The organism is Hwanghaeella sp. LZ110, from assembly GCF_048892525.1.
GTDB lineage: Bacteria > Pseudomonadota > Alphaproteobacteria > UBA8366 > Aestuariispiraceae > Pacificispira.
The window spans coordinates 89,059-195,407 of sequence record NZ_JBLZHT010000007.1 but is presented as its reverse complement, the minus strand read 5'-3'; the positions used below and the strand labels follow the sequence as shown (position 1 = coordinate 195,407).

Sequence of the window (106,349 nt, the reverse complement as noted above, 5' to 3'; positions counted from 1 at the left end):
TCCCACCGCCGGCGCCGGTCGGCCAGGTCCTGGGCGCGTTCCGGCTGATAGCCACCGGGCCAGGCTTTTGTGCGCCGCCCGTTGCGCCGGATCTCGCGCGAAACCGTCGATGCGGAGCGCCCCAGCGCCGCCGCAATCGCTCGAAGAGATCTACCGCCTTCATGAAGGCGGCAGATCTCTATACGCTCCGAAAGACAGAGCTGATCATATGAATTTCCCATCGCAACACCGTTCTAGCAGTGTTGCACTTCTTTCGTGAGTCCTTGGTATCTAGGGCCAAACGTCCGACTGTCTGCTTGCGGCTCTGGACCCCGGATCAAGTCCGGGGTGACGGTGCATTAGGCAAGTGTCTCCTCACCCTGAGGAGCGGAGCGTCTCGAAGGGGGAGCCCTCTGTAAGCACCGCGTTTACAGCGCATCCTTCGAGACGGCGCTATCGCGCCTCCTCAGGATGAGAATTCAAATGAGTCTTACCCACGCAGGCGGGTATCCAGGGCCAAATGCAGTTAAATTCCGCTGATCCCTTTGACTTGCTGTAGCGGATGCCTTGATCGTCGGGGCGACGCGCCGCACGATGCGGGGACGGAGGATGGTTATGACACAAATTGATGTTGATGGATTACGGGCAGACACGCCGGGCTGTGGCGGGGGAATGGCGCATTTGAACAATGCTGGGGCTGGCCTGATGCCGCGCCCGGTGCTGGAAGAATTGACCGGGCATCTGGTGCGGGAAGCAACCGTTGGCGGCTATGAGGCAGCCGCCCTGGTCGCACCCAAGATGGAGGCCATGTATCACAGCGCCGCGCGGCTGATTGGCGGCAAGGCCAGCGAAATCGCCTATCTGGAGAATGCGACGCGGGCCTGGGACGCAGTGTTCTATGCTTTTGACTGGCAGCCTGGCGACCGTGTTGTGACGGGATCCAGCGAGTATAATTCCAACATGATTGCCTTTCGCCATGCACAGGACCGCTATGGTATTGAACTGGTACTGGCCCCGGATGCGGAGGATGGCACGGTTGATCCAGACGGGCTGGAAGCAGTGTTGGATGACCGGGTGCGGCTGATCTGTATCTCCCACATGCCGACCAATGACGGGCTGATCAATCCGGTTGCAGAGATTGGCGCGATTGCTAAGCGCCATGGTATTCCCTTTCTGCTGGATGCCTGTCAGTCGGTCGGGCATATGCCGGTCGATGTCAGCCAGATCCACTGCACCATGTTGTCTGCGACTGGGCGGAAATACTTGCGCGGGCCGCGTGGGACGGGGTTCTTATGGGTCCGGGAAGACTGGATTCCGCGCCTGAACCCACCCTTTCTGGACAATCGCGCCGCCAAATGGACGGGGGTTGATCACTATGAAGTCGCCCAGACTGCACGGCGGTTTGAGAACTGGGAAAGTTACATCGCGGGGCGTCTGGGCCTTGGGGTGGCCCTTGATTATGCACACAGCATCGGGATGGCGGCGATCTGGGACCGCCTTCAGTCCCTTTCCACCCGATTGCGCGATGGGCTGTCGGATTGCCCCGGTGTCACCCTGCATGATCGCGGCACGGCCAAAAGCGGGATTGTGACCTTCACCAAGGCGGGGCTGACCTCGGCAGAGGTTTCAACCCATCTGAGGCTGCAGCATCGGATCAACACCTCGGTCTCAGATGTGCAATTGACCCGGGAAGCTTTGATCGCCAGCGGGGTCCCCAATATGGTTCGGGCATCGCCCCATGCGTATAATACAGAGGCAGAGGTCGACGCCCTGATCGCGGCGGTTAATGCTTTGAAATAATGTTGTGTTCGGGACCAAACGGGAAGCCGGTGATATCTTCGGCCCCGGTTTCGGTCACGATCAGAATGTCATGTTCGCGATATCCCCCGGCGCCGGGCAGATGGTCTGGCAGCATGATCATTGGTTCCATGGAAACCACCATGCCGGGCTGTAGGGTGGTATCAATATCCTCGCGCAGTTCCACACCCGCTTCGCGCCCGTAATAGTGGCTCAAGACGCCAAAGCTGTGGCCATAGCCAAAAGACCGGTATTGCAGCAGGTCCCAGCCGCGATACATATCGTTCAATTCGGCGGCGATATCGCAACAGCGCGCGCCGGGCTTGATCAATTCAATGCCCCGGCGGTGAACGGCACAATTCTTTTCCCACAGGTCCAGTTCCACATCGGTCGCTTGCTCACAGAACAGGGTGCGTTCCAGGGCTGTGTAATAGCCAAAGATCATGGGGAAGCAGTTCAGGGACAGGATATCCCCGGACTCCACAATGCGATTTGTGACGGGGTTGTGGGCACCATCGGTGTTGATGCCCGACTGAAACCAGGTCCAGGTATCCATCAATTCCACATAGGGATAGGATGCGGCTATTTCCCGGATCATTGCATTGGTTGAAGCGATGGCAATCTCATGCTCTGGCACACCGGCCTGCACGGCCTCGACCAGGGCGGCCCCGCCCAGATCAGCAACCTGCGCGCCTTTTCGGATCAGCACATGTTCTTCGGCGGATTTGATGGAGCGCATCCACATCGAAGGTTGGCCCACATCGACGAATTCCACGCCGGGAAGGGCATCTTCCAACTGCTTGCGGGTATCCAAGGTGACGTGATCGAATTCAATGCCCAGGCGCTTGATACCCTTGGTCAGGGATTGGATCGCGTAATAGTAATTGTCCCGCCGCCAGTCGGTATAGGTGATGTTGTCGCCTGCCGTGCGGCGATAGGGTTGCCCGCCATCGATCCCGGCGGAAATGGACGTGGCCTTTTGGTGGTCAATGACAAAGCCGAACTTGCGCCCGAAATAGCAATACAGGAACCCCGCGTAATAATTTATGCAGTGATAGGATGTGAACAGACAGGCATCCACATCTTCCTTTGCCATCCAGTCCCGCACAGCATCCTGGCGTCGTCGCATCTCTTTCTCAGAAAAGGGGGAGTAGGTCTTGTCCCCATTATGCCAGGTTACCAAACGCGCCAAGTCATCGGACATAGAAACCCCTGTCGTGGTTATCGAAATATTCTAGCTTTGTTTCATGGGAAGGGAGGCTCGCCAAGTGGTTTGTGATCGTGCCATGAGCGGATTCGAAAACCTGTCTTTGATTTAACAGGTTAGTCATGGGTTTCTGCTTGAGTTAAATCAGCAATTCGCTCCGCCATCATGATGACGGGAATGTTGGTATTGGCACAGGGAATCGATGGCATCAGGGAGGCATCGCAGACCCGCAACCCAGTAACCCCATGCACACGGCCTGACGCCGATGTGACCGCCATTGGATCCTCAGACGATCCCATACGACATGTGCCTGACGCGTGCCAAGTGCCACCGACATGCCGGCGGACAAAGTCGGTCATCGCATCGTCGTCTTGCAAGAGGGCATGAAGGGTGGTGCCCAATGTGATGGTGCTGTGAACCAGGGGCGCGCGCAAAGGCCCAGCGATATCCAACAATGCAGACAGGGCACCCCGCTGCAAGGCGTTCCAAAGACCGGGACTGGCGATCTTGGCAACACGCGGGGAATAACTGGACGGGAAAACAGTATCGCGGAATCCGGTCATATGGGGGTCCAGCAGTGCTTGTGCGCCCAGGCGCAGGGAGAGCTTTAAACGATCAAGGTCTCGATCATCCGATAACATCTGGAAATCAACCACGGGTTCGATTGCGGGATCTTGCGAGGTTATTTTCATATGACCGCGCGAATAGGATTTATTGACCCAGAAGAACAGCCCCCCCATCCGATGTCCCACGGAATGCCAGCCGGACCGGGATAGGATGGCCCCATGCATATCGCCTTGCGGTGTTCCGGGCAGACCTGAGGAAAATCGCCAAACGGATTGTTCGTGATGTTCTCCAGGATTGGTTTCGCGCATCTTGCGGGGCAAATAGGCGGCAAGGGCGATGGACGGATGTTCCATAAGATTGCGTCCAACACCGTTGAGGGGCGCAACGACAGGGATGTTCAGGGCGCTCAGGTCGTCTGTGGGACCAATACCGGATCGCATCAGCAAGGCCGGGGAATGTATCGCACCGGATGCGACGATCACCTCCTTTGCGTAGATTGACTCCGACACGTGCCCGACAATCTGTGCCCCAACCGCTTGCTTGCCTTCAAACAAAACACGCGCGGCGATGCTGTCGGTGATTATGTGCAGGTTTGGGCGCCGGCGGACCTCCGCTGTCAGGTAAGCCAGGGATGTCGGCTGTCGATCTCCGGCATCGCTGATGGCGACGGCCCCGCGAAAAGTTCCATCCTGCCAGGGTCCGTTCTGATCGGGTCGTATCGGGTATCCTTGTTGATCCAGGGTTTGCATAACACGATCGACAAAGGGTGATATCTGCGCATCTGTAATCCGCCGGATTGCCAATGGCCCCTCTTTTCCATGCAGCGGGCCATCAAAATCGCGGTCGCTCTCGATCTTACGGAAATAGGGTAGGCAATTCTCCCAGGTCCAGCCGGTCGCCCCTAATGCATCCCATTCATCATAGTCCGATGGCGCGCCGCGATTAGCCATCAATGCGTTAATGGCAGAGCCACCGCCGAGTATCTTCCCCTGCTCATAACGTCGGGGTCTGCGTGGTGGGCGGTTTGTGCCCATCAATGCGGTCAGGCTGTTCCAGATGTTGCGGGTGTCCAGATAGGCCCGTCCGGGATAGCGACTGCGAATATCGTGTGGGACGTCATCCTGGTTGATACTGCGACCGGCCTCAACCAGGACGACGGTGCGTTTCGGGTCTTCGGACAGTCTGGCAGCCAAAACGCAGCCTGCAGAACCACCACCCAGGATCAAATAATCGACTGTCATGCGAAACATCCCCCATGGATTGGATTCTGCGTTGCTGCCAGAACATGCCTAACAGTGACAATTCAGGCCTTTGCCGCGAATTCCGCATCCACTGCGTCGGCAAGCTGTTTCAGTGAGGTGAAATGTAAGTCTGGCTTGGTGAACGTTTCGGGGGTGGGGGTGCCGCCATAGCCTTCCTGGTCGTGGCGACGCTCAATCCAGCATGTTGTGTAGCCAAGCTGCATGGATACCCCGATGTCATGATACTGGCTTTGTGCCACATGCAGAATTTCTGATTGTTTGTAGCCAAACGCGGATTGGCGACCCTTGTTAAAGGCAAAGAACTCCGGGTTGGGCTTGGTACAGCCGGTGTCGTCACAGGTAACGCTGTCGTGGAATGGATTGCCCAGCGTATGGGAATGACCCGAAAATACGGTCCGATCCCCATTGGTCATCGCGACAAGGCGAAAGTTCTTACGAAGACGGGCCAAAGCCTCAACGGAGTCTGAAAAAGCGGGCCAATGGAAAATTCCTGCCTGAAAGGCATGCGCCGTCGTTTCGTCATTCTTAAAGCCAAGCTCATTAGCTACAGCCAGATAGACATCCTTCATGGCGGCGGAGGAGCGCCCATAGAATTGATTGCGCGCTCGAATATAGGGTTCGAAAATCTCGTCATCCGTCGCGGCGGCTGCTTTTTCTCCCCCAAGCGCGCGGAAGCCATTCAAGACGCCAGCCTCGAAGTCAATTAAGGTTCCGATAACATCAAATGTCATCACTTTAAAATCGGTGATTTTCATCGCTTCATTTCCTTGTAAGTAAAATGTCTTATTCAAAGCTGCCTTATTTGAAACTGACTGCGGAACGGCTTTCTTCGCAATTGAAAAAAAGTTCTGATCGGTATTACATCATGTAATGACAAAGCTGCGACGATCAGTGCCTTCAATGAACGGGCTCTTCACTTTTGAGGCTGCGGGTCGCTGTGGCAATTTCTCAAAAGCGGCAGAGGAGTTGAATGTAACACCGGCCGCAGTCAGTCGGATGATCTCCCGGTTGGAGGATCATCTGGACAGCCCCCTTTTCTTGCGCCGCCCCGGGGGTGTGGATTTGACGCCGGCGGGTCAGATCCTGTTCGATGCCATCGCACGGGGCTTTTCCGGCATCGAAAATGCGCTTCGGGAAATCGAAGACCGGCGGGGTGGGGTGGAAACCGTCACCCTGTCTGTATCTACAGCCTTTACCACGCATTGGGTGATGCCGCGGATGACCCGGTTCAAGGAGGCTTTTCCAGGGGTTGAACTGCGCTTCCATCTGATGATGGGTCCCATTGCCGGGACAGTGAATGATGTCGACCTTGGAATGCGCTATGCAGACGGTGCGGATTCCCGGCATGAAGCCGCCTATATCATGCCGGAAATTCTAATCCCGATTTGTACGCCATCTTATTTGGAAAGTCATAGGACCAGCGGGCAGGGCCCCAAGCGGGCTCCAATCTCAACCATCAATCTCAGCGATGCGCAACCGGACTGGTCCAGTTTCTTTACCTCGGGCAAGCAGGGGGAAGTTGATCATTCAATGGTCTTTTCAGACTATGCCATCGTTGTCCAGGCAGCCCTGCTGGGCCAAGGGGTTGCCTTGGGCTGGTTGAATGTTGTTGCCCATTGGCTGCGCACACAGGCATTGGTGCCTGAACGCAATCAAGTGCGGATTACGGATCGGAAATGCCAGATGCTGCGCCTGCGCGACAAACCCACACGGTCAATCGTGATGAAGGTGCAGGATTGGATTATCACTGAGTTGCATAAGGATATGCGGGCGGTGGACACCCTGTATCCCGAACTGGATATCGCTAACCTGCTTTAAATGTAACCGTCGGTCTTCAGACTGCGGAACTCTGATTTGGCAACGATGATATGGTCGTGCAGTCGAATATCCACTTTGGACAGGGCGTCGCGCACATCGCGTGTCATGTCGATATCGGCTTTGGAGGGGGTCGGGTCGCCGGACGGGTGATTATGCACCATGATCAGGGCGCTGGCCCCCAATTCCAGGGCACGTTTCACAACTTCGCGGGGGTATAGCGGCGTATGGTTCACGGTGCCGCGCTGTTGCACCTCGTCTGCCATCAGGCGGTTTCGATTGTCCAGGAACAACAGCCGGAACTGTTCGACCTTCTCTCGACCCATCGCAGCGCGGCAATAGTCCACCACCGCCTGCCAGGAAGACAGCACATGCGCGCCTTCAATTTCCTGGCGCAACAATCGAATGACGGACTGTTGTACAATCTTTAATCCGACGACAGAGGTCTCTCCCAGGCCGGGCTCGGCGGCCAATCGTGCCGTATCCGCCGACAAGACACCGCCAAAGCTGCCAAACTTCGTGATCAGGGATTTTGCCAGGGGTTTAACATCGCGGCGCGGAATGGTCTGACACAGCAGCAGTTCAAGCAGTTCATAATCTTCCATATGCGCCCCCATGTCCTTCAGAAAGCGAGTTCTGAGGCGCTTTCTATGCTCCAGGTGGTGGGGCTTTTCAGGTTTATCCACCCGGGGAGCATCATCGGTCATAGAAGGGGCATCCCGCGTTGTGCGTTGGTCCGGTCAGAAGGTCTGACTTACAGGTAGGGGGGCTTGTCCCAGCCTTTCGGGGATTTCGTGAAAATCTCCACGCCCGTGCCGGTCACGCCGATGGAATGTTCAAACTGGGCCGACAGAGAGCGGTCCTTGGTAACAGCCGTCCAACCATCATCCAGGGTTTTTACGGGGTACTTCCCGGCATTGATCATCGGCTCGATGGTGAAAAACATACCCTGTCGCAGTTCGATTCCGGTATCGGGCTCGCCATAATGCAGCACGCTGGGGGCATCATGGAAAACGCGGCCCAATCCATGACCACAGAAATCCCGCACGACAGAGAAGCGCTGAGCCTCTGCATAGCGTTGAATGATATGACCGATATCGCCCAGGCGCATACCGGGCTTTACCGCTTCGATCGCCATCATCATGGATGTATAGGTGACATCGATCAGCTTCGTGGCCTTGACCGGCACCTTGTCGCCCACTGGGAACATGCGGCTGGTATCGCCATGCCAGCCGTCCAGAATGACAGTGATATCAATATTGATGATATCACCATTCATCAGCTTCTTATTGTCATCTGGTATGCCATGGCACACGACGTGATTGACACTGGTGCAGATCGATTTTGGAAAACCGCGATAGTTCAGCGGGGCCGGAATGGCGCCATTATCTGTAATGAATTCATGGCACAGACGGTCCAGTTCGCCAGTCGACACGCCGGGCACCACATAGGGCGTGATAAAGTCCAGCGTTTCCGCGGCCAGACGTCCGGCTTGGCGCATCGATTCAAAATCTGCCGCGTCGTGCAGTTTAATGCGGCCTGCTTCGGTATTGTACAGCATGTCAGTCATGATCCGTTGCTTGATTGCGCGCGGGGTCAAATGGAAGCAATCCAGATCCCGGCAGCGCAAATTGTTAAAACGCGCGGGGCTAGACCCGCAGCGGTACAGGAGAGTTAAGTTTTATGCCCTCTGGCGTCACGATGCAATCATAGCATAATGCTTCAACCCCTGCAGCCTTTGCTTGCGCAAAGGCCACGGCATAAGCGGGATCAATATCCTGTGCCAGGCTGAAATGGGTGCAATCGCTGCGTTGTACAAGATACAGCATCACGGCGCGTGCGCCTTCTGAAACAATATCAGACAGTTCCGCCAGGTGCTTGGCGCCTCGTTCGGTCTTTGCATCCGGGAATTGCGCCGCTGCCGGGTCCGGGCCGTCGGGGCGGCGCAATGTCACACTTTTAATTTCAACATAACAGGGGGACCGTTCCTGGTCTTCCAGCAACAGATCAATGCGACTGTTACGGCTGCCATAGCGGACCTCGCGGCGCATATCGCTGTAGCCCGATAAGGGTTTGATCTGGCCGGTACGGATTGCCGATTCAACGATACGATTGGCCAGATTGGTGTTGATGCCTACAGCTGCGGGACCGTCTGGACAGACTTGTGTCGCAATTTCCCAGCGCCAGGCCAGTTTCGCCGTCGGGTTTCGATTGGGCGATAACCACACCCGGCTGCCGGGATCGGCCAATCCCATCATGGAGCCCGGATTGCCACAATGGGCGATCCCTTCGCTGCCATCGGGAAAGGCGATATCGGCCAGAAATCGTTTGTAGCGCTTGATCAGGCGGGCTTCGATCAAGGGTTCCGGATAGCGCAGCGTCATCCTTCGGCGCGAACCTGTTCGACAATTTCCTGAAGTTTTTCATAGGGGACATACCCCCCAACGAAGTTCTTGCCGATCACCATTGCCGGTGTTCCGCGAATATCCAGGCTTTCCGAAATACTGCGGATCATGGCCAGATATTGCATCACTTTCGGGGCATTCATGTCGTCTTTCAGTTGTGCAACATCCAAGCCCACTTCATCGGCGATATCAAAGATGACCTCGTCGCTTAGCTGACCCTGATGACCCATCATGGCATCATGAAATTCCAGGTATTTCCCCTGCTCCTGTGAGGCAAGCGCCGCGCGGGACGCAACCAAAGAGGCCGGGCCCAGAATGGGCAATTCCGCGAAAATGACCTTCAGCTTTTGGTCTTCTTTCATCAACTTTTGCACACCGGGATGGAGGCGTTTGCAATAGCCGCATTGATAGTCGAAAAATTCCACCATCACGACATCGCTATCATCCGCGCCGAAAGTGGGCGTTAAGGGACTGGCGGTCAGTGTCGGGACCACTTGATCAATTATGCTATCGCGTTGTTGCTCCTTGGCGGCCTGTTGCCGTTCTTCCAAGGACCGGATTGCCTCCAGGATTACTTCTGGATTGGCCATCAGGTAATCATGAACAATGCCTTCGATACGCTGACGTTCTGCCGGGTCAACCGCATCCTGCGCGCGCGCTGAGGGGACGGATATGGCGACCATTGTCACAAGCGCCAGCATCGCAAGACACAGCGCGCGATAGGGGTTTCCGATTGCCGCATGAAGGGGTTGTCGTATCATTGACTAAAGATTCCTGTCTGTAGACTTCACGTTTATAAGGTTTAATTTATCATGGGTTTAGTTGGAAATGCAGGCTGGGCCAAGTCTTTCAGTCACCCACCTGTGCATTGTCACGAAGCTTTGATCATTCGCTATTTATCATCCGCGCGATAGATGATGTCTTGCGCCTGAATCCAGGAAGCTGATTCCTTTGGCAAGGCTTCCATCGCCCGTGTCGCCAGCGCCTTGGCCTGTTCTTTCTCGCCTTTTCGATGGGCAACCTCCGCCTGGGTCAGCAGGACCATTCCGGTTTCTCCGCGATTTTGATGGGCCTGCCCTTTGACGTTCCACGCACGGATCATGTCGGGTTCATACGACAGTGCGATATTGGCGTTATCCAGGGCTTCCTGAACATTCGCCTCACCGCCAAGCTGCAACAGGGTCTCGCCCAAGGTCGTTCGAACCAATGCCGCCCAGGGAAGGATCTCTATGGCGGCGCGATAGCTTTCTGTCGCCTCCGCCAGTTTTCCCGACCGTCTGAGGATATCGCCTTTGGTCTCCAGGAAGAAAGGATCCTTGGGACTGTCCGCCAACAGCGTATCAATCTCCTTCAAGGATTCGTCCAGCTTGAACAATTCCATATAGGCGATGGATCGGGCGTAATGAGCGGGAACAGAGGTATCGCTGACGGGATAATCTCTCAGCGCGTCTTTTGGCGTCAGATAAGCCTCCAGTTTTGCGCGCATACGCAGATGCACAGCTAAATATTCCGGGGGCAGCTTTGCGGCACTGACGGGGGAGGTGTCGACATGGTTCTGAACAAAAAGGATGCGGTCTTCGGTCAGCGGGTGTGTGCGGGTATAGGGATTGGCCCCTGCACTGTATAGGCGGTCTTGGGATTGCAGGATATGCATGAAATCCAACATGCCTTTCGCAGAAATTCCCGCTTCGTCCAGAAAGGTCATGGCGGCCTGATCTGCCGCCTGCTCGTTGGCGCGGGAATAGGACAGAAAGCTGCGTTCCCCGATTTGTTGGCCCAAGGTGGCCCCTGCCGCAGCGGCCTGCCCATCGCCGGTTGCCAGCGCTGCGCCCAGTCCCAACAGCATGCCGGCAATGGCAGCAGCCTGCGCATTCTCGATAGTGCCCTTGAATTTTGATAAATGTCCGCCAGTAATATGGCCCAATTCGTGCGCCAGAACGCCGATTACCTCGCCGGGCTCATCGGCTGTGATTAAAAGACCCGTATTGATAAAAATGCGCTGTCCACCTGCCACAAAAGCATTCAGACGGCTGTCATTAATCAGATGAATCTGGATCGAACTGGCATCTACCCCTGCAGCCTCAAAAATGCGTTGCAGATAAAACCGAATGGTGTTTTCAACTTCGGTGTCGCGGATAAAACTGATATCTCGGCCTTGCGCATGCGCCGGGGAAAAAGGCACACTCCCAGCGACGCTTGAAAACAGAATTGCCAAGCACAGGAAAACGCGCGTTGCGACGTTTGATACCCGACGCCGCCCCAGCGGCATTTTAAGGAGGAATTGCATCCTTGTTTGATGCTCCAGCCAAAAGGTCCATGGCCGCACCCGCGACCCCGTTCGCTTCTAACGTAGTGTGTTCCCGCAGCAGGTTCAAATGGCGATTGCCAAAAACCGTGGCGGCGATGCTTGCCAGCGCTTTGGTTTTGCAAGGATGCACGGGGACCACGGATGTCGAATATGGCGTTGCGGGCTATGTTCGCGGTTTCTTTGGTGGTGTTGTTGCGGAAGAACCAAATGCGGCCCTGATCGGGCGGGATGTTCTGACTGCTGGTGGAAATGCGGCAGATGCGGCCGTGGCGATCAGCTTTGCCCTGTCGGTCAGTTATCCTTCTGCGATCAGCCTGGGCGGCGGTGGCGTTTGTATTGTGCATGATGGGGCGATTGGCGTTACCGAAGTCATTGATTTCATTCCGCCCGCTGGAACCGGTGCCGGGGGTGATCGACCGTCTGCCATTCCAACACTGGTGCGGGGAATGGCTGCCCTGCATGCGCGCTATGGTCAGTTTCCCTGGTCTGGGGTCGTTTCCCCCGCAGAACGCATGGCGCGGTTGGGGCATCGTGTTTCCCGGGCGCTTGCGGTTGAAATGTCGCGGGCTGCTGAGCCGTTATATGGTGAACCTGCTGCACGTGCCATTTTCGCCCCGTCTGGTCGGCTGGTCGGGGAAGGTGATATACTCAGCCAACCCGAATTGGGTGCTGTGTTGGGACAGATACGGGCCGGAGGAGCAGGTACCTTTTATAATGGGGCCATGGCCCGTCGGATTGTGGATGGCGTCCAACAGGCTGGGGGAAGTTTAACATATGAAGAATTGCGCAATTACACTCCGACATGGCGTTTGCCGCTGATCGTTCCCTTTGGGGATGATGAGTTAAATCTGGCCCCACCACCGGCTGCTGCTGGTCCTATGCTGGGCGTGATGTGGCGTATGTTGATTGACGATGACCGCTATGCCGATGCGGCGCCGGAAGAACGCGCGCATCTGCTGGCAGAGGTGATGAAGCGGGCCGCCGCAGATCGCAAAACCTGGCTGGGAGAGGGATATTCATCGACCCTGCCGTTGGAAGATGTGCTGGATCCGGATCGCGTTGCTGGATTGATGGCGAATTATTCACCAACCCGTGCAACACCCGGTGCAGAGCTGGATCCAAAGGGCCGGCAATTGGCGGAGGTGATTTCTGGCACCGGTTTTGTTGCGGTGGATCGCAACGGGATGGCGGTTGTCTGTGACCTGACGCTGTATAACCCGTTTGGCACCGGACGGGTGGCACCGGGGACGGGTATTCTGCTGGCCGCAGCGCCGGGTTTGCGGGGGCGCAATCCTCTTAGCCTGAGTCCTGCTATGGTCATCAATACCGGGACGTTAACCTTTCGGTTTGGGCTGGCCACGGGCGGCGGGCCATTAGCCCCGGCATCCAAGATACAGATCATGGCTGATACCCTTTTGGCCGGAAAACCTTTGGATACGGCCATATCGGAGCCACGTTTCCTGGCGGTTGATGTTCCAGATGCCGTGTTGGTGGAAAAGGAAGGGGGCGATGATTTAGCCGCATCCCTGACGGCACGAGGCCATCCTGTTTCGCGGCTGACCTGGCCTGGTCAGGCCTCTGCAATTCATTGTCCAAATGGGGTGACCGGGTCCAGCAGTCGATCCGCCCTGTGCCGTGTGGTGCATGACAACCGGGGCTACGGGCTTTCATCCTTCTCGGATGAGAGTGGAGGCTAAGGGTCGCGATGGTGTTAAAAGTTGGCAGTCGCGGGCATATTCCCGCCTTCATGGTGATGGAAGTCATGCGCGCCGCAGCGGAGCGGGAACAGCAGGGGGACGCGGTCTTTCATCTGGAGGTCGGCCAACCCGGAACGCCTGCCCCAAAAGGCGTTATCGCAGCCGCCCATAAGGCGCTGGATACGGATCGAATTGGCTATACGACAGCTTTGGGCATTCCAGACTTGCGCGCCGCGATTGCCGGGCACTATCAGGATTTTTATGGTGTTTCCGTTCCCGCCTCTCAGGTTGTGGTGACGACGGGTTCATCCTGCGGCTTTATCCTAAGCTTTCTGTCGGCCTTTGATCCCGGTGATCGGGTGGCCCTGGCGCAGCCTGGATATCCCTGTTACCGACACATTCTAAATGCCCTGGGCATTGATCCAGTGATGCTGCCAGCAGGACCCAAGGAACGGTTTCAGCCAACCCCGGCCCTGATTGAAAAGGCCCTGGAAGAGGGTCCGCTGGACGGCTTGATCGTTGCATCTCCATCAAATCCAACAGGGACGATGTTGGACAGACAGGCAATGCAGGATTTGCTGACTTGCTGTCGTGACAATGGTATTCGCGTCGTGTCTGACGAAATTTATCACGGGATCTCCTATGGCATGGAGCCCGTCACAGCGGCAAAATTGGACCCTTCGGCAATTGTAGTGAACAGTTTTTCAAAATACTTCTGTATGACAGGCTGGCGGCTTGGATGGTTGATTGTGCCGCCGGATCTGCTGCGGGCGGTGGAAAGCCTGGCGCAGAACCTGTTTATTTCCCCCCCGACCCTTAGTCAGCTTGCCGCCGTTGCGGCCTTTGACTGCCAGGAGGAATTACAGGCCAATATTGAACGCTATGCGGAAAATCGGCGCTTGCTGTTGCAGGAATTGCCGAAAGCCGGGTTTACAGATCTGGCCCCATCTGATGGGGCATTCTACATCTATGCGGATGTCAGCGACCGGACCGATGACAGTGTGGAATTCTGTGCCCGTATCCTGAAAGAAACCGGTGTCGCGATCACGCCTGGATTGGATTTTGATGCCGTGCGGGGCAATCGTACGGTGCGGTTTTCCTTTGCAGGCACTACGCAGGAAGTGAGCGCCGCTGCAGAGGCGCTTATAGCCTGGTCAAAGGGCTGACACGACGGTCGCATGAATACATAACATGACCTGTGAATAACCACGCACCACCCTAACTGGCGCGGAACGGATTGCCGATCACGATGCGATAGAAGCCGTGGCTGTCGTCCAGACCAGTCAGTTTCAGGTGCACGAAGACGGGGCGACGACGATCCTGATCCGGCCAATAGCTGAAAAAGCGTCCTTGATTGACTTCTGGTCGCAAGGACTGAAACAGGCTCATTTTGCTGCTGACTTCCGTTGTCAGGAAGCCTGCATGGCTGGCTGGAATACGTTCCTGAATGGCGCGGCGGGCAAATTCGAACCGGTCCATCGCATTTTCGGGCGTGGAAAAGGGGCGGCTGTCGATCTGTAATGCGACCAGACGATTGGATGTCTTGCGGTCGAACTGGGCAACGATGACCTTGGCGTCGCTCAACCAGCTTGTGATGTTCAGCTTGCAGGCGGTGAAATCATCGCCAATATCCTTACAAACCTCAATTTTGTCGCGCAGGGAAGACAGGGTGTCTGACCAGCTGAGCCCCATCATCAACTTGCGATATTGCGGCTCTGCAGCGGCCAGAACCAGTCGTTCTTCCAGATCGGCCCGTCCGGATTCCTTGGCAAAATCAGACGCCAGACGCCCATCCGTAGAAACCATGGCAGGGTCCGCGCCAAAGGCCATCAGGACATAGGCGGTTTGCGGATCCCCGCGCAACGAGGCGCGCATCAGCGGTGTCAGGCCATCAGACATGCCATTCGGGTCCGCGCCTTCTTCCAGCAGGGTGCTTAACATGCCTGCCAGTTCCGGGCGGTCTGAATGTTGAACAATTCGATGGATCAGACGCGGCGGGATGGACGCGCCATCGTCAGCCAGCAGTTTTACGATATCTGTTTGGCCGTGCAATGCAGCTTGTTCCAAGGCGGTGCGCACGCCAGAACCAAAACCGTCTTCAACCGCAAATTTTGCTTCATCCAGGGTGAAGCCGGGCGGCGGTGATCCCAGTAAGGCGACAACAGCCCCCTTATCAGCGGAATCAATCGCCGTCTTAAGTTTGCTTTTAAAGACGCGGGGGCTCAGCGCCGATGCACTGGCGGTTTGCTCTGGTTCTGCCGGTTTTTCCACATTTGAATCGGGCTTGCTGGGGGGCAGGAAGACCGAATTTTCACCCGGTTGCGCCTTAGTGGAAGGCGGGGCGGTAAAGTTATCTTGTGGGGCCTCCAGTTCAGGGGGCGCTTCCAAGGATGCAAGCGTTTGTCTGTCCAGGGCTTCTGGAATGGATTTTTCCGCAGGCTCCGTCTGGGGCGTATTTGGTTTCGCGTCAGCCTGCTGTGGCACGTTCGACGCCGTGACCAGCGCCGTTCCGGACCGGGTCGGGGTATCCGATTTTGCATTGGCCCCCGCCATTTGCAGCAGCGCATCCCGCTCTGCACGCATCTGTTCCAGACGCGCTAAGACATGCGGATGGGCGGCGGCAATCTCCATCGGTCCGACGGAACATCCCCGCTGTTCCTCAAAGCTGGCCCCCCGCTCTGCAAGAAGGGTTGCCGCCCGCACGCGGCCATTGGCGGCGGCGACGGATAGGGGCGTCAGACATCCATAAACGCCACCGGCCAGATCGACCGGGGCACCGGCATCAATCATTCTCTGCAGGGCCTGACCTCGTCCTTCGGCGGCAATACGATGCAGCACGGATCGTCCATCCTGAGTTGGCAGGGTGGGATCAGCCCCGGCCTGCAATAGCAGGCTGACCGCTGCCAGATTGCCCGACCGCGCCGCGCGCAACAGGGCTGGATTGCCTTCTGAATCCAAGCTATTGGGATCAACGCCTTCGGCCAGACGCGCGCGCACCGTGGGCAGGTCGCCATTGGCGATGGCATCAATCAAGTTGGTCCGTGGCAGAATTTCGCCAACCTGGCCTGAAATACTGGCAAAGACGCGTCCTGCGAAATCAGGATTAATCGCTGACAGGGCCAGTCCCGTGGCCAGGGCCCCCGCAAAGACACCACTCATCAAGGCAACGCGTCCGGTAGGATTGTCTGAGTGTCGACGCCCGGCGTCACTGGGCGACGGGTTTGCTCGGCTGGCCGCGCGTCTGGCGCTTTTTTCGCGACCAAACAGACGAAAGCGATCCGGTCGGGGCGCTGTATCCTTGGCTCTGCGATCCGGATCAGCCGCCAGATGCGTCGGTTTTTCTTTTTGCGCCGTCGGGGTTGGTTTCTCAGCGCGCCCCTTTGCGGCGGTCCTTTGCGTGGACTTAGTTAGCGGAGGTGGGATGTCCTGCATCGACGCGACACGGGGATCGTAATCGCCTACGATTGCGGCCTCATCCTCACTTAATTCCGCAGGGAAGGTCCATTCGCGAATGGTTTCCAATTCGTCCCTGAGGTCCTCATTCAAATCATGGTCAAAGGGGGGCTGAGACGCAGCGGTGGCGCTGTGCACCGTCGTGTGCGGTACAAATTTCGCCGTGCGCCGTTTGGGGCGCTGCGGTTCGGCCTGATCAGGATTTTCGTCAGGCCCTTTGGACTTCGTTTCGGGGCGCGGTTGTGCCTGATGGTCCTGCGGAAAATAGTCTTCCGCGTGATCTGTATCACCTACCCAGCGGTTTTCACCCCCCAGCCCCAGGCGGCCTTGCATGTTTTCCGGTTTCGGTGTGGGCCAGAAGCGCAGTTGCGGGTGTTGCGCCGGGTCCAAGGTATCTTCCTCGCTGGAGAATTGTTGGGCTGCAATTTCAGATCCATAATCGCGGTTGGCGTTCTCCTGATCGTCCTCTGACAGACCGGGATCGCCTCCGGATGCCTGCGCGCGCAGCATGGGAGAATCAACAACCTGTCCGTCGCGCACTGTCACAATGTTTGTATAGGTTGTGTCGCCGGTTATTGTGGAAACCTGCGCCTGCACCAGGCGCAATTCGTCATAACGATCCTGACTGATCAGCGCGCCCAATCGAATGATAGCGGTCTGGTCACTCTCAAGGCTTTCCAGGTTCTGCCAATAGCGCCCTGTTCGCCCCTGTATCCAGAAAGTCCGCTCCACTGTTTCGCCCCACATGCCTCGAATAAATAGGTCCGGCAGCGTCAAAACAGACTCCTGCCAAATTCAGGGATACCCTACATGTTGTGGCGGAAACGGTGCAAGTATTAGCATCTAGGGGGTATTCCCCCAAACGTCAGGCGCGGAATTCCGCCTGTTTGAGACTTGTTTGCAGTGCAAACCTATGCGGCGCTATTGTGTGCTGTCCGCCAGTAATAGCGAATCGGGGGCCAGGCTATCTAGATCAGGCGATGCGTGTGCGGGTGATTTCAACGCCCACAGAGCCCGCATTTTTCAAAGCCTCCGGTTTCTCAACGCGGATTTTCGCGGATAGGATTCGATCATCCTCAAGACACATTTCGGCGATGCGATTGGCCAGTGTTTCGACCAGTTTCACATGGCCCTCAGCCGCCATTTGCCCAATGCGTTCAACGATCCGGGCATAGCAGGGAACGGCCTGATAATCGTCAGCGTCCCAATCGTCCAGGGCGCGCGCTTCCAGATCCAGGTTGATCAGGATAGGCTGGCGTTTCTGATGTTCATAGTCATAGACGCCGATGCTCCAGGTGACTTCCAGGTCACGAACGGCAATGCGATACACAACATCGGTCTGATCTGGCACCTTGTTTATGTCGTGCAGGGATGACGGTTCAGACTCATTGGTCAGCGGATAGGCGTCCTGTGCTAGCTCGGACATCACGCGCATCTCTGCTCACCCTTTCGCTTGGGGCGGAGCCTGTCCTATGGTCACAGGATATCCGCACCGTTAATCACCGGCCACTGGGGCGTCTGAAGACTTGGCAAAGCCATTCTGACGGTCTACTTCCCCGACATCAAGCGGCACACACTACCCAAACAGGCCGGGAACGCAAGAAAAGTCAGATCAGATAGGAGGCTTTCCATATGCCCCGTTCCATCCTTCTTTCGCCACCGTCTCGATGCCTTGTTATGGGTATCGTGAATATCACACCGGACTCCTTCTCAGGCGACGGACTAGGCCGCGAACGCGACATCATCGCCGCCGCAGTGGCGCAATCGGTGAAATTTTTCCAGGCTGGCGTCGATATTCTGGATATTGGGGGGGAAAGCACACGACCGGGGGCGGCCTATATCCCGGCCCAGGAAGAGGCCCAGCGTGTCGCACCGGTTATTGCCGCCCTGCGTGCGGAATTGCCCGATGTCGCGATATCCATCGATACCTATAAGGCATCCGTCGCACAGGCAGCACTGTCGGCGGGGGCTGACATTATCAATGACGTCTGGGCCTTTCAGGCGGACCCGGATATAGCCGCCGTGGCACAGGCTGCGAATTGTCCGGTAATCCTGATGCATAACCGCAGCAAACCTGGCCATGCAGAAATCGACCGCGTTTTGGGTGGCAGTTACACCGCACCGGATTATGGCGCTGGATTTTTGCGCGTCGTCTGTCAGGAAATGGCGGATCTGGCGCAGAATGCTATCAAAGCCGGTGTCAGTGGTGATCGGATTATACTGGATCCCGGTGTCGGGTTCGGTAAAACGCCCGCCCAGAATATGGCCCTGATTGAAGGGATCGATGTTATTCGGGCAATTGGCTATCCGGTTTTACTGGGGGCCAGTCGCAAAAGCTTTATGGGGCGTGTGCTTAATCTGCCAGCAGATGATCGACGCGATCCAACATTGGCGACCACCGCATTAGCGGTACAGCGCGGGGCTGCCATTGTGCGCGTCCATGATGTTGAAGAGAATGTGAAAGTGGTTCGAATGACCGAAGCAATGCTGCAAGCCGGGAAGGCAGCACGCGCGGAAAGGGGCTGATCATGGTTCGGGTCTATCTGGCATTGGGTGGCAATTTGGGGGACCGGCATCTGTCGTTTAGAACAGCCATTGAACGCCTGCAGGAACATGTGGTGATTGATCAGCAATCTGGCATTTACGAAACGGCCCCGATGTATGTGGCCGACCAGCCCGCGTTTCTGAATATGGTCGTGTCCGGGGTGACGGATTTGACGCCGCTGGCCCTGCTGGATTTTCTCAAACGCCTGGAATCGGAGATCGGTCGGGTACCCTCTGTTGTGAATGGCCCCCGCCAAATCGACCTGGATATCCTGTTTTTTGGCGATACCGTGCTGAATTCGGAACGTCTGACACTGCCGCATCCGCGAATTGCAGAGCGTGCCTTTGTCCTGGTTCCGCTGTGTGATATTGCGCCGGACCTGATAGGACCCACAGAAACCCTCAGCATTTCTCAGCTTTTGGCGCAGGTTCCGGGACGCGATACTGTCCAGCCATGCGTTTGACGCATCCCTGCGTCTCGATCTTTGCGGTTAAGTTATTTGTGCATTGCAATAATGTGACGTCCAACGCCGAGGGACGATGACATCGGCGCTGTGATCCACCCGGTTTATCAGGCCGCCGCGCTCATGACATCATGAACGCACAGCATCTGTTAACCATTTATTGGCATAGCGCATGCATAAATTCCCGTATGGCAAATGGAAAAACCAGCGCGCTTTCTTTTCTGAGAGGTGCGCCCGACAGAAATGAAGGACAAGAGTATGACAACGACGACAGACATTCGCGGCCCCTGGGCTGAAGGCGGTCACCAGATTGCACAATTGCGCCTGGCCCGTGAAATCACCCAGGCTGAATTGGCCGAACAGGCTGGCCTGCCCAATGCTGGTTGGCTTTCTGATATTGAAGTAGGCCGCCGTCCGGTGCCGTCTGCATTCTATCAGTCAATGGCCCTGCAACTGGGTATGACGGCCTCTGATTTTGCCGCCCTGTGCCTGCGCCATTACGATCCGAAAGCGTATGAAGCATTGTTCGGTGTCGAAGTGCCTGCGCTGAAGCTGGCCGCTTAAGTTCCATTCCTGATACAATCCCGCCCCTGTTCTGGCAGTTTGTTAGGACAGGGCGCGCGAGCCGCATCGGTTGATGATATCGGCAATGGCTTCTGCTGCGCCCAGACCTGACGTCTGGGTGATGGCAAATACGCCGCCGGTCAGTTGCGCATAGGCGCGCATGATCTGCTCCACGCGCGGGTCTGGCGACATTTCAAATCCGGATGTCGGGATGTAAACCGACGAAATGCGGATATCCTTATCCAGCGCCAGCGTTGTGACATCGCGGGCATTCAGGTCATCCACGCCCTCATCAAACTGATCATCAAAACCGCCTGGCAGATTGTCTGTGACCAGCACCAGGATGCGGCTGCGTGCCTCCCAAACGCCCGTGAAATCCCCGTCTTGCGGGCGGTTTTCTGCGGTCAGATTGGCGACGGCCGTATGCAGGGCTTCGTCACTGGCTTCCGGTCCGCCATTGCCGCCTTCTGCAGTCAGCCGGCGGATGCTCCAACTGATCGCCTCTGCTGTGTCGGGATTATCGGGGGTACCTCCCAGGTCGACCTCGACCGTGATGCGATCCTTGAAACTGATCAGTCCTAGCCGGTAATCCCCACCTGAGACGAATTTCGTCAAATCCAGCAAATGGACCATTTCGCGTTTCACATCGCGAATAGCGGTCGCCATGGAATGGGTCGTGTCCATCGCGATCACCAGATCAACCGCGCCGCATTTTCCTTCTCGCCCGGTCGGCGTGGTTTCCAGCGCGGCGAAACTGCGTATGGGAGGGGGCCCCGCCATGCCGGACAAAAGGGCCAGGCCGAAACAGACGGCAATGCAGACTCTAATAACAGGCTTCATGTCTGTGGCCCTCTTGGTCACCCCTTGCGACGGCATAATGCCTTAAAATGTTTTGGGATAGACATAAACTTTACACTCTGATGTCTCATCCCGGTCAAAAAGATAGATGACATCTGTACCGCGTAAACCGTTTGGGTCTAACAAGTTCAATCCATCCCCCTGGGCATAGCCGAACCGCAAGGGGTCCTGGTTCGGACGGGGCACCATAATGAAATAGCGGCCATGGCGCGCCTGATTGAATTCCAGCCGGGCACAGGCCTCTGACAGGTTCTTCGACAGGGCCTGGTTAAGGGATTGCGGGTCCACAGGATAAATTATCCGGGTGCCGCCAACTTTTGTTCGGGTGGGCTTGTAGGGTTTTGGCTGAACTACTTCTGGAATACGGCGCATGAATTCCTGGCTTTGCGCCAGCGCGACTGGCGATGATTGCAACAGGGCCAGGCTGCCAAGTCCAATACATAACAGGATTATCAGAATTTTGGCGCGCAGGATCATGGCTTTTTCTGAACGGTCTCAAATTCATCGGGGTTAGCAAATTTATGTTCCAGGATATCATAGGATTCAGCCTGCAGCAGGTCGGCGATACACGCCGCATCTGCGGCCTGGGCCCCCTGTAGAAACGGGCCAGATGGCAGCAGTTTCAGGGTCGGGCCAATATGACATTTTCCCAGGCAATGCACTGTCTCCAGACTGATAAAGTCGCCACGCTTGGCAATTTCTTCCTTTAACGATTGGGCCAGTTCCCTAGACCCCTTAGCGCCACAGGAAGGCAGCACGTCGCCTGCGCGAAAATTCACACAAACCTTTAAACGGGGATAGCGTCGTTCCGGGGTGTTTTTCCTGGTTTCTGACATTCGTTCCTCATGCCGGGCGAACCGGCTCTTGTCCTCTTCGCTGTTCTACCCCATGTTTCCGCTAGATGAGGATTTATCTTTAGTACCATATAGGAGCGCGTTTCGCGATGAGCCACTATGACTATGATTTGTTTGTAATTGGTGCCGGTTCCGGCGGGGTCCGGGCAGGACGTATGTCTGCGTCTTTGGGCGCGAAAGTGGCTGTCGCGGAAGATCGATATCTGGGCGGAACCTGCGTCAATGTTGGCTGTGTTCCCAAGAAATTGATGGTCTACGCCTCCCACTATCGGGAAGATTTCGAAGAAGCTGCCGGTTTTGGCTGGACGGTCGGGCCACGCAGTTTCGATTGGGCCACTCTGGTGGAACGGAAGAATACTGAAATCAATCGGTTGAATGGCATTTATGATGGCTTGCTGAAAAATGCAGGCGTCACCCTGTATAATGCCCGCGCAACGGTAAAGGGTCCCCATGAGGTTGAGGTGAATGGGGAAACCATCACGGCGGAACGTATTCTGGTCGCAGTCGGGGGCTGGCCGTCGGTTCCAGAGATTCCGGGGCGCGAGCATGTCATCACATCGAATGAATTCTTCTTTATGGATGCCCTGCCCAAGCGTGTGATTGTCGTGGGCGGCGGTTATATTGCGGTTGAATTGGCCGGCGTTCTGAATGGTTTGGGATCACAGGTCACGCAATTGTATCGTGGCCCGCATTTCCTGCGTGGATTCGATGACGATGTGCGCCATTTCCTGGCGGAGGAAATTCGCAAGAAAGGAATTGACCTGCAATTCAACGCGAATATCGCGAAGGTCGATAAACGGGACAACGGGACATTGGTGGCAACCCTGGAAGATGGGGCCACGATGGAGGCAGATACCATCCTATATGCTACGGGACGGGCGCCCAATACGGCGGGCCTGGGTCTGGAAGAGGCCGGGGTTGAATTGGCAAAGGGTGGGGCAATCATCGTCAATGATGATTTCCAGACCTCGGTTAAGTCCATTTTTGCCCTGGGCGATGTGATTGATCGTGTCGCCCTGACGCCGGTCGCCATCGCGGAAGGCATGGTTTTCGCCCATAACACCTATGGCAAGGGTGGGCGGAAGATGGATTATCGCGATATTCCAACCGCTGTTTTCAGCCAGCCGCCGATTGGGACTGTCGGCCTGTCAGAAGCAGAAGCCCGCACGAAATATGGTGAGGTGGATGTCTATTGCTCTGAATTTCGCCCAATGAAGCACACAATGTCTGGCAGTGACGAGCGCAGCTTCATGAAGTTGATCGTCGACACCAAAAGTGACCGTGTGGTCGGCTTGCATATGGTCGGTCCAGAATCCGGTGAAATCGCCCAGGGCTTCGGTGTCGCTATGAAGGCTGGCGCGACGAAGGCAGATTTCGACGCGACCGTTGGCATTCATCCAACAAGTGCGGAAGAATTCGTGACGATGCGAGAGCCCGTGGTTCGGGCTGCCGCAGCGGAATAGGCGTCAGCGAAGAAAGGCTGATGGATCGCGTTCTACAGAACGCAATCCTTGGCGAAATTTGCAGCCTCTTTCGCGGAAACATTTTCGACACCTTTTTCTTTGATCATCTTGCACCATTCTGGTGTGCCCATTTCGGGTTCACAGGCGGTCAGGAGAAAAAGGGCACTGATGCTTGCGATCAGGGTCGTGATGCGAATTACAGGTTTGGTCATTGTGCCGGTTATCCTTGTTGGAATGTTGGTGTATACCTGAAGATAAATTTGCGCAAATAAAGGCGTCCATGACGATGAACGTACCAGGCTATCAAATGGCTGGAGTATCTTGATATAGGGCTGCGCGAGCGCATAATGATTTAGCGTGAATGCGCCTTCAAGTCCATCGACGGTTTGCGTTATTTTGGCGGAATAGGAATTTGTCCGCAATAACCTGTGGAAAACCCCGGTGTGAGCGCGTAAAACACCCCCACAATCTGATAATGTTCTCGTAAAGGACAGGTGTCAGAATGGTAATTTCTTGGAGTGGATGAAATGGCGAACGGTACTTGGAGTCCTGAAAGCTGGCGCGGAAAACCTGTACAACAGGTGCCGGACTATCCGGATTTGGCGGCTTTGACCTCAGTGGAGGCTGAACTTGCGGCGAACCCGCCGTTGGTTTTTGCGGGTGAGGCGCGCAAGCTCAAGGCGTCTCTGGCTGAGGTCTCCGAAGGCAAGGCATTCCTGTTGCAGGGCGGCGATTGTGCCGAGAGCTTCGCTGAGTTTTCTGCCAATAACATCCGCGATACCTTTAAGGTCTTGCTGCAGATGGCTGTCGTACTGACCTTTGGTGCAGCATGCCCGGTGGTTAAAGTTGGCCGCATGGCGGGTCAATTTGCAAAGCCGCGCTCTGCCCCGATGGAAAAGATTGGCGATGTGGAACTGCCCAGCTATCGCGGTGATATCGTCAATGGCATGAACTTCACGGCAGAAGACCGCACACCGGATCCGACGCGGATGATGCGCGCCTATCATCAGTCTGCCTCTACCCTGAATTTGCTGCGTGCCTTTGCACAGGGTGGATTTGCAGACCTGCATCAGGTGCATCAATGGAACCTGGATTTCGTGGCTGGCAGCGCCCAGGGGGAACGTTACAAAGCTCTGGCAGAACGCCTGGATGAGACATTGAGTTTCATGGCGGCCTGCGGTTTGACCTCTGAACGGGTACCAACCATTGCGGAGACGGATTTCTACACCAGCCATGAAGGCCTGTTGCTGTGGTATGAACAGGCTTTGACCCGGCGCGATAGTCTGACCAACAAATGGTATGACTGTTCTGCCCATATGATTTGGATCGGGGATCGCACTCGTCAGATCGATGGTGCCCATGTTGAATACTGCCGTGGCATTGAAAACCCGATCGGCATGAAATGCGGCCCCAGCAGCGACCCGGATGAACTGATCCGTTTGATCGATGTGCTGAATCCGAAGAACGAGGCGGGGCGACTGACCCTGATCGCGCGGATGGGCAGCGACAAGGCTATGGAGCATCTGCCCGCCCTGGTGCGCCGGGTAAAGGCGGAAGGCCGTAAGGTCGTATGGTCCTGTGATCCGATGCATGGCAATGTCATCAAGTCTGAAAGCGGCTTTAAAACCCGCCCGTTCGATCGGATTTTGAGCGAGGTTCGTCAGTTCTTTGACGTGCATGAGGCTGAAGGTACCCATGCCGGTGGCGTGCATTTCGAAATGACTGGCCAGGACGTCACGGAATGTTTGGGCGGTGCGCAGGAGATTTCGGATGCGGACTTGTCAGCGCGGTATCACACCCATTGCGATCCACGCCTGAATGGCGCGCAAGCATTGGAATTGGCGTTCCTGATCGCTGAGGAATTGAAGGCCGGTCGCGTGGGGCGGGCACGTCCCTCGCAGGCTGCGGAATAAGCGCTGGAGAATTCTCTCGATCTGGGTTTCCTGATAGTGGAAAAGCCCAGCGGATCAATCCTTGTCGGGGGGCTTGGGTCACAATGACTGCCGCTGATGCCAATGATGTTGATGCCTTTATAGAAGACTGGACCGATGCGTATTTCCTGCGCACGCGGGAAATTGTCGCCAAATTTGGCGATATCCAGGTTACATACGCAATCTTCATGCGCCGCCCGGTCGTGTCTGCACCCCGGTTGGCTATTGATTGGTTGAATGACATCATTGCGGCACGCGGCAGCACGGTGAAGATCGACCTGCTGTTTGAAGAAGGTCGATGGGTCGGGGCGGGGGAGCCGTTGATGTATATCACAGGGTCTTTTCATGACCTGTGTGATCTGGAAACGCTATTCCTGCAGAAGATCGGTCCAGCCTGTGTATCGGCCTATAATGCGTTCACCATGTGTCAGGAACTGCCCAATGTTGCCTTTCTGGCGATGGATGCGCGCCATTGCGCCGGGACGGAAATGGCGGAAATCATGGCCTATGCGGCTTCTGTCGGGTCGGATCGTGCGAAGCGGAAGTCGGCGGCAGTTGGGTTCATCGGGAATGCGACCAATGCAACAGCCCGTTATTTTGGCCGGGATTCCGGCCTTGGCACCATGCCCCATGCCTTGATCGGCTATGCCGGGTCCACCGTTCGCGCGGCGGAGATGTTTCATGAAGCCCATCCTGATCAACCCCTGACCGTTCTGGTGGATTACTTTGGGCTGGAAGTCAGTGACGCCCTGGCGGTCTGTCATCGGTTTCCTGAAATAGCAGCGGAAGGCAGGCTTTCCGTGCGAATTGATACGCCGGGTGGTCGTTTCCTGGAAGGTTTGGACCCCGCAAACTCCTATGCCGTTCTGGATCGCAATGCGCCGCGGTCTATCCGGGGCTATCGCAACGAGGGAGAACTGCGCCATCTGATCGGCCCGGGTGTTTCCGCCGCTGCTGTCTGGCATATGCGTGAGGCGCTGAATAATGCGGGCTTCCCAGCCGTCAAGATTGTCGCTTCTTCTGGCTTCGGGCCAGAGAAATGCAAGGTTATGGCGCTGGCGGATACACCGATTAATGTCATTGGGACCGGAAGCTATTTGCCGGAACGTTGGGCGGAAACCTATGCCACCGCGGATATCGTGGAATATGACGGCCAACCCCGCGTGAAGGTCGGGCGCGAATTTCTTCTGCGCAAGCCGCCGGTCTCCTGATTGAATTATCGCAGCATTTTAGAGGTTTGTGCGCCGTGATAGAGACCCCGACACTCCTGGATCTGCAAGAGTTTCGGTCCAATCTGGTTGGCCAATACATTCGGGACTTCTTTGACTATTGGGATCGGTTGCGTGGGTCCAGGTCCATGCCAATGCGATCCGAGGTCGATCCGCTGGATGTTCCCCGGCCCATACTCCCCAGCCTGTACATCCTAATTCGCGATGATGATGGCGGGTTCCGCTTTCGACTGGTCGGGACGCGCCTGGCGGAAATTTTTGGTCGGGATATTACGGGCAAAAGAATTGAAGAAGTGCTGCGTGATGAGGTTCTTAGCAATGCGCTGCGATCCTATGATATGATTATAAGAATGGGGAAACCCTCGCATTCCCGGGCGCGTTATTTCCCAGCCTCTGGCGAAAACCCGTTCCTGTATCAACGGCTGACCTTGCCTTTGGGAACAGACGCACAGACAACCCACTTGCTGGGTGCATTGTTTCTACAGTGGGAAGATCTGCCTTTCGTAACCTACAGCGACGTCGAAGCGCGTGAGGTGGTGACAACATCAGATCGCGTTGAAACTATGTTGGCTTAGGCCTCATTGGGGTCTTCTGTCGTGGGTTTAGGCGGGGATGCTTCAGAGGGGATAACGTTGTTCAAATGAACAACGCGCTGGGCATAGGGAATGACGATCCCTTCTTTCGGGAAGCGCCGCAGGATTTCTTTGTGAAGGTCGCTGGATATCCAAAGAACCCAAAGAATATCGCTGGTGAAAATGCGCAATTCCATATCGATCCGGCTTTCGCCGATATTCATAACCAGGGCAACGGGTTCTGGAATTTTGCGGCATCGTGGATGCGCGCGCCCGATTTTCAACAGAACCTCGCAGACATGATCAATGTCGCTGTCCAGGGCGACCCCGACAGGTACATCGACTCGCCCGATTTTATCCTTATGGGTCCAATTCTTTAGTGATTGAGACAATAGGTCCGCGTTGGGGACAATTACGCTGGCCTTCTGCCAGGTTTCAATTTCTGTCGCACGCATGTTGATTTGCTTCACAAAACCTTCGTTTTGGCCAACAACCACCCAGTCGCCAATCTTAATCGGGCGTTCAATCAACAGGATCAGGCCTGATACAAAGTTATTCACGATATTCTGAAGGCCAAACCCGATACCGACCGACAGCGCCCCGGCGATTAGGGCAATATTGGTAAGGTCGACGCCAATAACGGCAACCGCCATCCCGGTCGCAAAAATAAACCCGATGTAACCGATTGCTGCGGTAATGGTATGGCGCAGGCTTTCCTCAATCTCAGTTTCAGGCAGGATCTTTTCGGCCAGGCTGCGTTTCAACGCCCGGACCAATGCCAGACTGGTTACAAATACAAAGATTGCCAGCAAGATATCAGCGAGCGAAATCTTGACGCTGCCAACTTGCATTCCCCCAAGGATAAATCGCGCATTGCGGAGTAAATCCGTTTCGGAAATACCCCAATTGGGGGCAATCACGCTGATGCCGACCAAAAAGATCAAGATATCCAAAAGGAAACGTGCAGAAAATTTCAGGCGGCTTCTTGTTTTGTGACGCAGGGCCAGATTGTGCCGAAAAACGGTGCTTCTGGTGGTAAGCGCGATGCCTTCGCGAAACAAACCTCGTAAAATGTAGAGGATGGAGACCAGAATGGCTGTCCCCAGAATATTGTTCAAAAGAAAGTTACCCAGATTGGTATAGCCAAAGACCGGCGCAAGGGCGCCTGTACAGGTAATCAGAATCAATATGGCCCGTACCAAAGCCCAAAACGGTTTGGTTGTGCGACCAATCGTGTCGTCTGGATCATCTGGATCGTCGGGGTCGTCCTGTTGGTCTTTTGTCGACGTATCGGCGGGAACAGGACCGTCCGCAGGCGTGTCTTCCGTTTGCGGTATGGTCCAAAGACTGCGCTGCAATAGGGCAAGTGCCAGACCACCCTGCGCCAGATTGAAGATCAGGGTCCAGGTTGAAAAGAATTCAGGTGTTAGAATGCCTTGCAATGGGCCGATTTCAGTACCGGCGCGGGTCACGAATTCATCAATACAGAATAACAATGCCAAGGGGACCAACAGAGCCAGAATCCGCTTTGCCTGATTTGGGGATAACAGGGTCAACCGCCAATCAGGATCATTTGGTGATAAGGCGGCATGGGGCAGGGCCGTGGCCAATACGAACGTCAACAGGCTTTCCGCCACCAAACGCAGGATCAGTCCAAAATCATTGTTCAGCGCCCCACCATCCGTATAGGTGCGCACAATAATGACGGTCAAAATGACAGCGGGAATGATACCACGTGCAACGCCATCCGCTGTCGCGGCTAATAGACGGCGGCTATAGGGGGGCTCCTGCTCTACAGGGTAGGGGCCAAACCGCTTTAAGACCCTGATGCGCAGCCACCAGGCGATTCCAACACCAATCAGGATGAAAATGCCTGGCTGTATGACGGTCCCATATTGCCGTTGCTTTTGCAGAAAGGTTTCCCACCAGTCCGATGCCATTGCGCCAATTTTTGCGATGAATTGTCCAATATTGCCCGGAATCTTGGTCAGGGTGGATGGATCATAGGGCAGCGGTCCCTGCTGTATAAGCTCCTCATACAGGCGGCTGCGCTGGGCAACGCCGACCTTGGTCTCTAAGGCTGTCGCCCGGGATATGGTCAGGTCTGCCAGGGCGATATGGGATTTTGCCTGTGACAGGGCCTCGTTCAGACGGGCGCGTTCTTTTGCGACGGGATCCGGCTCCGGGGCTGCGTCCTTTTCATCCGGCGGGGCGCCAAGGGCGGTAAGGTTCGACTGGAGTTCTGCCTGTTTTTGTTCAGCCGCTTTGCGCGCGTCTGTTGCCTGGGAAATGACGCGCGTTACCGTTCGCTTCACGAAATCGCCAGCATCTGGTGACGGGTCTGGTTGGGTGATCAATTGTTCCGCAACATCCAGATCCGCATTCCAGTCATCGACCTGATTTTGGAAATCCTGTAAGTCGGTTTCGATCGAAGATTGCGCCCACGACGACTCGGTCGGTGAAACAGCAACCGCCAGCAACAGGAAAAAGGCGACGAGTATTCTAAAAGGCATCAAGACTCTCAACGGGTTGCGGACGGACATATGTGCAGGATGGACTGTAGCATAGTGCTCCGTTAAGAACAGTCTATGCAAACAGATACAAAAACGACTGATTTGGATACGGACCCGGCTCTGGCACACCAATTGGGCTATGGTCAAACTGTCCGCGATTGCCGCGCCGATCAGATAGGCCCGCGCGGTCTGGATGATGCGGTTCTGGGCGATCTGCTGAGCCGGTTGTCCCCGGCCTTGAAGCGGCTGCGGTCCGCCCATGAGATGGACACGATGCCTTTCCTGCGGCTGCCATCGGCACGCAAGGATCTGGAAGGTCTGGTGCCGATTGCCGACCATTATCAGCGGCGTTTTGATGATGTCCTGATCCTGGGAACGGGCGGCAGTTCGCTGGGATCGCGGGCCTTATATGAAATGGCGGATGGTGACTCTGACCGCATCCGCAGTGCGCCCACCTTGCATATCATCACCAATGTGGACCCGTTCGTATGGGATCGAATGATCCGGCGACTGGACTATCGTCGCACCGGGATCATCGTGATTTCCAAGTCGGGCGGTACGACGGAAACGATGATGCAGTTCTTATCGGTTCTGCCGGTGGTACTGGAACGGTTGGATCCGGACGAATTAGCGCGCTGTATCACGGTAATCACAGAACCGGGAGATAACCCGCTTAGGAAACTCGCTGCGCGCTATAATCTTCCGGTGCTGGATCACGATCCTCGTGTGGGCGGGCGATATTCCGTGTTAAGCGTTGTTGGTATGCTGCCGACCCTGATTTCCGGACTGGATGCGGTGGAGATTCGACAGGGCGCACAGGCAGTATTGGATCAGGCCTTCGCGTCGATTGATACGCCTGCAGCCTGTGCGGCGGCGGTTGGGGCGGCCATCAGTGTCGGTTTGCAGCGTCAGCACAGTATTGCTGCGACGGTGATGTTGGCCTATTCGGATCGTCTTGGCTCTCTGGCGCGCTGGTATCGCCAGCTTTGGGCGGAAAGCCTGGGCAAGGACGGGCAGGGCACGACGCCGGTCTATGCAACAGGACCGGTCGATCAACACAGCCAGTTACAGCTTTGGCTGGATGGGCCTTCGGACAAGATGTTCACGGTTCTGGGGGGCCCAAAAGATCAGGACGGCTATGGCATCGACGCTTCTTTGGCTGATGATCCCAGGCTGGCCTATATGGTAGGCCGGTCGATGGGGGATCTGATGGATGCGTCGCGCAGGGCGACAGCAGAGACCCTGGCACGTCATGGACGCCCGGTGCGCCATATTGAAATGACGCGCATTGATGAAGGATCGATGGGGGCCCTGATGATGCATTTCATGCTGGAAACGGTCCTGGCCGCCGATTTAATGGGGGTTGATCCATTCGATCAGCCCGCTGTAGAGGGCGGCAAAATTCTGATCCGAAAATATCTATCAGAGCAGGGCGGTGGCGCGAAATGACCCCTGCGCCGTCACAAGACAAAGTGGCAGGAACCTCAGTCATCCGCCGTTTGCCTGATACATTGGTCAACCAGATTGCCGCTGGGGAGGTTGTGGAACGCCCGGCGTCTGCGGTGAAGGAATTGGTGGAAAATGCCCTGGATGCCGGGGCAACGCGGGTGGATGTGACCATTCGCGATGGCGGGCGGGCCTTGTTGTCGATCGCAGATAATGGGCGCGGGATGACCCCCGACGAACTCAGCCTTGCGGTGGAACGGCACGCGACTTCCAAGCTGCCAGATGGGGATCTGTTTCATATTTCGACCCTGGGATTCCGGGGGGAGGCATTGCCTTCCATCGGATCCGTTAGCCGCATGTCCATTGTCAGCCGGGCGCGCGACGCGCAAGAGGCTTGGCGGATAGAGATTGAAGGGGGCCGCGTCTTTGACCCTAAGCCCGCCCCAGGTGGCCCTGGAACAACTGTCGAGGTTCGCGATCTTTTCTTCAGTACCCCGGCAAGATTGAAATTCCTGCGCAGCGCCAGGGCGGAAAGCGGGGCAATTCAGGACGTCTTGAACCGCCTGGCCATGGCGCATCCTGATATCGGGTTCAGCCTGACCGAAGATGGCCGCGAAAAGCTGCGCCTGAATGCAGCCCAGGGCGAATTGCTGGACCTGCGCCTGAAACGCCTGGGGTCGATTATGGGCCGGGAATTTCAGGAAAATGCCCTGCCGATTGATGCTGAACGCGAAGGGTTTCGCCTGACCGGCTTTGCGGGGGTGCCAACCCTGAACCGTGGTAATGCGGCGATGCAATTCCTGTTCGTCAATGGCCGCCCGGTGCGGGACAAACAATTGATCGGTGCGGTGCGCGGGGCCTATCAGGATTTTCTAGCCAGGGATCGCCATCCCTTGTTGGCGCTGTTTCTGGAATGTGAACCCCGCTCAGTGGATGTGAATGTGCATCCGGCAAAAACGGAAGTGCGTTTTCAGGAACCGGGGCTGGTGCGCGGGTTGATCGTCAGTGCCCTCAAGCATGCCCTGGCGGAGGCCGGGCACCGTGCCTCCACCTCTGTATCCCATGCGGCATTGGGGGCGTTTCGCCCCGGCAGTCTGCCTGATACGCGCCAGGCCAGCTTCAGCGGCGGTGGATATGCCTATCGTCCCCCCAGCCCACCATCGCCGGGTCTTGCTGCATCGACTTATGCGTTTCAGGGGCCGGAGGGATTTGCGCCTTCCGCGCGGGATGAAACTGTCAGTCAGGTGGATCCTGCCACTGGGGAGGTCACACAGGCCCCGCCCTTAACATCCTATCCGCTGGGTGCGGCGCGGGCGCAGGTGCACGCAACCTATGTCGTATCCCAGACGGACGATGGCATCGTCATCGTTGATCAACACGCCGCCCATGAACGGCTGGTCTATGAACAGATGAAGGCAGCAATGGCAGCAGGCGGCGTCCCGCGACAGGGATTGCTGATTCCTGAGATTGTGGAGCTTGGGGAACGGGCCGCGGATCGTGTGCTGGACCGGTCCGTAGAATTGGCACAGTTGGGTCTGGTGCTGGAAAGCTTTGGTCCCGGTGCCGTTGCGGTGCGTGAAACCCCTGCACTGTTGGGTGAAGTTGATGCTCAGGCCCTGGTGCGCGATCTGGCCGACGAACTGGAAGCGTTGGGAAACACGTTCTCGCTGAAGGAAAAGCTGGAGGATGTTTGTGGCACCATGGCCTGTCATGGCTCAGTTCGTGCCGGGCGGCGATTGAATACGGAAGAAATGAACGCCCTGTTACGCCAGATGGAGGCGACCCCCCATTCCGGTCAGTGCAATCATGGTCGGCCCACCTATGTGGAATTAAAGCTGGCTGATATTGAAAAGCTGTTTGGTCGTCGCTGATCGGGCGTGAAATGCTGCACCGCACAGTGACGGGATTGAACCGAATCGCGAAGACAGGGATACTGGTTCATATATAGCCTTGGTGGCAGCCGCGTCGCTGCCTGATCGGTGCCTCCAACCAGTGCCATATTTGGTCTCTGGATCGGTTTTATCTCTTTTGGCTCCGGCGCGGATCTGCCCCATAGACAGGGGCGGTCGGCAGTTTGATGACCGATACGCCCCCTCTAGACAGAGGAAGGGTTTAGCCATGAGCGTCGCTACATTGCTTGCCAAGAAACAGGGCAGCACCATCACAATTCACGCAGAGACTATAATTGCAGAAGCCGTCAGCATTCTTGCGGATCATAAGATTGGCGCGCTGGTGGTTGTAGATGATGGGAACAAGGTTATCGGCATATTGTCAGAACGGGATGTCGTGCGCGGTCTGGCGGCAAAGGGAGCTTCTGTTCTGACCCAGAATGTCAGCGACCTTATGACGGCGCCGGTCAAGACCTGTACCCGGTCAGAAAGTGCCGATGATGTGATGCGCCGCATGAGCAAGGGTCGATTCCGCCATATGCCCGTCGTAGAGGGGGATAAGCTGGTCGGCGTCGTCTCGATTGGCGATGTGGTTCAAAATCGGATCAACGCGTTGGAACAGGAAGCCGGCGCGATGCGCGATTACATCATGACCGGCTGATCTCGCCCGGTCGCCTTATCGATCATTGCTGCCGGGCAACCGGCTGGACAGGCTGTAGACATGGGCGCGCAATGCATCCATCAGCGCATCGCGGTCGCCCGCCATGGCCTGTAGCTGTGAATAACGCAGCGGTTCCCCGACACAGATATCCAGCGGTCGATTCAACTGGCGGCTGGCCGCGCCGATGAACAGGGATATCCGCAACCGGATGCTGATCCGACTGACCGCCTGAAAGACAAAGCCGTTCTGGCCTGGAAAATACAGCGGCAGCACCGTTGCCTGGGCTTCGCGGATCAGGCGGGCGGTGAAGCGTTTCCAGGGCAGGTCTTCTGCCGGACCCAGAACTTTGGGCGCGGTTGATACGCCCCCGGCCGGAAATATGACAATGGTTTCCCCAGCCGCCAGGGCAGCCAACGCATCCTTGCGCAATTGCAGATTTTTCTGCATCGCTTCCCGGGTTTCTGAAAAATCGACAGGCAAAAGATAGGGCTGGGGTTCCGGCACCCTTAACAGGGCCTCATGCACCAGAACTTTGAAATTCCGCCCCAATCTTTCGGCAAGGGCGGCTGCGGCGACACCGTCCAGCAATCCATAGGGATGGTTGGCGATGATGATGCGCGGTTCGTCTGTAGCCACCAAGGGGGGCCATGGCGCGCCGTGCAGACGCAGTTCGACCCCCAGCATCTCAAGCGCTGAGTCCCAGAAGGGAGCGCCTTGGGCATATTTTTCCACCCGCCAACGCTGATACAACCGGTGTATTTTCTTGGATCCGGTCAGGCGTTCAATGACCTTGATGACAGCGCGCATGGCCCGCGAATCACTGGGCAGCGCATAGCTAAGCTCACCACTGGGCTGCAACAGGCGCGGTGTCTTGGGGAGTGCTTCTGACGCGGGGGTTTCAAGGGCTTGGGACACAATCCCTCCTGAATAATGAATAAGCCCTTTTGTATATCAAAGAATTGTTACAAATGCGCGGTTGTCACAGTATTTTGATCGCCCGATCCTGATGTTTGGCGAACATAAACTGTCCGATGATTGCCCCGATAAGGGCGATTGCCATATCTTTCTGGGCGTCCCAGACATCGCCCTGCTGACCCAGGAAGCTTTCGGCATCCCCATCCAGAATTTCGACGCTGAGCCATTCAATCAATTCATATCCGGCACTGATGCCCAATGTTGATAAAGTGACAATGGAAAACAGCCAGGCCCCTGGACGCAAAGGGGTCAGGCGGATCAGAAGTTCCCGTGCGACAAGGGCGGGGACCAATCCCTGCACCAAATGCCCCAGACGGTCATAGGGGTTCCGGCTGAGGCCCAGACTGTCGCGCGCCCAATCACCGATCGGGACTAGGGCATAGGTATAATGCGCGCCCACCAACAGGATCACGCAGTGAATCCAGATCAGACAATACAACAGGGGCGTGAGTGGAAAGCGCTGGATCGTCAATGCCAGAAGCGGCACGGCGATCAAGACGGGCAGCGCTTCCATCCACCAGGTCAGGCGTTCATGGGGGGCAATCCAGGACCAGATCAGGACAGGCAACAGCGCTGCGGCTAATACGATTGGCAGTCGCAGGTCTGTGCCGTCCTGATTGTTCTGGGACATTACGCTGACAGCTTGTCCAGTTCCGCCAGCAGGGCATCGCCCATCTGGGCCGTGGACAGGGCCTGGCAACCGGGGCTCATGATGTCCAGGGTGCGCTTGCCGGATTTCAGCACGGCTTGCGCGGCCTGTTCCAGCAGGTCAGCTTCATCGCCCATGTCAAAGCTGTAGCGCAGGCTCATCGCGAAGCTCAACAGCATTGCCAGCGGGTTGGCCTTGCCTTGGCCCGCAATGTCCGGGGCGGAGCCATGCACAGGCTCGTAAAGGGCTTTGCGGCGACCGGTTTCATCAACGGAGCCCAGAGAGGCGGATGGCAACATGCCCAGCGATCCGGTCAACATCGCGGCGCAATCTGACAGCATATCGCCGAACAGATTGTCGGTGACGATGACGTCAAATTGTTTCGGATTGCGCACCAGCTGCATGGCGCAGTTATCGGCATACATATGGCCCAGTTCCAAATCGTCATAACCGCCGGATTTGTGCAGTTCGGTAACCGTCTGACGCCAGAAGACGCCGGTCTTCATGACATTGGCCTTTTCAACAGAGGTTACCTTGCCCCGGCGTTTGCGGGCCAGGTCAAAGGCAACTTCGGCAACGCGCACCACTTCATCCTTGGTATAGGATTGGGTATCGATGCAGCGTTCCTTGCCTTCATACATCTGCATGCCGCGCGGTTCGCCGAAATAGACACCTGCGGTCAGTTCGCGCACGATCATGATGTCCAGACCCTGAATGACTTCAGGTTTCAGAGTAGAGGCATCCAGCAGCGCATCAAAGGTGACGGCGGGGCGCAGATTGGCAAACAGGTCCATTTCCTTGCGCAGGCGCAACAGACCGGCCTCAGGACGCGCATCCCATCCCAGATTGTCATATTGCGGGCCACCGACGGCACCGAAGATCACGGCATCGCAGTTTTGCGCCTTGTCCATCGCTTCATCAGTCAATGGCGTACCATACGCATCATAGGCGGCCCCGCCGACCAGATCTTCTGCAATGTCGAAAGACACCGCGCGGCGCTTGTCCATCCAATCGACGACTTTTCGGATTTCGGTGCAGACTTCGGGGCCAATGCCATCGCCGGGCAGCATGAGCAGTGTCTTATTGGACGCCATAGAATATTCCCTCGCCATTGTGCTTATAGAGTAGGGAAGCGTTTTAGCCTCGCCCATAGGGGGAGAAAAGAAGATTTTCCTGAAATCGCCCGGTCACCACCGGCTGACAGTTGGGAATTGGGGGCAAAAGTTTCTGGCCGGACCCTAAGCGTATTTCCAGATTGACTTTGGAAGTCCCCCAGACAGAGACTTTACGATGAAGGGAGCATGCGATGACGGATACAAATAAGACCGATGGTAAGCCTTTGACCGGGCATTGTCTGTGCGGGGCCGTTCAGATTGAAATAACCGACCCTCAGGGCCCGGCCATTGCCTGTCACTGCACCCAGTGCCGCCGACAAAGCGGAAACTATATCGTCAGCACCTATCATCCCATTGAGACTGTAAAGATCACTGGGGCACAGCACTTGACGTGGTTCCATTCGTCGCCTGACAGACCCAGGATACGGCGTGGCTTTTGTGCCACCTGTGGGTCAAACATGTTTTGGGAAAATGAGGACGGCTGGATCAGTGTGAATTTGGGATGCCTGGATACGCCCACCGGGTTGACCACCGCCTATCACATCTTTTGCGCTGATAAGGGCGATTACTACGAAATTGCGGACGGCCTGCCGCAATATGCAAAAGACGACTACCCTGAGCGTCAGGAGTGAAGGCGGTCGGCCAGATCATCAATTTGCCCGATGCGCCATAAGTGAATCTCTCGACTGAGTTTCAGCGTCGGCTTTATCAGGAAGAAGATTGAGCCTATCACAAAGAACCAGATTGCAGCAGTTTCCAGCGACGCCCAAAAGAACAGCACAGACCCGATGGTAAAACAGATCGCTGCGGCAAAATCGACAGCGGTATGGGCGATTTCGTACAGTGCATAGATACGGCGCGTATCTGCATTCTGTTCCTGATTTTCGCGGTAAAACAGGCGCATTGTGATCTCCAATAGGGTCTTGGCACGGGGAATTCGAAGACCAAGGCTTGCAAATAATGCATGATGATCCAAGCGCTTTTTCCGCGAAAGCGTGATGTCGCAAATTTGTTTTCAGGGTATGCTGATCGCGGGTTCGTATTAGGAGGCTTTGTATGAAAGAACATCCCATCACTGGTGGCATCGCAGCCGAATTGTCCGGCATTGATTTGAAACAGCCGATTTCCGATGATCTGGCGGAGGCATTGCGCGATTCCCTTGCGCGTAATCTTGTGTTGGTGATCCGCGATCAGTTCCTGGATATCGATCAGCATCGCCGCCTGGCTGAGGTTTTTGGCCCCCCTGCGATCAACCCCTATGCGCCGGGTAAGGGCGATCATCCGGAAATGACCAGCGTGATTAAGGAAGCGTCTGAGCGCACGGGGGTTTTTGGGGGTGGCTGGCATTCGGATCTGACATTCCTGGAAAAACCACCCGGCGGATCAGTTCTGTGTGCCATCCAGATTCCCCCCTATGGCGGGGATACGCTGTATGCCAGCCAACAGGCGGCCTGGGACGCTTTGCCCGAACCCCTGAAGCAATTGCTGGATGGGCGCGATGCGATCCATGTCGGCAAACCCTATGGCGTGAAATGGGCCCCACCGGTCGAAGAACAATCCATGAAGGGCTCCACCAAGCGCAACGACCCCGAAGCAGATAAGGAACGCTTTCACCCTGCCGTGCTGACCCATCCTGTGACGGGCCGCAAGGGATTGTACATTAATGAAACCTATACAATGCGCCTGGATGGCCTCAGCGAGGCCGACAGCGCGCCCATCCTGCGCCAGATTTTCCAGCACAGCACCTTACCTGAATTCTGCTGTCGCCTGCGTTGGTCGCCCGGAATGATCACAATCTGGGACAATTACTCAACCCAGCACTATGCCATCAACGACTATCACGGCCACCGCCGCGAAATGCGCCGCACGACCTTTGAGGGCGACCGCCCCATTCGGGAGTGGGCTTAAGGGATATCTTTCACAGGTAAGAAATAGCGCATGGGATTTGAGGGGAAGGCCTGAAAGCCAAATTTTTCATAAAGGGCTTTGCGCATTTGAATTTTTTGGGGATCGCCGCAATCCAGAATATCCAGCACAACAATCGCGATACCCAGTGATTGTGAGGCGGCTTTAATTCTTAGCAGCGCATCCACCAGAAGGTCTGATCCGTATCCCTTGCCAGCGAAGCGTTGATCCACAGCGATCATTGATAGAAATGCTGCGGGAATAGAGCCATTTCTGGGTCGGTTTCGGGCGTATCTATCCGGCAGGTTCGTATAGTCCACAGAATGTGCATTGATGGCGTAAAATCCGAATACAACGCTGCTGCCATTTTCACCCAGAACAAAAAGCCGGATTGTATCTGCTTTTGAGAGTTTGTTTGCCGTTTTCTGGAAAAAGTTATCAACGCTGGGCACGCCGCATGAAAAAGATCCCCGGTCATGTGACTGCGGATCAAAGGGCTGAATGATTAGATGAGGCGTGTCTGACGGCCCGCTCACTTGGACTCAATTGTTGCCTGATGCCGTGCCACAGCGTGCTTCAATGCCTCTGACGGAGAAGGGGACCCATCCAATGCCGCAAAAAAGGCGTCATGGTCTCTTGCATCCAGAATGGTTCGTTCATGGGCTGCGATTGTTTCTAACGCGGATTGATACGCAGCAGACAGGGTGAACACGGAATCATCAACACCAGACAGGGCTGCAGCCCGTTGAATGATTTGTTTAATACGCGGTTTTGCCCGAAAGCTCATGCGTTCCGTGCTCTTTTCATCCAGGTCCGTCGCCCAGTCAGAGTGCATCGTCATCAGGTCATCCTTTTGATGTGCCCTGATATGTACGCCTTTGTGGCGTACATATCAAGATGGATAACAGTCCCCCTTACTCCGCCGCTTCCTGATAGGCCTCCATTGGGGGGCAGGTGCAGACCAGGTTTCTATCGCCTGCCACATTGTCGATGCGCGCGACGGGGGGCCAGTATTTGTCGTCGCGGGTGGCGGGCAGGGGGAAATAGGCGACTTCCTTGCTGTAGGGTTTGGGCCAGGGATCAGACATCAGCAGGTGATGGGTGTGGGGCGCATCGGTCAGCGGGTTGATATCCCGGTCTGATGCACCGCTTTCCACATCGCGGATTTCCTGGCGGATCTGGATCATTGCGTCACAGAACCGGTCCAATTCCCGTTTCGCCTCGCTTTCGGTCGGCTCAATCATCATGGTTTCCGGCACGGGCCAGGACATGGTCGGCGCGTGGAAGCCATAATCGACCAAACGCTTGGCGATGTCTTCCACGGTGATGCCGCAACTGTCCTTAAACGCGCGACAATCAACGATGCATTCGTGGGCCACCGTACCATTGCGGCCCTTATAGAGGATCGGGTAATGATCCTCCAACCGCTTGGCGATGTAGTTCGCATTCAGAATGGCGATTTCCGTCGCTTGGCGCAGACCCTTGGGTCCCATCATGCGGATATAGGCCCAGACGATGGGTAGAATGCTGGCCGATCCCCAGGGCGCGGCAGAAACGGGGCCAATCGGCTCCCCCTCATGGGCATAGGGGTTCAGGCCTTCAACCATGGGATGGGACGGCAAGAAGGGGGCCAGATGCCGTTTCACGCCAATTGGTCCCATGCCGGGACCACCGCCACCATGGGGGATGCAGAAGGTCTTGTGCAGGTTCAAATGGCTGACATCTGCCCCGAATTTGCCGGGCTTACAGATGCCGACCATGGCATTCAGATTGGCCCCATCGACATAGACTTGACCGCCATGGGAATGGATCAGGGCGCAGATATCCTCAATAGTTTCTTCAAACACGCCATGGGTGGACGGATAAGTGACCATGATCGCCGCCAGCGTGTCGGAGTATTGTTCCGCCTTGGCCGCCAAGTCGTCCATATCGACATTGCCATGATCGTCACATTTTACGACCTTGACCTCCATGCCCGCCATGATCGCGCTGGCCGGATTGGTGCCGTGGGCGGAAGAGGGGATGAGGCAGATCGTGCGCTGGGTATCGCCACGGGTTTCGTGATATTTGCGGATTGTCAGCAGGCCCGCATATTCGCCCTGACTGCCCGCATTGGGCATCAGGGACAGCGCATCATAGCCGGTGATTTCGCACAGCCATTCTTCCAGGTCTTCAAACAGTTGCTGATAGCCCTGTGCCTGTTCCAGCGGGGCAAAAGGATGCAAATGCGCGAAATGCCGCCAGGTGACGGGGATCATCTCCGTCGTCGCATTCAGTTTCATGGTGCAGGATCCCAGCGGAATCATCGACCGATCCAGCGCGATATCCTTCGCCGCCAGCCAGCGGATATAGCGCAGCATTTCCGTTTCGCCATGATACATGTTGAAAACGGGATGGGTCATAAAGCTGTCTGGCATGCGGCGCATCGCATGGGGGATGATGTCGTCGCCCGCATCTTTGTCCAGGGTGGAGACATTGAAAAGGCTGTCGGCCTTGGATGAAAACACCCTCAACAGGTCTTGGATATTGGCCTTCTTGGTGACTTCATCGACGGAAATTCCGATTGTATCCGCATCGACAAAGCGCAGATTAATGCGGGCTTCTTTCGCCTTTGCCAGAATGCGCGGGGCCTGGCCTGGTATGCGCACCTGGATCGTGTCAAAGAACTGATCATGCACGATTTCATGGTCCATGCGCCGCAGCCCTTCGGCCACGATCTGGGCCTTGCGGTGAATACGGCGCGCGATGCGGTACAGGCCATCGGGACCGTGATACACCCCGAAGAATCCGGCGATCACGGCCAGCAGGACCTGGGCCGTGCAGATATTGCTGGTCGCCTTTTCGCGCCGGATATGCTGTTCCCGGGTTTGCAGCGCCATGCGCAGGGCTTTCTTGCCTTCGGCATCCACAGACACGCCGATGATGCGCCCGGGGCATTGGCGTTTATAGACATCTTTGGTCGCAAAGAAGGCCGCATGCGGGCCGCCATAGCCCATGGGAACACCAAATCTTTGGGCGGAACCCACCACGATATCGGCCCCGAACTCGCCAGGGGATTTCAGCATCACCATGGCCATCAGGTCACTGGCAATGACGGCAAGCCCGCCCTTGGCCTGAATCTGTTTGATCGGTTGGGTGATGTCGCGCACTTGTCCGGATGATCCTGGATATTGCACCAGCACGCCAAACACATCGGCTGCTTCCAGATCGGTGAAGGCGTCACCCTGCACAATTGTCATGCCCATCGCTTGTGCGCGAGTTTTCAGGACCGCTAAAGTCTGGGGATGTACGTCATTATCGACAAAGAAGGCATCGGATTTCGTCTTACCCACCCGATGGGCCATCGCCATGGCTTCGGCTGCCGCCGTTCCTTCATCCAACAGGGACGCATTGGCGATTTCCATGCCGGTCAGGTCGATGATCATCTGTTGGTAATTCAACAGCGCCTCCAGGCGACCCTGGCTGACTTCTGCCTGGTAGGGTGTATAGGCCGTGTACCAGCCTGGATTTTCCAGAACATTGCGCAGGATGACCGGTGGCGTGACGGTGCCGTAATAGCCCATGCCGATCATGGTGGTGAACACCTCGTTCCGCTCAGATATGCGGCGCAGGTCTGACAGGGTACGGCGCTCGCTGGTGGCTTGGGGCAGGTTCAGCGGTTCGTCCAATCGGATGGAGGCGGGAACCGTTGCCTGCAGCAGGGCCTCAATCGACGGATAGCCCAGTGTCGTCAGCATTTCGCGGATCTGGGACTGACCCGGCCCAATATGGCGACGAATGAAATCCTCCCGGATTTCCAAATCGTCCAGGGTCAGACGATCAAACTGGCTATTGGTCATAAAGACTCTCCTGCAGGGCTTTTGGCAAATGCGGGCCGGAATGGCCCAGTCTTTTAAGGTTTAGTCTTCTATGAAGTCGCCGTATTCGCTCTCCGTCATCAGATCGTCCAGTTCCCCGGCATCTTCGATCTTCATCTTGAAGAACCAGCCGTCCCCTTCTGCATCTTCATTGACCAGGGCCGGATTGTCGGTCAGGGCGTCATTTACTTCCAGGATTTCCCCACCGATCGGGGCATAGACTTCGCTGGCGGCCTTTACCGATTCGACGACGCCGGCTTCATCATCCTTGTTAAAGACGGCCCCGACTTCTGGCAGATCGACAAAGACGATATCCCCCAATTGCTCTTGCGCGTGAATGGTAATGCCTATGGTGGCGGTATCGCCGTCGATTTCGATCCATTCATGCTCTTCAGAAAATTTGCGTTCGGCCATGACGACTATAGCTCCCCTATTTTCAGGTTGGGTCATTGGTTGTTTGGTAGGCTTGGTTTACACGATGAACTGTACCTTGAAATTGTTAACCCCGAAAGAATCCGGGCGGTACGAAAGGCATTTTTGTGATGGTGGCGGGCAGGGATTTTCCCCGAACCGACAAGAAAACAGGCGTTCCCGGTTTTGCATAGTCAATGGGGACATAGCCCATGGCAACGGGACCGCCGACCGTCGGGCCAAAACCGCCACTGGTGATCTGTCCAATTTCCGACCCACCGTCCGCATCCAGAATAAGTGTCCCTTCGCGGGCCGGGGCGCGACCATCAGGCAGAATGCCAACCCGTTTGCGCGTTGCGCCTTCTGCGATTTGCTTTTGCACAATTTCTGCGCCAGGAAAGCCGCCTTCTGCGAGGCGGCGTTTGCCAATGGACCACAGCAGACCCGCTTCGATAGGGCTGGTGGTCGTATCAATGTCATGACCATACAGGCACAGGCCTGCTTCCAGTCTCAGCGAATCGCGGGCGCCCAGTCCTATCGGTTCGACGGCGGGATCCCCCAGCAGCAGGCGGGCCAACGCCTCGGCCTGGTCATTAGGAACGGATATCTCATACCCATCTTCGCCGGTATAGCCGGATCGGCTGATCCACAGATCGATGCCATCAAATTCGACCACGGTTTGGCTCATGAATGGCATCGTTGCCAGGGCCGGACCAAACAATCGCGCGGCAACACCCGACGCTTTTGGTCCCTGAAGCGCGATCAAGGCGCGGTCTTCCAGGGGCTCTACACGGATGCGGCCTTTCAAGGCCTTGGCAATAAGGGGCAGGTCCTGGTCCTTGCAGGCCGCGTTCACGACCAGATACAAACGGTCACGGCCCAGGGCAGCGATGGGGCGCGTGACCATCAGGTCATCCAAAATGCCACCCGTGTCATTCAGCAGTTGGGAATAGCGTTGTTGCCCCGGTTCCAGGGATTGAACATCCGCTGGCACCAGGCTTTCAAAGGCGATTGCGGGATCCGCGCCATCTTCGGCGATCAGCCAGGCTTGGCCCATATGGGAAACATCGAATAATCCAGCCGCGCTGCGGGTATGCAGATGTTCTTTCAGGATTCCGGCTGGGAATTGAACCGGCATGTCATAGCCGGCAAAGGGAACCATCTTGCCGCCCAGTTCACGGTGTAGGGCGTTCAACGGCGTGACCGCCAATTCCTGATCAGACATACATTCGGCCCCTTCCAAGGTCCAAAACAAAAAGGCGCGTCCCGAAATCAATCGGTGGCGCGCCCCCTCTGTCATGGAACCTGAGAGTGTGACCGATCCCGACATGATGAAGAGGGTGATCCCTCTGTCAGTCGGGGTGGCTTACCCCTTCGGTGGATAGGGTCTGAACAGACCACATCACTTTCCAGATTGTCCTAACCCGCGCGGTCCAGGGGCCTGAGAGATTCCGGGGCGGTTGCTCCTTCGGCGGCGACCCATCGGGTCACACTCTCCCACGCAGGTATAACGAACTATAGCGCGGCGAGAGTACCTGATCCCTTTGCCGTGTCAAGGCGGTGGGGAGGATGCTGGATCGGACTGCTGTGCGACCTTCGATTTGCCCAGCAAGAAGGGCACGATCAGGCTGATGGCCAGGAATCGGATAATCTGGTGCCCGGCCACAAAAGCCGGGTCCGTATCCAAAGTGAAGGCCAGAACCGTCATGGCTTCCAGCCCACCCGGCGCAAAGGCCAGCCAGACCTGCATGAAGGGCAGATCCAGAAAGGCCGCTGTTGGCCAGGCAAATAGGCTGGTGATCGCAAGCCCTAAACCGGTCGCGCCGATTCCGGCTTTGGTGCAGGAAATCAGGAATTTTTTTGTGCTGCCTGCGAATCGCGTGCCGATGGTCGCACCACAAATGATCAGCGGCGGATACAGGACGTAGGCAGGAATAGCACCTTCCACCGTGCCTGTCATGAACAGGGCGCCACTGATAACCATTGGGCCTGTAAAATAGGGGGCGGGAATTCGGAGCAAGCTTCCTAATGGAACCCCTAAGCAGGAGAGTGCCAGGACCATCGCAATTTCTGGCCAGCCCAACATGTCCTTAGGAATCGCTGTGGGCATCGGCGAATGCACATTCGTATAGCCTACAACAATTGGGATCAGCACCATAACGGTTGCCAGCCGCACGGTTTGGATGACGGCAACCCGACGTGTATCGGCGCCGATCTCTGTCGCGACAGCGACAACAAAACTCATCGCCCCTGGGACGGAACACAATATCGCCGTGTTGCGATCATAATGATGAAACCGGCGCAGATACAGGCGAACCAGCGCCAACAGGATAATCATGCTGATGCCGAGCATGATCAGGGATACAGGCCAGTCTGGGATAGAAGACAGGCTGTTTCGGTCAATACCAGCCCCCAGCAAGGATCCCGTCGCGATAAAGCTGAGATTGCTTAACGGGTTTGGCAGTTCCGCCTTGCGCCCGGCGATGACCCATATTGCGACGGCCAGCATGGATCCGCTGAGATAGGCGGCGGGAAGGTCCAAAAAGTCAAAGACGCAGCCCCCCAAAGAGCCGATCAACAGCGTGATAAGGAGGGTCCATGTCAGGTCTGAAAACGGGTTCTTATTTTGGAATTGGGTCAGCGACGGCTTTCCTCGCGATTGTACTGTAATTCTTCCTCAGACAGGACCAGACCGATGAAGAGGATGAAAGACTTGGCGGATTGTTCTTCTTTCTTCGGGATCACCACAGTCACCGTATCTGCCGAGACAGTCGTGGTGCGATTGCCGTCAAAATTCAGGGTCATATCCATTTCACGCCGGTTCAGGATCTGACGATCTGGCGTTGATACCGCCAGAAACAGACTGATGGGCTCTATACCTGATTTCTGGGCCGGGCCACGCACGCCGCGCACCGCGATAGGAAAGGTCATTTCAACTTCCTCATCCTTTACGGTGCATTCCCCAGACAGGAATCGGATTTCGCCACGCATCACAACGTCCGTGATGTCACGCCCGGATCCAGGGGCAAAGCGCGTAACCCGCTCCGTATCCAGTGGGATCAGAATGGGGGGGCAGGGAATAATCTTTGTCGGTTCCGCGCAGGCCGTAAGGACAGTCAGACAAATCCCGAGAAGCAAAAGCCGCATATTCAGTTTAACTCCCTGCATACTGAAAAATCCCATTGTAAACTTCGTGGCATGTTAGAATTTTGAATGCGTACCGTCACACAGTGGTCCGCGATCACTATGCTTGCAGCCACAGAAAAATATCGTGCGTGACTTATCTGCGGTATAGATTTGTGGTGTCATTTTTGTCCCTGTGTGGCTTCCGTCGCAAAAGGGCTGGGATGCAGAACGCCCGCAGGCGCACCAGAAGTACTTTTGTCCCGCCACAACTTCAATGGGGAAGGGTTGTTTCGCCGCGATCAAAGGATCGGTCATCGTGATGTTCCACCATCATGCGGGGCGCGTTGGATGCGCAATTTCACTGTAGGGGGAGACTAATCGACAGGCCCGCCTGGAACAAGCGCCGCGCGGGAATAACTCCTTCTCTGTTGACGGAATTGCCGGAACACGCGACGTAAGGGAATGCAGTGTGGAATGAAAGAATGAAACATGGCTGATGTGAAACCAGATTTGGCGATAAAACTGGCAGGCCCCCGCGGTTTCTGTGCCGGTGTGGACCGGGCTATCCTGATCGTTGAAAAGGCGCTGGAAAAATTCGGCGCCCCTGTTTATGTGCGCCACGAGATTGTCCATAACCGTTTTGTTGTCGAATCACTGGAAAGCAAGGGGGCGATCTTTGTTGAAGAACTGGACGAGGCCCCAACCGACCGGCCGGTGATTTTTTCTGCCCATGGTGTGCCGAAATCTGTTCCTGCCGCCGCACAGGCGCGGGAGATGATTTATGTCGATGCGACCTGTCCCCTGGTCAGCAAGGTCCACCGGGAAGTGGAACGCTATCACGATGGCGGGCATACGATCATTCTGATTGGCCATGTCGGTCATCCGGAAGTGGTTGGCACGATGGGGCAATTGCCAGACGGGGCGGTCGTTTTGGTCGAAACCCTGGCGGATGTGGCGAAACTGGATTTCCCCCCTGATGCGCCATTGGCTTTTGCGACTCAGACCACATTGTCGGTGGACGATACGGCGGAAATCATTGATGCGTTGCGGGTACGCTATCCAGACATTGCCGGGCCAAAGCGCGAAGATATCTGTTATGCCACGACCAATCGTCAGGCAGCAGTGCGGGCCCTGGCGGCAGAGGTTGAGGCCGTGCTGGTCATCGGTGCCCCAAATTCGTCAAATTCCCGTCGGTTGGTTGAAGTCGCGCGGGTTGCGGGCTGCCCAAAGGCTGCTTTGGTTCAACGGGCCACCGACATTGATTGGGACTGGATGCAGGGTGTTTCCCGGCTTGGCATATCCGCCGGCGCCTCCGCCCCGGAAGTACTGGTGGAAGAGGTGATCAATGCATGTCGTGATCATTATGCGGTCACGGTCAGCCAGATCTCCATTGCGCAGGAAGATGTGGAATTCAAGCTTCCCCGTCTTTTAACCCAGTAAACTTTTAACCCAGTAAACTTTTAACCCAGTAAACTTTAACCAAATCGATAAGCGACGGATTCAGTATGGCGGTTTACACGGATGTATCCGACGAAGATATGTCGGCCTTTATCGCACAATACGGCATTGGCGACTTGGTGTCGGCAAAAGGCATTGCGGAAGGGGTGGAGAATTCCAATTACCTGATCCGGACCACCCAGGACACCTTTATCCTGACCTTATATGAAAAGCGCGTGAAGCGTGAAGATCTGCCGTTCTTCATCGGTTTGATGAACCATCTGGCGGAAAAAGGCCTGCCCTGTCCGCGTCCGATTGAAATGCCGGACGGCACGGCGCTGCGGGATCTGAATGACAGGCCTGCAGCGGTCACCAGCTTTCTGGAAGGCATGTGGGCGCGGCGCATCCGCAAGGAACATTGTGCGCAATTGGGGGCGGCCCTGGCGGATCTGCATGCAGCTGGTGCAGATTTCCCAATGCATCGCCGCAATGGTCTGACGCTTGGGGATTGGCGGCCTTTATTTGAGAAGTCAGAAGCCCGCGCCCATGAAGTTCATAAGGATATGGCGCCGCTGATCCGCGCAGAACTGGATTTTCTGGAGGCGAATTGGCCAAAGGACCTGCCCATAGGGGTGTGTCATGCCGATATGTTTCCCGACAATGTGTTTTTCATCGGGGACCGGCTGTCCGGCGTGATCGACTTCTATTTCGCCTGCACGGATTTCCTGGCCTATGATTTGGCAATCTGTTTGAACGCCTGGTGTTTTGAGCGGGATCGCAGTTTCAACGTCACCAAGGCCCGGGCCTTGCTGTCCAACTATGCGCAGCATCGTCCGCTGACATCGGCGGAAATTGAGGCATTGTCCATTCTGGCGCGAGGGTCGGCGATGCGATTCTTGCTAACGCGATTATATGACTGGTTGAATTGCCCACCAGGAGCCTTGGTGCGTCCCCATGACCCAATGGACTATTTCGACCGGCTGCGATTCCATCAGGGTGTCTCCTCCGCCAGCGCATACGGATTTGATGGGTCATGAGCGAAAAGACCCTGGTTGAGATTTTCACCGATGGTGCCTGCAGCGGCAATCCTGGTCCCGGCGGATGGGGCGCGGTCATCCGGTGGGGTGCCCATGAAAAGGAAATCTGTGGCGGCGAGTTGGACACAACGAACAACCGTATGGAATTAATGGCCGCGATTGCCGGGCTGGAGGCGCTGACGCGCCCCATGGCTGTACGCCTGACGACAGACAGTACCTATGTCAAAGACGGCATTACCAAATGGATCCATGGCTGGAAAAAGAATGGCTGGAAGACGGCGGCGAAAAAACCTGTGAAGAATGCGGATTTATGGCAGCGACTGGAACTTGCCGTGGCCCGGCACAAGATCGAATGGGCCTGGGTCAAGGGGCATGCCGGACATCCAGAAAATGAACGGGCCGATGAATTAGCCCGTCAGGGCATTCCAGGGCGTGGTTGACGGGTATGTAACATTTCTAGCGTTCTTTTGACGCCGCACCGCGTTCAACCGGACAGTCCAAGTCATCACCACAACATTCCTCACGACACAGTCTGCACATTGGATAGGCGTCTTTCGGGTGATGCACAAGGTCAACCAATATGGTTTCGACCATCCGTTCCAACTGGGAGCGTTGCGTGCCGGTAAGGGGCGTCAGCGCATTGGTGATCAGGGCTTCGCGCGCGTTGAGAATTGACTCGGCACAAGCAGTTCCAGACTCGGTCAGTATTAGCTGAATGGTCCGCCGGTCCGAACCGGCCCTCTTTGCCACCAGTTTGCGTTGCTCTAATTGCTGTATGGCCCGAACAATTGTGGATTGGCTTTTATTCTGTTGTTTGGCGAGATGCTCAATCAATAATCCAGGCTCGCTGCGAATTGCGATCAGGATGGAGGAACCGATTCCGCCAATCCCGGTAACTTCTTCAGCTTCTGCCGTTATTCTGTCGGCCAAAGTGAGCGCCAGTGCGCCCAGTATATTTTCAAGCCTGGAGTCTTGTGGATTTTGAATGGGAATTACTCCTCAAAGGCGCATCTTAAAACATCGATGATGCGTCTTCCATCGCGAAAGTCCGGATCCTTATCTGGATTGTAACATGCCGTCGTCATGCCGACGAGCATTGGCGATTGAACGAGAGGCCGCAGGAGTGCTGAGAGTTGCGCCCAGGTCAATCCGTTAGGCATAGGATAATCAGACGATGGAAAGTCCACTTCATCGAGAACATCCCAATCAAGATGAAGCCAGAATTTTGATGCGACACCTTGCTGATAGCGGAGAATTTTCTGCGCGATGACCGCAGGTGTCGATTGGTGAATTGCGTCCGCGTCAATGAGCTGGGGCGGGATAGGGAAATCTTCTGGCATTAGGGCGCTTTGACGCAGGGCGATATCCCGATCCCGGAAGCCGACCAATGAAACAGTGTGCGGTGCCAAGCCGGGCCAGCAATCCATTTCAGGCCCCAGGGAGGCGTTGCCTTTGCCCAGAATGAAGTTCATTGGCATGTCAGCGAAATCCCCGGTTGGTGAGGTTTTGCCATCATAAAGATCAAGATGCCCATCGATATAAACTAAGCCGATTTGGCTGGACTCCTGATCCGAAACTTGGGCGGCAGCGGCAATAGCCCCGACAATATTGGTGCAGCAGCCACCGATCAAAATCGGAAAAGTACCCTCGTTCAAAAGACGTGTAACCTGCTTATGGGTTTCGCCAATCACATGCCGGACATCGTCTAGCGCTTTGATGCCGGAGATTGGGTCTCTCTGTGTTCCGTTGATTTCGACGGGAAGATCGTTTGAATCCTTGAGTTCCGGCAGCGCTTGGAGAAGTCCCAGACGCCTAAGGATGGTTGGGGCGCGCGCTGTGCCACCGGGTATTCCTTCGCAATCAACCGGCACGCCGAGAAGAGTTATGTTTAAAGGGTCGCGCATGATAGACATCTATATTAGATCGATGATGCATTAATCTATTTGAATTTTAGAAAGTGTCAATTCGCAAAATCTGTTCATCGAAAATGCGCTAGTACTAGTATAAGGGGATCTTAGCTGTGTGCCTGTGCTTCTGACTTGATGCGCCCGACCATGGCGACAAAACCGTTGCGGCGGTTTGGCGACAGATGGCTCTCCAGGCCCAGGCGCGTCAGGGCTTCGGTCGCGTCCAGTTCCGTGATTTCCTGCGGGGTGCGCCCGGAATACAGTTCCAGCAGGATTGCAATCAACCCCTTGACGATAAAGGCATCGCTGTCGGCGCGAAAGGACAGGGTGCTTGGCTCTGTGCTGTCATCGACCTGGCTGGTCATCCAGACTTGCGACATGCAGCCCCGCACCTTGTTGTCTTCGATCTTCTCGTCTTCCGGCATTGGCGGCAGTTTTTTGCCCAGATCCACGATATAGCGATAGCGCTCTTCCCAATCTTCGAAGAGTTCAAAATCCTCTACCAAATCATCAATGCTGCGCGCCATTTCGACCTCTGTTTTTATCTATGCCTTCCCGCGATATAGGCGGCCTGGGCTTCAGGGTAAAGGTCTAGCTATGATACAGGAACGGGCCACGGATATCGCCCAGCCAGGCCCAGGCCAAGAGAATCATATGGTCGCCCGTCCAGATCGCATGGGGGGTATCACCTGGAATCAACAGGCATTTGCCGGGATCGCGCACCTTTGGTGGGGTTGATCCAATCTGCATGGTCGCGGTTCCGGACACGGGCAGGTAAATCTCATCTGCCGCATGGGCGTGCAGGGGATAGAAGCAATGAGCATCGATCAACAGCAGGCCGACGCGCAGCCGTGTCGTTGGAACCCGCGCATCCTCCCCCACCAGGGTGCAGAAGGCGTGGCGATAGTGAAAGTCGGTCTGTCCATTATTAACATTCGGGTTCCCCGGTGCGCGCTGCCACGACAGTAAGGGCTTCATGGCTGCAATTGCGCCCCTCAGATAGGCGGTTTCCTGAGGGCCTTTCGCCAGGCAGGCGTCCAGTCGGGCGACGACGGGTTCGCTGGATGGATCCCAACTGCGCCGGGCGGGCCCCAAAGCATCCAGTTCAGAAACAAGCGTATTGCACAGACGCCGCCCATCCCGGCGCAGCGTTTCCATAAAGGTGGTCAGAAAGGCATCTTCGGGCCTTTTGTTGGTGCTGCTCCATCCTGCAGAGAGAAAGGGTCTGTTTAGTGTCACGCTGCACCAACCGATGGACGGGGCCAAAGCACGGGAAACCAATCGTCCCGAAGGCGCTGGCCCGCCTGCATGCTATGCCCCGGATAGGGCGGAGAGGTACGCCCTGGACGCTCCACATATCGGGCATCATCTCCAACCCAGCGCATGGAAAATGCTCTGCGTCGATGGGGACCCTGATTGGCAGGCGCACCATGGACGGTGCGGTAATCAAACAGGATGGCGTCGCCCGGCTGCATGGTCCACGACAGCAGGGTATAGCGGTCGGGCTCTGCATCCGGATTTGGAACGGGTAGATAATCGTCCTTGTCTGGATAAAAGCCACTGTCATCCAGCCAGCGCACCGGCAGGACCAGCTTGTCCCATAAATGCGAGCCCTTGATGAATTGAGGACAGGCATCAAGACCAACTGGATCGACGGGTACCCAAATGCTGACGGTCTGACGGCCTTCGACAAAGTAATAGGGGCTGTCCTGATGCCAGGGTGTCTTTTTTGACGTACCGGGCTCTTTCACCAGAACATGATCATGGAAGAATTGCGCTGTCCGACTTTGCATAATCTGTGCGGCGGACTGGCCAACTGGCGAGTCCCGGATGATTTTTTCAAAAGCGGGTATTCGCGGCCAGTTGCAGTAATCGTCAAAAAACCGGCCGGTATCGGTCGCAGTTGTGTTTTCCGCTGCATAGGGGCCAGGCTCTGCCATGTTCTGGTCGATGCCCTGTGCAATGATATCCACCCAGTCGCGCAATAGTCCGCGCACCAGAACCACCCCGTCGGCAGCATAGGCATCAATGTGATTTTGCGTGATCATGGGAAAAATTTATCCTGCAGTAGGGGGCCTGACAAACGCAAAACAGCGGGATGTCAGTTCCCCCGCTGGCTTTGAGGAGTATCGGCATTGGGTCCGGTTTCCTCCGTCACTCCGGTTGCGCCAAAAACCTTGCGCAGGAAACCCGGAGCAATAACAGACAGGGGATTCACATTGACATCCGGATCATCTACTGGCCCGGTCATCCGGTAGGTTACCCCAAATAAACCATCCCCCAGCAATAGATTAATCCCCGGAATAGCGCCGATGGTATTGGAGAAAATGCCAGCCACGGCAATGTCACCGCCGATATTCAGGGTATCTTCCGTGCGGTTGATCGCACCCGTTGCGGTCACGCCCATGGCATTGCCCCGCGCAACACCGTCCAGAATATCGAAGCTGTCAGGGGTCAGGCTGAAATCCACGGTCATCGTGTCAAAGGCCAGGCCTTCATTGTTCAAGGCCGCCAAAATGCCGGTTACAGAAATAACCTCCAGGATTTTGGTCAGGCGCGGCGCATCCAACAGTTTGAAATTGCGCATCTCAATGCGCCCCAGCATGGGATCATCGGCAGTCTGGCGCAGGCCCGTAATTGTCAGCTTTCCGCCTTCCAGTCGACCGGTGATGTCTGCAATGGCCAGGGCCAGACCGGTATCGTCCGCAGTTACATCCAGACTGTGTCCTCCATTGGGCGTTGGCAGATATTGGATGTTCACACTTTTATCTGCCCCCAAGGATCCCAGGACATTCAGGCGGTCGACCTGTTCCCCTTGCAAATCCAGCCTAAAATCGACGTTGTCGACAGACCGATCAGCACTTAGGAAGACTGACTCAACGCTACCTGATATCTGTATCGCAGGTTCCAGAACCGGTGGCGCATCCCTGTCCGTTGTATCGGTTTCATCCAGATCAACAAACGGGGTGATATCCATGCTGGGCCCATTCAAGGTGACCTGATAGATGCCATTAACATCTTTCACCGTGCCGGAAATATTGGTGTTGCCATAGCGCAGGGTTTCGATGGTCGCATTGGTAATACGCTTAAAATCCGCGTTCGCTTGCATTTGACCAACCAGCCGGTGATCCTGACCGCCATCCAGTACGATGTTATCAATGCGATAGCCATTGGTTGGATCAATTCCGATCTTCAACGCCAGGGAACTGGGCGTACCCGGTTCTTTACGCCAATCGACCATATCCACCATCAATGTCGAATGTGTCAGATCGGCCGTCAGATCAATAGTCTGACTGCCTGACTTGAAGGTCGTATAGGTGGCAGACAGGCTGGCCGGGCCTTCCGCTATACCAGCCAGCGGCAGGTTAAAACGACGCAATTCTGAAAGATCCGCAGTGGTGGTGATGGCCAATTGGGTTTGTTGATCCCCCTCGTCTGCAAAGTTTTCATTCCAGATAACACGCGCGGGCGTGGTATCGATGCGAACATCACCTTCCAATACAAGCTTGCCCGGTCGCAGGCCAAGCGCGACGCTTTCTGCAGTAACAACAGCGTCCAATTCCGGACGGGGAACAGAAATCTTTCGCAGCACGGCATCGGTTTCATAAACGATATCATCTGCGTTCAGGTCTGCCAGAAGGGGGAATCGAAACCGCACATCTGCCACTGCGTTTCCGGTAATCCCAGCAGGATTAAGACCAATCCGGGAAATATAGTTGCGGGGACTGGTGTCCAAAAGCTGCAAGGCGGTAGAGAGGGGGGTCGCAATCGACAGTCCGATATCAATGGCTTCATTATCGCCGTCCAACCCGGATATCAGGATCTTTCCATCGGTTAACTTTGCATCTTTCAGCACCCCGGCGGTGATATCGATATCAAATGAGGTATTGGTAAATTCAGCCAGTCCGGCAACGCCTGTCGCGGGCGGCAGGGGGCGCAGGTAATGCACTTGTGCCTGATCAAATTCTATCCCGCCGCTCAGGCTGTTTATCGTTATCTGTTGGGGATCCATATCGGGAATGGACAGGGACGCGGCTATTCCGGCCTGATGCACATCGGCTTCAGGAATATTGTCCGTCACCCATTCGCGGGGATTTGGGGCCAGTGTTTCCGGCCAAAAGGCGGGCAGCCGGTTCATCGGCAGGTCCAGCACAAGCCCATTCAGGTCGATATCCATTCCGGTCTCAGCCGGTCGCGCGGATCCGGTCAGTGAGATACTGGGTCCGGATATGTTTTCCTCTGGATTGCTGAAATCCAGGGTCAGATTTTCCAATGTGATGACATTGTCATCCGGGGACAGGCGGGCTGCCAACCGACCCCACAACAGGTCCGGCACAGTTTCCATCACATCCGGGATGCCTGGCAGTTGCCCGGACCCGAAATTGATATCAACGCGCCCGGATAGGGGCTTCATTTGGGGGTCCAGCGCGAAATCGGCACTGCCATCAACCCGCACCGTCACACCATCCAGCAGGCCCAGTTTAGGGGCGGTTTGAGAGATCGTATCCGCGTCCAGGCCGGTAAATAGGATGGATCCCGTCAAGCCGCCGGTTTCCTCGGACGGCTGTGCTGTCAGGGAAATATCGCCAATGCGCGATGTCAGTTCGGCGGTGATATCACGGGGCAGTCCTTGATCGTTTAATTGTGTCGTGGCCGTGCCCGAAATTGGAACGCGCGGCATATAGGCGACGACATTTTCCACATCGTATAATCCCCCTAACCAGACGGCGGCATCAAATGCATCAAATGTTGCATTCAGGGTTGCAGCGGGCAGGGCGCCGTTTGGCGTTGCGTCCAATTCGATCGATCCTGCCGCGCTGTTCAATCTGGAGGTTGCCCGGATGGGCTGGCCCTGGAAATTGAAATCGACACCCAATTGGCCGCTGATGGTCATATCCGGAAGGTAGAATACCAGATCCGGCAAATAGCGGATTGGCAGGTTGGTATCCAAAGGTCCGAAATTTAGTTTTGTTTCAATCCGTTCCGTGTCCCGAAAGACGGAAACCGATCCTGAAATATCGGTATTTTCCGTAGGCGTTTCCAGGGTGCCATACAGCGTTGCCAACAGCCCCGCTGGGGATCGTGACACCCCTAAATTGGCATTATGCAGCATTAGGGACTCCGCAATGGCATGATCGCGAATTTGGATTTCGGCATCAATAATGCTGAAGGATTGCAGGCCACCCAGAAATGTCTGGGGCTGGGTTTTGCCTGTCAGGGCATTCAGGATCGGCTCTGGAATAAGGGTATTACTGGCTTTTTGAGGGAGGGCGATTTGCGTCCCAGGTATTGACCCGTCATCCGCGCTGTCGCCGTCCAGCCCGTCCATGGATAAAACCAATTGTCCATCTGGATGGCGGTCCAGTTTCAGGGAAGGGCGGATTAAGTCCAGTTTCCTGACCCGGATGTCACCGGATAACAGGGCGGAGAAGGATACTTCCACAGAAACCTGGGGCAAAACCGCCAGCGGGGCCTTGTCCGCCTCCACCACGGTGACATTGGTTGCGATAACGTCGACCGCCCTGTCCCATCCGCCCCAGATTATTTGCGTATTCTCAACCTTGACCCTGTAGGGCGAACCTTCGACATTAAGCGCATCTTCAAGGATAGGGGTCAGCGCAGATATTGAGAGTGGGCCCCGCGATAGGATATAGACCCCTGCGGCACTTAAAAGGACGGTGCCCAAGAGAAGGCCGATTGTGGCCTCTAAAACAATACGCTTGGCTCGCTTATTCATAGTGTCCTTGGTTCAGGAGTACAGCGACTGCCATAAGGGAAGTCGAAGGGTCATAATAATCGGTTCGCACGGCATTTAAACGCCGCTTTAAGGAATAGTTTGAAAATGGGGATGGTATCCTTTCTTAGCCACATAAATCCGGATGATTTACCGATCCCGGAGGGCGCACGACCTGCTGATAAACCTGTTCTGGCGCAAGACCACCCTGATCATGCGCTTGTGGAAGATTTCTATGCAGACCCTCGTGGGCGTCATTTTCTGAATTTCATCTCAGCCCACAGCGATTTTCTAAGCGCCCTTATTCGACGGGATGCGGATGTATTTGCAGACATTTTGCGGTGCGGGCCGGATGAGGCCGTCGCCCGTCGGATGGCGGCATTACCCAATTTGGATCAGACGGCGACCAATGACAAAACCCTGATGGTAGAGCTGCGCCGGGCAAAGCGTGCGGTTGCACTGGGTGTCGCAATTGCCGATTTGCTGGGCTTGTGGTCATTGGAAAAAGTGACAGGCACGCTGGCAGATTTAGCCGACAGCGCGCTGGAACGGGCCAGTCGGTTTGCGCTGCGCACCTGGCGGGGCGGCGCAGACGACACCGTGGGAAATGATACTGATGGTTTTGTTATCCTGGGGATGGGGAAACATGGTTCGCGTGAGCTGAATTATTCATCGGATATTGATTTGATCGTTTTATACGATACCCAGCGCCTGGCGCCGGATGATCCAGATCAGTTGCGCCAGGATATGGTGCGGGTCACCCGTCAGATTATCCGCCTGATGGAGGAGCGCACGGGGGAAGGGTATGTATTCCGCACGGATTTGAGGCTGCGCCCGGATCCCAGTGTTACCCCATTGGCAATGTCTGTCCGTGCAGCGGAAACCTACTACGAAAGCGTCGGTCAGAATTGGGAGCGCGCCGCGATGATCAAGGCGCGACCTGTTGCCGGTGATCACGCCCTGGGGGAGGAATTCCTGACCCATATCCGGCCTTTCATCTGGCGAAAATTTCTGGATTTTGCCGCCATCCAGGATATTCATTCCATCAAGCGCCAGATCAATGCCTATCGCGGGGGTGCAGAGATTGCCGTTGATGGTCACAACATTAAAATCGGTCGCGGCGGCATTCGGGAGATCGAATTCTTTGTTCAGACACAGCAATTGATCTGGGGCGGGCGTCAGGTTGAATTGCGGGAGAAGCCGACCTGCCTGATGCTGGATCGACTGGCAGAATTTGGCCATGTTCTACCGGAAACCGCCGCAGAGATGAAGCAGTCCTATCACTACCTGCGCCGCCTGGAACATCGGTTGCAGATGGTGAATGACCAGCAGACCCAGACCATGCCAAAAACGCCAGAGGGCATGGCGGCAATCGCCCAGTTCATGGGCCAGGCTGACCTGGATGCATTCCGCACGACACTGCGAGAGACCCTGACCACAGTTGCTGGTCATTATGCACGGTTATTTGAGGAATCGCCGGACTTGGGGGGCGATGGTTCTCTGGTCTTTACCGGCAGTGAAGATGATCCAGACACCTTGGACACCTTGTCGCGGATGGGCTTTGAAAATCCATCCCATGTCGCAGAGCGGATCAGGGTGTGGCATCGCGGGCGCTATCGTGCGACCCGCAGCGAACGCAGTCGGCAAATCCTGACGGAGTTGATGCCCCGCATATTAAAGGCTTTTGGTGACACGGCCAGCCCGGACGAAGCGCTTCAGCGGTTTGATAATTTTCTTTCCGGCTTGCCGTCTGGTGTTCAGCTTTTTTCACTGTTTCAGGCGCATCCAGTCCTGTTGAACCTGGTTTCTGAAATATTGGGGGAAGCGCCGCGCCTGGCCGACTGGTTGTCGCGCAAACCGATCCTTCTGGATTCCGTGTTGGGCGAGGACTTCTTTGATCCAATCGTGTCTGATGCTCCCTTTGCTGTGTCTGACGATGATGATTTATCCTCAGCATTGGCGCTGTGTCGCGATTTTCAGGATATCCTGGATGCGGTGCGGCGTTGGGCCAATGATCAGAAATTCCGGATCGGTGTTCAGTTGTTGCGTGGCGTTGCCGACGGGGATCGCATTGGCCCTGCCTATAGCGCCATTGCCTTGCGGGCGCTGCATGCGATCCTGCCCGCCGCATCGGAAGAGTTTGCAGAGCAGCATGGCCATATTGACGGTATGGGGATGGCGGTCATCGCCTTTGGTAAATTGGGCGGTGGTGAATTGCTGCCCATGTCTGATTTGGATCTGGTCTTTGTCTATGATTTTGCAGAGGGCGTGACCCAATCGGATGGTGCAAAACCGCTGGGACCACAGGTCTATTATCTGCGCCTGTGCCAACGCCTAGTGACCGCGATTACCACAGAAACCGGGGAAGGGTCCTTGTACGAGGTCGATACGCGGTTGCGTCCATCGGGCAAGGCCGGGGCTCTGGCGACACAATTGGCGGGCTTTGCCAATTACTACAAATTGCCAGACGGGGAGGCCTGGACATGGGAGCATATGGCCCTGACGCGCGCCCGGCCGGTTTATGGCAGTGCAGCGCTGCAGGCGCGCCTGACGGACGCCATTCATACCGCCCTGGTCCAGCCGCGCGATCCAAAGAAATTGTTGGTTGATGTAGACACAATGCACAATCGAATCGCGCGGGAATTTGCGCCGAAATCAGAATGGGATGTGAAGTATCGCCAGGGCGGTCTGGTCGATGTCGAATTTACTGTCCAGGCATTGCAGTTGGCGCATGCAGCGGAAAATCCTTCTGTTCTGTCCACCAATACCGCAGATGCGTTAGAGCGATTGCACGCCGCAGGATACCTGACCGAACCCGCCTTCACAGCATTACGTGAGGGGTTGCGCCTGTGGCGGCAGGTTCAGGCGGCAATCCGGTTGACCGCACCGGGGGGTGGGTTCGATGCAGCCAATGCGCTGGAAGGACAGAAGCGGGCTTTGGCGCGGGCTGCGGGGGTAGACGCATTTGAAGATTTAGCACCGCGGATGGAAAAAGTGGCGCAGGCAGTACGGGACCAGTATGAGGCATTGATCGCCACCCCCGCTGCGGGCTACCGTAAAGACCTGACCTGATCAAAGTCTTATCTATCCAAAGGAATTGTCGATCATGCTGACCATATGGGGACGCAAGAATTCCAGTAATGTCATGCCGGTCTTATGGACGGCGGATGAATTGGGCCTGACTTATGACCATAAAATGGTGGGGGGTTCCTTCGGTGGCATCAATACGGATACCTTCAAGGCGATGAATCCGAATATGCGTGTGCCTGTACTGCAAGATGGGGATTTTACGCTGTACGAGTCAAACGCCATTGTCCGCCACCTTGCACGGGCTCATGGTCAGGGCAGTTTGTTGCCTGACAATCTAAAAGAACAGGCACATGCGGATCAGTGGTTGGATTGGCATAAAACGACCCTGACCGGACCCATGATCGATTTGTTCTGGCGCACGGTGCGATGTGAACCGGATCAGCGAAACCCGGATTTGATTGCCCAGGCAAAGGTTGCGACGGAAAAGGCGCTGGCGCTTCTGGATGCGCATTTGGCCGGTCGCAGTTTTATGGTCATGGATCGGCTGACCATCGCAGATATCCCCTTGGGAACGCTGATCTATCGCTATTACAACATTCAGGTTGATCATCAGGATTTCAAGAATATCAAGGCATGGTATGCCCGCTTACAGGACCGCCCTGCCTATCGGAAAAATGTCATGATTCCGTTCGGAACGACCCTTGCGGAATGGGATAAACTCGAACGGTCTTTGGTGTAATCAAACATGTCTCCTCCTGTTGATCCCGTCGCAGCGACACAGGTCCTGCCAAAGAAAGTGGATGTCGTTGTGATTGGCGGCGGCATCATTGGTGTCTCTGCCGTCTGGCATTTGGTGAAAAAGGGCTACAGCGTCGCCCTGTGCGAAAAGGGCGTGATCGGGGGGGAGCAATCTTCTCGCAATTGGGGCTATTGCCGTCAGCAGGGACGTGACCCCAAGGAAATGCCGCTGATCCAGGAAGCCCTTAGGATATGGCGCGGTCTTGATAAGGAGATCGAGGCGGAAACCGGCTTTGCGCAGGCGGGCGTCATTTATGTTGCCAAGACTGAAAAGCAGATGGCCTCTTATGAGCGCTGGGTGGATATTGCAAAACAGTATCAATTGGATACCAGAACCGTTACCCCTCAGGGGTTACGCGATTTGTTGCCAGGCTATGAAACGGGTTATCCAGGGGCGCTGTGGACGCCCAGCGACGGGCGCGCAGAACCGCATAAGGCCGCCCCAGCCATTGCAACATCGGCACAGAAGAAGGGCGCAGCGATTCTGACAGGCTGTGCCGTGCGCGGTCTGGAAACATCGGGCGGGCGTGTGTCTGCTGTGGTCACGGAAAAAGGTGTGATCGCCTGTGACTCCGTCATCCTGGCCGGGGGTGCGTGGTCGTCCCTGTTCCTGAAGCGCCATGACATTGCGTTCCCGCAATTACAGGTCAAATCATCTGTGTTGCGCACAACGGCTGGACCGGAAGTGACGCCTGGGGGGCTTTCCACCCCCGATTTCGCGATCAGACGCCGGAATGATGGCAAATATTCCCTGTCGCGAGGATTTGATTCGACCTTTTATCTGGTTCCAGATGCGTTTCGCTGGATGGATAAATTCTGGAAATCCTTCATGGCGGAACGCGATACGATCAAGCTGCGCCTGGACGGTCGTTTCTTCGAACAGCTTATGCAAAACACCTCCTGGGATCTGAATTCGGAAAGCCCGTTTGAACGAACACGCATTCTGGACCCGGCGGCGGACCGCAAGATTCTGGACAAGGGCTTTGCCAGCTTCAAGGCCGCCTTTCCTGTTTTGAAGGATTTGCAGGTGGAGGAATATTGGGCCGGAATGATTGATACGACCCCGGATGCCGTTCCCTGTATCGCCCCGTTGGAGGCATTGCCCGGCTTGACGCTGGCGTCGGGTTTTTCCGGACATGGCTTTGGCATCGGGCCTGGCGCGGGCAAGCTGGCGGCGCAATTGACGGTTGGCGAACCGCCCTGTGTTGATCCAGAACCCTTCCGGTATACGCGCTTCTTCGACGGTACATCCCTGGCCCCGGTCGAGATTTAGGGGTCGGTTTTGGTATGTCGGGTTTGGTCTGAGAGTCAGTGCGACAGGCGCGTTTGGCACGTCTGGCCCTGGATTCCCGCCTGCGCGGGAATGACGAGAGTTATAGGCTAGCGTCACCCCGGACTTGATCCGGGGTCCAGGGCGGCGGGCGCGATTCGCGTGGGTGGTGCAGGAATACCACCTGGGCGTTCCTCAAATTGTTCCATTCTCATCCTGAGGAGGCGCCAATGCGCCGTCTCGAAGGAGGGGCTGTAAGTGCGGTGCTTGCAGAGGGCCCACCCTTCGAGACGCTTCGCTCCTCAGGGTGAGGAGACACTTGCCTAATGCACCGTCACCCCGGACTTGATCCGGGGTCCAGATCGGCGGGTTCGATTGGCATGGGTGGTGCTGGATTCCCACCTGGGCGTTCCTCAAATTGTTCCATTCTCATCCTGAGGGGTGCGGTAGCGCCGTCTTGAAGGAGGGGCTGTAAGTAGGGTGCTTTCAGAGGGCCCACCCTTCGAGACGCTACGCTCCTCAGGGTGAGGAGACACTTGCTTAATGCACCGTCACCCCGGACTTGATCGGGAATTGTATACTTGACGTACCAGGCCTCATTCCCCATATATCAGGGGAAGGAGAAAACTCATGTCCATCAAAGTCCGACGCCTCTCGTTTCCGACCGGATCATTGCCCGGACCCGTTGAAATAACCCTCGGCGATAACGCCACCGAGGAAGAAGCAACAATATGGATATCGGTCCAAGTCGAATCTCAGCGGCATACCACTGACAAGCTCTCGCTGATTTTGCGAGAAGCCCTTGAGACAGCGCAAAATGCAATCGACGAAGGAAAACAGAATTCGTCAACTCCGCGCGCTTAAGTTCATCTAATTCTTCCTTATAGGATAATTCCATGACTGATATCACCAACCCTATTTTTCACGATGTGGACAAAGCCCGCGCTCACTTGGAAGCGATCCGCTGGCCCAATGGTCCGATCTGCCCTCACTGTGGCGACGTTGACCATGCGACCAAGCTAGACGGTAAATCTACCCGTCCAGGCGTCTACAAGTGCAAGTCTTGCCGCAAGCCCTTCTCTGTTACCGTAGGCACTCTCTTTGAGCGCTCGAAGATCCCCTTGAATAAGTGGATTCTCGCTACGCACCTTATGTCTTCCTCCAAGAAGGGCATGAGCGCACATCAACTGCACCGCATGTTAGGCATCACATACAAGAGCGCATGGTTCATGGCACACCGTATCCGTGAAGCAATGCGCGAACCTATCCCAGAACCCCGTTCTATGGGTGGTCCCGGTAAAATTGTCGAAGCAGACGAAACCTTTGTTGGCGGCAAGGAAAAGAACCGCCACAAATCCAAGCGCGCTAAAACACGTTTGGGGGGCTCATGGGGTAAAGAAACCGTCTTTTCCTTAGTAGAACGCGGTGGGAAGGTTCATTCCCGCCACACCAAAAGCGTTGCCGCCAAAACGTTACGCCCGATCCTCGTTACTCAGTTGCAGGGCGATACGCACCTCATGACCGACGATGCGGGCCAATACCGCCATATGGGCAAGGACTTCAAGCATTCCGCAGTCAACCACAGCGCGGGCGAATACGTCCGCGGTGAAGCCCACACCAACACCATTGAAAGCTATTTCGCTATTCTCAAGCGCGGCATCATTGGCGTTTATCACCATGTTTCAGCCAAGCACCTCAAACGCTACCTTGGCGAATTTGACTTCCGTTACAATCAGCGCACCGCCACCGATTTTGAGCGCGCCGATCTTGCCCTTAAAGGCATCACCGGCAAGCGCATGACCTATCGGCGGACTGGTGAGTGGGCAACTGCCTAAAAAGCGCTACACCCGTCGCCAGTGGAAACGCTACCTCCTACTCTTGCTGTGGCGTCACCGTCAGAATGACTCGCCTCTTGATTGAGTCCGTGGTGTAATCACCCTAAGCACTGCTGAACCCATCGTGATGATGGCCCACTCAGGGTGCCTAGGGTGTTTCACGCACCCTATGTCGCCCCAGTGAAGGGCGGCTAAAGGGCATTCTCCGGACGGAGTCTTGGGACCCCCAAGACCAACCAAATGGATGTTTTGTCCGGCGTGGGTCGGTTGATCTAGACAACAAACCCACTAGCGCCAGCTAGGGCGTGAATAAAATACTTGGGTTTCACGACCCATGGCCATGGGCTCGCTGGAGGTCACGCAATGACCATCACAGTTCATGTTGACGTCGCGAATGTCCTTTGGGCCGTCGCGGCAATACTCGTCTACTTCGGTTGACGGCGAGCCGGGGCGGCTTTTTTGGTCGCCTCGCGCTTTGCCGTTTTCTTGTGCGGATCAGGCGGCGTTTCCAGCATCCGCCTTAACGTCTCGTCTCGCTTGGTTTCATCTTTCTTGGAGTCTGTCATGTCTAATTCAACCACAGTTCAGGTTAGTTCTTTTGATGCCGCTAGGATTAAGTTCCTAAATTGCTACGCTATGCTTGAATTTCAGCAGGCACATCTATTTGAAATCCTTTTAGATACGTCGCCCCAAAAAGCAAATAACGTCTTCTATCGCATCACAAACAAACGATCATGTTACTCAATAATTGACAGCCTACTGTCGTTACATGAAGACGACGCGGCACGAAAGTTCTGGTCTAAAATAGAAAAGAAAATGAACCCAATTGATCAATTTCGAAACAATCTTGTTCACTGGGTCCCAATTGCCGACATGGGAAACACCTCCGCCCCCCAAACAGAGCCATCTCGAAGATTTCTTCAACCAGGGCACTCTATATGCAAAACCGATGCAGCAAGCCTATCCACCGAAGATATTCTAGAAAAAAAAGAGGTTGTTGACCAATTGACACTAATCATCACCATTTTCTCCAAACATATCAAAAACAACGTTTCTGGCGACAAAGCTGAATCATTGCGCGAAATATATCTTCAACCAATAACCGATCAGACTGCAATGGCTCTTGCACAGTGCCAGATTCCCACAAAACCGTAACCCCCGCCTCAATCATCTCGGGGGTAACCTCAATTTCAGCACCGGCCTGTCCCATCAACCCTACTTTCCATTTTCTGGGTACGTCAAGTATATAAGTCCCGACTTGATCCGGGGTCCAGAGCGGCGGGTTCGATTGGCATGGGTGGTGCTGGATTCCCGCCCTCGTGGGAATGACAGTATTAGCATTTCGGTTCCGCATGTCTGAATCCCGTCCCTTGCGCGAAATCTCGAATCGCGACGGAGTCTTATCCGTTGATCGGGAAGGAGTGCCGCGCGCATGCAGTTGGATATGAAAACCCTTGTGGGGAAGCTGAACCCCGCCTGTAAAAAGGCGTTGGAAGGGGCGGCCCAGTTGTGTGTGCAGCAGACCAATTTTAATGTCGAAGTCGAGCATGTCCTGCTGAAATTGCTGGAACAGACGGACACGGATGCGGTGCAGGGTCTGAAGGCCCATGGTGTTGATCTGTCCGACCTGATTGCCGATTTGCAAAGCGCTGTCGAAGGATTCCGACGCGGCAACACCAGAACCCCCGCCTTGTCGCCCCAAATTGCTGATCTTCTGCAGGAAGCCTGGGTCTATTCCTCACTCAGCCTGGGCCAGAATGCGACGCGCTCTGCGGCTTTGCTGCAGGCCGCGCTGGACACGGAATCAATTCGTGCCCCCCTATTCGATGGCGCCCCTGCCTTTAAGGCGATCCCTGCTGCGGGCCTGCGTGACAGTTGGTCTGAAATTCTGCGCCAATCGCCAGAGGTAATGCCCAGTGCGATTGAGGCCAGCAAGGCCGATGCAAAGGCGGCGAAGGAACGGCGCAAGGAGGTTCAACAGGCGAAAGCCGGTGCACCAACGGAAGAAGAACAGGTGGCACAGGCTGCCGCCACCGCCAAGGCGGATGCGCTGGAGCTTTATACGATCTCCCTGACGGATCAGGCGCTGATCGGTGCAATTGATCCGATTGTCGGGCGCGATGGAGAGATACGGCAAATGGTCGATATCCTGATGCGCCGCCGCCAGAACAACCCCATCCTGACCGGTGAAGCCGGGGTCGGGAAGACAGCCGTGGTCGAAGGGCTTGCCCAGCGGATTGCTGATGGTGATGTGCCAGAACCTTTGCGGGATGTGGATTTGCGGGTTCTGGACCTGGCCCTGCTGCAAGCGGGCGCATCGATGAAGGGGGAGTTTGAGGATCGCTTGAAAACCGTCATCGATGCCGTGAAATCCTCCCCCCGTCCGATCATTCTGTTCATTGATGAGGCTCATACGCTGATTGGTGCTGGTGGCGCTGCGGGGCAGGGAGATGCGGCCAATCTGCTGAAGCCTGCCTTGGCACGGGGTGAATTGCGCACCGTCGCTGCGACAACATGGGCGGAATACAAAAAGTATATTGAGAAAGACCCCGCGTTGGCCCGGCGCTTCCAGGTCGTTAAAGTGGACGAGCCTGATCCAGAACGCGCAGTCGCGATGGTGCGAGGCCTGGCACGGCGTCTGGAAGAACATCACAAGGTGCGCATTCTGGACGAGGCGATTGCAGAGGCTGTTTCGCTGTCGGCCCGTTATATCACCGGGCGGCAATTGCCTGATAAGGCGATTGGCGTTTTGGACACGGCCTGCGCCCGGGTCGCGGTCGCACAAGGGGATCGTCCGCCCCAGGTGGAAGCGGCCATTCGTCAGGTTGAACGCCTGTCGGTGGAGCGTGACATTCTGCATCGCGAAAGGGTGCTGGAAGGGGATCACGCCGCCCGGTTGGCCAAACTGGATGCCGCGCTTGCGGAGGCTGAAACCCAACGCGATACCCTGACCGCCCGCTGGGAAGAAGAGCGCGCCGTTGTTGAGGAGATGATGGCGGTCCTGGCAAAGCGCTTGCAGGGCGAACCGCCGGGTCAGGCCTATGCCGATCTGAATGCCAAACTGGTGGCGCTGCAAGGTGATACGCCGATGGTCCCGGTGGAGGTTAATGGCGATACCGTCGCCAGTGTGGTTGCCGGATGGACGGGCATCCCCGTTGGCCGCATGATGCGCGATGACATTCAGGGCGTGATTGATCTGGAAAGCCGGATGAAAGCCCGCATTGTTGGGCAGGATCACGCGCTGGATGTGGTGGCCCGACGCATTCGCACCTATCGCGCGGGTCTGGATGATCCCAGCAAGCCAGTTGGGGTCTTTATGTTCGTTGGCCCCAGCGGTGTCGGGAAGACGGAAACGGCTCTAACCCTTGCGGAATTGTTGTTTGGGGGGGAGCGTAATCTGATCTCCGTCAATATGTCGGAGTTTCAGGAGGCCCATACGGTGTCCGGCCTGAAAGGCGCACCGCCAGGCTATGTCGGCTATGGCACGGGCGGCGTTTTGACGGAGGCCGTGCGCCGCAACCCCTATTCAGTTGTGCTATTGGATGAGGTGGAGAAGGCCCATCCCGATGTGATGGAACTGTTCTTTCAGGTGTTCGACAAGGGCATGATGGAAGATGGTGAAGGCATCGAAGTCGATTTCAAAAATACGGTGATCATCCTGACCTCCAATCTGGGGGATCGGGTCATCATGGATGCGGCTTTCAGTGGAGAGCCAATGTCGCTGGATGGCCTGGTTGCCAAGGTGCGCCCGGACCTGCTGAGCCGCTTCAAGCCAGCCTTCTTGGGTCGCATGGTCATTGTTCCGTACCTACCGCTAGGTCAGGAAGAGATTGCCAATATCGTCCAGTTGAAACTGGATCGCATTGCCAAGCGGTTTAGTGAAAACAATGGTGCCACTCTGGTACTGGACCCTGCCATTGCGCCAACCATCGCAGCGCGATCTGCAGAGGTGGAAAGCGGCGCGCGGGCGATCGACAATGTGGTAACCCAAAACCTGCTGCCAACCCTGGCCGAAGCCGTTCTGTCGCAAATGGCAGAGGGTAAGAGCTTTCAACAGGCCCATGTCTCCCTGGACGGCATGGGCTTTTCCGTGCGGTTTGAATGATCGTGGGTGTGGAATGAGGATTACAGCGATCACCCCCCTCCCAACCTCCCCCCCTCAAGGGGGGAGGGGTAAAAGATGGGGCTCCCCCCCTCAAGGGGGGAGGGGTAAAATATGGGGATCCCCGTTGAAGCGTTTCGCTCCCTCCCCCTTGAGGGGGGAGGGTCGGGGTGGGGGTGATCTTTCCACCGGCAGCATAACTGCGCTACGCTCATCGTATGAAACCAAGAACCCTTCGGGCCAATCCAACGAAAGCAGAACACCTGCTTTGGCAGATGTTACGGCAACGCCAGGTCGATGGTCGGAAGTTCCGTCGGCAGCAATTGATCGGTCGTTACATCGTCGACTTTGTGTGTCTGGAATTCAGACTGGTTGTAGAAGTCGATGGCGGGCAACATGCGGATTCACAGTCGGATGTAAGTCGAGATGCCTGGCTGAAATCCGAGGGTTATCGGGTTTTGAGATTATGGAACAACGACGTGTTGCAGAATTTGGAAGGGTGTGTCGAAACCATTCGATTGGCGCTTGCATCTCACCCCCCTCCCAACCTCCCCCCCTCAAGGGGGGAGGGGTAAAAGATGGGGCTCCCCCCCTCAAGGGGGGAGGGGTAAAATATGGGGCTCCCCCCCTCAAGGGGGGAGGGGTAAGAGATAGATCTCCCTCCCCCTTGAGGGGGGAGGGTCGGGGTGGGGGTGATCTCTCGTCTCGCACAACTGGGGGGGAGCGATTCCATGGCTGATCCGGTCGGTTTCTCCCAGGAGAACCAATATCTGGCTGTGACGACGCCATTGGGGGATGATGTCCTGATCCTGCAGGCGGTGCGCGGGACGGAAGGGTTATCGTCGCTGTTCCGATATGAATTGGAGATGGTGTCGGAAGACCCGGAGATCGACTTTACTGCCATTGTTGGCAAGACCGTCACAGCAGTGATTTATTCCGCTGATGGACAGACCAGTCGCTATGTTGATGGTCTTGTGACAGATTTTTCTCAGCATGATTCAGATCCGCGCTTGTGGACCTATCGCGCCATCATTCGTCCGAAATTCTGGTTGGGGACGCGCAAGACAGATTGCCGCATTTTTCAGGATATGTCGGTTACGGAAATCATCGAGCAACTGCTGGGGGAAATAGGGGTTACGGATTATGCGCTGGAAACAACGTCTGCCTATCAGAGCCGAACCTATTGTGTTCAGTATAACGAAACGGTGTTCGATTTCCTGAACCGGTTGATGGAGGACGAAGGGATCTTCTATTTCCATCGGCATGAAGAGGGTAAACATACATTGGTTCTGGCCGATGATGCCGATGCCCACGCGACCTGTCCCGGAATAAATCGCGCCACCTATCGCCCGACCGGACAGTCCGGGCGCGAGGATGAAGATGCGGTACATCAATTATCCTATTCGGAACGGGTGGTCAGCGACCATTACGCCACCGATGACTATAATTTTCAGACCCCTTCTACGGAATTGATGGCCAGCGCCGATGGCGATGGCAGTGGGTCTGATATGGAAGTGTATGAATATCCGGGCGGTTACATGGCGAAAAGCAATGGCGACAGTCGCGCCAGCCTGCGCATTCAGGAATTCGAAGCCCTGTCTAAGTCGCTGGAGGGGCGGTCCTCCATGAAATCCTTTATTGCGGGTTATGCCTTCTCCTTGATCTGGCATGGGCGCGATTCCCTGAATGCCGATTACGTGTTGGGGGAACTTTCCATTCGCGCCGACAAGGACCGGTATGAGAATGGCTTTGTTGCCTTTCCCAAGTCGCTTGCTTATCGCCCGCAGCGTAAAACCCAACGCCCGCGCATTCACGGGACGCAAACTGCGCTGGTGACCGGCAAAGCGGGTGAAGAAATATGGACCGATGAATTTGGCCGCGTGAAGGTGCAGTTTCATTGGGACCGGGAAGGCCAGAAGGACGAGAACACGTCCTGTTGGGTCCGGGTTGCCCAGGGCTGGGCTGGGAAAAGCTGGGGAACCTGGTTCCTGCCGCGGATTGGGATGGAAGTCGTGGTGACCTTCCTGGAGGGAGACCCGGACCGCCCGCTGATCACAGGCTGTGTCTATAACGGCGAACAGGTGCAGCCCTATACACTGCCCGACGATCAAACCAAGGCGACGATGAAATCCAATTCATCCAAAGGGGGCAATGGCTATAACGAGTTCCGTTTCGAGGATCTGGCCGGCAAGGAGGAAATATTCCTGCACGCCCAGAAGGACTGGAATTCTGTTGTGGAAAATGCCCGCACCACGACTGTGAAAGATGACGATGATACTGTCACCATTGAAAAGGGAAACCGCATCTTTGAGGTTCAGACCGGGGATGAGACTCATTCGGTGAAGGGGGATCGCAAACTGACGGTGAATGGCTCTCAGACCCATAAGACAGATAACGGCTTCACCCATACCGTGACCAAGGATTACAAGCTGACAATTTCTGGCGACCTGATCATTGATGTGGGCGGCGATATAAAAATTACGGCGGGCAAGAATATCAACAGCGAGGCCGCTCAGAGCATTACCAATGATGCCGGGATGAATTATGAAACGACGGCTGGTCAGAATATTACAAATTCAGCTGGCACCAATATTGATAACGAAGCCAAGATGAACCTGACCAATAAGGGCGGCATGAATGTCACCGATGATGCGGGGACGAAGCTGACTTTGAAGTCTGGCATGACCACGGAATCCACGGCGGGCATGTCCCTTAAGGAAGAAGGCGGAGTTTCAATGGAGATGAAGGGCGGTATGAGCCTGACAGAAGAAGGGGGGCTGACACTTGAGTCTAAGGGCGGGCTGTCTGGCACCTATGAAGGGGGTACGACGGGCACGTTCAAAGGGGGCGTGATGGCAATCCTGCAAGGTGCCATTGCCAAGATCAATTAAGGATCGCATCTGATGACCGACGCAGCTGCTGCGCAAAAAACCGGCCCGCAACCCAAGGACGGGATTTACATTGATCGCGACAAGGCCGGGAATCCCAAGGCGGAATATACTATTGCCGATGGTAAAATTGATGGCGAGGCGCGGTTCTATCAGGACGGTGTTATAACGCAGCAGGGCACCTTCAAAGCCGGTGTGCTGCATGGCGAAAACCGCTTCTATAAAGACGGCGAGTTGTCGCAACTGTCGACCCATCACAATGGCAAACTACACGGCGAATATACCGAATACAATCAAGGGCAGGTCACGGCACGGCACCATTTTACCCATGGTGTTCTAAATGGTCCGACTGAATTCTATAAGAATGGACAGTTAAAGCAGCGCACGATCTATGTGGATGGCTATGTCCATGGTGAAACGGTGTTTTTTGACGAAAATGGGGATGTTCAGCAAACCGTTCCGTTTCACCGTGGACGAAAAGAAGGCTTGTCCACCTTCTACGAAAAGGGCCGCCGCCTGATGGATGTAGAATTTCACAATGATCTGCAGAATGGCTGGCTGACCACCTATTCACCCACCAATAAACCGATGGCAAAAATTCCTTATAAGGATGGCAAAAAACACGGCGAAGCCCGCTATTATGATATGGAAGGCAATGTCGTACGACGTGAGACTTTTTTTGCAGGGAAACTGGACGGTGTTGCCGTGGACATGATGCCAAATGGCACGATTTTAAAAGAAAGTCCCTTTAAGGGTGATCTGTTGCATGGCTGGACCATTGAATACAACCATAAGGGTAAGGAAGTGGCGCGCCAACAGTTCCAGGAAGGGGAGCCGGTTTCTGCAAAGCTGGAAAAAACCCGGTTTGGACATCGTGAGAAAGATGAGTCAAACGACGATTGATTTAAGCATTAAGTAAAATTTAACCAGTTAAACATATAAGCTATTAGCGCCTTGGTTGTTGCTTGAGGGCTAAAAGCCTATGTGGGATCTCTTTTCGATAGATCGTTATCTGCCGCATTCTATCTGCTTGGCAGAAAACTCGTCATTGTTGGCAACGATGGCGGGGTCAGACGCCGTTATAGCCTTCTCGTATTTTTCGATTCCGCTGGGCATTATGTATTTTGTTAAAGAGCGTCAGGACCTGGAATTTAAATGGGTCGCGAATCTATTCATTCTCTTTATCCTTTGGTGTGGCATTACACATGTCACGGATCTTGTGACATTATGGATCCCGATTTACGAATTGCAGGCGACCGCGAAATTTGTGACGGCGCTGGTATCGGTTTTAACCGCCGTGATGATCTGGGTCGTAATTCCCAAGGCATTGGCGCTGCCGTCACCGGAGACCCATCGGCGTGCCAATGAATCCTTGCGGCGTGAGGTCGAAGAGCGGCGGGAGGCGGAGCAGAATCTTCGGCTGGCCCGGGATGATTTGGAACAGCGCGTCGCTGATCGTACAGCGGAATTGATTCAGTTAAACCATCAACTAACTGAAGAAATCAGAATGCGCGAACGCGCACAGCAAGACCAGGCTGACTACGCAAAACGTTTGGAAATAAGCAACAAGGAGCTGGATTCTTTTGCCGGGACGGTATCGCATGATCTGCGCAATCCGATTAATTATGTAAAAGGATACAGTGAGTTACTTCTGACGGATGCAGTTGAATCCAGTGAAAAGAGAGCCGCCTATATGACCATAATTGTAGACGGCATTGATCGTTTGGATCACATGATTCAGGATTTGTATGAATTTTCCAAGCTGCACCAGAATGTTGCGTGTTCCGATATTGTCTCTCTGCAATCGATTATCGTTGATCTACGCACGACCATGGCGGCTGAATTGCAGGATTTGGGGGCATCGCTGCATTATCAGGATACCTCTACCCAGATCGTTGGGAACCGAACGCTGTTGTTGCTGCTATTCCAGAACCTGATTGAAAATGCCCTGAAATATCGATCAGAAAAAGCACCGGAAATTTGTATCACGGCGGAACAGTCGGGCGCGCAAACCACTGTGTCGATTGCTGATAATGGACGGGGTATCCCTGAAGGTCAGTATTCCAGGGTTTTTGAAATCTTTTATCGCATTGACCCGACCGTTGATATCGAAGGCAGTGGTATCGGCCTGGCCACATGCCGACGCATTGTTGAACGGCATAATGGCAAAATCTGGTGTGAGGCTAATCCGGATGGCGGAACCACATTCCGATTCACGTTGCCCACGGCTGTGTGAGGTCTGTCCATGGCAGACGGTGAGCAGACCTTTCCGTACGAGGCGAAGCGGTTTAATCTAAATCAGTTCTGATCAACTGGGGTATCTATCATGGGAATGCCCGCCGCTGCATTAAGTGCCATGCATGTTTGCCCGATGGTGACGCCGCCGGGGATTCCCCATGTGGGCGGTCCCGTTTCTGCGCCGTCCTGTCCGACCGTTCTGGTTGGTGGTTTGCCTGCGATTGGACCGGGCAGCATGGCTGTGTGTGTCGGTCCGCCCGATGCTGTTGCGATGGGGTCGCCGACGGTTCTGGGCGGGGGGATCCCTATGTCGCGGGTTGGCGATACCTGTTCCCATGGCGGGGCGATTGTGGTCCCTGTGCCGACGGTTCTGTTGGCCTGATCCCTATTTAGGGGTGGTCTGATGGAAATGAGAATTCCACAACGCGGTGCGGGCAGTGTCTCTGGCCTCATAGGCGCGAATGGCCGATGGCAGGTCGGTTTCCATCTCGGCTTCCCGATCCTCTCCCAGGGCGGTCAGTCGCATCGTGTACCATGCCGTGACACCGCCTTCGGGGGGATTGGAAAATCTTGGAAATTCGGGTGTTTCTAGTGTCTCGTCGCGCCATTTGTTAGGCAGGGTGGGCGCCAGGACCAAGGCACGGGCCAGGCCAATGACATCAACTTTTGATTCAGAAACAGCGGCTTTGGCCTGTTGCAGGGTTTTAAACCCGCCGGTCACCATCAGGGGCTTGTGCGTTAAGGGCCTGGCACTGGTGGCAAAATCCAGGAAATAGGGGCCACGTGCGGGTGCGTCGGATGCCGATCGCGCGCCTGGAAAATAGGTCCCGCCGCTGATCTCAATCAAGTCAATGCTGGTCTGGTCCAGCGCGGTGATGACGCTAAGCGCGTCATCGCCATCCAGGCCCCCTTCAAGCTGATCTGTCGCATTCAGCTTAATGCCGATTGGTAAGCGAGGGCCAACCTTGTTGCGGACCGCCTCAAGGATTTCCAAGATCAGACGGACCCTGTTTTCAATCTTGCCGCCATAGCGATCGGTACGCTTGTTGAAAAGCGGGGATAGAAACTGGCTGAGCAGAAATCCGTGGGCCGCATGGATCTCAACCCCGCCAAACCCAACTTTTTGCGCCAGTTGCGCGGTGCGTGCGAACGTCTCTGGCAGCCGCGCAATCTCCTCAAGTGTCAGGGCCTCACAGGACAGGCCGGGAATATTAAGCGCGCTAGGGCCTTTGGGCGCGCTGATCGGTGGGTGTGCCATGGCGCCCGCATGGCCAAGCTGTATCCACAATTTTGCGCCGTTGGCAGATCCTTGGGCAGCGAGCGTTGCGAAATCGTCCAGATTTGAGTTTGGGTCAAGAACAAGGTTTCCTGGTTTCTCTGCATAATCCGGGGTGGGCTGTACCTCCCCAATTATGGCCAGGCCCAGTCCCCCTTTTGCCCAACGGTTATACAAATGGATCTGTTCCTTGGTTGGATTGCCCTGACCGTCGCCAAGGGAGTCAGACATCGCAGCCTTTGCGATGCGGTTCTTGAGAATTTCCCCACAGGGTAATTCAAGCGGTCGGAACAGCGCGTCCTGAGTGTTCGGCATGGGATATCCTTGATGGGGGATCTGCAGGGGATTTTTCTGTGCAGGCATACTAGCGGGTGTTGCGCCATTTGCGAAGGCATCAAGGACAGCCTCTTTCTTAAGTATTGTTAGATGAATCCTGCCGAAATGATTTAACGTCAGGACGACTCTATTTTGTTCTCTTTGGGCTCTTTTTATGGATCGGATATACTGTACTCAACCTTAAACCAAACACTATATATTGATCTATAAATACTTGTTTTTTCTTGCATTTCCTTTCTTGATCCTTGAATCCACTGGATGTTACAATGGATGGTGTGCGGGGGGTATTTTGTATGCCCTGCACGACCTTGTACAAAATGTTGTAGTTGTTTGGGTTTCAGCGTGAAAGGTCGTCCATGACCGGCAGATATGGTGGCAGACAAATTGGACGCACGGGCCCCCGCATTGGGTTGCCTGTGGACGTAGACGGACGGGGACGTACAAACCCCGTGATGCGTCATGCTGGGTTGCGTCCGGCCGTCGATGCGACTGCGTCAGGTACCGTTCCTCAACAGACCTGGACGATTGACCCTGCCAATGGTCCCGATCATCGTCGGGCAGAGGCTTCTGTTTGGCGCAAGCCGTCCCATGAGCGTCTGAGCATTTCAAAACTGTTTGAGCACATGGATCCCCAGCCCCGCAGCTATCGGGATGATGCGTATGAAGATGCGCACAAGATCACCCATACCGCGCCACCGCGGCTGGTGATTTCTCCCGGTACAGTAAGCGCCCTTGTTGCTGGCAGCATTGCCACTTTGTTTATTATATTTGTTGCGGGGTTCCTGTCTGCGGTGCTGATATTCGGGGAACCAAATGCCGGTGGGGAATTGGCGATTTTGCCCAGCCAGCCGCAACAATCCAGCCAACCAGTGCCATCGGTACCGCAAGATGGTGCCGCTATTGGCGATACCGCGGCCCAATCGGTGCAGGAAACACGCGCGACGATCCCACAACAAACGACCCGCGTTTCGGAAGGGTTGGTGACATCAGCAACGGCAAATCGGGATCAGCAGCTTGCGCCTTCGCCGGAAATCGCGGCTGCAGAATCCGCACGTGATACGGCCCTGCAAAGTCCTCAGCCAGTTTTTACTGCGCCGCAAACACCATTACAGCCCTCTGTCAGCCAGCCGGGACCTATGGCGACCATCGCGACGGATACGATTATCTATCCTGGTGCAAAGCCATCCCAGCCCGCCCGGTCTGATGTGGCATCGGCGGAGACATCGGTCCTTGGTGGCCCAGGGGGGAACTACTCCCTGCAATTCGGGGCATTTCGCGATAAATCAAATGCCGCTGCCTTGGTTCGTGAATTGCAATCGGCTGCAAAGGCCGGGATCGTGGCAGAGCAAGGGGCGACTGGCGCACCGCTTTTCTATGTGCGGGCCGGGGCTTTTCAAACACGGGCCGAAGCGCTGGAGGCGGTTAAGTCTCTGCGTGGTTCGGCTGGCATTGTCACCTTTGTTCACGCCAATCGTGGGACGGGTTGATTGTGATGGGGGCAATGGTGGGGGCGGCCCAGTCGCGGTTGTTGAGCTTTGGCGCAGTGCTTTCTGTAATGGTGATGTTGACCTTGACGGCCTGTGGACTGGTCGGCGGCAGTGGCGCACCTGTATTTCAGTTGGAAACCGTTCAAGTGCGGGCATCTGCGGATGCTAATACGTCTTCTGCGACCGCAGTGGATATGGTTTTTGTCTATGACCCCACGGTTATAGACGTTTTGCAGGCGGTGCCCGCATCGGACTGGTTCAATCGCAAGCGTCAGTTCTTGCTGGATTACCCAAAGGGCATCAGCGTGATGAGTTGGGAGATTGTGCCAAGCTCAGTTTTGCCGCCCTGGACGGTGCCCGATGACATGCTGTCAAATGACGCCGGGGATGATGCGACGGCTGCTTTTGTATTTGCGGATTATCTGTCACCGGGCGCACATCGGGCACGGCTGGAAAGTGGTGTCGGCATCCGGATTGACCTGGCCCGTGACGATTTTACGCTCAGTCCTTTTAATACGGACAATTAACCCCGACTCCTGCACTGGAGCGGGGGTGGATTCCTTGACCTTGATACAGGAATCTAGGACTGCTTAACTGTCTGACTTGGACGTCAGGCTAGGGGAGCCAGAAAGGACATCGAAATGCCGCGATCCGCCCGAGAATTGCCGGATGCCATTCAGTGGCATGAGGGCATGCTGTTGGCACCGCAGCATTTCCAGCAGTTGGGAGTGCGTGGTGAGGAACTGATTGCCTATCACACCGCGACCAGCAGCCCATTCCATTGGGGTATTCGCCATCTGAAGGTTGATCCGGTGCAGTTGGTCAGCGGCATCTTCCGGGTGCTGGAATTGGAAGCTGTGCTACCAGATGGTCTGATCGTCAGTCATGTTCAAGGCGATGACGTGCCCCTGGAACTGGATCTGTCTGAGCAACAGGGGCAATTGATGGGCAAGCCTGTGCCGATCTACCTGGCCGTGCCGGTGCGCCGCCTGGGCGGGCGTGCAACACGGGGGGATTTGCCCCGCTATCAGGAAGTGCCAGGGCTGCCGATTTCTGATGAGCATACCGGCGAGGGGGAAATGACAATCCCGCGCCTGAAGCCCCGCTTGTCGTTGCATCTGACAGACAGTCTGGCCCAGAAATATGTTGGCTTTCCCATCGCGCGTCTGATGCTGCGCGAAGAAGCCTTCACAATGACGAATTTTGTCCCGGCGCAACTGAGCATAACGCGGGTTTCCGCCATTGGGGAAATGTGCCAGGCAGTGGCAACGCGCCTGCGCGAAAAGGCGATGTTCCTTGCAGAACGGGCGCGTACCCCGCTGGGCCAGACCGACAAGCCAATGTTGCAGCAATCCCAGACCGCGATCCATGGTTTGGTCGCTGGTCTGCCGATGTTCGAAGCGATCTTAAAGACGGATCGCTGTCATCCGTTTCCGTTGTATCTGAGCTTGTGCCAGATCGTCGGGCATATGACCGCCGTGGGCGGGGCCCTGGTGCCGCCGATGCTGCCATCCTATGATCATAATGACCCAAAGGCGGCGTTTTCGGCCGCCTGTGATTTTGTCATTCAGATGCTGGACCGTGTGTCTGAAGCCTATACCGCCATTCCGTTTGAAGAAGCCGATGGCGTGTTTAGCCTGAAGATTGATCCGGCATGGTGTGATGATGACCTGACGATTGGCGTGCGGGCCCGGGCTGAAATGACCGAAGCCGATGTGATCGCCTGGATGGATGTCGCGCTGGTCGGATCGGACTCTGTGATCAAGCCAATGCGGGAACGCCGCGTCCTTGGTGCGCCACGCCATCGTATCGATCGGGAACAGGCGCTGGATGTGGTTCCGACACGGGGTGTGGTGCTATTTAAAATCGAGGTGAATTTCGACGACATCGTTCCGGGCGAAAAACTGTCCATCCTGTCTGGTGACCGGGGTCGGCGGGAACCGCCGCAGGAAATCGTCCTGTATGTCCGAAATCCATCCGGCGACGATAGGTAAGGCCAGGCGATGGCTGTTCAGCCTGTTTCTCCCATGACAAAGGCGCATCGCAATGCGGGCGTTGGCGGTAGCAGTGTGGGTGGTGGTCCGTCCGCCGGGGGGGCCGGTGCCTATATTCTGGATCAGTTTCGAGAGTTTTATGATGAGGTTCTAACCCTGCGGGAAGAAGCCTTGTTAAGTGGTCATGCAAGAACCGCTGCGCTGCCCAGTTTTGATGAGGCCATGGCCTATGATCCAAACAGGCCGAAGCCACCGCCTCTGCCAGGGTTCAATGCACCTCCTCCATTGCCGGGGGAGGCAGCGCCGCCAGACTATGATCTGGAGGATCATCCGGTAGACGATGACGACGCACTGTCTGGATCAAAAAGGGATCACCATGGCGTCGGATTAAAAGCGGAAGAGGCGCTGAGACGCTTGCAGACTCTGTTGGAGATGCAAGCCTTGGAGGCAGGTCGTCGCGGCGGGGAATACGGCGTTTTGTATTATCGCGAAGCGCAATATGTCATGGCGGCGCTGGCGGATGAGATTTTTTTAACGCTGGATTGGCCCGGGCGCGATTTCTGGCGCAATGACTTGCTGGAGACCCGGTTGTTTGAAACCTACAATGCCGGGGATGCTTTCTTTAAGCGCATGGAAAAGCTGCTGAAAACCGGGGATCGGGTGCAAGCTGAAATCGCCATTGTATATCTGCTGGCGCTGACATTTGGGTTTCGGGGGCGCTATGCCGGAGGGCGGGATGAAGCCCGGATCTCGGAATATCGCAAGCAGCTTTACTATTACATCTATCAAAAACGCCCAAACCTACCAGATCCCAGCCATCGTCTGGCACCAGAAGCCTATCAGCACACACAGATGAGCACCCTGGCGCGCTTGTTGCCCTCACCGGGTCGATGGGTCTGGCTGTTTGTTGGTGTTGTCGCGCTGTACAGCATCACCGCCCATTTCATTTTCAACGATGCGCTAGCGCCTTTGCTTGAGGCGCTTGATCGCGCCGGTGGTTAGGGGCGGGGCAGATGAGCTGGCTGGATTTCATCCGCGACTTACTCTATCGACTGACGCCTTATTTGCCGGGGATCGTCGGGTTCCTGATCGTAATATCCTTTATCCTGATCGGCGCCCTGCTGTTTGTGGTTCGCAAGACGCGCAATTCCAAAAAGGCGGCTGGCGCAGAGGAGGATTCGCCCCGGCATCTGGATGAAGATCCGGATTATCAGCCTTTCGCCGCAGAGCCGGAAGACCTGCCGCTTCTGCCAATGCGAAAAAGCTTCAAACATGCGCTAAAAATTCTGCGCAATCACGTTTCTGGCCGTGATTGGCGTTATGCGATCCCCTGGTATCTGATGCTGGGGCCGGAAGGATCGGGAAAATCCACCCTGATCGCCCATACCGGCATGGACCTGCCTGTAGGTCAGCCCGCAGAAGATTTCGAAGATCTGCGCCCGGCCTGTAAATGGTGGTTTTTTGACCGCGGTGTCGTGCTGGATATGGCAGGAACCCTGGTGCGGCAACGCGATGGGCGTGGATCCAATTCTAAGGCATGGCGCAATTTTCTGGGGTTTCTGGATCGGTATCGACCCCGCCGTCCGGCAGATGGTATCATCCTGACCATTCCGATAGAAGATTTCCTGGATGACCAGGGCGCGGTGCGACCGCCGGAGGATATCACCCAGCGCGCCGATGCGATTTACAAGAAATTGTGGCAGGCACAGGCCCGTCTTGGTCTTGCCTTCCCGGTCTATGTGATTGTCACGAAGATGGATCGTCTGCCGGGGTTTCAGGCCTTGGTATCAGAACTGCCGGATCACAGCCTGGCTGATATGCTGGGGTGGGCCAGCCCGTACAGTTTCGATACAGAATTTCGTGAAAGCTGGGTCGACGAGGCGGTCGAAACGGTCGGGCAGGGGTTACAGGCGGCGCAGATGGAAATCTTTGCCATGACGGGCGACCCTGCGGCCGCCGAAGATATCTACCAATTGCCGGCTTCCTTTGAAGGGCTGCGGGAGCCGATGCGGCTGTACTTGCGGCAATTGTTCAAGCCCAGCACGTATCACGAAAGTTTTTCTCCCCGCGGGATCTGGTTCACCGGGGATAGCGGCATGGAAGATTTGGTCGTTGATCGCCCGGTACCTGTTTTGTCCGGGGTCTATGGCGGCCCCCGGGCGCGGGCGGCTTATCCGGTATTTTTGCAGGACTTGTTCGAGACCAAGATTTTTCCTGAAAAGAACATGGCGCGCCCGGTTAAACGGACTCTGATTCACAGCAATAAAATAGCGACGACAGCGCAAGCGGCCTCAATCGCCGTTGTTGTCTTAGGGGCATTTTCACTGTGGTTGCTGCACACGGATATGCATCAGGATGTTGCAACCGTCACACCGTTTATTGAACAGGTTGGACAGGATATAGACAGCGTTCAAGCCGCAAACCGAGCCAATCCGTCTGATAATCCTGTGGGCAGCTTTAACCGTGAACGTGCCTTGCGTTTGTTGGAGGGAATGGCAGCCCTTAAAACCGGGTCTTTCTTCTCTATTCTGATGCCGTCGTCTTTCCTCGCGGATGTTGATAGCCGCGTGACCAACGTCACCACAACCGCATTTAATTTATTCATACTACAGTCAATGGGGGCTGCTCTGGACGAGCGGGGCCAGTCTATCGGCAATGGTCGTTTGCCGCCGGAAGGCGCGTCTACGGGCACTCTGCAAATGCGATCTAATCTGCCGTCAGGGGCTTCCGCGCTGTTAAACAATGAAACACCGCGCAGTGAAGAATTTGAGCTATTGCGGCGGTATGTTGGATCCGTTCGCGATTTTGAATCGGCGATCAATCGTTACAACCAACTCAGTGAAACCAATGATCTGGAAGATGTGCGCCGGTTGGTATCGTACCTATTCCAGGTGCGTCTGCCGGAAAGCTTCCTGGAGAATTCAGACTTTTATTCTGAAGCGCTGAGTGGCGCAAATTATCGGACAATTCCGCTGGATGCCTATCAACGTGATATGCAGGCAAAGTATCGGGAATTGATGGATAAGGCTGTGGTTTCGCTGTATTCGAAAAATGCCCTGATGATCAAGTTGCGGGACCTTGCCCAGACATTGGACGATGCCGCAAACAGCAGAACCGCGGGTCTGGGCGAATTGGATCGTGTTTTTAATCAGATTAAGACAATCCGCGCCTGGTTAGATGATCCGAAATATACTTGGATGGATGACCCGGCATTTGACCCAACCATTGCCTATGCTGATTTGCAGGAACGCATTGGGGGATCTCAGGTTCTGGGGGCCGATCTGGCAGCGGCGTTTGATGCGGCGAACAAAAGCGGATTGAAGACATTACAGCAGGAATTGCCAGATCTGAGATCCGTTTCTATTGGGCCTATTCTGGCACGGGATGGTGACAGAACCGTGCTGCGGTTGTCTCCGACAATCCTGGACTTCTACAGCGTTCTGGAAAGCCTGTATCAGCAACCGTTTATGCGGGACGGGCGGTTCCAGGCGATGCCCGCTCCGCCGTCACTTGGCAGCGCCATTGAATGGGATGCGGGCGCGCTGGAGGAGGGGATAGCCTTCATTGATGACTATGATAAATTCATAGCATCAGAAATGGATCGTGTCCCACGGGCGTTGCACCCGCTGTTGCGCACGGCCGGTGGGCATAGTCTGGAACGCCATGTAAATGATCGGATCGCGGCGGCAATGGTGGTGCCGCGTGGTCGGTCCAGCACCTCACTGCAATCCGAGGAATCTTTGCGGCGGGCGGTCGTTACCTTCAATTCAGCAGGGTCGGCCTTGCGGCAGATATTGGGCGTCTATGACGACCTGGGGCTGGAAGACAGTTATCTGGACTTGCTGGATCTCAGCACCAGCAGCGCTATTGCATTGATACAGGCGGCGGATTCTTTGTTTAATTCCAGTTCGCTATACGTGCCGCAGGGGGGAGACTTTGATTGGTGGCGTGGGGATCCCAATATGGCGTTACAGGCCTTCCGGGCGCGCGACGTCTTTGGCTTACGCGATATCCTGGCGCAACAGCGGGGTCGGATTTCCATCATTGCGACTGGCTATGTGAAACCAGTTGCCGATTTCCTGAATGCATTGAATGCCAATCTGTCGGATCAGGAACAGGGGCTTCTGTCCCGCTGGACAGGCATCATTGATGAATTGACCAAGTATGACCTGCAGCAGGCAGATAATACCGTCTCGGATCTTGAACGTTTCATCACGGGCCCAATGATGGATGTCACCTTCGCCAATTGCAGTGAGACATTGGACGGCGCGACGATCAATGCGCGTCAGGCTGATTTCTTTGTTGAACGCATCAATATGCTAAGTCGGGGCATCCGTGCCCGGTGTCTGGCCCTGGCCGGGGTGCAGGCGCAAAGCGCCTATACCGCCATTGCTGATAGTTTCGATGATGGATTGGCCGGGCGATATCCGTTCACATTGACCCCGTTTGAATCGGATATGCGGGAAGCCAGCCTCAGGGATTTGCGTACATTCTTTGCGGCCTATGACAGGGATGTCCAGAATGCCCGTTTGGCGTTGGAACAGGCCGATGACCTGGGATTTGGACGAGATCAAGCGCTGGAGTTCATTACTCGGATGGATCGCATCCGTGCTTTCTTCGACCCCTGGCTGTCTTCGGCCAATCGGGAAGACTCCCCGTCCTTTAATCTGGATGTCGCGTTCCGGGTCAACCGAGATCGTGAAGTCGGCGGCGATCAGATTATTGATTGGCAGTTCGCGGTAGGCCCGGACGCAACCACTTTGCGCGGTGAGAAGAAGACACTGCGATGGTCCTTGGGGGAGCCGATTTCTCTGACCTTGCGCTGGGCAGAAAATTCAACGCGCATTCCAGCCGCCGCGGTTGGGCGCCCCCAAATTCAAGTTCAGGGGCGGACGGTTACGATAACCTATGCTAATATCTGGTCCTTGATAGATTTGGTGCGGCGTCACCGCTCAGGTTCAAATGATTTTGCAGACTTTATCGACCCACGCCCGCATACCCTCAGGATCGATATTCCCACCCGCCCGACGGCCGGGGGGGCGATTGAAACGGCAACGGTGTTTTTGCGGGTTGAGATTTCCGGTCTGAAAGAAGGACAGCCCGTGCCGCTGTTGATTACGCCATTTCCTTTTGAAGCCCCGCAGTTGGAGCCCTGATGCGATGACTGGAACGCCTGCCTTGGAAGAACAGGACGCTTTGGATGATGAGGGTGCCGGGACAGACAAGCCGGTGACCCCGCCGCCTGCTGTCGTTGAAGATGGCCCTGCAGAAGATCTGCTGGCGCCACTGGCGGTGGATGACCCTTGTGGGCCCAGCCTGCGGTATGAGGGGACTTTTGATGCTGTGCGGGACGCCCGGCGGGATGAGGATCCAAACCTGCCGCAGGGTGTTTGGGAAACAGATGTTAAACGCGCAGACTGGCCCGCGGTCGCAAGACTGTGCGAAGACGCGCTGGCGACAAAAAGCAAGGATCTGCATCTCGCATTGTGGCTAACGGAAGCCTGGACCCATATTGAGGGACTGCGCGGATTCAGGCGGGGCCTGGATCTGACATCCAGCCTGTGTGAGGAGTATTGGCGCGATATTCATCCTAAAATCGATGAAGATGGGGATTTGGACTATCGCCTTGGACCGCTGCGCTGGGCGTCGGATCAATTTGCAATCCTGCTGCGCCTTGTGCCGGTGACCGAGCCGACATCCGGGGATGTTCACCCCATGCGCCTGAAGGATTGGGAAGATGTGCTGCGGCTTGAAAACCTGCATCAGCGCGATGCAAAAGCAGCGGCACGGGAACAGAAACGCTATGCGACGCGGGCTCAGTTTGATGCGGCTGTCGATTCAACGCCGGTAGACTATTACATCGATCTGGTTCCCGTGACTGAGGCCTGTCTGGGGGAACTGGAGCGGCTGGACCTGTTCCTGGAGGAACATTGCCCCAAGGATGCGCCATCTCTGACACGCATTCGCACCGTATTGCAGGATATTGAGACCCGCGCGCGCAATTGGATGGAAGCCAAGGGCGGCACTCTGCCGGGCGATCCTGAAGATATGCCAGAAATGCCAGACGACGCTGTTGATATACAGGCGAGTGATGACCTGACGCAGGAGGGAAATGTCATGACCCAGGCCCCACAGGCTGCCGCCCGGCAAGTGTCGGCAGGACCGATTCAAAGCCGCGCAGAGGCCTATAAACGCCTTGGGGAGGCGGCGGACTATCTGATAAAGGCGGAACCGCACAGCCCCGTTCCCTATCTCGTGAAACGCGCCGTCGCCTGGGGAAATATGAGCTTTGGCGAATTGCTGTTCGAACTGGTCGAAGGTGGGGGGGATCACCAGCGGGTGCTGCGCCTGCTGGGATTGGATGCGATGGGGAAGAAGAAAGAGTAAAGGTAAATTAGAGCATCATGCGTTCGCATGAGCTCACACATAATACTCTAACCATACCTTTTTTCAGCAAATACGTCGTCGCAAACGATTCCGTTTGCTCGGGATTTGCTCTAAGCGGACTTCCCTTTGGCGTGGAAAATGAAGCCCAGTACATTCATCAGCAGCTGGGCGGCCAGAAAGGCGGTCGATCCGCTATGGTCATAATCCGGCGCGACTTCCACCAGATCAATCCCCACAACGTCGCCCATTTGCGTTAATCCCTGTAAGATTTCCAAAACCTCATAATACAAGAACCCGCCATGACTGGGCGTTCCCGTGCCAGGCGCGATGGAGGGATCGAATCCATCGATATCGATGGTCAGATAGTATCGTTTTCCCTGTGGAATCTTTGCCAGAACGCCATCGCGCCCCAGGTCGCGGCAGTGACGGACCGATAGAATGGTGGACCCTGCCCGCCGCGCGGCGTCGTAATCACCCCGATTTGAAGAGGAGACATTGCGAATGCCAAGCTGGGTAAAGCCGGTCACATGGTTCATTTCAGACGCGCGGCGCAAGGGATTGCCATGGCCATAACGCACGCCATGGCGTTCGTCGACGAAATCCAGATGGGCGTCAATGTGGACAATATGAACAGGCTCCTGGTCATCGAAGGCCCGAATACAGGGAATATGGACAGAATGATCGCCCCCCAGAACCACGGGCAGAGCGCCTGCCTTCAAAATTTTGCGCACGCCATATTCTATGTTGTCGTGGCTTTGGATCGTGTCGGTGTGAACGATATCGGCATCGCCAATATCGACCATGCGCACCTTATCAACAGGCAGATAGGTGACGTCATCTTCAAAATCGTATGCGCCGCCATGACCAAATGAAAACAGGGTGGATGCCTCGCGGATGCCGCGCGGTCCGAAACGTGCCCCGGCGCGATACTGGGTTCCCATATCGAAGGGCGCCCCCAGCACGGCAATATCGGCATCAATCGCATCCCAATCCAGACAGACAGGTTGCTTGCCAAAGGTACAATGCCCAACGAATGGCAGGTTCAACCGCCCACCTTCATACCCATTCTTTGCCATACTTATCCTCCTGTAACAGGGTATCTTAGGCTGGGGGCTTGACCTATGAAAAGCATGAACGCGTCATATGCAGATCCTAATTTCAATCTGGACTGATTAAAGTAATTGTCATATTCGTAATTAAATTGCTTAAGGTTGTATGATGACGATTCAGTTTTATCCACGGGCAGGTCAAATATTAGTCTGTGACTTTAAAGACTTTCAGGCACCAGAAATGATCAAGATAAGACCGGTAATAGTTGTTTCGCCCCGTTTACCCTATCGCAGCGAAATTGTGACAATCGTTCCAATCAGTACATCACCACCTCGCCATACCTTAAAGTTTGTTGTCCAACTATCTAAGAATTACCACCCAAATGAAGATGATGAGAAACCGTGTTGGGCGAAATGCGATATGATTATGAATATTGGTCTTTGGCGGTTGAACAGCTTTAAAGTTGGGCGTCGGAAATGGTTAACCCCCGTTGCTTCTAAGAAAGATTTGAACCATGTAAGAGCCGGAGTATTGCATGGTCTGGGGATGGGGCACTTGATACCTGATGAAATGAAGGTTATATAATGTGCGTACCCGGATTTCGGGCTTTAAGACCTAGATTACTAGGCAGGTTGTCAAAACGGCGATGACAAGTCATTGGCAACCTAGAGTGACTATGTCCCAAAGCCCCGCGCGAGCGGGGTTTTGTGTTTTCGGTCACTGTTTCCGTTCTGGGCCTGCGCGGCGCAGGGATTCTGTTATGCCATGCAGGGTGCGGACATCCTGATCGGTCAATTGGGTGCGTTGGAACATCAGGCGGATGTTGCGCATGACGGTCGGGCGCATTTCAACGGAACGAAAAAAGCTGCCTTCATCCAGACCTCTGCCCAGCCGTTCGATGAATATCTCTACCTCGTTCTGGGTGGCGGGGCGGGCATCCCGGATATCACGGGTTTCACTGGGGGTCTGGTCCCCGGCTGTAAACCATTCATAACCGATTAACAGAACCGCCTGGGCCAGGTTCAAGGATCGAAAATCAGGGTTCAGCGGCACACGAATAATCGCATCTGCCTTGGCGACATCATCATTGGTCAGGCCCGACCGCTCCCCCCCGAACAGCACACCCGTGCGATGCAGGCTGCTGGCGGTCGCTGTGCGCATATCTTCAGCCGCAGCACGGGGGGTCAGGACATATTCCAGCAATTCGCGGGTACGCCCGGTCGTGGCATAGATCCGTGTCAGATCCGCAACAGCCTCTTCGGTCGTATGAAACACCTGAGCATGATCAACAACGTCCTGCGCCCCTGCAGAGGCATCCTGAGCCTTTTGGTTGGGCCACCCATCCCGGGGGCGCACAAGGCGCAAATCCGTCAGGCCGCAATTCAGCATGGCCCTGGCGCACATGCCAATATTTTCCCCCAGTTGCGGGTCGATCAGTATGACGGCGGGCGCAGTCATCAGGCCTGAAAATCCAGATTCCAGACGCGATACCGTTCAGGGTCTTCCTGCCAGCGGTCTCGGACCTTCACATAGATAAATAGATGCACAGGGGTCTCAAACATCTCGGACAGTTCTTCGCGTGCTGCGGTGCCAATGGTGCGCACCTTGCTGCCATTCTTGCCCAGAATAATGGATCGTTGGCTCTCTCTCTGTACATAGATTACCTGTTGAATACGGATCGAGCCATCTTTCTTGATGTCGTAACTTTCCGTTTCCACAGTCAGCGCATAGGGCAATTCCTGGTGCACGTTGATAAACAGCTTTTCGCGCGTAACCTCTGCGGCCAACAGCATCTGCGGCATATCGGATAACTGATCTTCGGGGAACAGCCATGGTCCCTTGGGCATCATGCCTGCAACATGGTTGATCAGGTCTTCCGTGCCATCGGATTTTGTCGCGGAAATCATGAAAATCTCTGTAAATTGCCCGGTCTTGTTCAGGCGATCCGCCAGCATCAGCAGGCTGTCACGCTTTACCAGATCAATTTTGTTCAGCGCCAGAATGGCCTTACGTCCAGCCTGTTCCAGGCCTTTCAAGATCGCTTCCACTTCGTCATTCATGCCAATCACACTGTCGATCAGCAGGACCGTCGCATCAGAATCCTGAGACCCTTGCCAGGCGGCGGACACCATGGCGCGATCCAGGCGACCCTTGGGCTTGAAGATACCCGGCGTATCGACAAAGGCGACCTGTGTCGCGCCGCGCAGTGCGATGCCCAGAATGCGGGTGCGGGTTGTTTGCACCTTATGGGTGACGATGGATACCTTGGCCCCGACCAGTTCATTGACCAGGGTTGATTTCCCAGCATTAGGGGCCCCGATGATGGCGACAAAGCCAGCGCGGGTCTCTGTCATATCGACAGGGCTGTCGTGATCTTCCGGCAATTGGGTGACGTCATCCGTCATTCTTCAGACTTTCCAGTAACTGTTCGGCAGCAGATTGTTCCGCATGCCGTTTGATCCGACCTTCAGCCTGGGCCGATCCATGTTTGGGGATCGTCACCCGCATGGTAAAGATCGGGGCATGATCCGGTCCGCTGCGCGAGACCTCTTCATAATGCGGCAAACCAAGTCCACGCGCCATGGTCCATTCCTGCAGCGCAGATTTTCCATCGCGCGGCGGGGTTGGATCGGCTTCCAACCGTTTCTCCCAATTGCGCAGGATAAAGGCGCGGGCCGTTTCCAGCCCCGCATCGCGATACATTGCGGCAATCAGGGCTTCGCACACATCCGACAGGATGGCGGGGTTGTCCGCCCCATCGGCTTCTTCATATTGCCCGAACCGAATTTCGCCGCCCAGATTTAAGTCCCGCGCCACATCCGCCAGAGTTTCCCGGCGCACCAGTGCATTGAACCGTCGGGACAGATGTCCTTCCGGATCTTTTGGAAACCGTTGCAACAGCATATCGGCGACGATCAGGCCCAGGACCCGGTCCCCCAGAAATTCCAGGCGTTCGTAGCTGCCTTCTGCCAGCGCTCCTGCGCTGCGATGGGTCAGGGCGCGATCCAGCAGTCGCTTGTTGCTGAAAACATGGCCCAGGCGCTGTTCCAGGGCTTTGAAATCGGCGTCACTTGATGACATCGAAAAACCGGTCGAAACGGGGGCCCGACTCACCCCAGGAGAAGAATATGATTGTCGCCTTCCCGATGAAATTTTCAATGGGAATGAAACCGACCTGACTTAGGACACGGCTGTCTTGCGAATGGTCGCGGTTATCGCCCATGGCGAAATAATGGCCAGGGGGCACGACATATTCCGGCGTATTATCCAGTCGACCCCGGTCCCCCATATCCTCAATGATATCATGTTCAACGCCATTGGGCAGCGTTTCCAGATAATGGGTGACGCGGGTTCTCATGCGCTCTTCATTTTCCGGCACATAGTCTTCGATCTGGCGGCGCTTCACGGCCTCGCCATTGATATGCAGCACACCATTGATCACTTGAATGGTATCGCCCGGCAGCCCGATAATACGCTTGATATAGTCGATATCGGTTTCGGTGGGCTTGCGAAAGACTGCAACATCACCGCGTTCAGGGGCGTCTTCCAGAATGCGACCCGAAAAAGAAACCGGGCTGAAGGGGAAGGAATACATCCCATACCCATAAGAGAATTTCGATACGAACAGATAGTCACCAATCTTCAAGGTCGGCAGCATCGAGCCGGATGGGATGTTGAAAGGTTCATACGCAAATACCCGGCACCCGATGGCAATAACGGCCGCCCAGAACAGGGTCTTTACCGTTTCCCAATAAGGCGCAATGCGGTCCTTAAAGCTGCCTTTTTCTGTGACATCTGTTTTCATTGGTGCGCGCCTTGTCTGTGCTGCGGAAGAATGGCGGGATATGGCCCTCCGGCGTGGTTGGTGTCAAGCCCAGGGGGCCGGTATGGCGCTTCTGCGGGGTTATGCCTCACGCAGGCTTTTCGCCAGGGCCAGTTGTTCTGCGGGCAGGGCTGACAGGATAACCATGGCATGGGCCAGCCCGGCCTCATCCGTCAGGGAAACATCAACCAGTGGCACCGTGCCCGGTGGCATAAGGCTTTCGGCCCGTTGCTTTGCGCCACCATGCAGCACCAAAGTCGGTTTGCCGCTGGGCAGGGACACAACTTCCATATCGCGCCAGAAAACCCCTTTTCGGAAACCGGTTCCCAAGGCCTTGGAGCAGGCTTCCTTGGCCGCAAACATCTGCGCATAACGATCTGCGCGCTTGTTGGGACGCCGATCAGCGCGGGATTGTTCCAGCGTCGTGAAGCAGCGATTGGTAAAACGATCTCCAAACCGCTCCAGGGAGGCGGCGATGCGAGAAATCTGGCATAAATCCGTGCCCGTGCCGATGATCATGCTTGTTTCTCCGCTGCCTGCTGTCGTTGCAATTTTGCGCGCCGCTGCCGCTTTGCAAAACGGCTGTCACGAAAGCGCTGTATCATCAGGCGCAAGGGAAAATAGACCAGCGGAAAAATAATGACAGACAGAATTGCCCCGCCCAGAATCATGGGAATTAAAACGTCCCCGATATTATCTATCAGATAACTGAATGACAGTGTTTCCTGAGGAACGCCCTTGCCTGCATTATACAGGACGTTGCTGCCCAACTCATAGGTGGCAATCCAGATGAATGGAAATGTCCAGGGATTGCCAACCAGTGTACCCAGTGCGGAAGCGACCATATTGCCGCGAATGAAATAGGCCAGCAGTGCCCCCAAAACAAAATGGAACCCCATAAAGGGCGTGAAGCTGACGGCGGCACCGGACGCAAAACCAGCGGCGATGCTGTGTGGTGTGCCTGGCAGGCGCGCAACCCGACGTTTATAATAGCTGCCAATCCGGCGCAGGCTCATTGTCGGCCAAAGAAACCTTAAGATGCGGTCGGCACGGGTCGTTGGAATGCTGCGGCGGAAAAGCATGGAAATGTTATGCCCGCTCTACTGAATTGACATATTTGGACGCGCGCAGGGCAGCCAGAACATTGTTCAACTGTTTTGCGTCGGTCACTTCGATATCAATCAGCATTTCAAAGAAGTCCTCACTTCGGCTGGTAAATTTAAGATTAGAAATATTGCCGCCGTCTCGTCCAATCACGCCTGTAAATTCTGCCAGGGCACCGGGTTCATTTATCAATACGGCCCGAATCCGTCCTGTAAATGCGGTGCCGTCAACAGCATCGGCATCCCAGGACACATCCAACCACCGTTCCGGCATGTCGGAAAAGTTTTCCAGGGTCGCACAATCAATATTGTGGATCGTCACGCCTTTTCCAGTCGTAACGATGCCAATTATGCGATCGCCGGGCAAGGGATGGCAGCATTTCGCAAAATGAATGGCCATATGAGGAATCAGGCCGCGAATGGGAATGGCCCCACCCGCTGTTGGATCAATCTGTCCAACCGAAACGCGACGCTTGGGCGGGCCTCCCTTTTCCTTATCTTTCTCTTTCGCACCTGGATAGGCTGCGAACAGGACTTCGCGTGCCGTCAGGCGGCCTTCTCCGACCGCAGCCAGGATATCTTCCGCTGTCTCCAATTCAAATCGGGCGGCAATTCCTTTCAACGCCTTTTCGGTGGCGTCATAGGCAGCGGCTTTGAAGGTACGCTCCAGAATTTCCTTGCCCAGGCGTACATATTGTTCCCGCTGAACAGAGCGCACAAAACGGCGAATGCAGGCCCTGGCCTTGCCGGTAACGACAAAGGTTTCCCAGGCCGGTGAGGGGGTCTGAGCCTTAGAGGTGACGATTTCAACCTGATCGCCATTGCGCAATTGCGTCCGCAGCGGCACCAGTCGCCCATTGACGCGGGCTGCGGTGCAGCGATTGCCGACATCGGTATGCACAGCATAGGCGAAATCGACCGGTGTCGATCCGCGCGGCATGGCGTGCAGGTCCCCTTTGGGGGTGAAGATGAATACCTGATCGGCAAACATCTCCATCTTTGTGTGTTCCAGGAAGTCTTCCGGGCTGGAGGCATTGTCCAGAATTTCCAGCAATTCGCGCAGCCAGCGATACTGCTTGCCCTCGGTCAGTCCCAATTCCTCATCGGACAAGCGTTGGGATCCGGTTTCCTTATAGCGCCAATGAGCCGCTACCCCCAATTCAGCAATGTCGTGCATATCCTGGGTGCGGATCTGGATTTCAATGCGGCGGTTTTCCGGCCCGATAACGCCGGTATGGATGGAGCGATAGCCGTTGGGCTTGGGAAGCGAGATGTAGTCCTTAAACCGGCCTGGCACCATTGAGTATTTGCCATGCAACGTGCCCAGCGCCTTATAGCAATCTTCGACGGAATCGACGACGACACGAAACGCCATGATGTCTGACAATTGCTCAAAGCCGATATTCTGGCGCTGCATTTTGCGCCAAATGGAATAGGGCCGCTTTTGACGTCCGCCGACGTCTGCCGTAATTCCGGCCTTTTCAAGATCCTTTTCCAGCGCGGCCTGGACCCGTTTGATGACATCGCCACCAGCTTCTTGCAGAAATTCCAGGCGCGCGACGATAGAGGCCCTAGCATCGGGGTTAAGCTCCTGAAACGCAATGTCTTCAAGCTCTTCCTGCCAATCACGAATGCCGATGCGTTCTGTCAGGGGAACATAGATATCCATGGTTTCCCGGGCGATCCGGCGGCGCTTTTCTGGGGCCTTGATAAAATGCAGCGTGCGCATGTTGTGCAGGCGGTCTGCCAGTTTGACAATCAGGACACGGATGTCCTGAGACATGGCCAATACCAGTTTGCGGAAGTTTTCCGCCTGTTTGGTCCGATCAGATTGCAGTTCCAATTGCGACAGTTTGGTCACGCCATCGACCAGGGCGGCCACTTCCTCGCCAAAAGTGGCGCTGATGTCTTTGACGGTGACATCGGTATCTTCAACGGTATCGTGCAACAATCCGGTGATGATGGAGGCGCAATCCAGCCGCTTGTCGCTCAACAGGCCCGCAACTTCTACCGGATGTGAAAAATAGGGGTCGCCACTGGCGCGCTTTTGGTTTCCATGGGCCTTCACGGTGAAGACATAGGCGCGGTTCAGTGCGTCTTCATCCGCACCGGGCTCATAGGCTTTTACACGTTCGACCAACTCGTATTGACGCATCATGGCGCGGGGGACGTCCTACAGAACTTACAAGATAAGTATAGTGACTACAGTTTCGTAAACCACCCAATGTTGAAAGAGATTTCGTGGCTTTATTGCAATAAACAAGGCCCGATGCATTTGCACCGGGCCTTGTTAGGTATTCGTAATGACATCGCCCCCACAAACGCACAGGCAGGCGATGTGCCGTCTATCAATCGTCGGCGTCGATGTCTTCAAACTTTGGCGTGTTCAGCGGCTCGTCATCGTCATCATCCGGGGCCATCGGAATCGGGCCCGGATCCGGCATGGCGGGCATTTCTGCGGCGCCGATCATGGACTGTTCAAAGATTTGAACATCGTCGTCTTCTTCCGGCTCGTCCGAATCAATGAAGCGCTGCATGCCCCGGACCAATTCATCCTGCAATTCGCTGACATTGACTTTGTCATCCGCAATTTCGCGCAGGGAAACGACAGGGTTTTTGTCGTTGTCACGCTCGACTTCAATTGCCGCGCCATTTGCGATGTCGCGGCTGCGCTGTGAGGCAACCATAACCAGTTCGAACCGGTTCGGAACTTTTTCGACGCAATCTTCAACGGTAACGCGGGCCATGGGCTCTTATATCCTCGTCGGTAAGAGGGGACATTTCGGTGGTCTTTGGTGGTCGAACACCGATCCGTGGTGGTCGAACGCCGTGTCCGAATGCAAGAATAACAGCGGCGCAAACCAAAGCCTGCACCGCATTCGGGCTGTACATACCCGTCTCATCCCGAAAGTTCAAGCCCCCAAGCAGGGGTAAGGCGTAAAGCATTTCAGGTTCACGCTTGAAAAATTATCGTTAATATCGATGGAATTCCATTAGATAGCGCTTGAAACCGGTCCTGCGCGCGGCTACGTACTAAGAACATTTTGGAACGACAGAGAGTTTTGGGCTCATTTATAAGCCGCGCCTCTCTCAACGCCCCATACATTGATAACCCATATTTTTTTGGAGGCTCAAGGCCGTGCAACTTGGCATATACAAAGAAGAAAAATTCGCAATCTTTATTGATGGCGCCAATCTTTACTCTGCTGCAAAAGCATTGGGATTTGATATTGATTACAAGAAACTGTTGTTAAAGTTTAAGACCGAAGGCCGGTTGATGCGGGCCTTTTACTATACAGCCTTGTTTGAAGACCAGGATTATTCCCCGATCCGTCCCTTGGTGGATTGGCTGGACTATAACGGCTACACGATGGTTACCAAACCAGCGAAGTCCTATACTGATGCGCAGGGACGTCAGCGGATCAAGGGCAACATGGATATGGAGCTGGCGATCGACATGCTCGATATGGCGCAGCATCTGGACCATGTGATTCTATTTTCTGGTGATGGTGATTTCCGCAGTCTGGTTGATGCCGTGCAACGCCGCGGCCTTCGTGTGACCGTGGTCAGCACAATCAAATCCAACCCGCCAATGATCGCTGATGAGTTGCGCCGTCAGGCCGATAACTTTGTCGAGCTAAATGATATTGCGCGCGATATCGCCCGTAATTTCCATGAGCCCCAGCGGCCGGCTGCTGCCCCTGGCGCGGCGCCTGCTCGCCCGGTGCGCGGACCCAGCGCTGATTTTGACGGTGATTACGATGACGATGACTATGATGATGATGCGGTCGTCGATGATGAGGATGACGACGAAGAAGACGACTATGCCGGCGTTGAGGCGATTGTTGAACGCACTGACCGAAACGGCAATCGATGACCCCTGGCGGTACGGATGTAACCGGGACCGCCTTTGACAACCCCGGTCGCGATTGCCCCCTTTGTCCGCGTTTGGTTGCGTTCCGCACAGAAGTAAGAGCGGCACAGCCACAGTGGTGGAATTCGCCCGTACCCAGTTTCGGATCCCTGGATGCGCCGATCCTGATACTGGGGCTGGCACCGGGCATGCAGGGGGCCAATCGCACGGGGCGCCCTTTCACCGGCGATTGGGCCGGGGATCTTTTGTATAAAGTTTTACTGGATTTAGGGTTGGCACAGGGCGTCTATGACCGACGGCCCGATGACGGGCTGACCCTGATTGAGTGCCGTATCGCAAATGCGGTTCGCTGCGTGCCGCCTCAGAACAAGCCGATCGGACAGGAGATGACGGCCTGTCGTCCCTTTCTGGATTGTGAATTGGCGGCCATGCCAAACCTGAAAGTCATTTTCAGCCTGGGTAAAATTGCCCATGACGCGGCCTTACGGTCTATGGGACATAAGGTTTCTGCAGCGAAATTCTCTCATGACGCTATTCACCGGTTATCCGATCGGCAGGGACGTTCCCTGGCATTGGTGAACAGCTATCATTGCTCACGCTATAACACCAATACGGGCCGCCTGACGGAGGATATGTTTCGCAATGCGCTTGGCTCTGCCAAGATGGCGGCAGGTCTGACATAAGGGAGAAGACGGCGATGACTGATAGGGTGCTAGGGGTATTTGGCGGCAGTGGCCTTTATGCAATTGAAGGTCTTGAGGATGCCGAATGGGTCATGGTTGAAAGCCCCTGGGGGGCACCATCGGATGCCGTCTTGTGTGGTACGCTGGCTGGCACCAAGATCCGCTTTCTGCCCCGTCATGGTCGGGGGCATGTCCAATCGCCATCCTCAATAAACTACCGCGCCAATATCGATGTCATGAAGCGATTGGGCTGTACCGATATTTTGTCCGTTTCTGCCTGTGGGTCGCTGAAGGAAGAATTGCCGCCCGGTCATTTTGTGATCGTTGATCAATTCATTGACCGCACCTTTGCGCGGGAAAAGAGCTTTTTTGGTCCGGGATGCGTTGCGCATGTCTCTGTCGCTCAGCCGGTTTCTTCCTGGCTGGGTGATATTGCCCAGGCTGGATTGCAGACCTTACAAATTTCCCACAGCCGTGGTGGTACCTATCTGGTGATGGAAGGTCCGCAATTTTCGACCCAGGCGGAATCAATGCTGTATCGCAGTTGGGGCTGTTCCGTCATTGGCATGACCAATATGCCAGAAGCGAAATTGGCGCGGGAAGCGGAAATGCGCTATGCGACGATTGCCATGGTTACGGATTACGATTGCTGGCATCCGGATCATGATCATGTCGATGTCGCCATGGTCATCAAGACCCTGTTGGCCAATGCCGATCACGGGCGTGCCCTGGTTCGCTATGTTGCGGAAAATCTGAATACCTGGTCCAAAGAACCGGATTGCGGCAGCGACCGCGCGCTGGACTTTGCCTTGATCACTTCGCCAGACGCGCGAGACCCCGCCATGCTGGCAAAGCTGGATGCCGTGGCAGGCCGGGTGCTGGATTAAAGAATAGTTTCCGCGCTCATGCTTCGCATGATGCGGTTTACTTTTTTGCGCTCATGCTGCGCATGATGCGGTTTACTTATTGGCGCTCATGCTGCGCATGATGCGCTGCGGTTTACTTATTCGCGCTCATGCTTCGCATGATGCGCTGCGGTTTACTTATTCGCGCTCATGCTGCGCATGATGCGCTATAGCCTCTTACCATCGCGCAAAATTGCCAGGGCTTGTGGTGTATAGCGTCCATCGGGATCATCCGCAGGGCCGTGCAATGCCAGCCCCGGCAACAGGGTGGTACCACCGCGCACCCCCTTGCGGGCCCGCACGATGACGCGCTTTGCTGGTTCACCCGCGCGCGGCCATAGGGGCAGGACTGCGATCTCTCCTGCCTTTTGGTACAGCAAGGCCAGGATATCATCCAATCGATCCGCCCGATGGATCAGAGTCAATCCGCCCCGTGGTCGGGTCATCCGTAACATGACGGTGATCCAATCCTTCAGGCGGGCGGCCCCTTCAACATTGGACCGTGCCCGATCTGCAATGGGCGATGTCTCGCCGGTTTGGGGTTCCAGATAGGGCGGGTTGGCGAATACCTGATCGAAGCTGTTGGGTTCCAGCGCCTTGGGCATGGACAACAGATCGCCTGTGACGATGGTGGTTCTGTCCGCTAAATTATTCTCACACGCATTCCGCCGGGCCATATCGGCGGCGATGGAGTCCAGTTCCAACCCAAACAAGGTCGGACCTGTCATTCGTTTGCCATAACAAAACAGGGCGGTACCGACGCCACACCCCAAATCCAGCACTTTTCCTTCGTCACAATCGGGCACCGCAGCGGCCAACAGCACAGGATCCATCGCCGCGCGATATCCCTGTCTGGGTTGCTGCAGGATCAGGCGGCCATCCAGAAAGCGGTCGGCGACGGTCTCATTCAGCGTATCGGTCATGGAATATCCTGACCCGCATCGCGCAGCACGCGCCGCGCCGCGTCCCAATCTTCATCCAGCACCATCACGCGACGGGGCAAGACACCCAAAGACCCTTCCAGGATGCTGGTATGGCCATCGAATACTACACATTCGATACCGGAATCGCGCAACAGAACCTCGATAAAGGAAAGTTGCACCATGTCATTGGACCTCAGCAGTTCTTTCATTAACCCGATGATCCTTCCCACGCGAAAACTTCCATCGGCTGGGTTCGCCCCCGAATTTCGACCAATCCCAGGGACTTCACATCCTGTGCACCGGATCGTTCAACTGTTTCTGCCGACAGGATGATTCTGGTGCCATAGGTTTTGTTCAAATTTTCCAATCGGGCGGCCAAGTTTACTGTATCTCCATGTACGGTATAATTCATTCTGGATGCTGCGCCTACATTCGCTGCAATCACAGGTCCTGTGGCGATACCGACACGAATGGCCAGCGTTTGGGTAAGAAAGGTGCTGTTTTCCAAATGCAGATGCATGGCGCGCGCGGCCGCCAATGCCTTGGCCGGATGGTCGCGGTCCCCCAATGGCACATTGAAGACGGCTAATATCGCGTCCCCTTGAAATTGTGTAACAATGCCACCCTGGCCCTGGATGATGTCGACCATATCGGTGAAATAGGCATTCAATACCTGCACCAGATGATCGGTCTCCAGCCCTTCACACAAGGTGGTGAACCCAACCAGGTCACAGAACAGAACTGTTGCCTCGACCTTCTGGGGTGCCAGTTCCTTTGGCGATCGCAGCATTCGTTCCGCGACAGCGGTTGGAACAACCCGACCGAACAGGTCCATTATTCGTGCGCGTTCTTTCAATCCCTCCACCATATGGGTGAAGGCCAGACCGGCCTCGTCCAATTCGCGCATGCGGCTGCGGGGCAGGGGATCAACGGCGTCAAGATCGCCTGTCGCGACATGCAGGGAGGCTTTTGCCAGCGCTTGTATCGGGCGGACCGTGGCCCGGGCCATCCAAAGTGCCGCGATAATGGAAATTAACATGACGCCGCCACCGACGACCAAAATTGCCCGCAATCGATCCCGCACCGTATTGTAGCGTGTTTCATCAACATACAGCCCGACCGTAATGGGCTTGTCCGCTGCGGAAACCTGAAGGGTCCGATAGGCAAAGAAATAATTCTGCCCGGCGAAGGTGCTTCGGCCCATTTTGATGGATTTGTCCTCGGAAAAATTTTCAAAAATCACATCCTGTAAAGTTGGAAAGGAGGCCAGGATGCCGTCTTGGAAGGTGTTAAGCGGGGGCAGGGGTTCCACTTTGGATGCATTTGACTTTAATTCCGCCAGACCTGGATGGGCCAGAACACTGTCAGATCCATACAGCAGGAAAGGGACTTTTCCGGCAAAATCCTGAAGACGGCGTAACTGTATGGACAGGTCCGCGACAGCCTTTCCCTGCATCAGCACGCCGATAAATTCCCCCTCCCGGTACAGGGGTGTGTGCAGGTTAATCGCCGTCTGTTGTATTTCAGAGACCCAGACCGGTCGCCGCCATACTGATTCCGTGGTGTCTTTTGCTTGTGCAAGTGCATCAGCAATACCTGGAATTTGCATGTAATTCCCGACCTTCAAGGGGGCGTCGTCATCATTCCGGCGGGCCCCCAGCAAGCGATAGCCTGTGCCGTTCGTGTCAATCAGCAGCAGACCGGCCAAATCGGGAATGGCGGCCATAGAGGCATCTAGGGTGATCGACAGGCGTTCGGGGGCATCGAAGCTCAATCGACCGTCTTCAAATCTGTTAGAAATAAATCGGGCCTGGCTTTCAATAGGGGCCAGTTCCGCCGTCAGACGGCGATCGGCTTCTTCCACCATTTGGGTGGCTTCCCGGGCCATCAGGGTCAGGGTATTGCTTAATGCCCCGATCAGTCCTGTTATCGCGACGGCTGAAATGGACAGTGCCAGCAGACCGCAGAATCCAAAGAGCAAGACCGAACGTATGGATAGGGTCACAAAGCGAACTCGCCTTCATAGAATTGACACACCTGACAATGCCGCAGTCCGGCATCACAGAAAAGCGTAAATCCTGACTTGGCGACCGGCAAAACAGACGTTAAGGTTTTTTTATGCACTTATCAGACTCACAAATCGAAGAATATGATCGCTCCGGCTATCTTCTTTTTCCAGGGCTGCTGGATCAGGAAGAGGCACAGCTTTTGAAGGTGACGGCATCGGTGCTTTGCGCCCGACCCGGTCCTGAGATTGTTCGGGAAAAAGAAAGCAACGGCATCCGTCTGGCCTATGGCGGGCATGAGGTTTGCGAACCTTATAAGCGACTTAGCACGCTGCCGCGGTTATTGAATCCCGTGCGACAATTGCTCAGGGAAGACGCCTATATTCACCAAAGCCGCCTGAATCCGAAGGAAGGTTTTTCCGGCGGGGCGTGGAACTGGCACCAGGATTTCGGGACCTGGCATCGCGAAGATGGCATGCCAGAACCCCATTGCGTCATGACAGCAATATTTCTGGATGATTCCACGGCGGTGAATGGACCTTTGCTGGTGCTGCCGGGTTCCCAGCATCATGGCATCGTCAACACGGTAACGCGCGAAGACGCGACCGGTTACACGGTGATGCAGATTGACCCGCCTGTTGTTTCAGACTTCGCAAACCGCAATGGGATCGTCCCCTTGATGGGGCCTGCAGGGACGGTTGCGTTTATTCATTGCAATCTGGTGCATGGGTCTTCGAACAATGTCAGCCCCTGGCCGCGATCAATCATGTATTTCAATTATAATGCCGTCAGCAATGCGCCTACCGGTGGGAATGGTCGTGCCTGGTATCACAACAATCAGGATCATACGCCCCTGGAACTGGGCGATGATGATGGATTATACGCGCTGACCCGCGCTGCTGAATAATTCTACTTGGGAAGGATCAGGTCATGACCGCCATCACTACGAAGCCTCCGGCTAGCCGCAGCCTTGATTGCTCGGATGCGGAATGGGCGATGCGGGTTGACCTGGCGGCCTGCTATCGCTTGGTTGATGCGCATGGTTGGATTGATCAGATTTACAATCACATCACCGCCCGTGTTCCCGGCGAGCCGAGGCATTTTCTGATCAATCCCTATGGTCTGGCCTATAACGAAGTCTGTGCGTCAAATCTGGTGAAGATTGATCTGGACGGCAATGTGGTAGACGGCTCCAGCTATGGCATCAATGCGGCGGGTTATACCATCCACAGCGCGGTCCATGCCGTGCGCCATGATGCAGTATGTGTCTTGCACACCCACAGTGATGCCAGCACGGCGGTGTCCTGCCTGGATGAAGGCTTTATGCCGATGACCCAGGGCGGCTTTCAATTTTATAACCGGCTGGCCTATCACGACTATGAAGGCATCGCGTTGGACCTGTCCGAACGGGAACGTCTGGTTGCCGATCTTGGCGATAAATGGGCCATGGTGCTGTATAATCACGGAATTTTGACACTGGGCGAAACCGTCAGTCATGCATTCTCGCGGCTGTATTATTTTGAACAGGCCTGTCGCGTTCAATTGGATGTGTTGGCAACGGGGCGCCCGATTAAGATGCCCAGCCCCGAAGTGTGTGAGCACACGGCCAAACAATGGGAACCAAACGGGCGCGATTGGGAGCCAGAGGCCGATAAAGCCACGCGCAGCGATACCCCGGAATGGGCAGCCTATCTGCGCATGTTGGATCGCAAAGACCCATCCTTCCGGGACTAGAACATTCTACGGTTTTGGCTGTGCCAGGCGTTTGACGCATTCGGTAAAGGCGGTCAGGTCGGTGAAAGGGTCCTGGGCGTCGTGGGTTATGATATCGAAACCACTGGCAACCACCGCCCCGTCCAGCATCAGATTATCCACCATATCGAACTTTTCGATTGTCTGGGAATCCAGGCCGGTGCTGCGACCGGTAAATGGGGTGGATGTGTTTGAATAGGCGAGAACAGCCTTGCCCAGTCCCCGCATATAGCCGATTTCATAGGCGGTACCAGGGTCACAGGATGGCCCGCGAAACGGTGTCATATTGGCGATGACCGCGTCGCATTCATCCATCAGCTTGGTATTGGCATGGAAAATTGCCATTCCTTGTGCATGTGGATTAAGGCGTTGTAAATCCAGCTCATTATCCAAAGGAAAGACACCGACCAGGCCAAACTGGGCGCATAGTTCCTTTTTGCGTTGACCCAGAGTTACGGCATCCGGGTGAAAGACATCGGGACCAGCCAGATAGACCCGCATTCCTAAACCCCGCCCCAGGCAACAAAATGGGGGTTTTCGAAGATCTTGTTCTTGGCATAGGTGAATGGGGTGCCATCGGTAAAGGTGACACGTCCCCCTGCGGCGGCCAGGACCGCATGACCGGCGGCGACATCCCATTCCATGGTGCGACCCAGACGGGGATAGACATCAGCAGAACCGTCCGCCACCAGACAGAATTTCAGGGAACTGCCTGCGGAAATGACTTCGGCAATCGCATGGCCTTTCAGGAAGGCGGCCATTTCATCCGCATCGCCATGACTGCGGCTTCCGATCACGGTCAATCCATCCTCTGGCGGTGTCCGCACGGTTATATTGACAACCGGCCCGTCACCGTCCTGTCGCCACGCACCCATGCCGACGATGCCGCTATACAAGCAATTCTTGGCAGGCAACAACACGACGCCTAAGAGTGGCTGGTGATTCACAATCAGTGCGATGTTGACGGTGAATTCGCCATTGCGCTTCAGAAATTCCTTGGTGCCGTCCAGCGGGTCAACCAGCCAGAACGGTCCGTCACCGACATCGGGAATGTTGCCAGCTGCGGCAGCTTCTTCCGCCACGATTGGAATGTCTGGCGTCAGGGTTTTCAGCAGTGGCAGAATGATCGCCTCGGCGGCCGTATCCGCCTCCGTCACGGGGGAATGGTCGGCCTTCACATCCGCTTCAAAATCGGTGGCATAGACCGCCAATATCTTAGCACCCGCGACAAAGGCCGCTTTTTTGATGCCTTGTATAAGCTCTTTGGGGTCGTATTTCAGGTCGGACGTCATAAGCCTCTATTCCGCCGCATCAGCTTTGCTGGCAGCCTGTAGAGTCTGCCAGATTCGGGATTGGGTTGCCGGCATGTCGATATGGTGAATGCCCAGATGTTTCATTGCATCCACAATGGCATTGATCGATGCAGGCGGTGCACCGATGGCACCGGCTTCCCCCGCGCCCTTGATGCCCAACGGATTGGTGGCACAGGGAATGTCATCGACATAGGTGAAATCAATATTGGGGATGTTATCCGCCCGGGGCATGCAATAATCCATATAGGAACCGCTGAGCAATTGCCCGGTTTCCGGATCATAGATGGTTTCTTCCATCAGTGATTGGCCCAACCCCTGACCAATACCGCCATGGACCTGACCAGCCAGCATCATTGGATTAACCACGGTGCCGAAATCATCGACGACGACATAATTCAGGATATCCAACGTCCCTGTTTCCGGATCGATTTCCAGTTCACAGACATGACAGCCATTGGGATAAGTCTGGGCTTCTGCCTTGTGGCGGGCCTTCACATCCAGGCCGGGATCAATGCCGTCCGGTACGACGGCCGGATCATGAGCGGCGCGTGCGACGTCTTCGAAACTGACCGTGCGGTCGGTGCCGACCACGGCAAATTTTCCATCGATATATTCAATATCGGCGGCGGCTGTTTCCAGCAATACGCTGGCGATCTGTTTGCCCTTTTCAACGACACCTTCTGTGGCATCGCGCACGGCAACGCCGCCTTCGGGGATGGATCGGGATCCGCCTGTGCCGCCGCCGCGTTCCACCACATCTGTATCGCCCTGAATGACGGTGATACGATCCAGGTCGATATCCAGCCGGTTGGAGATGATTTGCTTATAGGCGGTCTGGTGCCCCTGGCCGTTGTCCTGAGTGCCGATATACAGGGTGACCGCCCCATCCTCTGCGACGCGAATATCGGCCTGTTCCCCAGGACCGGCGCCACAGCATTCGATGTAATAGGACATGCCCATGCCGCGCAGTTTGCCGCGCGATGCGGATTCCTGGCGGCGCACCTCAAAACCTGAGCGATCCGCCCGTTGCAGGGCAATATCGGTCAAGCGCGCAAAATCACCGGAATCATAGACCGGCCCCACAGGGGTCGTATAGGGCATGGCGCTGGTGGGGATGTAATTGCGCTTGCGCAGCTCCACCGTGTCAACGCCCAGATCCAGCGCGGCCTTATCCATCAGGCGCTCCAGCAGGTAAGCAGCCTCCGGACGTCCGGCCCCGCGATAGGCATCCACCGGCGTTGTATTGGTGAACAGGCCATGGACCCGCAAATGGATAGCGGGGATGGCATAGACACCAGAATACATCTTGGCGCTCGCCATGGTCGGGATGAAGGCCTGAAAGCCGGAAATATAGGCACCCATTGCAGCCTTCAGGGTGATGTCCAGACCTGTGATCTTCAGGTCCTTGCCCAGCCCCAGCGTAATTTCGCTGACATGATCGCGGCCCATCTTGTCGGTGGTAAAACCGTCATAGGACCGTTCTGCGACCCATTTTACCGGCCGCCCGATGCGCCGTGCGCCATACAGCACGCACAGTTGTTCGGGATACAGAAAGATCTTCATCCCAAATCCGCCGCCGACATTGCCGGTCAGGATTCGCATACGGGATTTGTCGACATGAAAGATATCATCAGCCAGTTGCCGCTGGACCGAATGCACGCCCTGGGTCGGGGTGTGCAGGCTGTAGCGACCCGTCTCCGCATCGCCCTCATACTTGCCCAGCGCAGCGCGGGGCTCCATGGAATTGACAATGATGCGGTTGTTGATCAGTTTCAGCGTGACCGTATGGGCGGCATCTTTAAGCCCGGCCTGAACAGCGGCTTCATCGCCAAAATCCCAGGTGAAGGATCGATTGTTCGGGGCCTCGTCATAAACCAGGGGCGCATCGGGGGCATCGGCCTTGTCCGTGTCGGTCACCGATGGCAGGTCGTCGTAATCCACCATGACCAGCTCTGCCGCATCGCGGGCCTGGTCCAGCGTTTCTGCAATAACGAAGGCGACCGGATCGCCGACATGACGCACCTTACCCGTTGCCAGGGCATATCGGGGCGGGTGGATCATTTTCGATCCATCGGTCTGGGTCACGACAATGTTGGCTGGCATCGCGCCAATGCCATCGGCCAGCATGTCGTCACCCGTGAAAATATCCAGAACGCCTGGTGCGCCCTTCGCATCGTCGATATCGATGGCAAGAATATTGGCATGGGCATAGGGGGAGCGCACGGCGACCGCATAGGCCTGATTGTCCCAATCCACATCGGCGGTATATTGCCCGTGACCGGACAATAGTTGCAGGTCTTCGGTCCGTCGGATCGGCTGTCCAATACCAAATTTTGCCATTACGCGGGCTCTCCCCAAAAGGTCAATTTTCACGACAGATCATAGGGCTAGTGCCGGTTTGGTCAATCACACTGCCATAATGTCATGCAACCTTCACCACATGATAGCGGTGGGCGGTCAGGGTTGGCGACCAATGATCTTCGGCCAAGCCTGCCTTGCGCTTCAGATGACCCAGAAACTGTTTTGGATCAGGCAGTTGCTCCCAGACCTGAGGCAGGAAGGTGGCGCGTCGATTGCCATCCTGCAGGATCAGTCCATCCACGTCGGGGACAAGCTGTGCCAACAGGTCCTGCTCATCCTGGAACAGCATTTGTGACGGCGGGCTTAGGATGGAAATGGAGGAGGTGATGTCTGGCAATTCCTCTGCCGTGATTGGTGGGAATCGGGGGTCTTTAAACCCGGCACGATAGGCATTCTGGGCCAGGTCCTGAACCAGGGGCTGATGCGCCTGTAACGATCCGATGCAGCCCCGAAGCCGCCCCTGCTTTTCCAAAGTGACAAAGGTCGCCCCCGGCGCTTTCAATTCTTCTGGGAAGGACGGCAGGTTTATGGATGGAACAGCCCCTTTCTCCAGGGCATGGTGGACAATTTTCATCAGCAAGGCGCGGTGCTTTTTGGCGATTTCTTCGGCGGTCATTCGTATAAGGCCCAACTGCCATAACCCACAACGCGGGCCGGGTCGCCCACCGTGTCCGCCGAATTGCACAGGCCAACCCGTTCAATCCGCATGCCCCGTTGCTTGGCCAGATGCAACAGGCCTGACATCGGGATGCGCCCACAGGCTTGGTCGCGCCCGATGGCCGCATAGTCCAATGCCTCTACAGCATGTGCGGTTCTGGTATCCAGCGCGTTGCAGGCATCATAGTCCAGGAAGTGGCTCAGATCGGTGGAGATCACAATCCGCGTCTCCGGCCCGCCCCACAGACGCTCCAGGACACCGGCAACCTCTTCCGCATTGGCCTGCCCGACGACGAAGGGCAAAAGGCTGGCCTGGGGAAGATAAACCTGCAAAAAGGGCAGATGGACTTCCAGACTGTGTTCCTGCTGATGGGTGCCGTCATGGGTTGCTACCTGGGGCAGGTCGGACAATCCCGCCAGCACCCCCCGATCCAGCGGCATCGCGCCCAGGGGCGTCTTCCAGTAATCCGCCGAACTGGTCGCCAATCCGCGCACCGCCACACGGTGGCACGGCCCTAGCAAGACGATCCGCGTGATCTGTGCCTGATCCGGCAACAACCGCGCATAGGCCGCGCCCGCACAGGCCCCGGAATAGACATAGCCCGCATGGGGCGCAATGATCGCCTTGGGCACTGGCCCTTCAGAAGGCGTTGCCCGAACAAATTTCTCCACAGCCGCCCGCAACCCCGCCGGATCAGCCGGATAAAATGTCCCCGCAATCGCAGGCGGTCGGATCAGCGCCATGATGGACCCTATCCCTTTGGTCATGAAGATGTGCTAGTCTAGCGCAATGAATGACACAGCGAAACCGGTTGATCCTGACATTCTGAACGCCGTCCCCGCGCGCTATTGGCAGCCGCTGGAGGATGGGCGGATTCAGTGTGATGTGTGTCCGCGCGAATGCAAATTGCACGATGGGCAGCGGGGGCTGTGTTTTGTGCGGGCCAGGCGGGGCGACGAACTGGTGTTGACGACCTATGGTCGGGCATCGGGCTATTGCATCGATCCGATTGAAAAGAAACCGCTGAACCATTTTCTGCCCGGTACGCCGGTGCTGAGTTTCGGGACGGCGGGGTGCAATCTGACCTGCAAATTCTGCCAGAACTGGGATATTTCCAAAAGTCGCCAGATGGATCGGTTGATGGATCAGGCCGCGCCCGGCGCGATTGCGGCAGCGGCTCAGCAGACGGGCTGTCGGTCGGTTGCTTATACCTATAACGATCCGGTGATTTTCCTGGAATATGCGGTGGATGTGGCGGCGGCCTGTCACGAGGTGGGGATTGCTAATGTCGCGGTCACGGCAGGCTATATCAAGGATGCCGCGCGCCAGGAATTCTTCCAGCGCATGGATGCGGTCAATCTGGACCTGAAGGGATTTACCGAGGATTTCTATCACAAGCTCTGCACCGCCAGTCTGGCTTCGGTTCAGGAGACAGCGGTCTATCTGGTGAAAGAGCGGAAATGCTGGGTCGAACTGACCACGCTGTTGATCCCGGGCGAGAATGACAGCGTGGCGGAGATTGAGGCCCTGACACAATGGGTGTTTGAGGCGCTGGGCCCTGACGTGCCGCTGCATTTCACGGCCTTTCATCCGGATTATAAGATGATGGATAAACCCCGCACGCCGCCAGAGACCTTGATCCGCGCCTGGAAGATCGGGCGCAAGAATGGGCTGCATCATGTCTATACCGGCAATATCCATCACGAACCGACAGGCTCGACCTATTGCCCTGGCTGCGGGACCAAAGTGATCGGGCGCGATTGGCATCAATTGAGTGATTGGGGATTGGGCCAGGGCGGTCATTGCACAGGCTGTGGCACTGCCATTGCGGGTCGGTTCGAGCCCAGGCCCGGCACCTGGGGACGACAGCGCAAACCAATTCGCCTAACCGATTTCGCCCGCAATTGGCAGGCGCAGCAAGAGGCGCAATAGGATCGTGAATTCTCATCTTCTCTCGAGGCTATCGGCTCCCTCCTAGAGGGGGGGGACGGGTCATTTACTCCCTCCCCCTTGAGGGGGGAGGGTTGGGGTGGGGGTGACAAGGCCGCAAGGCCTTTCCCTGCAGTAGGGTTGATTGCGGAGGAGAGAGCACCCCCCTCCCAACCTCCCCCCCTCAAGGGGGGAGCCCGCTGGAAGCACCGCACTTACAGCCCCTCCTTCGAGACGGCGCTATCGCGCCTCCTCAGGATGAGAATGGGACCCTGTATCCCCGTCATACTCGCGCAGGCGGGTATCCAGGGCTACAAGCACCAATCGCGCCTGCCGCCCTGGACCCCGGATCACGTCCGGGGTGACGATGTATCACACAAACGCGCCCTCACCCTGAGGAGCGTAGCGTCTCGAAGGGGGAGCCCTCTGCAAGCACCGGACTTACAGCCCCTCCTTCGAGACGGCGCTATCGCGCCTCAGGATGAGAATGGGACCCTGCATCCCCGTCATACTCGCGCAGGCGGGTATCCAGGGCTACACGCACCAATCGTGCGTGCCGCTCTGGACCTCGGATCACGTCCGGGGTGACGATGTATCACACAAACGCGCCCTCACCCTGAGGAGCGTAGCGTCTCGAAGGGGGAGCCCTCTGCAAGCACCGGACTTACAGCCCCTCCTTCGAGACGGCGCTATCGCC

At 55.7% G+C, this 106,349-nt stretch carries 97 protein-coding genes and 1 riboswitch; of the genes, 44 read left to right on the top strand and 53 right to left on the bottom strand.

What is annotated here, in order from left to right:
- Positions 1-221, bottom strand: a 221-nt coding sequence (locus ACOSDM_RS15425; RefSeq protein ID WP_420725439.1) for a helix-turn-helix domain-containing protein, incomplete at its 3' end; no start/stop codon positions are given.
- A gap of 373 nt (positions 222-594) precedes the next feature.
- On the opposite strand from ACOSDM_RS15425, the gene ACOSDM_RS15420 reads away from it, so the two are divergent.
- Positions 595-1,779 (top strand): aminotransferase class V-fold PLP-dependent enzyme, encoded by a 1,185-nt coding sequence (locus ACOSDM_RS15420; RefSeq protein ID WP_420725438.1) that lies wholly within the window; start codon positions 595-597, stop codon positions 1,777-1,779.
- Here ACOSDM_RS15420 and ACOSDM_RS15415 read toward each other — a convergent pair.
- The 3 genes from ACOSDM_RS15415 to ACOSDM_RS15405 form a co-directional block, all read right to left on the bottom strand.
- Complete coding sequence (locus tag ACOSDM_RS15415; protein WP_420725437.1) at positions 1,763-2,980, bottom strand: M24 family metallopeptidase; 1,218 nt, start codon at positions 2,978-2,980, stop codon at positions 1,763-1,765. The genes ACOSDM_RS15420 and ACOSDM_RS15415 overlap by 17 nt on opposite strands.
- 119 nt (positions 2,981-3,099) lie before the next feature.
- Positions 3,100-4,791 (bottom strand): GMC family oxidoreductase, encoded by a 1,692-nt coding sequence (locus ACOSDM_RS15410; RefSeq protein ID WP_420725436.1) that lies wholly within the window; start codon positions 4,789-4,791, stop codon positions 3,100-3,102.
- 62 nt (positions 4,792-4,853) lie between these two features.
- Entirely contained in the window at positions 4,854-5,567 is a 714-nt protein-coding gene (locus tag ACOSDM_RS15405) for an HAD-IA family hydrolase (protein ID WP_420725435.1), read from the bottom strand.
- A gap of 145 nt (positions 5,568-5,712) precedes the next feature.
- Here ACOSDM_RS15405 and ACOSDM_RS15400 point away from each other — a divergent pair, with 145 nt between their 5' ends.
- The gene (locus tag ACOSDM_RS15400; protein ID WP_420725434.1) at positions 5,713-6,630 is read left to right on the top strand and encodes a LysR family transcriptional regulator; all 918 of its coding nucleotides are present in this window, start codon (positions 5,713-5,715) and stop codon (positions 6,628-6,630) included.
- On the opposite strand, the gene radC is transcribed toward ACOSDM_RS15400, so the two are convergent.
- From radC to ACOSDM_RS15375, 5 genes are all read right to left on the bottom strand, one after another.
- Positions 6,627-7,334, bottom strand: a complete 708-nt coding sequence (gene radC / locus ACOSDM_RS15395; protein ID WP_420725433.1) for a RadC family protein — start codon at positions 7,332-7,334, stop codon at positions 6,627-6,629. The genes ACOSDM_RS15400 and radC overlap by 4 nt on opposite strands.
- Positions 7,335-7,381: 47 nt before the next feature.
- Positions 7,382-8,188, bottom strand: a complete 807-nt coding sequence (gene map, locus ACOSDM_RS15390) for a type I methionyl aminopeptidase (protein WP_420725444.1) — start codon at positions 8,186-8,188, stop codon at positions 7,382-7,384.
- 88 nt (positions 8,189-8,276) lie between these two features.
- A complete protein-coding gene (gene sfsA, locus ACOSDM_RS15385; protein WP_420725432.1) occupies positions 8,277-9,011 on the bottom strand; it encodes a DNA/RNA nuclease SfsA in 735 nt (244 codons plus the stop codon).
- The gene (locus ACOSDM_RS15380; protein WP_420725431.1) at positions 9,008-9,793 is read right to left on the bottom strand and encodes a DsbA family protein; all 786 of its coding nucleotides are present in this window, start codon (positions 9,791-9,793) and stop codon (positions 9,008-9,010) included. The genes sfsA and ACOSDM_RS15380 overlap by 4 nt, the downstream gene beginning before the upstream one ends.
- A gap of 131 nt (positions 9,794-9,924) precedes the next feature.
- Complete coding sequence (locus ACOSDM_RS15375) at positions 9,925-11,214, bottom strand: M48 family metalloprotease (protein ID WP_420725430.1); 1,290 nt, start codon at positions 11,212-11,214, stop codon at positions 9,925-9,927.
- Between the two features lie 107 nt (positions 11,215-11,321).
- Between ACOSDM_RS15375 and ACOSDM_RS15370 the strand changes: the two genes are divergently transcribed.
- Positions 11,322-13,037 carry a gamma-glutamyltransferase gene (locus ACOSDM_RS15370; RefSeq protein WP_420725429.1) on the top strand — a complete coding sequence of 572 codons (1,716 nt, stop codon included), beginning with the start codon at positions 11,322-11,324 and terminating at the stop codon, positions 13,035-13,037.
- An 8-nt stretch (positions 13,038-13,045) separates the two neighbouring features.
- Complete coding sequence (locus ACOSDM_RS15365; RefSeq protein ID WP_420725428.1) at positions 13,046-14,203, top strand: pyridoxal phosphate-dependent aminotransferase; 1,158 nt, start codon at positions 13,046-13,048, stop codon at positions 14,201-14,203.
- Positions 14,204-14,255: 52 nt separating this feature from the next.
- On the opposite strand, the gene ACOSDM_RS15360 is transcribed toward ACOSDM_RS15365, so the two are convergent.
- On the bottom strand, positions 14,256-17,267 hold the full coding sequence (locus ACOSDM_RS15360) for an ankyrin repeat domain-containing protein (RefSeq protein ID WP_420725427.1): 3,012 nt from the start codon (positions 17,265-17,267) through the stop codon (positions 14,256-14,258).
- A gap of 196 nt (positions 17,268-17,463) precedes the next feature.
- Positions 17,464-17,916 carry a dihydroneopterin aldolase gene (gene folB / locus ACOSDM_RS15355; protein WP_420725426.1) on the bottom strand — a complete coding sequence of 151 codons (453 nt, stop codon included), beginning with the start codon at positions 17,914-17,916 and terminating at the stop codon, positions 17,464-17,466.
- Positions 17,917-18,122: 206 nt separating this feature from the next.
- On the opposite strand from folB, the gene folP reads away from it, so the two are divergent.
- From folP to ACOSDM_RS15340, 3 genes are all read left to right on the top strand, one after another.
- A complete protein-coding gene (folP, locus tag ACOSDM_RS15350) occupies positions 18,123-19,016 on the top strand; it encodes a dihydropteroate synthase (protein WP_420725425.1) in 894 nt (297 codons plus the stop codon).
- 2 nt (positions 19,017-19,018) lie between these two features.
- Positions 19,019-19,498, top strand: coding sequence for a 2-amino-4-hydroxy-6-hydroxymethyldihydropteridine diphosphokinase (gene folK / locus ACOSDM_RS15345; protein ID WP_420725424.1), 480 nt, complete (start codon positions 19,019-19,021; stop codon positions 19,496-19,498).
- A gap of 258 nt (positions 19,499-19,756) precedes the next feature.
- Entirely contained in the window at positions 19,757-20,062 is a 306-nt protein-coding gene (locus tag ACOSDM_RS15340; protein ID WP_420725423.1) for a helix-turn-helix domain-containing protein, read from the top strand.
- Between the two features lie 42 nt (positions 20,063-20,104).
- Here ACOSDM_RS15340 and ACOSDM_RS15335 read toward each other — a convergent pair whose 3' ends face one another.
- From ACOSDM_RS15335 to ACOSDM_RS15325, 3 genes are read right to left on the bottom strand one after another with little or no spacing between them, the layout of a single operon-like run.
- The gene (locus ACOSDM_RS15335) at positions 20,105-20,902 is read right to left on the bottom strand and encodes a vWA domain-containing protein (RefSeq protein ID WP_420725422.1); all 798 of its coding nucleotides are present in this window, start codon (positions 20,900-20,902) and stop codon (positions 20,105-20,107) included.
- A gap of 42 nt (positions 20,903-20,944) precedes the next feature.
- Complete coding sequence (locus ACOSDM_RS15330) at positions 20,945-21,397, bottom strand: hypothetical protein (RefSeq protein WP_420725421.1); 453 nt, start codon at positions 21,395-21,397, stop codon at positions 20,945-20,947.
- Positions 21,394-21,756 carry a hypothetical protein gene (locus tag ACOSDM_RS15325; RefSeq protein ID WP_420725420.1) on the bottom strand — a complete coding sequence of 121 codons (363 nt, stop codon included), beginning with the start codon at positions 21,754-21,756 and terminating at the stop codon, positions 21,394-21,396. The genes ACOSDM_RS15330 and ACOSDM_RS15325 overlap by 4 nt, the downstream gene beginning before the upstream one ends.
- Positions 21,757-21,863: 107 nt before the next feature.
- Here ACOSDM_RS15325 and gorA point away from each other — a divergent pair, with 107 nt between their 5' ends.
- A complete protein-coding gene (gorA, locus tag ACOSDM_RS15320; protein WP_420725419.1) occupies positions 21,864-23,237 on the top strand; it encodes a glutathione-disulfide reductase in 1,374 nt (457 codons plus the stop codon).
- A 32-nt stretch (positions 23,238-23,269) separates the two neighbouring features.
- On the opposite strand, the gene ACOSDM_RS15315 is transcribed toward gorA, so the two are convergent.
- A complete protein-coding gene (locus ACOSDM_RS15315) occupies positions 23,270-23,449 on the bottom strand; it encodes a DUF3012 domain-containing protein (RefSeq protein ID WP_420725418.1) in 180 nt (59 codons plus the stop codon).
- A gap of 315 nt (positions 23,450-23,764) precedes the next feature.
- On the opposite strand from ACOSDM_RS15315, the gene ACOSDM_RS15310 reads away from it, so the two are divergent.
- From ACOSDM_RS15310 to ACOSDM_RS15300, 3 genes are all read left to right on the top strand, one after another.
- On the top strand, positions 23,765-25,150 hold the full coding sequence (locus ACOSDM_RS15310; RefSeq protein ID WP_420725417.1) for a class II 3-deoxy-7-phosphoheptulonate synthase: 1,386 nt from the start codon (positions 23,765-23,767) through the stop codon (positions 25,148-25,150).
- 83 nt (positions 25,151-25,233) lie between these two features.
- Positions 25,234-26,379, top strand: a complete 1,146-nt coding sequence (locus tag ACOSDM_RS15305) for a nicotinate phosphoribosyltransferase (RefSeq protein ID WP_420725416.1) — start codon at positions 25,234-25,236, stop codon at positions 26,377-26,379.
- A 35-nt stretch (positions 26,380-26,414) separates the two neighbouring features.
- Positions 26,415-26,972, top strand: a complete 558-nt coding sequence (locus ACOSDM_RS15300; protein ID WP_420725415.1) for a PAS domain-containing protein — start codon at positions 26,415-26,417, stop codon at positions 26,970-26,972.
- Here ACOSDM_RS15300 and ACOSDM_RS15295 read toward each other — a convergent pair.
- The gene (locus tag ACOSDM_RS15295) at positions 26,969-29,482 is read right to left on the bottom strand and encodes a mechanosensitive ion channel family protein (protein ID WP_420725414.1); all 2,514 of its coding nucleotides are present in this window, start codon (positions 29,480-29,482) and stop codon (positions 26,969-26,971) included. The two genes, ACOSDM_RS15300 and ACOSDM_RS15295, sit on opposite strands and share 4 nt — an antisense overlap.
- Before the next feature lie 75 nt (positions 29,483-29,557).
- Between ACOSDM_RS15295 and ACOSDM_RS15290 the strand changes: the two genes are divergently transcribed.
- The 3 genes from ACOSDM_RS15290 to ACOSDM_RS15280 all read left to right on the top strand — a co-directional run bounded on the left by ACOSDM_RS15290 (position 29,558) and on the right by ACOSDM_RS15280 (position 33,478).
- Positions 29,558-30,931 (top strand): glucose-6-phosphate isomerase, encoded by a 1,374-nt coding sequence (locus ACOSDM_RS15290; protein WP_420725413.1) that lies wholly within the window; start codon positions 29,558-29,560, stop codon positions 30,929-30,931.
- On the top strand, positions 30,928-32,799 hold the full coding sequence (gene mutL / locus ACOSDM_RS15285; protein ID WP_420725412.1) for a DNA mismatch repair endonuclease MutL: 1,872 nt from the start codon (positions 30,928-30,930) through the stop codon (positions 32,797-32,799). The genes ACOSDM_RS15290 and mutL overlap by 4 nt, the downstream gene beginning before the upstream one ends.
- 247 nt (positions 32,800-33,046) lie before the next feature.
- Entirely contained in the window at positions 33,047-33,478 is a 432-nt protein-coding gene (locus ACOSDM_RS15280; RefSeq protein WP_420725411.1) for a CBS domain-containing protein, read from the top strand.
- 15 nt (positions 33,479-33,493) lie between these two features.
- On the opposite strand, the gene ACOSDM_RS15275 is transcribed toward ACOSDM_RS15280, so the two are convergent.
- From ACOSDM_RS15275 to leuB, 3 genes are all read right to left on the bottom strand, one after another.
- The gene (locus ACOSDM_RS15275; RefSeq protein ID WP_420725410.1) at positions 33,494-34,393 is read right to left on the bottom strand and encodes a 1-acyl-sn-glycerol-3-phosphate acyltransferase; all 900 of its coding nucleotides are present in this window, start codon (positions 34,391-34,393) and stop codon (positions 33,494-33,496) included.
- Between the two features lie 64 nt (positions 34,394-34,457).
- Entirely contained in the window at positions 34,458-35,084 is a 627-nt protein-coding gene (locus tag ACOSDM_RS15270; protein ID WP_420725409.1) for a DUF2238 domain-containing protein, read from the bottom strand.
- The gene (gene leuB, locus ACOSDM_RS15265) at positions 35,084-36,196 is read right to left on the bottom strand and encodes a 3-isopropylmalate dehydrogenase (protein WP_420725408.1); all 1,113 of its coding nucleotides are present in this window, start codon (positions 36,194-36,196) and stop codon (positions 35,084-35,086) included. The genes ACOSDM_RS15270 and leuB overlap by 1 nt, the downstream gene beginning before the upstream one ends.
- Positions 36,197-36,408: 212 nt before the next feature.
- On the opposite strand from leuB, the gene ACOSDM_RS15260 reads away from it, so the two are divergent.
- The gene (locus tag ACOSDM_RS15260; RefSeq protein ID WP_420725407.1) at positions 36,409-36,849 is read left to right on the top strand and encodes a GFA family protein; all 441 of its coding nucleotides are present in this window, start codon (positions 36,409-36,411) and stop codon (positions 36,847-36,849) included.
- Here the strand turns inward: ACOSDM_RS15260 and ACOSDM_RS15255 are convergent.
- On the bottom strand, positions 36,840-37,121 hold the full coding sequence (locus ACOSDM_RS15255; protein WP_420725406.1) for a YrhK family protein: 282 nt from the start codon (positions 37,119-37,121) through the stop codon (positions 36,840-36,842). The two genes, ACOSDM_RS15260 and ACOSDM_RS15255, sit on opposite strands and share 10 nt — an antisense overlap.
- Before the next feature lie 152 nt (positions 37,122-37,273).
- Here ACOSDM_RS15255 and ACOSDM_RS15250 point away from each other — a divergent pair, with 152 nt between their 5' ends.
- Positions 37,274-38,125, top strand: a complete 852-nt coding sequence (locus tag ACOSDM_RS15250; RefSeq protein ID WP_420725405.1) for a TauD/TfdA dioxygenase family protein — start codon at positions 37,274-37,276, stop codon at positions 38,123-38,125.
- Here the strand turns inward: ACOSDM_RS15250 and ACOSDM_RS15245 are convergent.
- The 8 genes from ACOSDM_RS15245 to ACOSDM_RS15210 all read right to left on the bottom strand — a co-directional run bounded on the left by ACOSDM_RS15245 (position 38,122) and on the right by ACOSDM_RS15210 (position 45,831).
- On the bottom strand, positions 38,122-38,574 hold the full coding sequence (locus ACOSDM_RS15245; protein WP_420725404.1) for a GNAT family N-acetyltransferase: 453 nt from the start codon (positions 38,572-38,574) through the stop codon (positions 38,122-38,124). The two genes, ACOSDM_RS15250 and ACOSDM_RS15245, sit on opposite strands and share 4 nt — an antisense overlap.
- 80 nt (positions 38,575-38,654) lie before the next feature.
- Positions 38,655-38,963 carry a DUF1778 domain-containing protein gene (locus tag ACOSDM_RS15240; RefSeq protein WP_420725403.1) on the bottom strand — a complete coding sequence of 103 codons (309 nt, stop codon included), beginning with the start codon at positions 38,961-38,963 and terminating at the stop codon, positions 38,655-38,657.
- 73 nt (positions 38,964-39,036) lie between these two features.
- Complete coding sequence (gene gcvP / locus ACOSDM_RS15235; protein ID WP_420725402.1) at positions 39,037-41,961, bottom strand: aminomethyl-transferring glycine dehydrogenase; 2,925 nt, start codon at positions 41,959-41,961, stop codon at positions 39,037-39,039.
- A gap of 60 nt (positions 41,962-42,021) precedes the next feature.
- Positions 42,022-42,393: a glycine cleavage system protein GcvH gene (gene gcvH / locus ACOSDM_RS15230; RefSeq protein ID WP_420725401.1), complete on the bottom strand. Its 372-nt coding sequence runs from the start codon at positions 42,391-42,393 to the stop codon at positions 42,022-42,024.
- Positions 42,394-42,478: 85 nt separating this feature from the next.
- Positions 42,479-43,615 (bottom strand): glycine cleavage system aminomethyltransferase GcvT, encoded by a 1,137-nt coding sequence (gcvT, locus tag ACOSDM_RS15225; protein WP_420725400.1) that lies wholly within the window; start codon positions 43,613-43,615, stop codon positions 42,479-42,481.
- 194 nt (positions 43,616-43,809) lie between these two features.
- Positions 43,810-43,900, bottom strand: a riboswitch (glycine riboswitch).
- Between the two features lie 42 nt (positions 43,901-43,942).
- Positions 43,943-45,031, bottom strand: a complete 1,089-nt coding sequence (locus ACOSDM_RS15220) for an AbrB family transcriptional regulator (RefSeq protein ID WP_420725443.1) — start codon at positions 45,029-45,031, stop codon at positions 43,943-43,945.
- The gene (locus ACOSDM_RS15215; RefSeq protein WP_420725399.1) at positions 45,028-45,558 is read right to left on the bottom strand and encodes a hypothetical protein; all 531 of its coding nucleotides are present in this window, start codon (positions 45,556-45,558) and stop codon (positions 45,028-45,030) included. Before ACOSDM_RS15215 ends, ACOSDM_RS15220 begins: the two co-directional genes overlap by 4 nt.
- Positions 45,559-45,591: 33 nt before the next feature.
- Entirely contained in the window at positions 45,592-45,831 is a 240-nt protein-coding gene (locus ACOSDM_RS15210) for a CDGSH iron-sulfur domain-containing protein (RefSeq protein WP_420725398.1), read from the bottom strand.
- Positions 45,832-46,005: 174 nt separating this feature from the next.
- Between ACOSDM_RS15210 and ispH the strand changes: the two genes are divergently transcribed.
- The 3 genes from ispH to rnhA all read left to right on the top strand — a co-directional run bounded on the left by ispH (position 46,006) and on the right by rnhA (position 48,430).
- Entirely contained in the window at positions 46,006-46,956 is a 951-nt protein-coding gene (gene ispH / locus ACOSDM_RS15205; RefSeq protein WP_420725397.1) for a 4-hydroxy-3-methylbut-2-enyl diphosphate reductase, read from the top strand.
- A 65-nt stretch (positions 46,957-47,021) separates the two neighbouring features.
- A complete protein-coding gene (locus tag ACOSDM_RS15200) occupies positions 47,022-47,990 on the top strand; it encodes a homoserine kinase (RefSeq protein WP_420725396.1) in 969 nt (322 codons plus the stop codon).
- Complete coding sequence (gene rnhA, locus ACOSDM_RS15195) at positions 47,987-48,430, top strand: ribonuclease HI (protein WP_420725395.1); 444 nt, start codon at positions 47,987-47,989, stop codon at positions 48,428-48,430. Before ACOSDM_RS15200 ends, rnhA begins: the two co-directional genes overlap by 4 nt.
- A gap of 16 nt (positions 48,431-48,446) precedes the next feature.
- On the opposite strand, the gene ACOSDM_RS15190 is transcribed toward rnhA, so the two are convergent.
- The 6 genes from ACOSDM_RS15190 to ACOSDM_RS15165 all read right to left on the bottom strand — a co-directional run bounded on the left by ACOSDM_RS15190 (position 48,447) and on the right by ACOSDM_RS15165 (position 55,634).
- Positions 48,447-48,920, bottom strand: a complete 474-nt coding sequence (locus ACOSDM_RS15190; protein ID WP_420725394.1) for a MarR family winged helix-turn-helix transcriptional regulator — start codon at positions 48,918-48,920, stop codon at positions 48,447-48,449.
- A 62-nt stretch (positions 48,921-48,982) separates the two neighbouring features.
- Positions 48,983-49,894, bottom strand: a complete 912-nt coding sequence (locus ACOSDM_RS15185; RefSeq protein WP_420725393.1) for an arginase family protein — start codon at positions 49,892-49,894, stop codon at positions 48,983-48,985.
- A 110-nt stretch (positions 49,895-50,004) separates the two neighbouring features.
- A complete protein-coding gene (locus tag ACOSDM_RS15180) occupies positions 50,005-50,424 on the bottom strand; it encodes a SufE family protein (protein ID WP_420725392.1) in 420 nt (139 codons plus the stop codon).
- A 64-nt stretch (positions 50,425-50,488) separates the two neighbouring features.
- Positions 50,489-51,136, bottom strand: coding sequence for a dimethylsulfonioproprionate lyase family protein (locus tag ACOSDM_RS15175; RefSeq protein WP_420725391.1), 648 nt, complete (start codon positions 51,134-51,136; stop codon positions 50,489-50,491).
- A complete protein-coding gene (locus ACOSDM_RS15170) occupies positions 51,133-51,945 on the bottom strand; it encodes a phytanoyl-CoA dioxygenase family protein (RefSeq protein ID WP_420725390.1) in 813 nt (270 codons plus the stop codon). Before ACOSDM_RS15170 ends, ACOSDM_RS15175 begins: the two co-directional genes overlap by 4 nt.
- 53 nt (positions 51,946-51,998) lie before the next feature.
- Positions 51,999-55,634, bottom strand: a complete 3,636-nt coding sequence (locus ACOSDM_RS15165) for a DUF3971 domain-containing protein (protein ID WP_420725389.1) — start codon at positions 55,632-55,634, stop codon at positions 51,999-52,001.
- Positions 55,635-55,739: 105 nt separating this feature from the next.
- Here ACOSDM_RS15165 and ACOSDM_RS15160 point away from each other — a divergent pair, with 105 nt between their 5' ends.
- From ACOSDM_RS15160 to ACOSDM_RS15140, 5 genes are all read left to right on the top strand, one after another.
- A complete protein-coding gene (locus ACOSDM_RS15160) occupies positions 55,740-58,703 on the top strand; it encodes a bifunctional [glutamine synthetase] adenylyltransferase/[glutamine synthetase]-adenylyl-L-tyrosine phosphorylase (RefSeq protein WP_420725388.1) in 2,964 nt (987 codons plus the stop codon).
- 34 nt (positions 58,704-58,737) lie between these two features.
- On the top strand, positions 58,738-59,400 hold the full coding sequence (locus ACOSDM_RS15155) for a glutathione S-transferase family protein (protein ID WP_420725387.1): 663 nt from the start codon (positions 58,738-58,740) through the stop codon (positions 59,398-59,400).
- Between the two features lie 6 nt (positions 59,401-59,406).
- Positions 59,407-60,732 carry an NAD(P)/FAD-dependent oxidoreductase gene (locus ACOSDM_RS15150; protein ID WP_420725386.1) on the top strand — a complete coding sequence of 442 codons (1,326 nt, stop codon included), beginning with the start codon at positions 59,407-59,409 and terminating at the stop codon, positions 60,730-60,732.
- Positions 60,733-61,359: 627 nt separating this feature from the next.
- The gene (locus ACOSDM_RS15145; RefSeq protein WP_420725385.1) at positions 61,360-61,593 is read left to right on the top strand and encodes a hypothetical protein; all 234 of its coding nucleotides are present in this window, start codon (positions 61,360-61,362) and stop codon (positions 61,591-61,593) included.
- 32 nt (positions 61,594-61,625) lie between these two features.
- Positions 61,626-62,564 (top strand): IS1595 family transposase, encoded by a 939-nt coding sequence (locus tag ACOSDM_RS15140; RefSeq protein ID WP_420725384.1) that lies wholly within the window; start codon positions 61,626-61,628, stop codon positions 62,562-62,564.
- A gap of 425 nt (positions 62,565-62,989) precedes the next feature.
- Here ACOSDM_RS15140 and ACOSDM_RS15135 read toward each other — a convergent pair whose 3' ends face one another.
- Entirely contained in the window at positions 62,990-63,130 is a 141-nt protein-coding gene (locus ACOSDM_RS15135) for a hypothetical protein (RefSeq protein WP_420725383.1), read from the bottom strand.
- On the opposite strand from ACOSDM_RS15135, the gene ACOSDM_RS15130 reads away from it, so the two are divergent.
- From ACOSDM_RS15130 to ACOSDM_RS15100, 7 genes are all read left to right on the top strand, one after another.
- Entirely contained in the window at positions 63,129-63,719 is a 591-nt protein-coding gene (locus tag ACOSDM_RS15130; protein WP_420725382.1) for a hypothetical protein, read from the top strand. The genes ACOSDM_RS15135 and ACOSDM_RS15130 overlap by 2 nt on opposite strands.
- 277 nt (positions 63,720-63,996) lie before the next feature.
- Positions 63,997-66,669, top strand: coding sequence for a type VI secretion system ATPase TssH (gene tssH / locus ACOSDM_RS15125; RefSeq protein ID WP_420725381.1), 2,673 nt, complete (start codon positions 63,997-63,999; stop codon positions 66,667-66,669).
- Between the two features lie 215 nt (positions 66,670-66,884).
- Positions 66,885-67,241 carry an endonuclease domain-containing protein gene (locus tag ACOSDM_RS15120; RefSeq protein ID WP_420725380.1) on the top strand — a complete coding sequence of 119 codons (357 nt, stop codon included), beginning with the start codon at positions 66,885-66,887 and terminating at the stop codon, positions 67,239-67,241.
- Positions 67,242-67,397: 156 nt separating this feature from the next.
- Entirely contained in the window at positions 67,398-69,557 is a 2,160-nt protein-coding gene (locus ACOSDM_RS15115) for a type VI secretion system Vgr family protein (RefSeq protein WP_420725379.1), read from the top strand.
- 12 nt (positions 69,558-69,569) lie between these two features.
- The gene (locus ACOSDM_RS15110; RefSeq protein ID WP_420725378.1) at positions 69,570-70,457 is read left to right on the top strand and encodes a toxin-antitoxin system YwqK family antitoxin; all 888 of its coding nucleotides are present in this window, start codon (positions 69,570-69,572) and stop codon (positions 70,455-70,457) included.
- 157 nt (positions 70,458-70,614) lie between these two features.
- Positions 70,615-71,790 carry a sensor histidine kinase gene (locus ACOSDM_RS15105; RefSeq protein ID WP_420725377.1) on the top strand — a complete coding sequence of 392 codons (1,176 nt, stop codon included), beginning with the start codon at positions 70,615-70,617 and terminating at the stop codon, positions 71,788-71,790.
- A gap of 90 nt (positions 71,791-71,880) precedes the next feature.
- A complete protein-coding gene (locus tag ACOSDM_RS15100; RefSeq protein WP_420725376.1) occupies positions 71,881-72,174 on the top strand; it encodes a PAAR domain-containing protein in 294 nt (97 codons plus the stop codon).
- A 3-nt stretch (positions 72,175-72,177) separates the two neighbouring features.
- Here the strand turns inward: ACOSDM_RS15100 and ACOSDM_RS15095 are convergent, their stop codons facing one another.
- Entirely contained in the window at positions 72,178-73,383 is a 1,206-nt protein-coding gene (locus ACOSDM_RS15095; protein WP_420725375.1) for an NADH:flavin oxidoreductase/NADH oxidase family protein, read from the bottom strand.
- Between the two features lie 377 nt (positions 73,384-73,760).
- Between ACOSDM_RS15095 and ACOSDM_RS15090 the strand changes: the two genes are divergently transcribed.
- The 6 genes from ACOSDM_RS15090 to tssA all read left to right on the top strand — a co-directional run bounded on the left by ACOSDM_RS15090 (position 73,761) and on the right by tssA (position 83,272).
- Positions 73,761-74,891, top strand: a complete 1,131-nt coding sequence (locus ACOSDM_RS15090; protein ID WP_420725374.1) for an SPOR domain-containing protein — start codon at positions 73,761-73,763, stop codon at positions 74,889-74,891.
- 2 nt (positions 74,892-74,893) lie between these two features.
- Positions 74,894-75,418: a hypothetical protein gene (locus ACOSDM_RS15085; protein WP_420725373.1), complete on the top strand. Its 525-nt coding sequence runs from the start codon at positions 74,894-74,896 to the stop codon at positions 75,416-75,418.
- Positions 75,419-75,532: 114 nt separating this feature from the next.
- Positions 75,533-76,885, top strand: a complete 1,353-nt coding sequence (gene tssK / locus ACOSDM_RS15080; RefSeq protein WP_420725372.1) for a type VI secretion system baseplate subunit TssK — start codon at positions 75,533-75,535, stop codon at positions 76,883-76,885.
- 9 nt (positions 76,886-76,894) lie between these two features.
- Entirely contained in the window at positions 76,895-77,887 is a 993-nt protein-coding gene (locus ACOSDM_RS15075) for a DotU family type IV/VI secretion system protein (RefSeq protein ID WP_420725371.1), read from the top strand.
- An 11-nt stretch (positions 77,888-77,898) separates the two neighbouring features.
- Positions 77,899-82,041, top strand: a complete 4,143-nt coding sequence (locus tag ACOSDM_RS15070) for a type VI secretion protein IcmF/TssM N-terminal domain-containing protein (RefSeq protein ID WP_420725370.1) — start codon at positions 77,899-77,901, stop codon at positions 82,039-82,041.
- 4 nt (positions 82,042-82,045) lie between these two features.
- Entirely contained in the window at positions 82,046-83,272 is a 1,227-nt protein-coding gene (tssA, locus tag ACOSDM_RS15065) for a type VI secretion system protein TssA (protein WP_420725369.1), read from the top strand.
- A gap of 110 nt (positions 83,273-83,382) precedes the next feature.
- Here tssA and speB read toward each other — a convergent pair whose 3' ends face one another.
- Positions 83,383-84,348 (bottom strand): agmatinase, encoded by a 966-nt coding sequence (speB, locus tag ACOSDM_RS15060; RefSeq protein ID WP_420725368.1) that lies wholly within the window; start codon positions 84,346-84,348, stop codon positions 83,383-83,385.
- A gap of 139 nt (positions 84,349-84,487) precedes the next feature.
- On the opposite strand from speB, the gene ACOSDM_RS15055 reads away from it, so the two are divergent.
- A complete protein-coding gene (locus ACOSDM_RS15055) occupies positions 84,488-84,907 on the top strand; it encodes a type II toxin-antitoxin system PemK/MazF family toxin (protein WP_420725367.1) in 420 nt (139 codons plus the stop codon).
- A gap of 132 nt (positions 84,908-85,039) precedes the next feature.
- Here the strand turns inward: ACOSDM_RS15055 and ACOSDM_RS15050 are convergent, their stop codons facing one another.
- The 8 genes from ACOSDM_RS15050 to rpoZ all read right to left on the bottom strand — a co-directional run bounded on the left by ACOSDM_RS15050 (position 85,040) and on the right by rpoZ (position 91,995).
- Positions 85,040-85,780, bottom strand: a complete 741-nt coding sequence (locus ACOSDM_RS15050; RefSeq protein ID WP_420725366.1) for an RNA methyltransferase — start codon at positions 85,778-85,780, stop codon at positions 85,040-85,042.
- Positions 85,780-86,727, bottom strand: coding sequence for a GTPase Era (era, locus tag ACOSDM_RS15045; RefSeq protein WP_420725365.1), 948 nt, complete (start codon positions 86,725-86,727; stop codon positions 85,780-85,782). The genes ACOSDM_RS15050 and era overlap by 1 nt, the downstream gene beginning before the upstream one ends.
- The gene (gene rnc, locus ACOSDM_RS15040) at positions 86,717-87,403 is read right to left on the bottom strand and encodes a ribonuclease III (RefSeq protein WP_420725364.1); all 687 of its coding nucleotides are present in this window, start codon (positions 87,401-87,403) and stop codon (positions 86,717-86,719) included. The genes era and rnc overlap by 11 nt, the downstream gene beginning before the upstream one ends.
- Complete coding sequence (gene lepB / locus ACOSDM_RS15035) at positions 87,390-88,127, bottom strand: signal peptidase I (RefSeq protein ID WP_420725363.1); 738 nt, start codon at positions 88,125-88,127, stop codon at positions 87,390-87,392. Before lepB ends, rnc begins: the two co-directional genes overlap by 14 nt.
- A 99-nt stretch (positions 88,128-88,226) precedes the next feature.
- Positions 88,227-88,664: a holo-ACP synthase gene (acpS, locus tag ACOSDM_RS15030; protein WP_420725362.1), complete on the bottom strand. Its 438-nt coding sequence runs from the start codon at positions 88,662-88,664 to the stop codon at positions 88,227-88,229.
- A complete protein-coding gene (locus ACOSDM_RS15025) occupies positions 88,661-89,227 on the bottom strand; it encodes a DUF2062 domain-containing protein (protein ID WP_420725361.1) in 567 nt (188 codons plus the stop codon). Before ACOSDM_RS15025 ends, acpS begins: the two co-directional genes overlap by 4 nt.
- Positions 89,228-89,234: 7 nt before the next feature.
- On the bottom strand, positions 89,235-91,406 hold the full coding sequence (locus ACOSDM_RS15020; RefSeq protein ID WP_420725360.1) for a RelA/SpoT family protein: 2,172 nt from the start codon (positions 91,404-91,406) through the stop codon (positions 89,235-89,237).
- A gap of 190 nt (positions 91,407-91,596) precedes the next feature.
- Positions 91,597-91,995 (bottom strand): DNA-directed RNA polymerase subunit omega, encoded by a 399-nt coding sequence (rpoZ, locus tag ACOSDM_RS15015; RefSeq protein ID WP_420725359.1) that lies wholly within the window; start codon positions 91,993-91,995, stop codon positions 91,597-91,599.
- A gap of 404 nt (positions 91,996-92,399) precedes the next feature.
- Between rpoZ and ACOSDM_RS15010 the strand changes: the two genes are divergently transcribed.
- From ACOSDM_RS15010 to ACOSDM_RS15000, 3 genes are read left to right on the top strand one after another with little or no spacing between them, the layout of a single operon-like run.
- Complete coding sequence (locus ACOSDM_RS15010) at positions 92,400-93,125, top strand: NYN domain-containing protein (RefSeq protein ID WP_420725442.1); 726 nt, start codon at positions 92,400-92,402, stop codon at positions 93,123-93,125.
- Positions 93,122-93,805: a uracil-DNA glycosylase gene (locus ACOSDM_RS15005; protein WP_420725358.1), complete on the top strand. Its 684-nt coding sequence runs from the start codon at positions 93,122-93,124 to the stop codon at positions 93,803-93,805. Before ACOSDM_RS15010 ends, ACOSDM_RS15005 begins: the two co-directional genes overlap by 4 nt.
- Before the next feature lie 14 nt (positions 93,806-93,819).
- Positions 93,820-94,692 carry an S-methyl-5'-thioadenosine phosphorylase gene (locus ACOSDM_RS15000; RefSeq protein ID WP_420725357.1) on the top strand — a complete coding sequence of 291 codons (873 nt, stop codon included), beginning with the start codon at positions 93,820-93,822 and terminating at the stop codon, positions 94,690-94,692.
- A gap of 185 nt (positions 94,693-94,877) precedes the next feature.
- On the opposite strand, the gene ACOSDM_RS14995 is transcribed toward ACOSDM_RS15000, so the two are convergent.
- The 3 genes from ACOSDM_RS14995 to ACOSDM_RS14985 are packed head-to-tail and all read right to left on the bottom strand — an operon-like array spanning position 94,878 to position 97,638.
- Positions 94,878-95,633: a tRNA1(Val) (adenine(37)-N6)-methyltransferase gene (locus ACOSDM_RS14995; RefSeq protein WP_420725356.1), complete on the bottom strand. Its 756-nt coding sequence runs from the start codon at positions 95,631-95,633 to the stop codon at positions 94,878-94,880.
- Positions 95,630-95,842: a DUF2007 domain-containing protein gene (locus ACOSDM_RS14990; RefSeq protein WP_420725355.1), complete on the bottom strand. Its 213-nt coding sequence runs from the start codon at positions 95,840-95,842 to the stop codon at positions 95,630-95,632. The genes ACOSDM_RS14995 and ACOSDM_RS14990 overlap by 4 nt, the downstream gene beginning before the upstream one ends.
- Positions 95,842-97,638, bottom strand: a complete 1,797-nt coding sequence (locus tag ACOSDM_RS14985; RefSeq protein ID WP_420725354.1) for an adenylate/guanylate cyclase domain-containing protein — start codon at positions 97,636-97,638, stop codon at positions 95,842-95,844. Before ACOSDM_RS14985 ends, ACOSDM_RS14990 begins: the two co-directional genes overlap by 1 nt.
- Before the next feature lie 113 nt (positions 97,639-97,751).
- Here ACOSDM_RS14985 and ACOSDM_RS14980 point away from each other — a divergent pair, with 113 nt between their 5' ends.
- Together ACOSDM_RS14980 and ACOSDM_RS14975 are read left to right on the top strand one after the other, a co-directional pair.
- The gene (locus tag ACOSDM_RS14980) at positions 97,752-98,546 is read left to right on the top strand and encodes a phytanoyl-CoA dioxygenase family protein (protein ID WP_420725353.1); all 795 of its coding nucleotides are present in this window, start codon (positions 97,752-97,754) and stop codon (positions 98,544-98,546) included.
- Between the two features lie 23 nt (positions 98,547-98,569).
- Positions 98,570-99,373 (top strand): class II aldolase/adducin family protein, encoded by an 804-nt coding sequence (locus ACOSDM_RS14975; RefSeq protein ID WP_420725352.1) that lies wholly within the window; start codon positions 98,570-98,572, stop codon positions 99,371-99,373.
- A gap of 6 nt (positions 99,374-99,379) precedes the next feature.
- On the opposite strand, the gene ACOSDM_RS14970 is transcribed toward ACOSDM_RS14975, so the two are convergent.
- The 5 genes from ACOSDM_RS14970 to amrB all read right to left on the bottom strand — a co-directional run bounded on the left by ACOSDM_RS14970 (position 99,380) and on the right by amrB (position 104,490).
- Positions 99,380-99,892: a nucleoside 2-deoxyribosyltransferase gene (locus ACOSDM_RS14970; protein ID WP_420725351.1), complete on the bottom strand. Its 513-nt coding sequence runs from the start codon at positions 99,890-99,892 to the stop codon at positions 99,380-99,382.
- A 2-nt stretch (positions 99,893-99,894) separates the two neighbouring features.
- Entirely contained in the window at positions 99,895-100,683 is a 789-nt protein-coding gene (gene cysQ / locus ACOSDM_RS14965) for a 3'(2'),5'-bisphosphate nucleotidase CysQ (protein ID WP_420725350.1), read from the bottom strand.
- A gap of 6 nt (positions 100,684-100,689) precedes the next feature.
- On the bottom strand, positions 100,690-103,044 hold the full coding sequence (locus ACOSDM_RS14960) for a xanthine dehydrogenase family protein molybdopterin-binding subunit (RefSeq protein WP_420725349.1): 2,355 nt from the start codon (positions 103,042-103,044) through the stop codon (positions 100,690-100,692).
- A gap of 82 nt (positions 103,045-103,126) precedes the next feature.
- Positions 103,127-103,681 carry an AmmeMemoRadiSam system protein A gene (gene amrA / locus ACOSDM_RS14955; protein WP_420725348.1) on the bottom strand — a complete coding sequence of 185 codons (555 nt, stop codon included), beginning with the start codon at positions 103,679-103,681 and terminating at the stop codon, positions 103,127-103,129.
- Positions 103,678-104,490 (bottom strand): AmmeMemoRadiSam system protein B, encoded by an 813-nt coding sequence (gene amrB / locus ACOSDM_RS14950; RefSeq protein ID WP_420725347.1) that lies wholly within the window; start codon positions 104,488-104,490, stop codon positions 103,678-103,680. Before amrB ends, amrA begins: the two co-directional genes overlap by 4 nt.
- A gap of 22 nt (positions 104,491-104,512) precedes the next feature.
- Here amrB and amrS point away from each other — a divergent pair, with 22 nt between their 5' ends.
- On the top strand, positions 104,513-105,655 hold the full coding sequence (amrS, locus tag ACOSDM_RS14945; RefSeq protein WP_420725346.1) for an AmmeMemoRadiSam system radical SAM enzyme: 1,143 nt from the start codon (positions 104,513-104,515) through the stop codon (positions 105,653-105,655).
- Positions 105,656-106,349 lie beyond the last annotated feature (694 nt).

Excerpts from the sequence above, each read along its gene's own strand:
- tssK (WP_420725372.1), top strand. The coding sequence starts at position 75,533 with ATGCCGCGATCCGCCCGAGAATTGCCGGATGCCATTCAGTGGCATGAG.
- ACOSDM_RS15115 (WP_420725379.1), top strand. The coding sequence starts at position 67,398 with ATGGCTGATCCGGTCGGTTTCTCCCAGGAGAACCAATATCTGGCTGTG.
- ACOSDM_RS15330 (WP_420725421.1), bottom strand. The coding sequence starts at position 21,397 with ATGATCCTGCGCGCCAAAATTCTGATAATCCTGTTATGTATTGGACTT.
- ACOSDM_RS15170 (WP_420725390.1), bottom strand. The coding sequence starts at position 51,945 with ATGATCACGCAAAATCACATTGATGCCTATGCTGCCGACGGGGTGGTT.
- ACOSDM_RS15260 (WP_420725407.1), top strand. The coding sequence starts at position 36,409 with ATGACGGATACAAATAAGACCGATGGTAAGCCTTTGACCGGGCATTGT.
- leuB (WP_420725408.1), bottom strand. The coding sequence starts at position 36,196 with ATGGCGTCCAATAAGACACTGCTCATGCTGCCCGGCGATGGCATTGGC.
- ACOSDM_RS15025 (WP_420725361.1), bottom strand. The coding sequence starts at position 89,227 with ATGCTTTTCCGCCGCAGCATTCCAACGACCCGTGCCGACCGCATCTTA.
- ACOSDM_RS15185 (WP_420725393.1), bottom strand. The coding sequence starts at position 49,894 with ATGCGCGACCCTTTAAACATAACTCTTCTCGGCGTGCCGGTTGATTGC.
- ACOSDM_RS15130 (WP_420725382.1), top strand. The coding sequence starts at position 63,129 with ATGTCTAATTCAACCACAGTTCAGGTTAGTTCTTTTGATGCCGCTAGG.
- ispH (WP_420725397.1), top strand. The coding sequence starts at position 46,006 with ATGGCTGATGTGAAACCAGATTTGGCGATAAAACTGGCAGGCCCCCGC.
- rpoZ (WP_420725359.1), bottom strand. The coding sequence starts at position 91,995 with ATGGCCCGCGTTACCGTTGAAGATTGCGTCGAAAAAGTTCCGAACCGG.
- ACOSDM_RS15050 (WP_420725366.1), bottom strand. The coding sequence starts at position 85,780 with ATGACTGCGCCCGCCGTCATACTGATCGACCCGCAACTGGGGGAAAAT.
- acpS (WP_420725362.1), bottom strand. The coding sequence starts at position 88,664 with ATGATCATCGGCACGGGCACGGATTTATGCCAGATTTCTCGCATCGCC.
- ACOSDM_RS15165 (WP_420725389.1), bottom strand. The coding sequence starts at position 55,634 with ATGAATAAGCGAGCCAAGCGTATTGTTTTAGAGGCCACAATCGGCCTT.
- ACOSDM_RS15095 (WP_420725375.1), bottom strand. The coding sequence starts at position 73,383 with ATGCCGAACACTCAGGACGCGCTGTTCCGACCGCTTGAATTACCCTGT.
- ACOSDM_RS15400 (WP_420725434.1), top strand. The coding sequence starts at position 5,713 with ATGAACGGGCTCTTCACTTTTGAGGCTGCGGGTCGCTGTGGCAATTTC.
- ACOSDM_RS15305 (WP_420725416.1), top strand. The coding sequence starts at position 25,234 with ATGACTGCCGCTGATGCCAATGATGTTGATGCCTTTATAGAAGACTGG.
- ACOSDM_RS15240 (WP_420725403.1), bottom strand. The coding sequence starts at position 38,963 with ATGACGATGCACTCTGACTGGGCGACGGACCTGGATGAAAAGAGCACG.
- ACOSDM_RS15255 (WP_420725406.1), bottom strand. The coding sequence starts at position 37,121 with ATGCGCCTGTTTTACCGCGAAAATCAGGAACAGAATGCAGATACGCGC.
- ACOSDM_RS15110 (WP_420725378.1), top strand. The coding sequence starts at position 69,570 with ATGACCGACGCAGCTGCTGCGCAAAAAACCGGCCCGCAACCCAAGGAC.
- ACOSDM_RS15140 (WP_420725384.1), top strand. The coding sequence starts at position 61,626 with ATGACTGATATCACCAACCCTATTTTTCACGATGTGGACAAAGCCCGC.
- ACOSDM_RS15000 (WP_420725357.1), top strand. The coding sequence starts at position 93,820 with ATGACTGATAGGGTGCTAGGGGTATTTGGCGGCAGTGGCCTTTATGCA.
- ACOSDM_RS14970 (WP_420725351.1), bottom strand. The coding sequence starts at position 99,892 with ATGCGGGTCTATCTGGCTGGTCCCGATGTCTTTCACCCGGATGCCGTA.
- ACOSDM_RS15120 (WP_420725380.1), top strand. The coding sequence starts at position 66,885 with ATGAAACCAAGAACCCTTCGGGCCAATCCAACGAAAGCAGAACACCTG.
- rnc (WP_420725364.1), bottom strand. The coding sequence starts at position 87,403 with ATGTCATCAAGTGACGCCGATTTCAAAGCCCTGGAACAGCGCCTGGGC.
- ACOSDM_RS15325 (WP_420725420.1), bottom strand. The coding sequence starts at position 21,756 with ATGTCAGAAACCAGGAAAAACACCCCGGAACGACGCTATCCCCGTTTA.
- tssA (WP_420725369.1), top strand. The coding sequence starts at position 82,046 with ATGACTGGAACGCCTGCCTTGGAAGAACAGGACGCTTTGGATGATGAG.
- ACOSDM_RS14975 (WP_420725352.1), top strand. The coding sequence starts at position 98,570 with ATGACCGCCATCACTACGAAGCCTCCGGCTAGCCGCAGCCTTGATTGC.
- gcvP (WP_420725402.1), bottom strand. The coding sequence starts at position 41,961 with ATGACCAATAGCCAGTTTGATCGTCTGACCCTGGACGATTTGGAAATC.
- cysQ (WP_420725350.1), bottom strand. The coding sequence starts at position 100,683 with ATGACGTCCGACCTGAAATACGACCCCAAAGAGCTTATACAAGGCATC.
- era (WP_420725365.1), bottom strand. The coding sequence starts at position 86,727 with ATGACGGATGACGTCACCCAATTGCCGGAAGATCACGACAGCCCTGTC.
- speB (WP_420725368.1), bottom strand. The coding sequence starts at position 84,348 with ATGGCAAAGAATGGGTATGAAGGTGGGCGGTTGAACCTGCCATTCGTT.
- ACOSDM_RS15280 (WP_420725411.1), top strand. The coding sequence starts at position 33,047 with ATGAGCGTCGCTACATTGCTTGCCAAGAAACAGGGCAGCACCATCACA.
- ACOSDM_RS15365 (WP_420725428.1), top strand. The coding sequence starts at position 13,046 with ATGGTGTTAAAAGTTGGCAGTCGCGGGCATATTCCCGCCTTCATGGTG.
- ACOSDM_RS15070 (WP_420725370.1), top strand. The coding sequence starts at position 77,899 with ATGAGCTGGCTGGATTTCATCCGCGACTTACTCTATCGACTGACGCCT.
- folP (WP_420725425.1), top strand. The coding sequence starts at position 18,123 with ATGCCCCGTTCCATCCTTCTTTCGCCACCGTCTCGATGCCTTGTTATG.
- ACOSDM_RS15020 (WP_420725360.1), bottom strand. The coding sequence starts at position 91,406 with ATGATGCGTCAATACGAGTTGGTCGAACGTGTAAAAGCCTATGAGCCC.
- ACOSDM_RS15200 (WP_420725396.1), top strand. The coding sequence starts at position 47,022 with ATGGCGGTTTACACGGATGTATCCGACGAAGATATGTCGGCCTTTATC.
- amrS (WP_420725346.1), top strand. The coding sequence starts at position 104,513 with ATGAATGACACAGCGAAACCGGTTGATCCTGACATTCTGAACGCCGTC.
- ACOSDM_RS15420 (WP_420725438.1), top strand. The coding sequence starts at position 595 with ATGACACAAATTGATGTTGATGGATTACGGGCAGACACGCCGGGCTGT.
- ACOSDM_RS15100 (WP_420725376.1), top strand. The coding sequence starts at position 71,881 with ATGGGAATGCCCGCCGCTGCATTAAGTGCCATGCATGTTTGCCCGATG.
- ACOSDM_RS15405 (WP_420725435.1), bottom strand. The coding sequence starts at position 5,567 with ATGAAAATCACCGATTTTAAAGTGATGACATTTGATGTTATCGGAACC.
- ACOSDM_RS15055 (WP_420725367.1), top strand. The coding sequence starts at position 84,488 with ATGATGACGATTCAGTTTTATCCACGGGCAGGTCAAATATTAGTCTGT.
- ACOSDM_RS15295 (WP_420725414.1), bottom strand. The coding sequence starts at position 29,482 with ATGCCTTTTAGAATACTCGTCGCCTTTTTCCTGTTGCTGGCGGTTGCT.
- ACOSDM_RS14995 (WP_420725356.1), bottom strand. The coding sequence starts at position 95,633 with ATGACCGATACGCTGAATGAGACCGTCGCCGACCGCTTTCTGGATGGC.
- ACOSDM_RS15105 (WP_420725377.1), top strand. The coding sequence starts at position 70,615 with ATGGCGGGGTCAGACGCCGTTATAGCCTTCTCGTATTTTTCGATTCCG.
- ACOSDM_RS15075 (WP_420725371.1), top strand. The coding sequence starts at position 76,895 with ATGGCTGTTCAGCCTGTTTCTCCCATGACAAAGGCGCATCGCAATGCG.
- ACOSDM_RS15135 (WP_420725383.1), bottom strand. The coding sequence starts at position 63,130 with ATGACAGACTCCAAGAAAGATGAAACCAAGCGAGACGAGACGTTAAGG.
- map (WP_420725444.1), bottom strand. The coding sequence starts at position 8,188 with ATGCTGTACAATACCGAAGCAGGCCGCATTAAACTGCACGACGCGGCA.
- rnhA (WP_420725395.1), top strand. The coding sequence starts at position 47,987 with ATGAGCGAAAAGACCCTGGTTGAGATTTTCACCGATGGTGCCTGCAGC.
- gcvH (WP_420725401.1), bottom strand. The coding sequence starts at position 42,393 with ATGGCCGAACGCAAATTTTCTGAAGAGCATGAATGGATCGAAATCGAC.
- ACOSDM_RS15150 (WP_420725386.1), top strand. The coding sequence starts at position 59,407 with ATGTCTCCTCCTGTTGATCCCGTCGCAGCGACACAGGTCCTGCCAAAG.
- ACOSDM_RS15005 (WP_420725358.1), top strand. The coding sequence starts at position 93,122 with ATGACCCCTGGCGGTACGGATGTAACCGGGACCGCCTTTGACAACCCC.
- ACOSDM_RS15290 (WP_420725413.1), top strand. The coding sequence starts at position 29,558 with ATGCAAACAGATACAAAAACGACTGATTTGGATACGGACCCGGCTCTG.
- ACOSDM_RS15215 (WP_420725399.1), bottom strand. The coding sequence starts at position 45,558 with ATGCAGGGAGTTAAACTGAATATGCGGCTTTTGCTTCTCGGGATTTGT.
- amrA (WP_420725348.1), bottom strand. The coding sequence starts at position 103,681 with ATGACCGCCGAAGAAATCGCCAAAAAGCACCGCGCCTTGCTGATGAAA.
- amrB (WP_420725347.1), bottom strand. The coding sequence starts at position 104,490 with ATGACCAAAGGGATAGGGTCCATCATGGCGCTGATCCGACCGCCTGCG.
- ACOSDM_RS15415 (WP_420725437.1), bottom strand. The coding sequence starts at position 2,980 with ATGTCCGATGACTTGGCGCGTTTGGTAACCTGGCATAATGGGGACAAG.
- ACOSDM_RS15250 (WP_420725405.1), top strand. The coding sequence starts at position 37,274 with ATGAAAGAACATCCCATCACTGGTGGCATCGCAGCCGAATTGTCCGGC.
- ACOSDM_RS15310 (WP_420725417.1), top strand. The coding sequence starts at position 23,765 with ATGGCGAACGGTACTTGGAGTCCTGAAAGCTGGCGCGGAAAACCTGTA.
- ACOSDM_RS15090 (WP_420725374.1), top strand. The coding sequence starts at position 73,761 with ATGACCGGCAGATATGGTGGCAGACAAATTGGACGCACGGGCCCCCGC.
- ACOSDM_RS15160 (WP_420725388.1), top strand. The coding sequence starts at position 55,740 with ATGGGGATGGTATCCTTTCTTAGCCACATAAATCCGGATGATTTACCG.
- mutL (WP_420725412.1), top strand. The coding sequence starts at position 30,928 with ATGACCCCTGCGCCGTCACAAGACAAAGTGGCAGGAACCTCAGTCATC.
- ACOSDM_RS15315 (WP_420725418.1), bottom strand. The coding sequence starts at position 23,449 with ATGACCAAACCTGTAATTCGCATCACGACCCTGATCGCAAGCATCAGT.
- ACOSDM_RS14980 (WP_420725353.1), top strand. The coding sequence starts at position 97,752 with ATGCACTTATCAGACTCACAAATCGAAGAATATGATCGCTCCGGCTAT.
- ACOSDM_RS15340 (WP_420725423.1), top strand. The coding sequence starts at position 19,757 with ATGACAACGACGACAGACATTCGCGGCCCCTGGGCTGAAGGCGGTCAC.
- folK (WP_420725424.1), top strand. The coding sequence starts at position 19,019 with ATGGTTCGGGTCTATCTGGCATTGGGTGGCAATTTGGGGGACCGGCAT.
- ACOSDM_RS14960 (WP_420725349.1), bottom strand. The coding sequence starts at position 103,044 with ATGGCAAAATTTGGTATTGGACAGCCGATCCGACGGACCGAAGACCTG.
- ACOSDM_RS14990 (WP_420725355.1), bottom strand. The coding sequence starts at position 95,842 with ATGAAAGAACTGCTGAGGTCCAATGACATGGTGCAACTTTCCTTTATC.
- ACOSDM_RS15270 (WP_420725409.1), bottom strand. The coding sequence starts at position 35,084 with ATGTCCCAGAACAATCAGGACGGCACAGACCTGCGACTGCCAATCGTA.
- gcvT (WP_420725400.1), bottom strand. The coding sequence starts at position 43,615 with ATGTCTGATCAGGAATTGGCGGTCACGCCGTTGAACGCCCTACACCGT.
- ACOSDM_RS15145 (WP_420725385.1), top strand. The coding sequence starts at position 61,360 with ATGTCCATCAAAGTCCGACGCCTCTCGTTTCCGACCGGATCATTGCCC.
- ACOSDM_RS15410 (WP_420725436.1), bottom strand. The coding sequence starts at position 4,791 with ATGACAGTCGATTATTTGATCCTGGGTGGTGGTTCTGCAGGCTGCGTT.
- ACOSDM_RS15180 (WP_420725392.1), bottom strand. The coding sequence starts at position 50,424 with ATGGCGCGCAGCATTGATGATTTGGTAGAGGATTTTGAACTCTTCGAA.
- ACOSDM_RS15380 (WP_420725431.1), bottom strand. The coding sequence starts at position 9,793 with ATGATACGACAACCCCTTCATGCGGCAATCGGAAACCCCTATCGCGCG.
- folB (WP_420725426.1), bottom strand. The coding sequence starts at position 17,916 with ATGTCCGAGCTAGCACAGGACGCCTATCCGCTGACCAATGAGTCTGAA.
- sfsA (WP_420725432.1), bottom strand. The coding sequence starts at position 9,011 with ATGACGCTGCGCTATCCGGAACCCTTGATCGAAGCCCGCCTGATCAAG.
- gorA (WP_420725419.1), top strand. The coding sequence starts at position 21,864 with ATGAGCCACTATGACTATGATTTGTTTGTAATTGGTGCCGGTTCCGGC.
- tssH (WP_420725381.1), top strand. The coding sequence starts at position 63,997 with ATGCAGTTGGATATGAAAACCCTTGTGGGGAAGCTGAACCCCGCCTGT.
- radC (WP_420725433.1), bottom strand. The coding sequence starts at position 7,334 with ATGACCGATGATGCTCCCCGGGTGGATAAACCTGAAAAGCCCCACCAC.
- ACOSDM_RS15210 (WP_420725398.1), bottom strand. The coding sequence starts at position 45,831 with ATGACCGATCCTTTGATCGCGGCGAAACAACCCTTCCCCATTGAAGTT.
- ACOSDM_RS15155 (WP_420725387.1), top strand. The coding sequence starts at position 58,738 with ATGCTGACCATATGGGGACGCAAGAATTCCAGTAATGTCATGCCGGTC.
- ACOSDM_RS15335 (WP_420725422.1), bottom strand. The coding sequence starts at position 20,902 with ATGAAGCCTGTTATTAGAGTCTGCATTGCCGTCTGTTTCGGCCTGGCC.
- lepB (WP_420725363.1), bottom strand. The coding sequence starts at position 88,127 with ATGAAAACAGATGTCACAGAAAAAGGCAGCTTTAAGGACCGCATTGCG.